At 68.2% G+C, this 113,154-nt stretch carries 107 protein-coding genes and 4 tRNA genes (1 of these 111 only partly in view); 70 read left to right on the top strand and 41 right to left on the bottom strand.

All coding sequences use genetic code 11. The annotated features are described in order from the left end of the window. Positions 1–92 precede the first annotated feature (92 nt). Positions 93–587 (bottom strand): helix-turn-helix domain-containing protein, encoded by a 495-nt coding sequence (locus OSC27_RS00005; protein ID WP_267179377.1) that lies wholly within the window; start codon positions 585–587, stop codon positions 93–95. A 210-nt stretch (positions 588–797) separates the two neighbouring features. Here OSC27_RS00005 and OSC27_RS00010 point away from each other — a divergent pair, with 210 nt between their 5' ends. Beyond that, positions 798–1,334 carry a flavin reductase family protein gene (locus OSC27_RS00010; RefSeq protein ID WP_267179378.1) on the top strand — a complete coding sequence of 179 codons (537 nt, stop codon included), beginning with the start codon at positions 798–800 and terminating at the stop codon, positions 1,332–1,334. A 152-nt stretch (positions 1,335–1,486) separates the two neighbouring features. On the opposite strand, the gene OSC27_RS00015 is transcribed toward OSC27_RS00010, so the two are convergent. The 6 genes from OSC27_RS00015 to upp all read right to left on the bottom strand — a co-directional run bounded on the left by OSC27_RS00015 (position 1,487) and on the right by upp (position 6,726). Continuing rightward, positions 1,487–1,771, bottom strand: coding sequence for a Fe-S cluster assembly protein HesB (locus OSC27_RS00015; protein ID WP_267179379.1), 285 nt, complete (start codon positions 1,769–1,771; stop codon positions 1,487–1,489). A 187-nt stretch (positions 1,772–1,958) separates the two neighbouring features. Then, positions 1,959–3,029: an NYN domain-containing protein gene (locus OSC27_RS00020; RefSeq protein WP_267179380.1), complete on the bottom strand. Its 1,071-nt coding sequence runs from the start codon at positions 3,027–3,029 to the stop codon at positions 1,959–1,961. A gap of 42 nt (positions 3,030–3,071) precedes the next feature. Next, positions 3,072–4,112, bottom strand: coding sequence for a lactonase family protein (locus OSC27_RS00025; RefSeq protein WP_267179381.1), 1,041 nt, complete (start codon positions 4,110–4,112; stop codon positions 3,072–3,074). Between the two features lie 57 nt (positions 4,113–4,169). Beyond that, positions 4,170–4,607 carry a MarR family winged helix-turn-helix transcriptional regulator gene (locus OSC27_RS00030; RefSeq protein WP_267179382.1) on the bottom strand — a complete coding sequence of 146 codons (438 nt, stop codon included), beginning with the start codon at positions 4,605–4,607 and terminating at the stop codon, positions 4,170–4,172. 335 nt (positions 4,608–4,942) lie between these two features. Continuing rightward, on the bottom strand, positions 4,943–5,713 hold the full coding sequence (locus OSC27_RS00035; protein ID WP_267179383.1) for a winged helix-turn-helix domain-containing protein: 771 nt from the start codon (positions 5,711–5,713) through the stop codon (positions 4,943–4,945). Between the two features lie 380 nt (positions 5,714–6,093). Then, positions 6,094–6,726, bottom strand: coding sequence for a uracil phosphoribosyltransferase (upp, locus tag OSC27_RS00040; protein WP_267179384.1), 633 nt, complete (start codon positions 6,724–6,726; stop codon positions 6,094–6,096). Between the two features lie 153 nt (positions 6,727–6,879). Here upp and tadA point away from each other — a divergent pair, with 153 nt between their 5' ends. Beyond that, positions 6,880–7,314: a tRNA adenosine(34) deaminase TadA gene (tadA, locus tag OSC27_RS00045; protein WP_267180373.1), complete on the top strand. Its 435-nt coding sequence runs from the start codon at positions 6,880–6,882 to the stop codon at positions 7,312–7,314. Between the two features lie 192 nt (positions 7,315–7,506). On the opposite strand, the gene OSC27_RS00050 is transcribed toward tadA, so the two are convergent. Further along, complete coding sequence (locus OSC27_RS00050) at positions 7,507–8,469, bottom strand: cation diffusion facilitator family transporter (protein ID WP_267179385.1); 963 nt, start codon at positions 8,467–8,469, stop codon at positions 7,507–7,509. A gap of 23 nt (positions 8,470–8,492) precedes the next feature. Here OSC27_RS00050 and proC point away from each other — a divergent pair, with 23 nt between their 5' ends. Then, a complete protein-coding gene (proC, locus tag OSC27_RS00055; RefSeq protein WP_267179386.1) occupies positions 8,493–9,341 on the top strand; it encodes a pyrroline-5-carboxylate reductase in 849 nt (282 codons plus the stop codon). A 139-nt stretch (positions 9,342–9,480) separates the two neighbouring features. Here proC and OSC27_RS00060 read toward each other — a convergent pair whose 3' ends face one another. Next, a complete protein-coding gene (locus OSC27_RS00060; RefSeq protein WP_267179387.1) occupies positions 9,481–10,152 on the bottom strand; it encodes a potassium channel family protein in 672 nt (223 codons plus the stop codon). After that, complete coding sequence (locus tag OSC27_RS00065; RefSeq protein ID WP_267179388.1) at positions 10,145–11,581, bottom strand: TrkH family potassium uptake protein; 1,437 nt, start codon at positions 11,579–11,581, stop codon at positions 10,145–10,147. Before OSC27_RS00065 ends, OSC27_RS00060 begins: the two co-directional genes overlap by 8 nt. A gap of 125 nt (positions 11,582–11,706) precedes the next feature. Between OSC27_RS00065 and OSC27_RS00070 the strand changes: the two genes are divergently transcribed. From OSC27_RS00070 to OSC27_RS00090, 5 genes are all read left to right on the top strand, one after another. Next, positions 11,707–12,135 carry an ArsR/SmtB family transcription factor gene (locus OSC27_RS00070; protein WP_267179389.1) on the top strand — a complete coding sequence of 143 codons (429 nt, stop codon included), beginning with the start codon at positions 11,707–11,709 and terminating at the stop codon, positions 12,133–12,135. Positions 12,136–12,137: 2 nt separating this feature from the next. Beyond that, positions 12,138–12,332 carry a helix-turn-helix domain-containing protein gene (locus OSC27_RS00075; RefSeq protein WP_267179390.1) on the top strand — a complete coding sequence of 65 codons (195 nt, stop codon included), beginning with the start codon at positions 12,138–12,140 and terminating at the stop codon, positions 12,330–12,332. Between the two features lie 71 nt (positions 12,333–12,403). Then, positions 12,404–12,502 (top strand): 30S ribosomal protein bS22, encoded by a 99-nt coding sequence (locus OSC27_RS00080; protein WP_003792170.1) that lies wholly within the window; start codon positions 12,404–12,406, stop codon positions 12,500–12,502. Between the two features lie 130 nt (positions 12,503–12,632). Beyond that, entirely contained in the window at positions 12,633–12,920 is a 288-nt protein-coding gene (locus OSC27_RS00085; protein ID WP_267179392.1) for a glutaredoxin family protein, read from the top strand. 47 nt (positions 12,921–12,967) lie between these two features. Next, positions 12,968–13,270, top strand: coding sequence for a Dabb family protein (locus tag OSC27_RS00090; protein ID WP_267179393.1), 303 nt, complete (start codon positions 12,968–12,970; stop codon positions 13,268–13,270). A 33-nt stretch (positions 13,271–13,303) separates the two neighbouring features. Here the strand turns inward: OSC27_RS00090 and aspS are convergent, their stop codons facing one another. After that, positions 13,304–14,695 carry an aspartate--tRNA(Asn) ligase gene (gene aspS / locus OSC27_RS00095; RefSeq protein ID WP_267179394.1) on the bottom strand — a complete coding sequence of 464 codons (1,392 nt, stop codon included), beginning with the start codon at positions 14,693–14,695 and terminating at the stop codon, positions 13,304–13,306. 194 nt (positions 14,696–14,889) lie between these two features. Between aspS and OSC27_RS00100 the strand changes: the two genes are divergently transcribed. The 6 genes from OSC27_RS00100 to OSC27_RS00125 all read left to right on the top strand — a co-directional run bounded on the left by OSC27_RS00100 (position 14,890) and on the right by OSC27_RS00125 (position 24,070). Then, positions 14,890–15,525 (top strand): histidine phosphatase family protein, encoded by a 636-nt coding sequence (locus tag OSC27_RS00100; protein ID WP_267179395.1) that lies wholly within the window; start codon positions 14,890–14,892, stop codon positions 15,523–15,525. 8 nt (positions 15,526–15,533) lie between these two features. After that, on the top strand, positions 15,534–16,145 hold the full coding sequence (locus OSC27_RS00105; RefSeq protein ID WP_267179396.1) for a TlpA family protein disulfide reductase: 612 nt from the start codon (positions 15,534–15,536) through the stop codon (positions 16,143–16,145). 1 nt (position 16,146) lies between these two features. Next, positions 16,147–16,899, top strand: coding sequence for a cytochrome c biogenesis CcdA family protein (locus tag OSC27_RS00110; RefSeq protein ID WP_267180374.1), 753 nt, complete (start codon positions 16,147–16,149; stop codon positions 16,897–16,899). After that, positions 16,883–18,547, top strand: a complete 1,665-nt coding sequence (resB, locus tag OSC27_RS00115; protein ID WP_416348789.1) for a cytochrome c biogenesis protein ResB — start codon at positions 16,883–16,885, stop codon at positions 18,545–18,547. Before OSC27_RS00110 ends, resB begins: the two co-directional genes overlap by 17 nt. Before the next feature lie 9 nt (positions 18,548–18,556). After that, positions 18,557–19,573, top strand: coding sequence for a c-type cytochrome biogenesis protein CcsB (gene ccsB, locus OSC27_RS00120; RefSeq protein ID WP_267179398.1), 1,017 nt, complete (start codon positions 18,557–18,559; stop codon positions 19,571–19,573). A gap of 252 nt (positions 19,574–19,825) precedes the next feature. After that, the gene (locus OSC27_RS00125; RefSeq protein WP_267179399.1) at positions 19,826–24,070 is read left to right on the top strand and encodes a carbohydrate binding domain-containing protein; all 4,245 of its coding nucleotides are present in this window, start codon (positions 19,826–19,828) and stop codon (positions 24,068–24,070) included. Positions 24,071–24,141: 71 nt separating this feature from the next. Here the strand turns inward: OSC27_RS00125 and OSC27_RS00130 are convergent, their stop codons facing one another. Together OSC27_RS00130 and OSC27_RS00135 are read right to left on the bottom strand one after the other, a co-directional pair. Then, on the bottom strand, positions 24,142–25,149 hold the full coding sequence (locus OSC27_RS00130) for a LacI family DNA-binding transcriptional regulator (protein WP_267179400.1): 1,008 nt from the start codon (positions 25,147–25,149) through the stop codon (positions 24,142–24,144). A 65-nt stretch (positions 25,150–25,214) separates the two neighbouring features. Further along, the gene (locus OSC27_RS00135) at positions 25,215–26,465 is read right to left on the bottom strand and encodes an MFS transporter (RefSeq protein ID WP_267179401.1); all 1,251 of its coding nucleotides are present in this window, start codon (positions 26,463–26,465) and stop codon (positions 25,215–25,217) included. A gap of 145 nt (positions 26,466–26,610) precedes the next feature. Here OSC27_RS00135 and OSC27_RS00140 point away from each other — a divergent pair, with 145 nt between their 5' ends. Continuing rightward, the gene (locus OSC27_RS00140; protein ID WP_267179402.1) at positions 26,611–27,129 is read left to right on the top strand and encodes a winged helix-turn-helix transcriptional regulator; all 519 of its coding nucleotides are present in this window, start codon (positions 26,611–26,613) and stop codon (positions 27,127–27,129) included. Here the strand turns inward: OSC27_RS00140 and OSC27_RS00145 are convergent. Next, positions 27,096–28,100 carry an o-succinylbenzoate synthase gene (locus tag OSC27_RS00145; RefSeq protein ID WP_267179403.1) on the bottom strand — a complete coding sequence of 335 codons (1,005 nt, stop codon included), beginning with the start codon at positions 28,098–28,100 and terminating at the stop codon, positions 27,096–27,098. The two genes, OSC27_RS00140 and OSC27_RS00145, sit on opposite strands and share 34 nt — an antisense overlap. Before the next feature lie 53 nt (positions 28,101–28,153). On the opposite strand from OSC27_RS00145, the gene menB reads away from it, so the two are divergent. From menB to OSC27_RS00160, 3 genes are all read left to right on the top strand, one after another. Next, positions 28,154–29,215, top strand: coding sequence for a 1,4-dihydroxy-2-naphthoyl-CoA synthase (gene menB, locus OSC27_RS00150; RefSeq protein WP_267179404.1), 1,062 nt, complete (start codon positions 28,154–28,156; stop codon positions 29,213–29,215). A 34-nt stretch (positions 29,216–29,249) separates the two neighbouring features. Then, a complete protein-coding gene (locus OSC27_RS00155; RefSeq protein ID WP_267179405.1) occupies positions 29,250–30,500 on the top strand; it encodes an AMP-binding protein in 1,251 nt (416 codons plus the stop codon). 91 nt (positions 30,501–30,591) lie between these two features. Beyond that, the gene (locus OSC27_RS00160) at positions 30,592–31,578 is read left to right on the top strand and encodes a 1,4-dihydroxy-2-naphthoate polyprenyltransferase (protein WP_267179406.1); all 987 of its coding nucleotides are present in this window, start codon (positions 30,592–30,594) and stop codon (positions 31,576–31,578) included. Between the two features lie 10 nt (positions 31,579–31,588). Here OSC27_RS00160 and OSC27_RS00165 read toward each other — a convergent pair whose 3' ends face one another. Further along, entirely contained in the window at positions 31,589–31,882 is a 294-nt protein-coding gene (locus tag OSC27_RS00165) for a DUF4229 domain-containing protein (protein WP_267179407.1), read from the bottom strand. 43 nt (positions 31,883–31,925) lie between these two features. Here OSC27_RS00165 and OSC27_RS00170 point away from each other — a divergent pair, with 43 nt between their 5' ends. Beyond that, positions 31,926–32,282, top strand: coding sequence for a PLD nuclease N-terminal domain-containing protein (locus OSC27_RS00170; protein ID WP_267179408.1), 357 nt, complete (start codon positions 31,926–31,928; stop codon positions 32,280–32,282). Continuing rightward, positions 32,275–34,089 carry a 2-succinyl-5-enolpyruvyl-6-hydroxy-3-cyclohexene-1-carboxylic-acid synthase gene (gene menD / locus OSC27_RS00175; RefSeq protein ID WP_267179409.1) on the top strand — a complete coding sequence of 605 codons (1,815 nt, stop codon included), beginning with the start codon at positions 32,275–32,277 and terminating at the stop codon, positions 34,087–34,089. Before OSC27_RS00170 ends, menD begins: the two co-directional genes overlap by 8 nt. 143 nt (positions 34,090–34,232) lie before the next feature. On the opposite strand, the gene OSC27_RS00180 is transcribed toward menD, so the two are convergent. Then, a complete protein-coding gene (locus OSC27_RS00180; RefSeq protein WP_267179410.1) occupies positions 34,233–35,567 on the bottom strand; it encodes an isochorismate synthase in 1,335 nt (444 codons plus the stop codon). Between the two features lie 41 nt (positions 35,568–35,608). Between OSC27_RS00180 and OSC27_RS00185 the strand changes: the two genes are divergently transcribed. Genes OSC27_RS00185 through OSC27_RS00195 form a run of 3 tightly spaced genes read left to right on the top strand, consistent with a single transcriptional unit; the run spans position 35,609 to position 38,864 of the window. Further along, positions 35,609–36,361 (top strand): class I SAM-dependent methyltransferase, encoded by a 753-nt coding sequence (locus tag OSC27_RS00185; protein ID WP_267179411.1) that lies wholly within the window; start codon positions 35,609–35,611, stop codon positions 36,359–36,361. Then, positions 36,361–37,455: a polyprenyl synthetase family protein gene (locus tag OSC27_RS00190; RefSeq protein ID WP_267179412.1), complete on the top strand. Its 1,095-nt coding sequence runs from the start codon at positions 36,361–36,363 to the stop codon at positions 37,453–37,455. The genes OSC27_RS00185 and OSC27_RS00190 overlap by 1 nt, the downstream gene beginning before the upstream one ends. Before the next feature lie 20 nt (positions 37,456–37,475). Then, the gene (locus OSC27_RS00195) at positions 37,476–38,864 is read left to right on the top strand and encodes an FAD-dependent oxidoreductase (RefSeq protein WP_267179413.1); all 1,389 of its coding nucleotides are present in this window, start codon (positions 37,476–37,478) and stop codon (positions 38,862–38,864) included. 77 nt (positions 38,865–38,941) lie between these two features. On the opposite strand, the gene OSC27_RS00200 is transcribed toward OSC27_RS00195, so the two are convergent. Beyond that, a complete protein-coding gene (locus OSC27_RS00200; protein ID WP_267179414.1) occupies positions 38,942–39,430 on the bottom strand; it encodes a YajQ family cyclic di-GMP-binding protein in 489 nt (162 codons plus the stop codon). Between the two features lie 65 nt (positions 39,431–39,495). After that, on the bottom strand, positions 39,496–40,893 hold the full coding sequence (locus tag OSC27_RS00205; protein WP_267179415.1) for an alpha/beta hydrolase domain-containing protein: 1,398 nt from the start codon (positions 40,891–40,893) through the stop codon (positions 39,496–39,498). A 117-nt stretch (positions 40,894–41,010) separates the two neighbouring features. Between OSC27_RS00205 and OSC27_RS00210 the strand changes: the two genes are divergently transcribed. The 10 genes from OSC27_RS00210 to OSC27_RS00255 all read left to right on the top strand — a co-directional run bounded on the left by OSC27_RS00210 (position 41,011) and on the right by OSC27_RS00255 (position 52,420). Beyond that, positions 41,011–42,591, top strand: a complete 1,581-nt coding sequence (locus OSC27_RS00210; RefSeq protein ID WP_267179416.1) for an ABC transporter substrate-binding protein — start codon at positions 41,011–41,013, stop codon at positions 42,589–42,591. Positions 42,592–42,660: 69 nt separating this feature from the next. After that, positions 42,661–43,602, top strand: coding sequence for an ABC transporter permease (locus OSC27_RS00215; protein ID WP_267179417.1), 942 nt, complete (start codon positions 42,661–42,663; stop codon positions 43,600–43,602). After that, positions 43,599–45,533, top strand: coding sequence for a dipeptide/oligopeptide/nickel ABC transporter permease/ATP-binding protein (locus tag OSC27_RS00220; RefSeq protein ID WP_267179418.1), 1,935 nt, complete (start codon positions 43,599–43,601; stop codon positions 45,531–45,533). The genes OSC27_RS00215 and OSC27_RS00220 overlap by 4 nt, the downstream gene beginning before the upstream one ends. Then, positions 45,530–46,378, top strand: coding sequence for an ATP-binding cassette domain-containing protein (locus tag OSC27_RS00225; protein ID WP_267179419.1), 849 nt, complete (start codon positions 45,530–45,532; stop codon positions 46,376–46,378). The genes OSC27_RS00220 and OSC27_RS00225 overlap by 4 nt, the downstream gene beginning before the upstream one ends. Beyond that, a complete protein-coding gene (locus OSC27_RS00230; protein ID WP_267179420.1) occupies positions 46,375–47,223 on the top strand; it encodes an alpha/beta fold hydrolase in 849 nt (282 codons plus the stop codon). The genes OSC27_RS00225 and OSC27_RS00230 overlap by 4 nt, the downstream gene beginning before the upstream one ends. After that, on the top strand, positions 47,220–48,386 hold the full coding sequence (locus OSC27_RS00235; RefSeq protein ID WP_267179421.1) for a CapA family protein: 1,167 nt from the start codon (positions 47,220–47,222) through the stop codon (positions 48,384–48,386). Before OSC27_RS00230 ends, OSC27_RS00235 begins: the two co-directional genes overlap by 4 nt. Beyond that, a complete protein-coding gene (locus OSC27_RS00240) occupies positions 48,383–49,627 on the top strand; it encodes a CaiB/BaiF CoA transferase family protein (RefSeq protein ID WP_267179422.1) in 1,245 nt (414 codons plus the stop codon). The genes OSC27_RS00235 and OSC27_RS00240 overlap by 4 nt, the downstream gene beginning before the upstream one ends. Next, positions 49,624–50,715, top strand: a complete 1,092-nt coding sequence (locus OSC27_RS00245; protein WP_267179423.1) for a 2-hydroxyacyl-CoA dehydratase family protein — start codon at positions 49,624–49,626, stop codon at positions 50,713–50,715. The genes OSC27_RS00240 and OSC27_RS00245 overlap by 4 nt, the downstream gene beginning before the upstream one ends. After that, positions 50,712–51,947, top strand: coding sequence for a 2-hydroxyacyl-CoA dehydratase family protein (locus OSC27_RS00250; RefSeq protein WP_267179424.1), 1,236 nt, complete (start codon positions 50,712–50,714; stop codon positions 51,945–51,947). The genes OSC27_RS00245 and OSC27_RS00250 overlap by 4 nt, the downstream gene beginning before the upstream one ends. Further along, positions 51,944–52,420 (top strand): MarR family winged helix-turn-helix transcriptional regulator, encoded by a 477-nt coding sequence (locus OSC27_RS00255; protein ID WP_267179425.1) that lies wholly within the window; start codon positions 51,944–51,946, stop codon positions 52,418–52,420. The genes OSC27_RS00250 and OSC27_RS00255 overlap by 4 nt, the downstream gene beginning before the upstream one ends. A 26-nt stretch (positions 52,421–52,446) precedes the next feature. Here the strand turns inward: OSC27_RS00255 and OSC27_RS00260 are convergent, their stop codons facing one another. Continuing rightward, positions 52,447–53,019, bottom strand: a complete 573-nt coding sequence (locus OSC27_RS00260) for a MarR family winged helix-turn-helix transcriptional regulator (protein WP_267179426.1) — start codon at positions 53,017–53,019, stop codon at positions 52,447–52,449. 180 nt (positions 53,020–53,199) lie between these two features. Here OSC27_RS00260 and OSC27_RS00265 point away from each other — a divergent pair, with 180 nt between their 5' ends. Continuing rightward, complete coding sequence (locus OSC27_RS00265) at positions 53,200–53,400, top strand: DUF2188 domain-containing protein (protein ID WP_267179427.1); 201 nt, start codon at positions 53,200–53,202, stop codon at positions 53,398–53,400. Between the two features lie 6 nt (positions 53,401–53,406). Here the strand turns inward: OSC27_RS00265 and OSC27_RS00270 are convergent, their stop codons facing one another. Further along, positions 53,407–54,423: a LacI family DNA-binding transcriptional regulator gene (locus OSC27_RS00270; protein WP_267179428.1), complete on the bottom strand. Its 1,017-nt coding sequence runs from the start codon at positions 54,421–54,423 to the stop codon at positions 53,407–53,409. A 131-nt stretch (positions 54,424–54,554) separates the two neighbouring features. Between OSC27_RS00270 and OSC27_RS00275 the strand changes: the two genes are divergently transcribed. After that, positions 54,555–54,636, top strand: a tRNA-Tyr gene (locus OSC27_RS00275). Between the two features lie 47 nt (positions 54,637–54,683). On the opposite strand, the gene OSC27_RS00280 is transcribed toward OSC27_RS00275, so the two are convergent. Then, the gene (locus OSC27_RS00280) at positions 54,684–55,064 is read right to left on the bottom strand and encodes a helix-turn-helix domain-containing protein (RefSeq protein WP_267179429.1); all 381 of its coding nucleotides are present in this window, start codon (positions 55,062–55,064) and stop codon (positions 54,684–54,686) included. Between the two features lie 405 nt (positions 55,065–55,469). Between OSC27_RS00280 and OSC27_RS00285 the strand changes: the two genes are divergently transcribed. Continuing rightward, on the top strand, positions 55,470–56,294 hold the full coding sequence (locus tag OSC27_RS00285) for an inositol monophosphatase family protein (RefSeq protein WP_267179430.1): 825 nt from the start codon (positions 55,470–55,472) through the stop codon (positions 56,292–56,294). A gap of 152 nt (positions 56,295–56,446) precedes the next feature. Then, the gene (locus OSC27_RS00290) at positions 56,447–57,568 is read left to right on the top strand and encodes a M23 family metallopeptidase (RefSeq protein ID WP_267179431.1); all 1,122 of its coding nucleotides are present in this window, start codon (positions 56,447–56,449) and stop codon (positions 57,566–57,568) included. Between the two features lie 259 nt (positions 57,569–57,827). Here the strand turns inward: OSC27_RS00290 and OSC27_RS00295 are convergent, their stop codons facing one another. Next, positions 57,828–59,570, bottom strand: a complete 1,743-nt coding sequence (locus tag OSC27_RS00295) for a glycoside hydrolase family 13 protein (protein ID WP_416348790.1) — start codon at positions 59,568–59,570, stop codon at positions 57,828–57,830. 191 nt (positions 59,571–59,761) lie between these two features. On the opposite strand from OSC27_RS00295, the gene OSC27_RS00300 reads away from it, so the two are divergent. The 9 genes from OSC27_RS00300 (at position 59,762) to OSC27_RS00340 (ending at position 68,735) form a co-directional block, all read left to right on the top strand. Then, on the top strand, positions 59,762–61,030 hold the full coding sequence (locus OSC27_RS00300) for a sugar ABC transporter substrate-binding protein (RefSeq protein WP_267179432.1): 1,269 nt from the start codon (positions 59,762–59,764) through the stop codon (positions 61,028–61,030). Positions 61,031–61,164: 134 nt separating this feature from the next. Further along, the gene (locus OSC27_RS00305; RefSeq protein WP_267179433.1) at positions 61,165–62,838 is read left to right on the top strand and encodes an ABC transporter permease subunit; all 1,674 of its coding nucleotides are present in this window, start codon (positions 61,165–61,167) and stop codon (positions 62,836–62,838) included. Beyond that, entirely contained in the window at positions 62,838–63,791 is a 954-nt protein-coding gene (locus OSC27_RS00310) for a sugar ABC transporter permease (protein WP_267179434.1), read from the top strand. The genes OSC27_RS00305 and OSC27_RS00310 overlap by 1 nt, the downstream gene beginning before the upstream one ends. A gap of 20 nt (positions 63,792–63,811) precedes the next feature. Beyond that, complete coding sequence (locus OSC27_RS00315; protein ID WP_267179435.1) at positions 63,812–65,887, top strand: glycoside hydrolase family 13 protein; 2,076 nt, start codon at positions 63,812–63,814, stop codon at positions 65,885–65,887. 81 nt (positions 65,888–65,968) lie between these two features. Further along, positions 65,969–66,040, top strand: a tRNA-Thr gene (locus OSC27_RS00320). A gap of 28 nt (positions 66,041–66,068) precedes the next feature. Beyond that, positions 66,069–66,142: transfer RNA gene (locus OSC27_RS00325), tRNA-Met, on the top strand. A 164-nt stretch (positions 66,143–66,306) separates the two neighbouring features. Next, on the top strand, positions 66,307–66,615 hold the full coding sequence (locus OSC27_RS00330; protein ID WP_267179436.1) for a hypothetical protein: 309 nt from the start codon (positions 66,307–66,309) through the stop codon (positions 66,613–66,615). 193 nt (positions 66,616–66,808) lie between these two features. Further along, on the top strand, positions 66,809–67,900 hold the full coding sequence (locus tag OSC27_RS00335) for a hypothetical protein (protein WP_267179437.1): 1,092 nt from the start codon (positions 66,809–66,811) through the stop codon (positions 67,898–67,900). Next, positions 67,893–68,735 carry a hypothetical protein gene (locus tag OSC27_RS00340; protein ID WP_267179438.1) on the top strand — a complete coding sequence of 281 codons (843 nt, stop codon included), beginning with the start codon at positions 67,893–67,895 and terminating at the stop codon, positions 68,733–68,735. The genes OSC27_RS00335 and OSC27_RS00340 overlap by 8 nt, the downstream gene beginning before the upstream one ends. 107 nt (positions 68,736–68,842) lie before the next feature. On the opposite strand, the gene OSC27_RS00345 is transcribed toward OSC27_RS00340, so the two are convergent. Beyond that, positions 68,843–69,757: an alpha/beta fold hydrolase gene (locus OSC27_RS00345; RefSeq protein WP_267179439.1), complete on the bottom strand. Its 915-nt coding sequence runs from the start codon at positions 69,755–69,757 to the stop codon at positions 68,843–68,845. A 105-nt stretch (positions 69,758–69,862) separates the two neighbouring features. Between OSC27_RS00345 and OSC27_RS00350 the strand changes: the two genes are divergently transcribed. Further along, positions 69,863–70,330 (top strand): MarR family winged helix-turn-helix transcriptional regulator, encoded by a 468-nt coding sequence (locus OSC27_RS00350; protein WP_267179440.1) that lies wholly within the window; start codon positions 69,863–69,865, stop codon positions 70,328–70,330. Between the two features lie 6 nt (positions 70,331–70,336). On the opposite strand, the gene OSC27_RS00355 is transcribed toward OSC27_RS00350, so the two are convergent. Then, the gene (locus tag OSC27_RS00355; protein WP_267179441.1) at positions 70,337–70,984 is read right to left on the bottom strand and encodes an NAD(P)-dependent oxidoreductase; all 648 of its coding nucleotides are present in this window, start codon (positions 70,982–70,984) and stop codon (positions 70,337–70,339) included. An 86-nt stretch (positions 70,985–71,070) separates the two neighbouring features. Here OSC27_RS00355 and OSC27_RS00360 point away from each other — a divergent pair, with 86 nt between their 5' ends. Beyond that, positions 71,071–71,448, top strand: coding sequence for a winged helix-turn-helix transcriptional regulator (locus tag OSC27_RS00360; protein ID WP_267179442.1), 378 nt, complete (start codon positions 71,071–71,073; stop codon positions 71,446–71,448). A 7-nt stretch (positions 71,449–71,455) separates the two neighbouring features. Here OSC27_RS00360 and OSC27_RS00365 read toward each other — a convergent pair whose 3' ends face one another. The 3 genes from OSC27_RS00365 to OSC27_RS00375 all read right to left on the bottom strand — a co-directional run bounded on the left by OSC27_RS00365 (position 71,456) and on the right by OSC27_RS00375 (position 76,494). Next, positions 71,456–73,498, bottom strand: a complete 2,043-nt coding sequence (locus OSC27_RS00365; RefSeq protein WP_267179443.1) for a zinc ribbon domain-containing protein — start codon at positions 73,496–73,498, stop codon at positions 71,456–71,458. Between the two features lie 39 nt (positions 73,499–73,537). Next, the gene (locus OSC27_RS00370; protein WP_267179444.1) at positions 73,538–75,577 is read right to left on the bottom strand and encodes a zinc ribbon domain-containing protein; all 2,040 of its coding nucleotides are present in this window, start codon (positions 75,575–75,577) and stop codon (positions 73,538–73,540) included. A gap of 182 nt (positions 75,578–75,759) precedes the next feature. After that, the gene (locus tag OSC27_RS00375; RefSeq protein WP_267180376.1) at positions 75,760–76,494 is read right to left on the bottom strand and encodes a VIT1/CCC1 transporter family protein; all 735 of its coding nucleotides are present in this window, start codon (positions 76,492–76,494) and stop codon (positions 75,760–75,762) included. A gap of 447 nt (positions 76,495–76,941) precedes the next feature. Between OSC27_RS00375 and OSC27_RS00380 the strand changes: the two genes are divergently transcribed. From OSC27_RS00380 to OSC27_RS00400, 5 genes are all read left to right on the top strand, one after another. Next, the gene (locus tag OSC27_RS00380) at positions 76,942–77,388 is read left to right on the top strand and encodes an FAS1-like dehydratase domain-containing protein (RefSeq protein WP_267179445.1); all 447 of its coding nucleotides are present in this window, start codon (positions 76,942–76,944) and stop codon (positions 77,386–77,388) included. Continuing rightward, the gene (locus OSC27_RS00385; protein WP_267179446.1) at positions 77,385–77,825 is read left to right on the top strand and encodes a MaoC family dehydratase; all 441 of its coding nucleotides are present in this window, start codon (positions 77,385–77,387) and stop codon (positions 77,823–77,825) included. The genes OSC27_RS00380 and OSC27_RS00385 overlap by 4 nt, the downstream gene beginning before the upstream one ends. A gap of 114 nt (positions 77,826–77,939) precedes the next feature. After that, positions 77,940–79,190: a UDP-N-acetylmuramate dehydrogenase gene (locus OSC27_RS00390; protein ID WP_267179447.1), complete on the top strand. Its 1,251-nt coding sequence runs from the start codon at positions 77,940–77,942 to the stop codon at positions 79,188–79,190. 171 nt (positions 79,191–79,361) lie between these two features. Further along, positions 79,362–80,336, top strand: coding sequence for an ATP-binding cassette domain-containing protein (locus OSC27_RS00395; protein ID WP_267179448.1), 975 nt, complete (start codon positions 79,362–79,364; stop codon positions 80,334–80,336). Beyond that, positions 80,333–81,097 (top strand): ABC transporter permease, encoded by a 765-nt coding sequence (locus OSC27_RS00400; protein ID WP_267179449.1) that lies wholly within the window; start codon positions 80,333–80,335, stop codon positions 81,095–81,097. Before OSC27_RS00395 ends, OSC27_RS00400 begins: the two co-directional genes overlap by 4 nt. Before the next feature lie 317 nt (positions 81,098–81,414). Here the strand turns inward: OSC27_RS00400 and OSC27_RS00405 are convergent, their stop codons facing one another. After that, complete coding sequence (locus OSC27_RS00405) at positions 81,415–81,876, bottom strand: hypothetical protein (RefSeq protein WP_267179450.1); 462 nt, start codon at positions 81,874–81,876, stop codon at positions 81,415–81,417. After that, a complete protein-coding gene (locus OSC27_RS00410) occupies positions 81,873–83,429 on the bottom strand; it encodes a PspC domain-containing protein (RefSeq protein ID WP_267179451.1) in 1,557 nt (518 codons plus the stop codon). The genes OSC27_RS00405 and OSC27_RS00410 overlap by 4 nt, the downstream gene beginning before the upstream one ends. 125 nt (positions 83,430–83,554) lie before the next feature. Between OSC27_RS00410 and OSC27_RS00415 the strand changes: the two genes are divergently transcribed. Further along, complete coding sequence (locus tag OSC27_RS00415; protein WP_267179452.1) at positions 83,555–84,847, top strand: ATP-binding protein; 1,293 nt, start codon at positions 83,555–83,557, stop codon at positions 84,845–84,847. Next, positions 84,844–85,533, top strand: a complete 690-nt coding sequence (locus tag OSC27_RS00420; RefSeq protein ID WP_267179453.1) for a LuxR C-terminal-related transcriptional regulator — start codon at positions 84,844–84,846, stop codon at positions 85,531–85,533. The genes OSC27_RS00415 and OSC27_RS00420 overlap by 4 nt, the downstream gene beginning before the upstream one ends. Positions 85,534–85,659: 126 nt before the next feature. On the opposite strand, the gene OSC27_RS00425 is transcribed toward OSC27_RS00420, so the two are convergent. The 5 genes from OSC27_RS00425 to OSC27_RS00445 form a co-directional block, all read right to left on the bottom strand. Next, positions 85,660–86,325 carry a response regulator gene (locus tag OSC27_RS00425; RefSeq protein WP_267179454.1) on the bottom strand — a complete coding sequence of 222 codons (666 nt, stop codon included), beginning with the start codon at positions 86,323–86,325 and terminating at the stop codon, positions 85,660–85,662. Beyond that, the gene (locus OSC27_RS00430) at positions 86,322–87,548 is read right to left on the bottom strand and encodes a sensor histidine kinase (RefSeq protein WP_267179455.1); all 1,227 of its coding nucleotides are present in this window, start codon (positions 87,546–87,548) and stop codon (positions 86,322–86,324) included. Before OSC27_RS00430 ends, OSC27_RS00425 begins: the two co-directional genes overlap by 4 nt. 36 nt (positions 87,549–87,584) lie before the next feature. Further along, positions 87,585–88,457, bottom strand: a complete 873-nt coding sequence (locus OSC27_RS00435; protein WP_267179456.1) for an ABC transporter permease — start codon at positions 88,455–88,457, stop codon at positions 87,585–87,587. Continuing rightward, entirely contained in the window at positions 88,454–89,356 is a 903-nt protein-coding gene (locus OSC27_RS00440) for an ABC transporter ATP-binding protein (RefSeq protein ID WP_267179457.1), read from the bottom strand. Before OSC27_RS00440 ends, OSC27_RS00435 begins: the two co-directional genes overlap by 4 nt. A gap of 477 nt (positions 89,357–89,833) precedes the next feature. After that, entirely contained in the window at positions 89,834–91,051 is a 1,218-nt protein-coding gene (locus OSC27_RS00445) for a pyridoxal phosphate-dependent aminotransferase (protein WP_267179458.1), read from the bottom strand. A 260-nt stretch (positions 91,052–91,311) separates the two neighbouring features. Here OSC27_RS00445 and OSC27_RS00450 point away from each other — a divergent pair. From OSC27_RS00450 to OSC27_RS00475, 6 genes are all read left to right on the top strand, one after another. Then, a tRNA-Trp gene (locus OSC27_RS00450) sits at positions 91,312–91,384 on the top strand. Positions 91,385–91,427: 43 nt separating this feature from the next. Next, positions 91,428–91,706 carry a preprotein translocase subunit SecE gene (gene secE / locus OSC27_RS00455; RefSeq protein ID WP_267179459.1) on the top strand — a complete coding sequence of 93 codons (279 nt, stop codon included), beginning with the start codon at positions 91,428–91,430 and terminating at the stop codon, positions 91,704–91,706. 94 nt (positions 91,707–91,800) lie between these two features. Further along, positions 91,801–92,832, top strand: coding sequence for a transcription termination/antitermination protein NusG (gene nusG / locus OSC27_RS00460; RefSeq protein WP_267179460.1), 1,032 nt, complete (start codon positions 91,801–91,803; stop codon positions 92,830–92,832). Positions 92,833–92,923: 91 nt separating this feature from the next. Further along, complete coding sequence (gene rplK / locus OSC27_RS00465; protein WP_267179461.1) at positions 92,924–93,352, top strand: 50S ribosomal protein L11; 429 nt, start codon at positions 92,924–92,926, stop codon at positions 93,350–93,352. 118 nt (positions 93,353–93,470) lie between these two features. Continuing rightward, positions 93,471–94,160 (top strand): 50S ribosomal protein L1, encoded by a 690-nt coding sequence (rplA, locus tag OSC27_RS00470; protein ID WP_267179462.1) that lies wholly within the window; start codon positions 93,471–93,473, stop codon positions 94,158–94,160. A 113-nt stretch (positions 94,161–94,273) separates the two neighbouring features. Further along, complete coding sequence (locus OSC27_RS00475; protein WP_267179463.1) at positions 94,274–94,888, top strand: GNAT family N-acetyltransferase; 615 nt, start codon at positions 94,274–94,276, stop codon at positions 94,886–94,888. A 15-nt stretch (positions 94,889–94,903) separates the two neighbouring features. Here the strand turns inward: OSC27_RS00475 and OSC27_RS00480 are convergent, their stop codons facing one another. After that, on the bottom strand, positions 94,904–95,872 hold the full coding sequence (locus OSC27_RS00480) for an NADP-dependent oxidoreductase (protein ID WP_267179464.1): 969 nt from the start codon (positions 95,870–95,872) through the stop codon (positions 94,904–94,906). A 142-nt stretch (positions 95,873–96,014) separates the two neighbouring features. On the opposite strand from OSC27_RS00480, the gene OSC27_RS00485 reads away from it, so the two are divergent. Further along, positions 96,015–96,659 (top strand): Pr6Pr family membrane protein, encoded by a 645-nt coding sequence (locus tag OSC27_RS00485; RefSeq protein WP_267179465.1) that lies wholly within the window; start codon positions 96,015–96,017, stop codon positions 96,657–96,659. Here the strand turns inward: OSC27_RS00485 and OSC27_RS00490 are convergent. Together OSC27_RS00490 and OSC27_RS00495 are read right to left on the bottom strand one after the other, a co-directional pair. Then, positions 96,616–97,254 (bottom strand): YqaJ viral recombinase family protein, encoded by a 639-nt coding sequence (locus tag OSC27_RS00490; protein ID WP_267180377.1) that lies wholly within the window; start codon positions 97,252–97,254, stop codon positions 96,616–96,618. The genes OSC27_RS00485 and OSC27_RS00490 overlap by 44 nt on opposite strands. Before the next feature lie 16 nt (positions 97,255–97,270). Continuing rightward, positions 97,271–98,461 carry an ROK family transcriptional regulator gene (locus OSC27_RS00495; RefSeq protein ID WP_267179466.1) on the bottom strand — a complete coding sequence of 397 codons (1,191 nt, stop codon included), beginning with the start codon at positions 98,459–98,461 and terminating at the stop codon, positions 97,271–97,273. A 177-nt stretch (positions 98,462–98,638) separates the two neighbouring features. Between OSC27_RS00495 and OSC27_RS00500 the strand changes: the two genes are divergently transcribed. The 4 genes from OSC27_RS00500 to OSC27_RS00515 all read left to right on the top strand — a co-directional run bounded on the left by OSC27_RS00500 (position 98,639) and on the right by OSC27_RS00515 (position 102,910). Then, on the top strand, positions 98,639–99,379 hold the full coding sequence (locus OSC27_RS00500) for a sugar phosphate isomerase/epimerase family protein (RefSeq protein WP_267179467.1): 741 nt from the start codon (positions 98,639–98,641) through the stop codon (positions 99,377–99,379). Then, entirely contained in the window at positions 99,376–100,482 is a 1,107-nt protein-coding gene (locus OSC27_RS00505; protein ID WP_267179468.1) for a Gfo/Idh/MocA family protein, read from the top strand. The genes OSC27_RS00500 and OSC27_RS00505 overlap by 4 nt, the downstream gene beginning before the upstream one ends. Next, entirely contained in the window at positions 100,479–101,621 is a 1,143-nt protein-coding gene (locus OSC27_RS00510; protein ID WP_267179469.1) for a Gfo/Idh/MocA family protein, read from the top strand. Before OSC27_RS00505 ends, OSC27_RS00510 begins: the two co-directional genes overlap by 4 nt. A 275-nt stretch (positions 101,622–101,896) precedes the next feature. Beyond that, a complete protein-coding gene (locus tag OSC27_RS00515) occupies positions 101,897–102,910 on the top strand; it encodes a sugar phosphate isomerase/epimerase family protein (protein WP_267179470.1) in 1,014 nt (337 codons plus the stop codon). 16 nt (positions 102,911–102,926) lie between these two features. Here the strand turns inward: OSC27_RS00515 and OSC27_RS00520 are convergent, their stop codons facing one another. The 3 genes from OSC27_RS00520 to OSC27_RS00530 all read right to left on the bottom strand — a co-directional run bounded on the left by OSC27_RS00520 (position 102,927) and on the right by OSC27_RS00530 (position 105,076). Further along, a complete protein-coding gene (locus OSC27_RS00520; RefSeq protein ID WP_267179471.1) occupies positions 102,927–103,703 on the bottom strand; it encodes an anti-sigma factor in 777 nt (258 codons plus the stop codon). After that, positions 103,700–104,284, bottom strand: a complete 585-nt coding sequence (sigK, locus tag OSC27_RS00525) for an ECF RNA polymerase sigma factor SigK (RefSeq protein WP_267180378.1) — start codon at positions 104,282–104,284, stop codon at positions 103,700–103,702. The genes OSC27_RS00520 and sigK overlap by 4 nt, the downstream gene beginning before the upstream one ends. Before the next feature lie 126 nt (positions 104,285–104,410). After that, positions 104,411–105,076 carry a fasciclin domain-containing protein gene (locus OSC27_RS00530; RefSeq protein ID WP_267179472.1) on the bottom strand — a complete coding sequence of 222 codons (666 nt, stop codon included), beginning with the start codon at positions 105,074–105,076 and terminating at the stop codon, positions 104,411–104,413. Between the two features lie 205 nt (positions 105,077–105,281). Here OSC27_RS00530 and OSC27_RS00535 point away from each other — a divergent pair, with 205 nt between their 5' ends. Next, the gene (locus OSC27_RS00535; RefSeq protein WP_267179473.1) at positions 105,282–106,928 is read left to right on the top strand and encodes a molybdopterin-dependent oxidoreductase; all 1,647 of its coding nucleotides are present in this window, start codon (positions 105,282–105,284) and stop codon (positions 106,926–106,928) included. A 63-nt stretch (positions 106,929–106,991) separates the two neighbouring features. On the opposite strand, the gene OSC27_RS00540 is transcribed toward OSC27_RS00535, so the two are convergent. Beyond that, positions 106,992–109,328, bottom strand: coding sequence for an arylsulfatase (locus tag OSC27_RS00540; protein WP_267179474.1), 2,337 nt, complete (start codon positions 109,326–109,328; stop codon positions 106,992–106,994). 254 nt (positions 109,329–109,582) lie between these two features. Here OSC27_RS00540 and OSC27_RS00545 point away from each other — a divergent pair, with 254 nt between their 5' ends. The 3 genes from OSC27_RS00545 to OSC27_RS00555 all read left to right on the top strand — a co-directional run. Next, positions 109,583–111,148, top strand: coding sequence for an ABC transporter substrate-binding protein (locus OSC27_RS00545; protein ID WP_267179475.1), 1,566 nt, complete (start codon positions 109,583–109,585; stop codon positions 111,146–111,148). A 61-nt stretch (positions 111,149–111,209) separates the two neighbouring features. After that, positions 111,210–112,151, top strand: coding sequence for an ABC transporter permease (locus OSC27_RS00550; protein ID WP_267179476.1), 942 nt, complete (start codon positions 111,210–111,212; stop codon positions 112,149–112,151). Beyond that, on the top strand, positions 112,148–113,154 hold the 5' portion of the coding sequence (locus OSC27_RS00555) for a dipeptide/oligopeptide/nickel ABC transporter permease/ATP-binding protein (RefSeq protein ID WP_267179477.1). It continues 1,036 nt past the right edge of the window; 1,007 of the gene's 2,043 nt are visible here — the first part of the coding sequence; the start codon lies at positions 112,148–112,150; its stop codon lies off the right edge, out of view. Before OSC27_RS00550 ends, OSC27_RS00555 begins: the two co-directional genes overlap by 4 nt.

Genomic DNA, 113,154 nt, shown 5'->3' on the forward strand with positions numbered 1-113,154 from the left:
CGGATACTCCGACCGGTGCTCCCGCACCAACCGGACAGCGCGCTCACGCAACGCAGAATCGATCTTCTTAGGCATGACATACATCCTTCAACTCAAAAGGATGCGGCATCAAACCCGGGACGCTTCATGTCGGTGCCATCGGTTAGGCGCCAGTGGGTGAAGTCGGATTGCCAGGTCTCGTTCGGTTGTGCTGCTTCGAAGCGGATGTAGGAGGAGCGGGGGCGTTTGCGGGGTTGCGGGGTGATTAGTCTCGCTGCGTGCAGGATGCGGCGGATCGTGGAGGTTGAGGGGGCCGGGAGTCCTTCTTCTGCCAGGTGCCAGGCGATGGTGATCGGGCCGGCGTCCAGGCCCTGACTGGTCAGCTCGGTGCGCAGCTGCAGGATACGTTGGCGCACTTCGCTGCTGGTGGATTGCGGGTTGCTCTTCGGTCTACGGGATCGGGGATCGACGGCGTCGAGTCCGCTCTCTCGGTAGCGGGCCAGCAGGCGTTGGAGGTGTTGGCGGCTCATGCCGTACTCGGCTGCGGCCGCGGTGACGGTGAGCTGTTTGGAGACGACTTTCAACACGGCGACACGGTTCTTCGACATCCGACATAGTGTCACCGATGTCGCGACTCATCTATGAACGATGTCCTGAACCCAGACACCTTCGGGCGCACCGAAATTTGTGTCGAGAGTGTGTGTTGGCGACGAGACGTTCCGTTCCAACGCCTGTTTTCGTCGCGAACACCCACGCTCGGCGGCTGCTCCGCCACACCGCGGCCGGTCTCGCAAGCACGGCGGCATAGGGTGAGGAGCATGCAGGGGGACCACGAGCGCTACACCGAGCATCTGGTCCGGGAGCCGGCCGGGCTCGACGATCAAGACGAGTATCGCCGCCTCTCCACGAGCGCGGCCAAGGGGGTCGCCGTCGTCACAGCGGTGCATCGCGGCTGGGATCACGCCGTTCCCGTCACCGACTACCTTTCGGTCTCGTACGACCCGCCGACGATGCTCGTGAGCCTGTACGGCCTCTCGCGCATCGCAGAGGCGGTCAGCGAAAGCGGCCGCTGGGCGCTGAGTCTGCTCGCATCCGATCAGAGGCGCGTCGCCGAGAGGCTGAGTGACCAGGGCGGCCCTCTCGACGGGCTGCTACGCACGACCCCGCATCAACGTCGAGAAGAGGGCGCGCCCGCGATCATCACCGGCGCGCTCGCCTGGTTCGAGTTGCGCACGGTTGCTACACACGAGGCGGCCACCCACCTGCTGTTCGTCGGCGAGGTGGTCGCCATGGGCAGATCGCGTGAGCTGGGCGGAATGCCGCTTGTGCACTACCAGTCGGGGTACACCCGCTGAGGCGCGAAGCCGCGGCGAGGCGCTGACCTGCGGCGCGCCGGCCATCCGATTCGCCCGCCCCGCCACGAGGCGAGCGGGGCGCCGGCCGCCCGGGGGTGGGCGGGCGCCCGCCTGCTGCCAGAGCGCCTGGCGCTACTGGCCCAATTCAGTTGCTACTGCGCGACGCCGATCGCGAAACGCACTGCGCCCTTCTCATCGACCTGGGCGTCGAGCACCTTGTCGTCGAGCGCGACCGCGGCGTTCTCCTCGAGGAAGACCTTCGCGCCATCGCTTTCGACGACCTGATCCTGCGGCTCCGGCGCGGGCGTGACCGCGACGGCGAAGTCCGTGTTGTCCTCGGCGGCGCTGCTGATGCGCAGACCGCCTTCGTCAGCACCCGGTGTCTGGGCGGCGATCGCCTTGACGATGCTGCTTGCATTCTCGGTGAGCGTGAGCATGCGCTCTCCTTCCGATAGTCAAATGGAAACCTCCACGTTTCCGCACGGGCTCGGCGACCTCAACCCCTGAGCCCGTTCTCTGCGGGAGTTCACACCTGCGACGCGCCGCCCTCTGTTACCCTCGCGGGCCTGCCGTTGCCGGCAGATCTCGCCTCAACCACCATGCAGAGCGGATGCCGGTGGCCGCTCACTTCTCCAGTGCACCGGGCCGCAGCCGAATCAACCGCGCCTGACCGTCCTCTTTGATCTCCACGATGTTGCCGCGGGACTTCACGAAGTCGGTGAAGCTGCTGAAGCCGAGGGCTCCCTCGTTGAACGACGGATCCATGCGCAGCATCTGGTTCTTCACGCTGGAGCTGTTGAGCCAGTCGGCATCCTGCTTCGACTGGCCGAGCCGGATGGCTCGCACGAGCAGCGCCGTCGGTGGGCGGCCGGGAGCCTCCTGCTCCCCCGTGTCGGCGGTGTCGGCCTTCGCCGCGAGGTCCTTGCTCGTCGCCCGCCGCGCCCCCTTCCCGCTCTTCTGGGCCTTCTGGGCCTCGCCACCGGAGGTGCCGCTGGAAGCTGTCGTCTCGGCGGGCGCGCCATCCGTCGCCGTCTCGGCCGTCGCGGCTGAGGCAGCGACGCGCGCCTTCGAAGCGCCAGGCGGCGCCGGTTCGTCGGCGACCTCGAGGCCGGCCGCATCTCCGCTGATGCCGGGCAGAGCGTCATAGTCGGCGAACTCGTCGCACGCGGCGGCCAGCGCCTTGCTCGTCCCGCCGGCGACGCCGATGCCCACCACGTACCGGCCGAGGCGCTTGGCGCGCTGTGCGAGCGCGATGTAGTCCGAGTCGCCGGCCACGATCACGACGTGGGTCAGATCCCCCAGCCGGAACATGTCCTCGACCACGTCGACGGCGAGCCGAATGTCGGCACCGTTCTTCATCGACTGCACGGTCGGGAACAGCTGTGTCAGATCGATCGCTTTGTCGATCAGCTGCTTCTGATAGCTCGCGTTCACCGGCACCGACCAGTCGGCGTAGGCGCGGCTGATCACGATCGTGCCGAACGACGAGGCGAAGTCGAGCACCGCCGAGATGTCGACGGTGGCCTCCTCGAGTCGGGCTCCGACGCCCGTTGACGAGCGCGCCCTCGTCGCGGTGTAGCTGCGGGCCTTGTCGCGCTGCCATTGGCCCACCCCGTGCAGCTGGTTGTAGCGGCTGATCACGATGTTGTCGAAGTCGATGTAGACGGCGACGCGGCTCTCGGTCGATTCGGTCATTCTCACCCTTACGGTTCGGTGGTTCTCATCGGCCGCCGTGGATCACACGGGCAGCAGGCAGGTCGGCGTGCCGACGGGAACCGTGGCGATGAGCTCCTCGGGCACGCCCGAGTGCGCGTCGAGCCGGAACGCCGTCACATTGCTCGAACCCTGGTTCGCCACGAGCAACAGGCGCCCGAGCTGCAGGTGGTGGCGGGGCGTGTCGCCGCCACAGGAGACCTCGTGCACCGGCTCCAGCCTGGCGCCGTCGTCGTGCACCGCCAGGGTGGAGATGAGGTTGCGACCGCGAACACTGACCAGAACGTAGCGGCCTGCGGCATCCGTCGTTATTTCGGATGCCGTGTCGCCTTTCTGCGCCCCGCCCTGCGTCGCGGGCGTGCTGCTCTCAATGGCGTAGCGGCCGTCGGCGCCGCGGGAGAGTACGAAGGCCTCAACCGAGATCTCGCCGATCACGAGGATGCGGCCGCTGGGGTGGCGAACGAGATGGCGCGGCTCGCTGCCCATCGGGAACACGACCTCGTGGTCGGGCACCAGGCCGGTGCCGGGCTCGTACCGCCACACGCGCAGCAGGTCGTAGCCGAGGTCGGTCGAGGCGACCCGGCCGTCGTCGAGCATGAGTGAGCAGTGCGCTCGCGAGGGGCGACCGCTGGCCGAATGCGGGTCAGTGGCGGGCGGTGCGACGAAGCGGTCCACGATTCCACCCTCGCCGTCGAGTTCGTAGAGGATGACTTTGCCGTCGCCCCAGCACGCGACCACGATGAATCGGCCAGCCGGGTCGACTGCTACGTGGCATGCGGCGGCGCCGGCCTCCCAGGTGGGGCCGAGCGGGGCGAGGCGGCCCGGTTCGGTGACCGCGAACGCCTGCACCGTCTGTGTGAACTCGCCCACCGCGTACACGACGGGAAGGGAGGGGTGCTTCGCGATGAACGACGGCGACTTCGCCTCGGCGGCCAGCCCCGCCCACCGCGGAATGCCGGCATCGACGTGCATCGACCCGATCCCGTGGCCCTCACCGTTGCCGTCAGCGGTATATGAGCCGGTCCAGAGGTCGAACGTCGGCAGGGCGAGTGTCGCATCGGTCATATTTCGACGGTAACCCACCCTGTCGCGGTTGGCGTCAGGCCCGCCGTGTGAGCGACGTCACTCTCCGCTCGCGCGCAGCTTTTCGCATAACTGCGCCAGCTGCGCCAGCTCCTCGTCGCTCAGAGCGCAGCCGACCCGCTTGGTGATCGACGCCATGTGGCTCACCGCGACGCGGCGGAAGATCTCGAACCCCGACTCGGTCAGGCGAATATCGGTGCCGCGCCGGTCGGTGGCGTCCGGCAGCTTCTCGACGTAGCCGCGCGACGCGAGGCGATCAACGAGGCGGCTGACGCTGGGCTGGGTGAGCAGCACATGCCGATTGAGGTCGCGCAGTCGCAGCGAGCGAGCGGGCTGCTGCGAGAGGGTGAACAGCACGTCGTACTCGTTGAACGAGATGTCGGCGTCCGGGAACTCGGCCGCGAGCGTGCGCATCACGGAGACCTGCGCGCGGAACAGCGACTCCCACGTGGATACGGCATCGACCTTCACGTCCATCTGCGCCCCCTCCGGCTGTCTCTCAGAGACAACAATAGGGACTGCGGCGCGAGCGGGGGAAACCCCGTCGGTCTATGCGGGTTCGTGAGGCGTGAACCGGCCCTGATCAGAGTGCCCGCCGGGTTTCGAGACAGTCGGCTTCGCCGACTTCCTCAACCCGCAGAGGTCGGGAGACAGACTGAGGGCCGGTCGCCGAGGCTTAGCGACCGGCCCTCTCCCTTGCACCAAGAGTGTCCTGCAATCACATTCCACACCAGCTGCCACAGCAAACAACCGGTGCTCTTGAACTATATAACGAACAGGTAACGCTGAACAAGTAATGCAATCGTTATTTTTCAGAAGAGGTCGGGACTCGGCGCGCTGGCGTGCCGCACGGAGACGTCCGCGTGCCGATCGAAGCGGTAGCCGACGCCGCGCACCGTGCGCACGATCTCCTCGTACCGGCCGAGCTTGGCGCGCAGCCGGCGCACGTGTACGTCGATCGTGCGCTCGTTCGGCACCTCGTCGTCGTGCGCATTCCAGAGCGCGGTGATCAGCTCTGCGCGCTCAATGGTGCGGCCCTCGCGCAGCACCAGGTACTGCAGCAGCTCGAACTCCTTGTAGGTGAGGCCGATGTTCTCGTCATCGATCACCAGGCGCTTGCGCGAGATGTCGACGACGACGCCGGCGGGCGCCGCCTCGTCCTCGGGCTCCTCGTTCTCCTGGCGGTGCCGGGCGACGGCCGAGGGATCCTGCAGCGCGAGCCGCACGACGTCGACGTCGCGGCCGCCGGCGCCCTGCGGCGCGAGGGCGACCGCCGCGTATGTCTCAGCGGTGGGCACGAGCTCGCCGGTCAGCTTCTTGAGGGCCTCAACAATGCGCCCGAGGTCGGTTCCGGCCGCAGCGGCCTTGGCCTCGTCGATGCCCACATAGAGCACGAAGCCGCGAGCCTCGGTTCCGCTCGGTACGGCACGGATGCGCGCCGGCGCCGCAGGCGGCACGGGCGCGGTCGCGTGGCCGGCCGGGTGGTGTGCCGGCTCCGTCGCGCGGGCCGGGCTCGCCAGGGTCAGGGCCGCGGGTGCGAGCTCGCGGCGGGGTCGGTCGATGTCGATGGTTGCGAGTGACATGGGACGAAAGGTTCCTCGAGGGAGGGGGTGAAGGCCTCTAATGGGGAGGGTGTGATCCTTCGGGTACTTCATGAGTGACGAGGGCAGACCGTTATGAGGATCTGCTCCCGAGAACCGCGCGTCTCGTCAGGCGAGGGCGGTTCGGCGAGGGTTGGCCGTCTCAGGCGCACATTCGACAACACATGAACGCGTCTGCCGGCATCATGGCGCCGGCGATCCCGTGAGCCTCGCAAGAGGTGCGGGTACGCGCGTTCAGGGTCATACTTGCGAGTATCGCCGAAGGGTGCGCCGCGCGTCAAGTCGCCCACGGGGGTGACACCGTGCGGGGTGCGAGGCAGCGGAAGGCTGCCGAGGCATCCGCTGTTCGTGTGCGGAGCGCCTCAGACCGTGCCGTACAGGCGGTCGCCGGCATCGCCGAGACCGGGAACGATGTAGCCGTTCTCGTTGAGGCGCTCGTCGATGGCGCCCAGCACCAGGGTCACGTCGCGGCCCTCCGTGAGCTTCTCGACGGCGGCGATGCCCTCGGGGGCGGCGAGCACGCAGATGGCGGTCACGTCGACCGCTCCGCGCGCGAAGAGGAACTCGATGGCGGTGCCGAGCGAGCCGCCGGTGGCGAGCATGGGGTCGAGAACGAAGCACTGCCGGTCCGACAGATCCTCGGGCAGGCGCTCGGCGTAGGTCGTCGGCTGCAGCGTCTCCTCGTCGCGCACCATGCCCAGGAACCCGACCTCGGCCGTTGGCATGAGGCGCACCATGCCTTCGAGCATGCCGAGCCCGGCGCGCAGAATGGGCACGACGAGAGGGCGCGGCTCACTGAGTGTCACGCCGGTCGTGCCGGTCACGGGCGTCTCGATGTGCACCGGCTCGACGCGAACGCCTCGCGTGGCCTCGTACGCGAGCAGGGTCACGAGCTCTTCGGTGAGCGCTCGGAACACCGGCGAAGGGGTCAGCCTGTTGCGCAACACCGTGAGTTTGTGCGTGATCAGAGGGTGGTCGGCAACGTGCACTCGCATAGGCTCAATCTAGTCGAGGCGGCCCGGGTGACGGGCGCTCAGGTTTCGGGGCGCTCGCTTCGCGGGCTCCCGGGCCCGCGGCTGTCTGCGAAGGGCACATCACGAAAGAGGGCGGCACCAGTGACGGCGGTTCCAGCCGAGTACGGCCAATGGATGCGCGAGGCGCTCGCAGACGCGCGCCTCGCGAGTGCGACCGGCGACGTTCCCGTGGCCGCGAGCCTGCGCGACGCGAGCGGAGCCGTTCTCGGCGCCGGTCGCAACGAGCGTGAACTGCGTCAGGATCCGAGCGCGCACGCCGAGTTGCTTGCGCTGCGGGAGGCCGCGCGCACTCTCGGCGACTGGCACCTCGAGAACACGACACTCGTCGTCACGCTCGAGCCGTGCGTCATGTGCGCGGGGGCGATCCTCGCGGCCCGGGTACCGCGCGTGGTGTTCGGCGCGTGGGACGAGAAGGCCGGCGCGGCCGGCAGCGTCTACGACGTGCTGCGCGACCGGCGACTGAACCACCGGGTCGAGGTCTTCGCGGGCATCGAAGCGGATGCCTGTGGTCGCCTTCTCGAGGAGTTCTTCGCCGCCCGCCGACCCTGACGCGGGTTGAGGAGCCCGCGCAGCGGGCGTCTCGAAACCCGGGGCGCGCCGGGGGTTTCGAGACGGCGCTTCGCACCTCCTCAACCCGCCGAGACGGCGCTTCGCACCTCCTCAACCCGCCGAGACGGCGCTTCGCGCCTCCTCAACCCGCCGAGACGGCGCTTCGCGCCTCCTCAACCCGCTGAGACGGCGCTACTCGAGGCCCTTGATGACGATCGCGTCGGTGCCGGGTTGCGTCGCGTTCGGGTCCGCGTAGACATCCGGCTCGATGTAGATGGTGCGCGCAGCGGGCACAGCGGCCCGGATTCGTGCCTCGATCGCATTGGTGTCTGCGGCGACATCCGCGAGTCTCTTCTGCGCCTTCATGCCGAGCTTCGCGGCGACGAGCAACTCATCGGGCCCGAGGTACAGCGTCTTCATGTGGATGATGTTCGCGCATTCACCGCCCGCGAGAATCGCCTTCTCGATGGCCTGGGCGTCTTTCGCGCTTGCACCCTCACCCACGAGCAGGCTCTTCGTCTCGACCCCGAGCACGAGGGCCACCGCGACGAGTAGAGCACCGATCGCGAGCGAGCCGACGGCATCCCACATGGCATTGCCGGTGAGCAGCGACAGGCCGACGCCCAGCGCCGCGAAGACCAGGCCGAGGAGCGCCGCCGTGTCCTCGAGCAGGATGACCGGCAGTTCGGGCGCCTTCGCCCGGCGAATGAACGTGACCCATGACTGCGAACCCTTGTGCGGCAACGACTCCCTGATGCCGGTGCGCAGCGAGAGACCCTCCATGACGATGGCCACCAGAAGCACCGCAAGCGGCAGCCACCACACCGTGAGCTCGTGCGGCTCGCGCAGCTTCTGAACGCCCTCGTAGATCGAGAAGACGCCGCCGACCGAGAACAACACGATCGAGACGACGAAGGCCGAGACGTAGCGCTCACGACCATAACCGAACGGATGCTCCGCATCGGCCCTCTTGCGCGACTGCCTGCCGCCGAACAACAGCAGCAGCTGGTTGCCCGAGTCGGCGAGCGAGTGCACGCCCTCGGCGAGCATCGAGGTGGAGCCCGAGAAGAACCACGCGATGAACTTGGTGATCGCGATGCCGACGTTCGCGGCCAGGGCTGCGATGACAGCCTTGCTTCCCCCCGTGTCGCTCATGCCCCAATCCTAGGATGGTGAGCATGGACGAGAGCGCTGTGACGACGTTGCCGAGAATCGCCGTGCTCGGCGCCGGGTCGATGGGGCGGGCGGTGCTGAGCTCTCTGGTGACACCGGCGGTTCGGGTGCCCGACGGCATCCGTGTGACAAACCGAACGCAGGCGAAGGCCGACGAGTTGGCCGGCCTCGAGGGTGTCACCGCGCTGTCCATCGAGACGGATGCCGCGGCGAACCGCCGTGCGGTCGACGCGGCCCGGATCGTGCTCGTCGCCGTGAAGCCGGCCATGGTGCCCGACCTGCTCGATGAGATCGCGGACGCGCTCGCCGAGGACGCGATCGTGGTGAGTGTGGCGGCGGGCGTGACGATCGCGACGTTCGAGGAGCGGCTGCCTGCCTCGGTGAGCGTGATTCGGTCGATGCCGAACACGCCTGCGGTGGTGGGGCGCGGGGTGACCGGGTTGAGCGCGGGAACGCGGGCGAGTGCCGACGATGTCGCGCTCGTGCGCAGCCTGTTCGAGACCGTCGGCGAGGTCGTTGAGGTTCCCGAGTCGAAGCTCGACGCGCTCAGCACCATCTCCGGCTCCGGGCCCGCGTACGTGTTCTATCTGATCGAGCAGCTGACGGCGACGGCGATCGATAAGGGGTTCACGCCCGAGCAGGCGGCGCAGCTGGTGAACGGCACGTTCCTGGGCGCGGCCGAGCTGCTCGTGTCGTCGGGGGAGAGCCCGGCCGAGCTGCGCCGGCAGGTGACGAGCCCGAAGGGCACGACGGAGCGCGCCGTTGCGGTGCTGGCCGAGGGCGGACTGAAGGCGCTCTTCGACGAGGCGACGGATGCCGCGCTCGCCAGGGCCCGAGAACTCGCCGCCGGCTGAGCGGGTTGAGGAGGCGCGAAGCGCGGGTTGAGGAGGCGCGAAGCGCGGGTTGAGGAGGCGCGAAGCGCCGTCTCGAAACCCCGTCGGCGCGTGGGTTTCGAGACCGCCGGCTGCGCCGACCTCCTCAACCCGCTGAGCGTCAGTTGTCGACGGCGGCGAAGCGCTCGATGTCGCTCGCGTTGCCGGAGACGATGATGAGGTCGCGGTTGGAGACGACGGTCTCGGGCGTGGCGTACGTGAACGGCTTGCCCGGCGACTTCACGCCGACCACGGTCAGGTGGTACTTGCTGCGAACGCCCGCCTCCATGAGAGTGCGCCCGCGAATCGGTTTCGGCGGGTACATCTTCACGAGCGCGAAGTCGTCGTCGAACTCGATGAAGTCGAGCATCCGCCCCGATACCAGGTGCGCGACCCGCTCGCCCGCCTCGGCCTCCGGGTAGATGACGTGGTTCGCGCCGATGCGTTCCAGGATCTTGCCGTGCGACTGGCTGATCGCCTTCGCCCAGATCTGCGGGATCTTCAGGTCGACCAGGTTCGCCGTGATGAGCACGCTCGCCTCGATGGACGAGCCGACGGCCACGACGGCCACGGAGAAGTCTTCCGCGCCGACCTGACGGAGGGCGTCGATGTTGCGCGCATCCGCCTGAACGGTGTGCGTGATGCGATCCGACCACTTCTGCACCAGCCCGGCATCGGCGTCGACGGCGAGCACCTCCCGGTCGAGGCGGTCGAGCTGGCCGGCGGTCGCGGCGCCGAAGCGCCCGAGACCGATGATGAGCACCGGCGCGTCGTGCTTGATGCGGTCAACCAACGATGGGCCTCTCTTCCGGGCGCTGGAACAGCTGTTTGCGCTGGCTCTGCGCGAGTGCCGCAGCGAGTGTCACTGTACCAACGCGCCCCATGATCATGGTGACGGCGAGCACGTAGACGCCGAGCGGTGGCAGGTTCTCGGTGAGACCAGAGGACAGGCCACAGGTGGCGAACGCACTGATCACGTCGAAGAGCACGTGGTCGAGCGGCTGCTTCGAGATATTGAGCAGCAGCACGGTGGAGACGGCGACGGTGGTCGCTCCCCACAGCACCACGCTCACCGCCAGCCGCAGCACATCGTGGGGGATGCGGCGGTTGAACGCGTCCATGGTCTCGACGCCGCGCGCCTCCGCGAAGGCGGCCAGGAACAGCACCCCGAGGGTCGTCACCTTAATGCCGCCGGCCGTGGAGGCCGAGCCGCCGCCGATGAACATGAGCATGTCGCTCACGAGCAGGCTCGAGTTGTTGAGGTGGCTGATGTCGACGGTCGAGAAGCCTCCCGAGCGTGTCATCGACGAGAGGAAGAACGACTGGAAGACCGCGTCGCCCGGTGAGAGTTTGCCGAACGTCTTCATGTTGTCGAACTCGAGCAGGTAGTAGATGACGCCTCCGGCGAGGAAGAGCAGCACGAACACCGTGAGCGAGAGCTTGACGTGCACCGGCCAGCGCCGCTTACGCCGTCCGAGGTTCTTCGCCAGGGCATAGAGCACGGGGAACCCGATGGCGCCGAGGAACACCGCGATCATCATGACGGTGAGGAACCAGTAGTCGGTCGCGTACGGGGTGAGGCCCGCGGCATCAGGTGTGAAGCCGGTATTGGTGAAGGCCATGGCCGAGAAATAGAAGCTGTTGAAGACCGCCTCGGTGAACGGCACACCATGAGCGAGGATGCGCGGGAACAGCAGCACGGCCGTGGCGCCTTCGATGATCACCGCACTGACGGCGACCGTGACAAGCAGGCTGCCGATCTCACCGAGGCGCACCGCCTGGCCCTCGGCGACCGGGCCGCTGTGGATGCGAAGCGGGTTGCTGTCACTGGCCGCCATGAGCTTGGCGCGCAGGCCGAGACGGCGCGAGATGACCATGCCGAGGATGGAGGCGAGCGTCAGCACGCCCACGCCGCCGATCTGCACGCCGATGTAGATGATGACGTGCCCGAACGCCGACCAGTGCGTCGCCATGTCGACGGTCGACAGGCCGGTGACGCAGATCACGGAGACGGCAGAGAAGAAGGCGTCGGCGAGCGGCGTGGTCGTGCGGTTCGCCGTGGCGACCGGCAGCGAGAGCAGCAGGGTGAACAGAGCGATGAGGCCGACGAAGACCAGGATCGCGAAGCGCGAGGGGCTGCGGCCGGCGAAGTCGTTGAGCACCTCGCGCACGCGCCCGCCCCAGGTTGTAGGGGTCAGGCGCGACACAGCCTTGGCGCGCATTCGAGTTCCCCTTCGCGTGACGAGTGCCTGTGATGAGTGCCTACCTCCGGCAGCGTAGCCGCCTGCGCGCCGCGGGTGCAGGAGGCGCCGCGCCGGGCGCTTGACCGCCGCGCTACCCTTGTGCCATGGCCGACATCTTTGACGTCGTCGCAGACGCGACCAGACGCGACATTCTGAAGGTGCTGCACGACCGGGGAGTGCAGGGTGCCGGCGAGGCGGGCGAGATCAGTGTCTCTGAGATCGTGGGCGCTCTGGAGCTGAGCCAGCCGACGGTCTCGAAGCATCTGAAGGTGCTGCGTGAGGCCGGCCTCGTGACCGTGCGCGAGAAGGGCCAGCATCGCTACTACAGCCTCGACATCGCCCCGCTCGAGACCATCGAAGACTGGCTGATGCCGCTGGTCGACACCGGCAAGGGCGAGCCGTACGTCGAGGTGCTCGGCGGCGAGGCCCGCGAGTTCGCCGGCGTGGTGGGCAAGGTCATTGCCGACACGAGCCACCGGTTCGGCTCCGCCGTGGAGCGGGTCACCCCCAAGAAGTGGCGTAAGGAGCTGTAGGGATGCCGCAGGACCTCTCGGATGTTCGCTTCCTCACCGTCGCCGAGGTTGCCGACATGATGCGCGTGTCACGCATGACCGTCTACCGGCTCGTGCACTCTGGCGAGCTGCCGGCCATCCGCTTCGGGCGCTCGTTCAGGGTGCCGCTCGTCGCCGTCCAGGCGGCGATTGACAACCACGTCGCAGACTCCGCCTAGCGCATGCGCTAGACTGGGCGCTTGTGTGCCGCGCGTTCCGCGGCAAGCCCCCTGAACTTTGTGAGGTCTTCGTGGGTTCTGTTATCAAGAAGCGCCGCAAGCGTATGGCGAAGAAGAAGCACCGCAAGCTGCTTCGCAAGACTCGCCACCAGCGTCGCAACAAGAAGTAGACCGCTTCAGGTCTGCTGGTCAAGAGCGCCGATGCCCCGTGCACCGGCGCTTTTTGCTGCCCTCTTCACCTTCTCTGCGTTCTCTGCGCATGCGGGCGAGCACACGCTCATCGCGATCTAGAGTGGCAGCGTGTCTTCAACGCCTGACGCTCGGCCCGTGACCCTCACCCTTCTCGGAAAGCCGGGGTGCCACCTCTGCGACGATGCTCGCGCCGTCATCGCCGGCGTCATGGAAGAGCTGGCGACGGATGCTGCGGCCCCGGCCCTGAGGTTCGAGGAGCTCTCGATCCTGGATGACCCCGCGCTTCTCGAGAAGTACGTTGATGACATCCCTGTGCTTCTGATCGACGGTAGAGTGCACACCTATTGGCGGGTCGACCCGGCCCGCCTGCGTCGCGCGTTGACCGTGCAACGCTGATCGAGCAAGCCGCGGGCACACTGTTCCCGAGCACGGACGGAGAGACCATGACCCTGCGCCACATCGTGACATGGAAGCTGGCCGAGACCGACCCCAGCATCAAGGCGGATCAGCTGGCGCAGATGCGCAACCTGCTGACCGCGCTGCCAGCGGAGATCAGCGAGGTGCGTGCGCTCGAGGTCGGCATCAACGACGTTCCCTCGCCGAACAGCTGGGACATCGTTCTCATCGCCGACTACGACGACGCCGAGGCACTGCGCCGCTACGACGAGCACCCGGCACACCAGAAGGTGGCCGCGTACAACCGCCAGGTCGTCGCCGAGCGCTCGGTGGTGAACTTCACCGTCTGACGCCCAGGCTCGTTGAGAAAGCCCGCGTCGCGCTTACGGGGTGAGGCGGGTCGGGCCGCGGAATAGGTACGTCACCTCGCGGATCGACGACTCGTGCAGCATGAGCATCAGCACGCGCGCGAGCCCCATGCCGAACCCGCCGTGTGCCGGCACGCCGTACCGGAAGAAGTCCAGGTACTCCCCGAGCTCCGCGGGGTCGAGCCCCTTCTCCTTTGCTTGCGCGATCAGCACGTCGATGCGGTGCTCGCGCTGCGCTCCCGTCGAGATCTCGGTGCCGTTGAAGATGAGGTCGTAACTCTTGGTTAGCGCCGGGTCGTCGTCGTGACGCATGTGATAGTACGGCCGGATGCTCGCCGCATAGTCCGTGAGAAAGACGAACTCGTGCCCATACGTCTCGCGCACATACGCCGAGATCTGTCGCTCACCCTCGGGGTCCATGTCGTCGTCGGCGCGCGGAACCTCGTAGCCGCGCTCGGCGACAATGCGCTTGGCTTCTGCGAGCGGGATGCGCGGGAACGGCGTACTCGGCACCGTAATCTCCACGTCGAAGAGCTCGCGGATCTCGTCGCCGTGCTTCTCCCGAACCGCCGTGAACCCGGCGACCATGAGCGCCTCGTGCAGCGCCATGACGTCTTCGTGGCTGTCGATCCAGCTGATCTCGCTGTCGACGCTCGTGAACTCGGTGGCGTGCCGCGACGTGAACGAGGGGTCGGCCCGGAACGCCGGACCCACCTCGAAGACCTTGCCGAATCCGGCCGCCTGCGCCATCTGCTTGAAGAGCTGCGGGCTCTGCGCGAGGTACGCGGTCGTCTCGAAGTAGTCGAGGGAGAAGAGCTCGGCGCGCGACTCGCTCGCGCTCGCCATGAGCTTCGGCGTGTGGATTTCGATGAAGTCGTTGTTCACCCAGTACTCGCGCAGCGCGTGCTCGAACGTGGTCTGCATGCGGAAGATGAGGTTCTGCTTCGGCTGGCGCAGGTCGAGGAACCGCCAGTCCATGCGCTTGTCGAGTGAGCTGTCGGCGGCGATCGGCGTCTCGGCGATCGCCTCGGTCACGACGTCGAGCCCGGTCACCTTGACCTCGATGCCGCCGAGCTTGACCCGCTCGTCGTGCTTGAGCTCGCCCGTGACGGTGATGAAGGTGCCTTGAGCGAGGGAGGAGATGGTGTCGGCGATCGGGTCGGTGGATGCCGGTTCCTCGCTGCTCGCAGGCTCGCTCGGCGCCGGCGTCGCGGCGGCGCTCCCCAAGGGCCCCGCTCCCTGCTCCAGCGCGCGGCGAGGATGCACCAGCTGCACCGCGCCCGACTCGTCGCGCAGCACGACGAACTGCACCTTCTTCTGGTCGCGCACGGTCTCGACCCAGCCGCCCACGCTCACGGGGCCGTCCTCGAGGTCGGAAAGGTTCTTGATCAATACGCGCGAAGTCACGCGCCCAAGTCTAGGCGAGCGCCCGCGCGCGCTAACTGGCCGGCCCTCGCCCACGTGACGGTTCGGGCCGAATCGCGGGCTTCACGTGACGCAACCCGCAATTCGGCCCGAACCGCTTGCGCGTTGGGCGCATCCGCTCGTCCGGCGAGAACGCAAGGCGAATTCAGAGGAATGCCCTCCGTAGAATGGGAGCCGTGGTAGCGAGCCAGGTTCACCTTGTGCGTCATGGCGAGGTGTTCAACCCAGACGGCATCCTGTACGGCAGGCTGTCGGGCTTCGGCCTCTCTGAATTAGGTCATCGGATGGCTCAGGCCGCCGCCGGCGACCTGAGCTCCCGGGCTCGCCCGGTCACGGCGCTGGCATCCTCCCCGCTGCAGCGCACACGCGAGTCCGCCGCGCCGATCGCCGAGGCGTTCGGCCTCGAGCCGCGGGTCGACGAGCGGCTGATCGAGCCGACCAACCGATTCGAAGGCTCGGTCACTACCCGCGCCATGCGGCTGCCGCGCAACTGGCCCTTTCTCGTGAACCCGTGGCGACCCAGCTGGGGCGAGGCCTACGCGAAGATCGCCGCACGCATGCACGACGCGCTCGACGCGGCATTCGACGAGGTCGCCGACGGTGATGTCGTGCTCGTCAGCCACCAGCTTCCCATCTGGGCCCTGCACCTGAGCCTCACGGGCGAGCGCTTCATGCATGACCCGCGCAGGCGGCGCTGTTCGCTCTCGAGCATCACGACGTTCGAGCGCCGCGACGGCGAGCTCGTCGAGGTGGGCTACACCGAGCCCGCGCTCGAGTTGCAGCACGGCGCCCGAGACGTGGGTGCGGTGTGACGCGGGGGATGGGCGACGGCCCGAAGCGCCCGCGCGCGCTCGCCGTCGCCGCCCTTCTCGTGGTTGCGGGGCTGCTGCTCACCGGCTGCACGAACGACCCGCTGGCGCAGCAGTTCAAGGATGGCGGCAACAAGCAGTACATCGCGGGCAGCGGCGTGACCGAGGTGCCCGCCTCGCATCGCGACGACGCCGTCACCTTCTCGGGCAAGACCGAGGATGGCTCGCGCTTCTCGTCGAAGGATCATCTGGGCGACGTGCTCGTCGTCAACTTCTGGTACGCGTCGTGCGCGCCGTGCCGCATCGAGGCATCTGATCTTCAGAGCCTGAATGAGAAGTACGCGGGCAAGGGCGTGAACTTCATCGGTGTGAACACCGAGGATCAGGCGGCGACGGCCACGGCGTTCGAGAAGAAGTACGGCGTGACGTACCCGTCGATCATCGACGTCAACTCGGGGGCGGCCCAGCTCGCGTTCAGCGGCTCGCTGCACCCGAACGCCACCCCGACCACGCTCGTGCTCGATCGCCAGGGGCGCATCGCGGCGCGCATCGAGGGGCCCATCAACGATCAGCCGTCGACGCTCGACACGCTCATCAGCGACACCCTCGCCGAGAGCAACTGACGTGGGCGGGCTGACAGATCTGGTGACGAGCGGGCAACTGCTCATCGCCGTGCCCATTGCTCTTCTCGCCGGCGTGGTCTCGTTCGCCTCCCCGTGCATCCTGCCGCTCGTGCCCGGCTATCTCGCCTACATCGGCGGTTTCACCGACGGCCGCTCGAGCGCGCGCAAGGGCGACCGCGCGGGCCAGCGCCGCCTCGCCCTCGGCGTGGGCCTGTTCGTGCTCGGATTCGCGGTGGTCTACGTCGTCACGACGTTCCTCATCTCGTCGATCGGGTTCTGGCTCATCCGCTACAACGACGTGATCACGCGCATCGCCGGCGTCGTCGTCATTCTGCTCGGTCTCGTCTTCATCGGGCAGTTCCGCCTCTTCCAGCGCACCGTGAAGCCGCGGTGGAAGCCGGCGACCGGCCTCGCCGGGGCGCCGCTTCTCGGCGTCATCTTCGCCATCGGATGGAGCCCGTGCAGCGGCCCGACGCTGGGCGCCATCTCGGCCATGAGCTGGCACTCGCCGTGGCAGGGCGCGCTGCTCGCGTTCGTGTACGCGCTCGGCATCGGGATCCCGCTGCTGCTCATCGCGCTCGGCCTCGGCTGGGCGACGCACGCGGTCGCGTTCCTCAAGCGGCACACGCGCGGCATCAACCTCTTCGGCGGCGCGCTGCTGATTCTCATCGGCCTGCTCATGGTCACGGGCGTGTGGGGCCTCTGGATGGACCAGCTCAAGGTGGTGATCCCGAACTTTGTCCCGGCCCTCTGACCACTACGAGTCCTCCGCGCAGACCATCACCGAGCCGCAGCTCGGGCTGAAGGGCTGGCTGCGCTGGTTCTGGCGCCAGCTCACAAGCATGCGAACCGCGCTCTTCCTGCTCCTTCTTCTCGCGGTCGCGGCCGTGCCAGGCTCGATCGTGCCGCAGCGCGGAGCCGACCCCAACGGCGTCGTTCAGTACTTCAATGATCACCCGTCGCTCGCCCCCGTGCTCGACAAGCTGCAGCTCTTCGACGTGTTCAGCTCGGTGTGGTTCTCGGCCATCTACCTGCTGCTGTTCATCTCGCTCATCGGCTGCATCATTCCGCGCACCAAGCACCACCTCGATGCCGTGCGCGCCAAGCCACCGCGCACCCCCGCCAGGCTTTCGCGGATGGTCGGCTACCGCACGTACACCCTTCCCGCCGCCCCCGAGGCAGAGCCGTCCGGCGCGCGACCCGCGGCAATCGAGCACGCCCGCACCCTGCTGCGCTCGAGCGGATACCGCGTGGCCCTCTTCCAGGACGCCCGTTCGCAGTCGGTCTCGGGCGAGCGCGGCTACCTGCGCGAGACCGGAAACCTGGTGTTCCACACGGCACTGCTCGGCATCCTGCTCGCGGTCGGTCTGGGTGGCGGCTTCGGGTACAGCGGCCAGAAGATCGTGGTCGAGGGCCAGACGTTCGTCAATGCGCTCGTGAACTACGACTCGTTCAACCCCGGACGCTTCGCGACGCGCGGAGACCAGCTCTCCCCGTACTCGCTCACGCTCGACTCACTCAAGGTCGCGTACGAGACGAAGAACACGAACGCTATCGGGCAGCCGCTCGACTACACGGCGAACGTGACGGCGCGCAAGCCCGGCACGGCTGCCACGAACACCCGCATCAAGGTCAACGAGCCGCTCGACATCGGCGGCACGAACGTGTACCTGCTCGGCAACGGCTACGCGCCGGTCGTCACGGTGCGCGACCCGAGCGGCCAGGTCGCTTTCACGGGAGCGGTGCCGTTCGTGCAGCCGGACGTGAACAACACGTCGATCGGCGTCATCAAGGTGCCGGACGGCCTGCGGCAGCAGCTGGGCTTGCAGGGGTTCTTCTATCCCACCAAGCACCAGCTGCCCACCGGCGCGTACACGTCGATCTTCCCCGGGCTGCGCGACCCGATGCTGTCGCTCATCGTCTACGGCGGCGATCTCGGCATCGACAACGGCGTGCCGAAGTCGGTGTACACCCTCGACACCGACCACCTCACCCAGCTCGACGGCATGGGAACGGATCAGCCCGCGCTTCAACTCGCCCCAGGAAAGACGGTCGAGCTGCCGAACGGCCTCGGCACCATCACGCTCGATGGCGTCAAGCGTTACGCGTCGCTCTCCATCAACCACGACCCGGCGCAGGGCTGGGTGCTCGTGTTCGCGCTGTGCGTGCTGGGCGGCCTGCTCACCTCGCTGTTCGTGCCGCGTCGGCGCATGTGGGTGAAGGTCATCGATGAAGCGGATGGCGGCCTGCGCTTCGAGTACGCAGGCCTGGCCCGCGGCGACGATCCCGGGCTCGACGCTGCGGTCGCCACACTCGCCCAGCGGCACCTCGCCGCCCTCGGCTTCGCCACGGGTGATCCCGGCGTCGACGCCGGCAGTTCGACAAGTCGTAGAAAAGCGTAAGGTGGCACCGTGACCGAAACCCTGTCGCAGATCTCCGTCTACTTCCTCTTCGCCGCCATGGCTCTCTACGCGGCGGCATTCGTCGCGTTCGCGCTCGATATCGCGAACCGAGCGGGGCGCGTGAGCGCCGCGGCATCCGCTGCCCCGAGCGCCGTGGCGCGGCGTGCCGAGGCGAGCGAGAGCACCGCGAGCGTCGGTGCCGTCGGCGGCACGACCACGCTCACGCGCATCACCGAGCGGGTCGAGGACCGCGTGCAGCAGGCGGCCGCCTCGCGGAGCCTGCGCTGGGGCATGGGCCTGACGATCGCCGGGTTCGTGCTGCAGGTCGTGGCCGATGTGCTGCGCGGCGTGGCGGCCGGTCGGGTGCCGTGGGCCAACATGTACGAGTTCTCTCTGACCGGCACCGTGCTGATCATCGCGGTGTTCCTCGGCGTGAACGTGCGGCTCGACCTCAGGTTCCTCGGGTCGTTCGTGACGGGACTCGTGCTCATTCTGCTCGGCATCTCGGTGGTGCGGTACTACGTCGCGGTCGCGCCGCTGCCGCCGGCGCTGCAGTCGTACTGGCTCGTTATTCACGTGCTCGTGGCGACCCTCGCCACCGGGTTCTTCGCGCTCGGCTTCGCGCTCTCGGCCGCGCAGCTGCTGCAGGCGCGGCGCGAGAATCGGGCGGCGCACGGTGAGCCGACGGGACTGCGGTTCCTGCTCACGCTGCCGACGGCCGCGCGTCTCGAGAACCTGGCGTACCGCGTCAACATCGTCGGCTTCATCCTGTGGACGTTCACGCTCATGGCCGGCTCGATCTGGGCCGAGAAGGCGTGGGGCCGCTACTGGGGCTGGGACACCAAAGAGGTGTGGACCTTCATCATCTGGGTGCTGTACGCGGGGTACATCCACGCTCGGGCGACGCGCGGCTGGCGCGGCTCGCGGTCGGCGTGGCTCGCGATCATCGGCTTCGGCGCGGTGCTGTTCAACTTCGGCATCGTGAACGTGTTCTTCCACGGCCTGCACTCGTACTCGGGCCTGTAACAGCGCGCTCACGCTGGTTCGTCACACGCCCTCACGCTGGCCACGGAGGGCGGAGGCCCGTCTCGCAACCTCTTCGATGCAACCATTGCAGCAACTTGCTGCAACTGCTATCTTCACTGTGATTGGCATGCTCCACGCACGCTTTCGGTCAACGACGACGCCTGTCGATGAATGAGACCGACACAAGCCCGGCGGTGAGCGCAGGCACCGCCGAACAGGCGAGGTCAAAGACACATCGAAGGAAGATCGCTGATGAATACTTCTGTTCCACTGGCGGCGCCAGCCGCCGGTCGCAAGCGGCCACTGCGCCGCTGGGCCGCCTGCCTTGCGGCTGCGGCCATGGTCGCAACCGGTCTCACCGTTGCGCAGAGCGTCGCCGCACCAACGGCCGATGCAACCCTGCCCAGTGCGGGCAGCGGCAACAGGAACGTGACCGCAGTCATGTTCCAGTGGCCCTGGACCTCGATCGGCCGGGAATGCACCACGACGCTCGGCCCCGACGGCTACGGCTACGTTCTCACCTCGCCGCCAGCCGAGACGGCCCGCATCGGCGACCAGTGGTGGACCTCGTACCAGCCTGTCAGCTACAAGATCGACGGCAAGCTGGGCAATCGTGCCCAATTCGCCCAGATGGTCTCTGACTGCAACGCTGCGGGCGTCAAGGTCATGATCGACGCCGTCGTCAACCACATGTCGGGCCCGCCGGAGAACTCGACCGGTATGGCCGGCACGCCCTTCAGCTATTACAACTACCCCGGCCTTTACAGTGACAGCGACTTCCACAGCTGCCGCCGTGACATCGACTGGAGCAAGAACAGCCCCGACGAGGATCGCACCTGCCAGCTTGTCGGCCTCTCAGACCTGAAGACCGAGACCGATTATGTTCGGACGAAGATCGCCGGGTATATGAACGACCTCATCTCGCTTGGAGTCTCCGGCTTCCGTATTGACGCGGCCAAGCACGTGTGGCCGGCCGACCTCCAGGCGATCCGGTCGAAGCTGACCAAGCCTGACATCTATTTCGCGCAGGAGGTGATCAACGGAGAGGGAATTACCGAGAGCCAGTACTGGGGCACAGGCGACACCTACGGATTCGACTACGCCAAGAAGCTCAAGCAGGCATTCGGCGGCAACGACATCAGCTGGGTGCAGGGCATCGCGAACGGGCTGACCCCGAGTGATAAAGCGGCCGTGTTCGTCGACAACCACGACACCGAACGTGGCGGCGACGACCTCACGTATAAGGACGGGAACAACTATCTGCTCGCGAACGCCTTCATGCTCGCGTATCCATACGGATCGCCGAACATCCAGTCAGGATTCGCGTTTACGAACACCGAGGCGGGCGCCCCGGTCGACGGCACAGGGCATGTCAAGGATGCCAAGTGCGGCACGGGCGTGTGGGTGTGCGAGCACGCCGAACAGCCCATTGCCGGCATGGTGGGCTTTCACAACGCGGTCGGCAGCAGCTCACTGAACAACTGGTGGACCAACGGAAGCAACCAGATCGCGTTCGGTCGGGGAGACAAGGGCTACGTCGTCATCAACAAGGGTGGTTCCCTGAACCGCACGTTCCAGACCTCGCTACCTGCCGGCTCCTATTGCAACGTCACTGCGACCGATCCGGCAGCGAGCACGTGTGCGCCCGCTGACGCCGTCACGGTCGACAGCTCGGGCCGATTCACGGCCACTGTCGGCAGCAACAAGGCTCTGGCGATCGATGTCGACAAGACCGTCACGACCACGCCGGACACTCAGGCGCCATCGGTTCCCCAGAACGTGACGGCAACCCCGAACGGAACGACGATCGCCGTGTCGTGGAACGCGTCGACTGACAACCGCGGTGTCGCTGGCTACACCCTGACCCGCACGGGCGGAGATGGCCCGGTCACACAGACCGTCACGGGAATAACCTTCAATGACGCGGGCCTCACGCCGAACACGAGCTACGAGTACACCGTGAGCGCCTTCGACGCGGCGAAAAACGTGTCTGCCGTCTCCGCTTCGGCTTCCGCGACAACAGGTGATAAGCCGCCCGCCAACGAAGCTCTCGTCTATTACTCCACTGACAAGAACTGGTCGTCGTACAACATTCACTACCAGGTAGGAGATGGTGCGTGGACGGCCGTCCCCGGCGTGGCGATGGTGCAGGCATGCGCCGGATGGGTGAAGAAGTCCATCGACCTCGGCACGGCGAACAACATCACCGCCGCCTTCAACAATGGCTCGGGCATGTGGGACAACAACGGAAGCAAGAACTACGCCCTTCAGGCGGGAGTCTCCGCGATCAAGGCGGGAACGGTGAGCGCGAGCGACCCGTGCCCGGCGCCAGACGCGATCGCGCCCAGCGTGCCGACGAACGTGCAGGCGAGCGCGAACGGCACATCCGTCACTGTGAGCTGGAATGCGGCCCATGACAATGTCGGCGTGACTGGCTATGTCGTCACGCGCACGGGCGCTGGCGCACCGGCGACGTTCACGACTACGAGCACGAACCTGACGCAGGCGGCTCTCGCGGCCAACACGAGCTACAGCTACAGCGTTGCCGCCAAGGATGCCGCGGGCAATGCGTCAGCGACATCGACGCCGGTGAGCGTAACGACGGGTGATGTCGCCTCGACCACCGCGCGGGTGTTCTACTCAACCGATAAAGGCTGGTCGAAGTACAACATCCACTACCAGGTGGGTTCGGGTGCCTGGACTGCCGTTCCCGGCGTGGCAATGGATGAGGCCTGCACGGGCTGGGTATCGAAGACCATCGACGTCGGCGACGCGAGCACGCTCACGGTCGTCTTCAACAACGGCTCGGGCACCTGGGACAACAACGGGTCGAAGAACTACGCGCTGCCCGTTGGCGTCAGCACGGTCAAGGACGGTGCGGTCGGCTCGGTGAATCCGTGCCCCACACCAGACGTAACCCCGCCGAGCGCGCCGTCTGGCGTCACGGCCGCGGCCTCAGGTGACACGATCACCGTGAGCTGGGATGCGTCGAGCGACAACATTGCGGTCAGCGGTTACACCATTGCCCGCACCGGCGGTGGCGCTCCCGCAACCTTCCAGGCGAGCGGGCTCTCCTTCACCGATAGTGGCCTCGCACCCGGCGTGAGCTACACGTACACGGTGACGGCGAAGGATGCTGCAGGCAACGTGTCGACGCCGAGCGCGTCGGCGTCCGCGACGACCGCATCGCAGCCCACCGATGACAAGACGGCGCCGACGGTGCCTGGAACCGTGACCGCCACGGCGACGGACGCCAAGATCACGCTCAACTGGACGGCGTCGAGCGACGACACCGGCGTGGCCGGGTACGTGGTCGTTCGCACCGGAGTGGCAGCGCCAACCTCGAAGACCGTGACGGAGACGACGTATGTCGACTCCGACGTCACCAAGGGAGCCCTCTATCACTACTCGATCCTCGCTGTCGACGCGGCGGGAAATGTCTCCGCGGCGCAGGGGCCGGTCGATGTGACGGCTCTGACTCCGAGCGACGGTGGTGACGATGGCGGCGACACGGGCGGCGACACGGGCGGCGACACCGGCGGAGCCGAGGGCTCGTTCAGCGCTCCCGTCACGTATGGCCACTACGCGACCAATCCCAATGGGCAGGTCGGCGAGAAGAAGACCATCACGATCGATGGAAAGGCCGACGACTGGACGCCGGACATGATCATCGCTCAAGGTGTGGCCAACGATGATCCGCGCAGTTTCCGAGGCGACCACGAGGGCCCGGTCTACGACCCGTACGCGCTCTACGGTGCGTGGGACGACCAGAACCTCTACCTCATGTGGCAATTCACGAATGTGACGGATGTCATCGACCCCGCGCAGGGGTACCCGATCAGTGATAACGGCAAGCCCTACAACGGCGACATTCCCCAGTCGCTCGCGTTCGACGTCACACCGGGAGTCGGCAGTGATGGCCTCATCGACGGCACCACAGATGGCATCTGGGGCATCAGAGACACGTTCTCGAGCAAGGAGCTCGACCACATGGCGATGTTCTCGAGCAAAGTGGGCGTGGGACAGCCGGCGATGTTCACGCTCAACGCGGGCGGAACGTTCGACTATGAGCCGGCCGAGGTTACGAGCTTCACGAAGGCCGGAATCGAGTACGCGCATGGCGACGGCTTCGCACCGACGGCCCTGTACGGAATCGACGCGAACGGATACGAGGGCTACACGCCCGCTGACCTGAGCGATTCAAGCAAGTACGTGGACATGCTCACGAAGGGGCACGACACGAAGCAGGACACGATCTACGAGATCAAGATCCCGCTGACGGCTCTTGGCATCACCCGCGCACAGCTCGAATCCCAGGGGATCGGCGTCATGCTGATCTCGACGTTCGGCCAGTCGTCGATCGGTTCGTTGCCTCAGGATCCGACAACGCTGGATCACGCGCTCGACCCATACAGCGCTGACGAGTCAACGTCGGCTGAGAAGGAGGACTACGACACGTTCTCGGTGCCGTTCGCCCGGGTCGGCAAGCTGCTCTAGTCAGTGATCGACAAGGGGATGTTCCGCGGTCGGCAGGCGTGCCTGCCGACCGCGGCATCCGTCTGTCTGCCTCAGCGCGCCGGGGCGGTCGAGCCGCGTACGACGAGCTCGGGCTGGAACAGCATTTCGGAGTGGGATCCGACAACGCCCTCGATTTCCGCAACCAGCGTGTTCACCGCCGCGTCGGCGATTGCGCCTACCGGTTGCCGTACGGTCGTCAGCGGCGGGTCCGTGAATGCCACGAGCTTCGAGTCGTCGAAACCGATGACCGAGACATCGTTCGGCACGGCAAGGCCCCGTGCGCGAGCAGCCCGAATGGCGCCGAGGGCCATGATGTCCGAACCGCAGACGATTGCGGTGTGGCCGGAGTCGAGCAGGGCGCCGGCGGCTGTCTGCCCGCCCTCGACGGTGAACAACGAGAGCGAGATCGATTCGTCGACGTTTGCGATGTCGAGGCGGGAGCGCAGTGCCTCCGCGAAGCGGTCGAGCTTGCGCTTGGCTGGCACGAACCGTTGAGGGCCTGTGGCCAGACCGATGCGACGATGGCCGAGAGAGATGAGGTGACCGATGGCAAGGTCGACCCCCGCTGCATCGTCGCACGAGAAGACCGTGGCGTCGACGTCAGGAGAGAAGCCGTTGATAAGTACGAAAGGAAGGCCCCGGCTTCGCAGTCGCTGGTAGCGTTCCATGCTCGCGGTCGTGTCGGCATGCAGGCCAGATACGAAGACAATTCCCGAGGCATCCCTCGTCAGCAGCATTTCGACATACTCGTCTTCGCTCGTGCCGCCAGGAGACTGCGTGCACAGCAGCGGCGTGAAGCCTTTTCGGCTCAGGCCGCCCTCGATGGCCTGCACGAACGCCGGGAAGATAGGGTTCTCGAGTTCGGGCACCAAAAGCCCTACGAGCCCGGCCGACCGCGACCGCAGCCGCTCCGGCCGCTCGTAGCCGAGCACGTCGAGCGCGGCGAGCACGGCCTGCCTGCTTTCGGCCGACACGCCGACCTTGCCGCTCAGCACCCGGCTTACCGTTGCCGTGCTCACGCCGGCCTGCGCAGCGAGATCGCTCAATCGGGTAGCCACGAGCGACAGCCTATTGGATTGCACTCAATAATCTGCCACGTGCCGCCGCAGGCGCGCATCGGCGTTCAGCCGTCGATGGCGGTGCAGCCGGTCGCCTGCCTGGCGTTCACTCTCATGTGCACGCGCGTCGTGACGAGGGCGGTCGCGGCGGTGGCGAGGGAGAGCAGAATCAGCAACGGCCCGAGCAGGTCGAGCGCCGAGGGCAGGCCGACGGCCGTGGTGAGCACGCCGAGGCTCACCGCACTCACACCCTGGCCGATATAGGCCACGAGATACACGACGGAGAGGGTCGCCGCGCGGTGTTGGGCGGGCGCGTGCCCGTTGATGAGGCCGAGGGCGCCGAGGAACAGAAGGCCGCCGGAGACCCCGAAGGCGATGGCCGCCACGGCGAAGAGGGCGAGCGACGAGAGAGCCGCCGACGCGACGAGCGCGCCCGTCGACACCGCGCCCACGATTCCGCCGAGTACGACGGCGGGCCGCGGGGACAGGCGCCTCAGCGTGAGCGAGACCGCCCCGGTCGCCACGGAGCCGACTGCCAGAACGGCGCCGGCTACGAGCGCGTTGTCGGTGTGCAGCACGGTCTTGACGAGCTGCGCGCCGAGCGAGATGAGCACGGCGCCGAGCGCGAAGGTCGACGTGACGGCGAGGGCAGCGGTGATCACGACCCCCCGAATCTCACGAGGCACGTGAATGGCCTGCGGCCGCCAGCGCTCGACGGGGCCGCCCTGCACCGATGCGGCCGCCGCCTTGCGGGGCAGGAACAGCGCGGCGACGGTCACGAGCGCGGTGATGACGAGCAGCACCCAGAAGGTGAGCGCCCGCGGCCAGGGTGCGTACTGCAGCAGGCCGCCGCCCACCAGCGTCGCCAGCGCGAGCCCGATAGCGATGGCCACGGTGTTGGCGGAGCCCGCCTTGGATCGGCTGCCGCTGTACTCGACGAGCGCCGCACCGGCGGGGCTGAGGGCGAGGCCGACACCCAGGCCCTGGAAGACGCGACCCACGAAGAGCCACGCGACGTCTGGGGCGAGAGCGAACACGAGCACCCCAACCATGATCGAGACGAGACCCGCGAGCATGGCCGCGCGGCGGCCGATGGAGTCGGAGAGGCTGCCGAAGACCACGAGGGTGATCACCATCACCACCGGATACACGGCGAACACCTCAGTGATCGTCGTCGCCGTCAGCGACCACGACTGCTCGTACAGCGGGTACACCATGGCCGGCGACCCGCTCGACCAGAGGGCGATCACGATGACGGCCGCGGCGGTCAGGAAGCTGGCGCTGTTGCCAAGAGTTCGGGGGGTGAAAGTTCTCACGGGGAGGACGGAGGTGCTCACGGGAAGGCCTTTCGAAGCGGGTGGCGAGTGCCGGAGCATCGTTGCTCCCGTGTGGAAGTGACAACCGTAGCACGATGAGTTTGAAAAACAAACCTATCTCTGAAATCGGAGATACACTGGGCCTATGGCTGAGAAGGACGCGAGTGCAACCGCTGCTCTCACCGAGCCGCGATGCTCGGTTGCGCGCAGCGCCCAACTGCTTGCCGACCGTTGGTCGGTGCTCATCGTGCGCGACGCGTTCCGGGGCGTCACCCGCTTCTCTGACTTCAGGTCGAGGCTAGGCATACCCTCCGACATCCTGACCGCCAGGCTGAACAAGCTCGTGGAATCGGGCGTGTTCGAGCGCCGCCCCTACCGCGACGACGGAGGCCGGGAGCGACTCGGGTACCACCTGACCGAGAGCGGGCGAGCGCTCCTGCCCGTGCTCGGCGCCCTCGTGCAGTGGGGCGACACGTACCGCGCAAGCGAGTACGGGCCCTCGCGCATCTACCGCAGCGCCACTACCGGCGAGCGCCTCAGGGTCGCCTTCGTGACTGAATCGGGCGAGGTGATTGCCGACGAGAACGTCGAGGTCGTCGCCGGTCCGGGCGAGATCGACGACGTGGCGCCCTACCGGCCTGGGCTCGCCCCGAGCAACCCGTAGCAGCGCTCGAGCCGGGCCAGCCACCACGCACGGCGGTCGGCGTCGGCGGCGTGCTGCTCGAGCAGTGCCGGGGAGGGCGCGACGCGGTGTACAGGCACGGTGCCGGCAACCGGCAGCATCCGCTCGTCAGTGATGTCTGCCGCGAGAAGCGCCGCGGTGGCCAGCCCGCAGTCATATTCCAGTTCGGGCATGCACGCGGCCAGGCGGGCGCCCATCGCCAGGCCGACCGAAGTGTCGATGGCGCTGGAGACGACGGCGGGCAGACCGGCGGAGGCGATGATCTCGAGCGCGGCACGGATTCCGCCGAGCGGCTGGGCCTTGATGACGAGAATGTCGGCGGCGCCCGCCCGGGCGACCTCGAGCGGGTCAGCGGCCTTGCGAACGCTCTCGTCTGCGGCGATGGGCACACCCATGTGCTTCACCCGCCGGCGGATCTCAGCCAGCTCGGCGACGCTCGCGCACGGCTGCTCGACGTACTCGAGGTCGCATTCGGCCAGCGCGTGGATGGCGTGCTCAGCTTCGTCGACATTCCACAAGCCGTTGGCGTCGACACGGATGCGCCCCGCCGGTCCCATGGCTTCTCGAACCGCGCGGACCCGCGCCACGTCATCCGCAAGGCCCTGGCCCGGCTCGGCGACCTTGACCTTCGCCGTGCGACAGCCGGGGTAGCGCGTGAGGAGGGCGGCGACCTCGGAAGCCGGCAGCGCGGGCACGGTCGCGTTGACCGGGATCTCGGTGCGCTGCGGCGCGGGCTGCGGTCTCCAGCCGAAGTCGATCGCGGCGCGCAGCCAGGTCGCCGCCTCGGCGTCGCCGTACTCGACGAATGGCGAGAACTCACTCCACCCCTCGGGGCCCTCGAGCAGCACCGCCTCGCGCGTGCGAATGCCCCGGAAGCGCGTGACCATCGGCAGCGAGACGACGCGCGCTGCGGCCAGAAGCTCGGCGGAGGACGGCAGCGGCGCGACGGGCATGCTGCCAGTCTGGCACCTGCGGGCGCGATGTCGAGGGGTGCCAGACTGGGAACATGACCGAGCAGGTATCCGAGATCTTCGACGCCGGCGCCTGGCGAGACGTGCCGGGCTTCGAGGCCCTGACCGACATCACCTACCACCAGACGCATGACGGGCGCGTGGCCCGCGTCGCATTCAACCGGCCCGAGGTGCGCAACGCGTTCCGGCCGCATACCGTCGACGAGCTGTACGCGGCACTCGAGGATGCGCGCACCAACCCGCGCATCGGCGTCGTGCTGCTGACCGGCAATGGGCCGAGCCCCAAGGACGGCGGCTGGGCGTTCTGCTCAGGCGGCGACCAGCGCATCCGCGGTCGCAACGGGTACCAGTACGAGGCGGGCGAGCAGGCCCCGGGGCCGGCCGCTGAGCCGGCCCCGGAGCCGCGCAGCGGCGTCTCGACATCAGCGGGCGCACAGGGTTTCGAGACGCGTCCGCCTGCGGCGGCCGCTCCTCAACCCGCGGCGGCGGCGGCCGCTCCAGGGCCCGCGGCGGCGGTCGCTCCGGGGCCCGCAGCGGCGCGCATCGGACGCCTGCACATTCTCGAGGTGCAGCGGCTCATCCGCTTCATGCCGAAGGTGGTTATCGCGGTCGTGCCGGGCTGGGCGGCGGGCGGAGGCCACTCGCTGCACGTCGTGTGCGACCTCACCATCGCCAGCGCCGAGCACGCGCGCTTCAAGCAGACCGACGCCGACGTCGGCTCGTTCGATGCCGGCTACGGCAGCGCATACTTCGCCCGGCAGATCGGCCAGAAGTTCGCGCGCGAGGTATTCTTCCTCGCCCAGGAGTACAGCGCCGAGCGGGCGTACGAGATGGGTGCCGTGAACGCGGTCGTGCCGCACGACCGGCTTGAGCCCACGGCGCTCGAATGGGCCCGCACGATTCTCACCAAGTCGCCCACCGCCATCCGCATGCTGAAGTTCGCCTTCAACGCCGTCGACGACGGACTCGTCGGCCAGCAGGTGTTCGCCGGCGAAGCGACCCGTCTGGCCTACGGCACCGACGAGGCGGTCGAGGGCCGCGATTCCTTCCTCGAGAAGCGCGATCCGGACTGGTCGTCGTTCGACTGGCAGTACTGATGTCGCCACGAGTGCTGTCAACCAGGCACGACGGATGACGCGGCCCCTGCACGTCGTCACCGCGGCCCGGCCGGGCGACCTCATCGAGCCGCTGCGCGCCGCGCTCTCCGGCGACGGCCCCGCCCTGCTGCCCCGGCCCGCCGACGCCATCGGGCCCGGTGCCGCGGCCGGAGACCCGCCTGGGCAGGCAGACCCCACCGACGGCTCGGCCTCAGCAGCGGCCGCGCCCCTGCCAGCCACCGTCGCCCAGAACGTGTCGCTCGTCATCGAGACCTCGGGCTCGACCGGCGTTCCGAAACGCGTGGCCCTCTCGACGGATGCGCTGCTTGCCAGCGCAGCCGCATCCGCTGGCGCACTCGGTGGCTCGGGGCAGTGGCTGCTGTGCCTTCCCGCCCACTACGTCGCCGGGGTGCAGGTGCTCGTGCGTTCGATCGCCGCCGAGACGCAGCCCGTCATCATGCCGCCCGGGCATTTCGATCCCGTCGCGTTCGCCCAGGCCGCGGCCGCCATGACGGGCGACGCGCGCTTCGTCTCGCTCGTGCCGGTGCAGCTGAAGCGACTCACGGATGCCGCGGCGAGCGACCCGTCGCTCTTGGCGGCGCTGCGCCGCTTCGACGGGATCCTCGTGGGTGGCCAGGCGCTCGACTCGGCTCTGCGTGACCGCGCCGTGGAGGCGGGCCTGCGTGTCGTGCGCACGTACGGTTCGAGCGAGACGAGCGGCGGATGCGTCTACGACGGCGCCCCCATCGGAACGATGCGGGCGCGCGTCGTCGACGGGCAGCTCGAGCTCGCCGGCCCCGCGCTCGCCGAGGGATATCTGGGCGACCCCTCGCGCACCGAACGCGCGTTCCACGAGGCCGAGGGCCTGCGCTGGTATCGCACGGGGGACCTTGGCACGGTAGTCGGCGACGGCACCGTCAGCGTGCTCGGGCGGGCCGACAACGTGATCATCTCGGGCGGCGAGAAGGTGCTGCTCGACGCGGTCGAGCGGGTGGTGCGGCCGCTGCCCGGGCTGGCGGAGGCGGTCGTCGTCGCGGGCGACGATCCCGAGTGGGGGCAGGTGCCAGTGGTGGTCGTGCCCGGCAGCGACGGCGACACGGGTCACGCGTCGCTGGCGACCGTGCGCGAGGCGGCGGCCGCTGCGCTCGGCCGCGCGGCGGCGCCGGCGCGCATCCGCTCGGTTGCGACAATGCCCCGGCTCGCGTCGGGCAAGCCAGACCGCGTGGCGCTCACGCGCCTCGCCGCCGACACCGCCGACCCCCGCGCATCGGGTCGGGCCGAATAGTTGGTTCACGCGCGTGGCACTGAACATGTGCCCCGACCCGGCGCAGTGCCGACACCGAGGCTCCATAACCGGCGCCGATAGAATCTGGGCTGTGAGTCAGAACCGAGCCAATCGAGCCAAGAGCGGCGCCGGTCGCGCCACGGCCGCCAAGCGCAAGGGCGGTCGCCCCGTTCCGCCGCGGGCGAAGGTCAAGCCGGCGACGGCGGCCGACTGGATCGCCGGCGCCCGACTGCGAACCCTGCCGCTCGCGATCGCGCCCGTTCTCATCGGCACCGGCGCCTCGGTCGTCGCGATCGGCGGCGACACGTGGCACTGGGTTCGCGCGCTCGCGTGCCTCGCGGTCGCGCTGCTGCTGCAGATCGGCGTCAACTTCGCCAACGACTATTCGGATGGCGTTCGTGGCACCGACGCGAACCGGGTGGGGCCGTCGCGTCTCACGGGCTCCGGCAGGGCGAACGCGCGCACCGTTCTCATCGTGGCGCTGGCGTTCTTCGCGCTCGCGGCGCTCGTCGGGCTCGCGCTCGTGATCCGCACCGAGCAGTGGTGGCTGCTCATCGTGGGGGCGGCGGCCATTGCGGCCGCCTGGTTCTACACCGGCGGCAAGCGCCCGTACGGCTACTTCGGCCTCGGCGAACTGTTCGTGTTCGCGTTCTTCGGCATCGTGGCCACGGCGGGCACCACGTTCCTGCTGGCCGGCAGGGTCAACCTGGAGGGCTGGCTCGGTGGCGTCGCCGCCGGCTTCCTGGCCTGTGCCGTGCTCATCGCCAACAACCTGCGCGACATCGAGCCGGATCGCCTCTCGGGCAAGCGCACGCTTACCGTTCTGATCGGCGCACGGGCGTCGCGCGTGTTGTACTGCGTGCTCGTCGTGCTCGCGTACCTGATCGTCGCGTTCTTCGCGCTGTTCTACCCGTTCGCGTGGCTCACGTTCTTCACGCTGCTCGCGGCGATCCCGGCGGCGCTCATCGTGGTCACCGCGAAGACGTCACGCGAGCTGATTCTGGCGCTGCAGCTCACGAGCATCGTCGGCCTGGCGAACGGCGCGTTTCTCTGCATCGCCTTCGGCGTCAGCTTCTGACGCGTTCCCTTCAGGCCTCGTCGGATGCCGGCCGCCTCGCGGCCGCCGCATCCTGAGCCTCGTCTTCAATGTCGTCGTTTTCGGTGTGCAGGGGCTTCTCGCGGTTGCGCCGCTCGTAGATGTCGCGCGCCACCGCCTCGCGGGGCTTCGCGAGGAAGATGTAGGAGAGGCAGAGGCCCACGACCGCGGCGACCGGCACCGCGATCATCCAGGTGACGCCGAGAAGCATCAGCCCTACGAGCGGCGCGGCCAGGAAGAGCAGGCGCAGCACCGTGTAGAGCAGGAAGGGGGACCGGGGTTTCACAGCGCTCAGTTTAGGCACGGCAAGCTGGGATTAAGATGATGGCATGGTCCGCCTCTACGTGGTGCTCGGCGTCGTCGCCGTCGCGTTCTACGTGTTCTCGATCGTGGATTGCGCGCTCTACGACAGCGCGCGAGTGCGCGTGCTGCCGAAGACGGCGTGGGTGTTCATCGTTCTGATCCCCCTCGTCGGCGGGGGGCTGTGGTTCATCTTCGGGCGTTCCCGGCGGGGCAGCGCGGGCGCGCCCGCACGCGCGGCAGCACCCGACGACGATCCCGAGTTCCTCGGCAGAATCGGCCGCGACCAGGAGCTCGAGGCGCGAATCAGGCGGCTTGAGCGCGAGCTCTCTGACCTCGACGACAAGGGCGGCGATTCAGACAAGCCCGGCCGCTCGGATGCCTGAGGCCGCCCCCGTCAGCCCCGCCTCCCTTTTTGCGGAGTCGCTGCTCGCTGCCCTCGTGCGCCTGGGGGTGCGGCATGTCGTGCTGAGCCCCGGCTCACGCTCGCAGGCGCTCGCTCTTGCGGCGGCCGGTCTCGAGGCGCAGGGAGCCGTGCGGCTGCACGTGCGCATCGACGAGCGTTCGGCCGGCTTTACCGCGCTCGGCACTGCGGTCGAAACGCGCATGCCGGCTGCCGTGATCACCACCAGCGGAACCGCCACCGCGAACTTGCACCCCGCGGTCCTCGAGGCCCACCACTCCGGCGTGCCGCTCATCGTCATCACCGCCGACAGGCCCGCCGAACTGCGCGGCGTGCGGGCAAACCAGACGACGGTGCAACCCGGCATGTACGGCGACGCGGTGCGGCTCATGCGCGACGTGCCTGCTCCCGAGGGAGCCACCGGCGAAGCGGATGCTGCTGCCGACCTCGCCGCCGAAGCGGTACATGCCGCACACGGCATGTCTTCCGGCACACCGGGCCCGGTGCACCTCAACCTGGCCTTCCGCGAGCCCCTCTCCGGCCTGTCCCATCCCGAGCGCCCCGAGAGTCCCGAGCGCCCCGAGCGGCCCGAGAGCCCCGAGAATCCCGAGAATCCCGAGCGGGTTGAGGAGCCGCGAAGCGGCGTCTCGAAACCCACCCCCGCCCCCATGCCCGGCCCTCCCACCTACCCCGGCCGCTCCCATCTCGAACTCGAGCACGGCCCCCGCACGGTCGTGATTGCCGGCCACGACTCCGGCCCCGATGCCGAGCAGCTCGCCCACGATGGCGGCTGGCCGCTGCTGGCGGAGGTGTCAAGCGGCTCCCGGTACGGCCGCAACCTTGTCGCCGCCTATCGTGAGCTCCTCGCCGACGGCCGCCTCGGTGGCAGGGTCGAGCGGGCGATTGTGTTCGGGCATCCCACGCTCAGCCGAGAGATCCCCGGCCTGCTGTCGCGGTCGGAGGTCGACGTGATCGTCGTCGCGCCGACGGGGGCGGAGGTCTACAACCCGGCGCGCCGCGACGTGCGCGTCGCGGCATCCGTCACGGTGGCCAACGGCTCCCGCCCACCCGTCGATGCCCGCGCCTGGCTGGGGGCGTGGGTCGTCGAGAGCAGGGGCATCCTCGATTCGGGGCAGACCGGGCCGGAGAGCGCCCCTCCCGACGTCGACGCGTCGCGCTCGTACCTGCCGGCTGAACGCATCGCCTTTGCGAAGGCGGAGTACGCCGCCATCCATGCGCCCGTCACGAGGCGCATGCTCGTGGAGAGCGTGTGGCGGTTCACCTGGCCGAATGACCGGCTGGTTCTCGGCGCCTCCCGGCTCATCAGGGACGCCGACCGCACGGTGGCGGGCAAGAAGATCCGGGTGCATGCGAACCGGGGCCTGGCGGGCATCGATGGAACGGTTTCGACCGCGGTCGGCATCGCTCTCGCGACACAGGGCACGGATGCCGTTCGGCCCGGCGTCACCAGGGCCCTCCTCGGCGACCTGACCCTGCTGCACGACGTCGGCGGCCTGCTGATCGGCGAGGGCGAGCTGCGGCCGAACGTGCAGCTGATCGTGGGCAACGACGGGGGCGGCACGATTTTCGACGCGCTCGAGGTGGCGCATTCGGCGCCGCCGGCGGCGTTCGAGCGGGTCATGTTCACGCCGCAGAGCGTGAGCATCGAGTCGCTGGCCGGCGCCTACGGCTGGAGCTACGCGCGGGCCACCACACACGGTGAACTCGACCAGGTGCTGTCGGCGCCGGCCGCCGGGCCGAGCATCGTCGAGGTGCCGCTCGCACGCTGAGCGGGTTGAGGAGTCGGCGCAGACAAGGTGGGTTGAGGAGTCGGCGCAGCCGACGTCTCGAAACCCCGTTCGCCGGCTGGGTTTCGAGACGCCGCTTTGCGGCTCCTCAACCCGCCTTGCGGCTCCTCAACCGGCCGCTTGGGTCAGCCGAGCGCCTCCGTGATCGGGCGCAGCTTCATGGTCGACTCTGCCAGCTCGCGCTCCGGGTCAGACTCCGCCACGATCCCGCACCCCGCGTACGCCGTGATCGCGCCGGTGTCGCTCACCTGCGCCCCGCGCAGCGCGATGGCCCACTCGCCGTCGCCGTCCGCGCCGACCCAGCCCACCGGGCCCGCGTAGCGCCCTCGGTCGAACGGCTCGAGCTCGTCGATCAGCGCCATGGCGTCGGCGGTCGGCGTGCCGGCCACGGCGGCCGTCGGGTGCAGCGCCGCCACGAGGTCGAGCGCGGTCGAGCCGTCGCCCAGAGTGCCCGCGATATCCGTGGCGAGGTGCCACAGGTTCGGCAGCTTGAGGGTGAACGGCAGCTCGCTCGTCACCAGGTTGGGGCTGTGCGGGGCGAGCGCCTCGAGCACGCTCTGCACGGCGAACGCGTGCTCGTCCTGGTCTTTGGGGTTGGCCGCCAGCGTGATCGCGCGCTCGTGATCGGCCGCGGCATCCGGCCCACGTGAAATGGTGCCGGCAAGCACGCGCGCGCTCACCTCGCCCTGCCGCACCCGCACGAGCGTCTCGGGGCTCGAGCCGATGAGGCCGTCGACGGCGTAGGTCCAGCACTCGGGGTAGCCGAGCGCGAGCTCCATGAGCGCCCTGCGCAGGTCTGATTCCAGAGGCAACCGCCCCTCGAGGTCGCGCGCGAGCACGACCTTCTCCAGATCCCCACGGCGGATGCGCGTTACCGCGTCACGCACCGCCTCGCGATATGCGGCCGGCGGCATGGAGCCGGGCAGCAGCGACAGGCGGTACTCGTCGCCGAAGGCTACGGCGTGCGGAGCGGCGTGCGGATTCAGCGGGTGGGCTGCGGCGGCGCGGTCGGCGACCGCGTGTGGGGCGGCCGCGGCATCCGCTGGCTGAAGGGTGTCGTCGTCGAGCCGCGAGACGCGGGTGATCCACGCCCTGCCCTCGTGCCGGCCCACGATGACCTCGGGCACGATGAGCACGCTCGAGATGCTGCTGGACGGCGAGAAGGTGAAGGCGCCGAATGCCGTGAGCCCGGTGCCGGGAAGACCGACGCCGTCATCGACCTCGGCGCTCGCGACGACCTGCTGCCACGCGGCGGCGGCATCGCGGATGCGCGTCGGCCCGGCGAACTCGAGCCGAAGCGCCTCGCCGATGCCGGCCATGCCCTCGCGGCGGCGCATCCACAGAAGCGGATGATGCGGGTCGAGCAGCGGGATCAGCTGGCCGGGATCGTCGAGCAGTCGGGTGGTCACGCGAAGCGCGTTCGTGGCGCGCAGGTGGGGTGCGGGTGCGGGTGCAGACACCACACAAGCCTACGTCGCGTCAGCCGAATAGACTTTCCCGTGTGAGCAAGGCCGACTTGACCAAGCAACCCGATCAGGTCGCCGCGATGTTCGACGACGTGTCCACTCATTACGATCGCACCAACGCGGTGCTGTCCGTGGGGAACGCGGCGCTGTGGCGCATCGCGACGACCCGCGCGATCGACCCCGCGCCGGGCGAACGCATTCTCGACGTCGCCGCCGGAACGGGCACCTCGAGCGCCGCGCTCACCAGAACCGGCGCGCGCGTCGTCGCCGCAGACTTCTCGGCGGGCATGATCGAGGTCGGTCGGGCGCGCAACGCCGACAACCCCTTCATTGAATTCGCCCACGCGGATGCCACGGCGTTGCCCTTCGACGACGACCTCTTCGATGCCGTCACCATCTCATTCGGCCTGCGCAACGTGGTCGACCCGCGTGCCGCGCTCGCCGAGTTCTACCGGGTCACGAAGCCGGGCGGGCGCCTGGTCATCTGCGAGTTCTCGCACCCGCCGCTGCCGTTGCTGCGTCGCGCCTACTTCGCCTACCTTCGGTACGGCATGCCCGTGCTGGCCCGGCTCGCGAGTTCGAATGCGGCGGCGTATGACTACCTCATGGAGTCGATCCGCGACTGGCCGAACCAGACCGAGCTGAGCGCGTGGGTGCGCGCCGCGGGCTATGAACGGGTTGCGTACCGAAATCTGACGGCAGGCATCGTGGCGCTGCATCGTGGCACGAAGCCGCTATCTGCCCCCGTCCGCACGAACGATCACGGCTCGACGAACGAGGGGGAGTAGTGTCCACAGCCGCACCAGCAGGCCGGGCTGCGCAGGCGGCACAGGCCAGGCGCGCATCCCTCGCATCTCAGCTGGGAGTCAGTGAACGCCTGTTCTCCAGCCCCGCCGAGCGCCGATTCGCAAAGCGCGTCGAAGAGGGCCTCGACCAGGTCGAAGAGGGCCTGATGAACGAGGTGCGCTTCGCAGACGAGCTCGCCGACGTCACCACGCGCTACCTGCTGGAGGCCGGCGGAAAGCGCGTGCGGCCCATGCTCACCATGCTCGCCGCACAGCTGGGCGACGGCCCGACGCCCGAGGTCGTCACGGCGGCCATGGCGATCGAGATCACCCACCTCGCCTCGCTGTATCACGACGATGTCATGGACGAGGCGATGCTGCGCCGTGGCGTTCCCAGCGCGCAGAGTGTGTGGGGCAACTCGGTCGCCGTTCTCACGGGCGACCTGCTGTTCGCGCGGGCCAGCCGGCTCATCGCCGCGCTCGGCGAGCGTGCCATCACCTTGCAGTCGGACACGTTCGAGCGCCTGTGCCTCGGGCAGCTGCACGAGACGATCGGGCCGCGGGAGGGCGACGACCCCATCGACCACTACATCCAGGTGCTCTCCGACAAGACCGGGTCGCTCATTGCGACGGCGGCGCAGTTCGGGGTCGTCTTCTCCTCCGCGCCCGATGAATTCGAGCAGCCTGTCGTCGAGTTCGGCGAGAAGGTGGGCATCGCGTTCCAGCTCATCGACGACGTCATCGACCTCTCGAGCGACGGCGACACCGGCAAGGTCGCCGGCACCGACCTGCGGGCGGGCGTCGCGACGCTACCGCTTCTGAAGCTGCGCGTCGCAGCCGAGTCTGACGACGCATCCGCTCGTCTTCTGGCAGCGCTCGAGCGCGAGGTCATCGGCGTGCCAGAGGCGGAGGGGCAGACGGATGCCGCAGCCGCCGCCATCGCCGAGTTGCGCGCGCACGCGGCCACCGCCGACACGCGGGCCGAAGCCCATCGCTGGGCCCGCGAGGCCGTGGAGGCGATCGCGCCGTTGCCGGAGGGGCCGGCAACGAAGGCGATGAGACGATTCGCCGAGACCATCGTCGAGCGCTCGCACTGAGCGCGGAAGGAACCCAACGCATGACTAAGCTCCGTCTGGCCATCATCGGGGCCGGGCCGGCCGGCATCTACGCCGCCGACATCCTGCTGAAGGCCGAGCGCGGCTTCGACGTCTCCATCGACCTCTTCGATCAGCTGCCCGCGCCGTACGGTCTCGTGCGCTACGGCGTCGCGCCCGATCACCCGCGCATCAAGGGCATCATCAACTCGCTTCGGGCCATCATCGACCGCGGCGATATTCGGCTCTTCGGCAACGTTCGTTACGGCGAGGACATCACGCTCGACGACCTCAAACGGCACTACAACGCCGTCATCTTCGCGACCGGTGCCGTGCACGACGCCCCTCTGGAGGTGCCCGGTGTCGAACTCGACGGCTCGTTCGGCGCGGCCGACTTCGTGAGCTGGTTCGACGGCCACCCTGACGTGCCCCGCACCTGGCCGCTCACCGCGCAGTCCGTCGCGGTCATCGGCAACGGCAACGTGGCGCTCGACGTCTCGCGCATGCTCACCAAGCACGCGGACGACCTGCTGCCCACCGAGATCCCGGCCAACGTGTACGAGATTCTGAAGAACTCGCCCGTCACCGACGTTCACGTTTTCGGCCGGCGCGGCCCGGCGCAGGTGAAGTTCACCCCGCTCGAGCTGCGCGAGCTGGGCGAGCTGAACGACGTCGACATGATGCTCTACGACGAGGACTTCGACTACGACGAGGCGTCGAAGGCGGCGATCGCCAGCAACAAGCAGGTCATGGTCATCGATCGCGTGCTGCAGGGCTGGCGCGCGCGAGAGGTCGGGTCGGCGTCGCGTCGCCTGCACCTGCACTTCTACGCGAAGCCGCTCGAGATCGTTGGCGACGAGAACGGTCACGTTGCGGCGATCCGCTATGAACGCACGGCACCGGATGGCGAGGGCGGCGTCCGTGGCACGGGCGAGGTGCGCGAGCTGGCCATCCAGGCGCTGTACCGCGCGGTCGGCTACTTCGGGTCGCCGCTGCCCGGCATCCCGTTCGACAAGAAGCGCGGGGTGATCCCGAACCGCGAAGGCCAGGTTCTGCACAAGGGCGAAACGTCGAGCGGCTCATCGCAGGGGCGCGAGGTCATGCCAGGCGTGTTCGCCACCGGGTGGATCAAGCGCGGGCCCGTGGGGCTCATCGGGCACACGAAGTCGGACGCGATGGAGACGATCACACGCGTGATCAACAGCCAGGGCAGCTGGTGGAACCCGGCTGCCCCTGCGGAGAGCGCGGTGATCGAGATGCTGAACGAACGCGGCATCGTCTATACCGACATCGACGGCTGGCACAACCTCGACCAGTACGAGATCGCCCTCGGCGAGCCGGAGGGCCGGGCGCGGGTGAAGGTCGTGCCGCGAGACGAGATGGTGCGCGTCTCCCGCGGCGACGAGGGTTGAGGAGGCCGCGGAGCGGCTGTCTCGAAACCCCGACAGCGGGTTGAGGAGGCCGCGGAGCGGCTGTCTCGAAACCCCCGTCAGCGCATGTTGACGAACTGCAGCGCCACGTCGAGGTCGGCGCCCTTCAGTAGCGAGATCGTGGCCTGCAGGTCGTCTCGACTCTTCGAGGAGACGCGCAGCTCGTCACCCTGAATCTGGCTCTTCACGCTCTTCGGCGCCTCGTCGCGGATGAGCTTGTTGATCTTCTTCGCGACATCCTGCTCGATGCCCTGCTTCAGGCTGGCCTCGAGACGGAATTCCTTGCCGCTCGGGTAGGGCTCGCCCGCATCCAGACTCTTCAGGGAAATGCCACGTTTGACGAACTTCGACTGCAGTACGTCGAGGATGGCCTTGACGCGCTCTTCGGAGTTGGCCTTCATGAGGATCTTCTCGCCGCTCCACTCGATGGAGGCGCCGATGTTCTTGAAGTCGTAGCGCTGCTCGATCTCTTTGTGCGCCTGGTTGACGGCGTTGTCCGCCTCCATCTTGTCGACCTTGCTGACCACGTCGAATGATGAATCTGCCACGGGAAGCCTCCTTCTTCAGGTTGCGCTCCATGCTACCGAGCGTGGAGGCGGGCCGAGGCCGTCGCCTAGCCGCGCCAGCGCTGTGGCGCGTGCCGCAAGAGCTCGCTCGCGTCCTCCTCGAGCAACAGGCCGCGGCTCACTTCGTCGCGGACGGCAGCAGCGAACCGATCCAGGTATGCAGCGCGCGACCCATAGCGCTCGCGCAACTCGGCCAGAGGGAACGGGCGCATACTGCCGACGAGCCGTGCCAGCATGTCGGGCCGGCTGAACGGCATCCACGCGGGTGGCCGCTCCGACTCGGCGGAGGCCGTGCTGTGTGGCGCGTACGCCGCGGTGGGCACTGTCACCCACGGGGGTCGCACGCCGCCGAGCACGTTTCCGTCGGCGTCGCGGACCAGCTCCTCCCCATTCACACGGTGTGCGAACCGCACCGCCCTCGGTGGCAGCTCGCCATTCGTCAGCCAGCGGGACATCGCGTCGAATGCTCCGCGCAAATAGAGATCGAACCGTGCGTCGGAGCGCGGCTCGCTCACGTCGAACGCCGGTCGTGCGCCGCCGCGCCGCTCGAATTGCTGCTGGTTCGTCAGCACACCGGCATGCGCCTCGATGTGCGCCGTCGCCGCGATCTCGTACAGCCGGTACAGCGCGGCGGTGTCGTCCGAATCAGCGCGGGTGACGTGCTCGTGGGTCTCGGCCTCGGTCTCGCTCAACACCTCGAACGCGGCGGCGGCGTGGGGGTCGATCGTTCGGCGCGGGTCATCGGCGGCACGCTCCGGGTCGTGCTCCGACAGCGGCGGATACCCGGCGGCCCCCGCCCCGCCCGACGAGATGCCGATGACGTAGCCGTCGATCAAGCGTCGATCGCCCCCGCGTGACCAGCGTTCGTGGAAGCCATCCTGCAGGACCACCCTGCAGAAGCTGCCCGTCGCCGACATGCCACCGAGAATGACGCGTTCGGTCGCGATGGGACCAAAATCGCCTGCGATTGCGGACCGGATCGCGGATGCGAGCACGTCGTACTGCATGCCGTCGTGCGGGATGTCGATCCCCGAGTACCGCTCGGGATCAATGACGTCGCGCAACTGCTGCGCCACGGGCGCGAAGACCGTGACGCCCATCCAGCTGTGGCTGCCGCGCAGGATCCACGGATGGATCGCGTTCCAGACCAGCGCAGAGTCGAGATCGGGATGCAGCGGCTCAACCTGCAGGAGGCCCGAGCCGTGTCCAGTCGACGGTCGCCGGAGCAGCACTCGAGTGCGAAACGGCACATCGGATCGCACAGCCTCCTGCAAACCGTTCTCGGAGTGACGCCACACCGAGGCCGTTCCATTCAGCAGGTATTCCTCTTCGACGTACCCGTGTGAAGAGAGTTCCACGCCCATGTTCAGCTCAGGCAGGCAGGAGGTGCCGAAGGGCACGGAAGCCGAATCGGCGGCAATCGGCTGGGTTACGAAACGCGACATTGCGTGACCTCTCGGTGATGATCGACCTATTGTGTGAATATCAGGTTAGCTGATACTTTCGTTCCTGCGACGCGGAGCCGCGTCGATCAGGAGTCGCACACATTGCAAAGGAGCACCATGTCTGCATCACGAAGCCCCGTGCGGAAAATCGCGCTGGCGGCCGTCACAGCTCTGGCGGTGATCTGCGGCGTCACGGCGTGTTCGTCCGCAGGTTCGAGCAGCGAGCCGACGAGCACCAAGGGCGGAACCCTCACTACCCAGTTCGCTGGCGTGCCCATCAGTCTGAACCCGGCACTGGGCGGCTCCGGCGGCAGCGCCATCTTCACGTCGCTGCCGTACGACTCTCTCATCTACCAGACCGGCGACGGCACGCTGATCCCCGACCTGGCAACCAAATGGGAGCTTTCGGAAGGTAACACCAAGCTGACGCTCACGCTTCGCAAAGGGGTGACATTCACCGACGGGGCAACGATGGATGCCGCCGCGGTGAAGGCATCGCTCGAGTACTTCCTCAAGGCGGGCGGCGGCGACGCGCGGTACGCAGGCCCCATCAGCGACATCGCCACGCCGGCCAGTGATACCGTCGTCATCTCGTACACATCGGCATACCCGGATGCGCCCTACTACCTCTCGCAGTATTGGAGCGTGGGTCAGATCATCGGTCCGAAGGGCCTGGCCAACCCGAAGAGCCTGCTCACCTCGAGCGATGGCACCGGCCAATACACCTACTCAGCCTCTCAGTCGGTCTCCGGCGCGTCGTACACCTTCGTACGCAACAAGAAGTACTTCAATGCAGAGGCTCAGCAGTTCGACAAGATCGTTGTCAAAGTGATCGGTGACCCCAGCGCAGTGTCGTCCGCTGTGACCACCGGTCAGGTCGACTTCGCGGGCGTCTCGCCGACGACGGCAGCCACCGTGAAATCGTCGGGACTCAAGCTGGTCACCGCCCCGTTCTTCACCTGGGGCCTCACGCTGGCCGACACGCAAGGCACGCTCGTTCCGGCGCTCAAGAACGACGACGTACGCCAGGCCATGGCGATGGCGATCGACCGTGACGCATTGGCGACGGCACTCGGCGCGGAGTACACCCAGGCCAACGGCCAAATGGGAGCCAAGGGCACCAACGGCTACGTCTCTGACTACGGCTTCCACTACGACGTCAGCAAGGCGAAGTCGTTGCTGGCGAAGGGCGGATACCCGGATGGCTTCGAGCTGACCGTTCTCACGGAAAATATCCTCGACAGCCAGACCACGATCTCGCAGGCTATCGCCGGCGACCTCGGCAAGATCGGCATCAAGGTGAATCTCGTGGTGAAGAACTCGGTTCCCGACTTCATCCAGGCATCGCTCACGAAGCAGTACCCCGCGGTCATCTGGCCGGTTGTCGGAGCCAACTCGGCGCAGGTGCTGACCAACTTCACCCAGCCCGGGGTCACCAACCCCTTCGGCAACACTGACGAGTCGCTGAACACGCTGTACTCGAACGCCCAGTCCAGCACGAGCGACTCGGCGCGCACGGAGGCCTACGAGAAGATTACGAAGGCCGCCAATGATGCCGCATGGTTCCTGCCGGCGGTATCGACGGACAACATCTTCGCAATCGGCAAGAACATCACGAATGTGACGGCATCGGCGCTCAACCCCAACCCGCTGCCGCAGGCGCCCGACGCGAAGTACGCCTGGAAGCGCACGAAGTAGAAGACCGCTCCACCCACCCACCGACGGGGCCCGGTCAGACCGGCCGGGCCCTCTGGAGAACTGCGTCCCATGGTTCGACTCATCGTCAATCGACTGCTTCTGTCGATCGTTCTGATCGTGATCTCCTCGATCGCGATATTCCTGCTGATGTCGCTTGTGCCTGGCGACCCGGCTCGCACGATCCTCGGTGCGAACGCCACGCCCGACTCGATCGCCCGGCTCAGAGACCAACTCGGCCTGGATCAGCCACTGCTGATTCAGTACGGAACGTGGCTCGGCGGGGTGCTGCACGGTGACTTCGGCACATCCGTGTTCAGCGGAGACCCGGTCGAGACGCTGATCCTCGCGCGTGTGCCGGTCACGTTGTCGCTGATCCTTCTGTCGACACTGGTCGTCGCCGTGATCGGTACCGGTCTGGGATTGCTCAGTGCCGTTCGGGGAGGCGTTCTCGGCAAGTTTCTCGACGCCATCTCGCTCGTTGGACTGGCCCTGCCGAGCTACTGGGTTGCAATACTCTTCGTCGCTCTGTTCGCCGTCGCGATTCGCATATTCCCCGCGACCGGCTATACCTCACTTCTGCAGGATCCTGGGCGCTGGCTCCTCTCACTTGTCCTCCCCGTGGCGGCCCTTTCGCTCGGAGGCGTCACGATCGTCGCCAAGCAGATGCGCGATTCCGCGATGGACGTGCTCGCCCGCGATTACATCCGCGTGTTGCGGGCCACCGGCATCCGTGAGCGGTCAATCGTGTTGAAGCACGTTCTGCGCAACGCTGCCCTGCCCTCACTGACCATCCTGGGCATCACGGTAGTCGGAGCCCTGACCGGAGCGGTCTTTGTGGAGAACGTCTTCGTGCTCCCCGGCCTCGGAACACTCGTCACCCAGGCCACCATGTCGCATGACCTGCCGGTCGTACTCGGCGTTGGCGTCTATTTCACCCTGTTCGTGATCATCGTGAACCTGATCATCGATCTGCTCTACGGAGTGCTGAACCCGAAGGTGCGCGTGCCATGAACCGCAGCAATGGAAGCCGTGCGATGTCGGCGGGTCTTGTTCGGCGCGTTCTGCGCAAGCCGCTCGGCGTCGTCTCCGGTGTCGTTCTGATTCTGATCGTCGGTGCCTCGTTCGCCGGGCAGTGGATCGCTCCGCACGACCCACTCGCACAGAATCTCAGAATCGTCAGGCAGGGCCCAAGCGTCGCACACCTGCTCGGTACCGACTCTCTCGGGCGTGACGTTCTCAGCCGCCTGCTCTTCGGCGGGCAGGAGTCGTTGAGTGGCGTCGTCGTGGCGGTCGTCGCCATGCTGATCATCGCGATCCCGCTCGGAATCCTCGCCGGCTACGTCGGCGGGCTGCTCGACCGCGTGATCCTGCGCGTGGTCGATGTGCTGCTGTCGATTCCCGGCACCATCATCACCTTGGCGGTGCTTGCCATCTTCAACAACAACATGTTCGTGGCGATGGTGAGTGTCGGTGTGCTGGCGAGCGGGGCGTTCATCCGCGTCTTTCGCAGCGCTGCGCTCTCTGTGCGGCAGGAGCTCTACATCGGGGCCGCTCGGGTGTCCGGGCTCAGCCGGGTACGCATCATGGCCAACCATGTGCTGCCGCAGATCCGCGGTGTTCTGCTCGTGCAGGTGACTCTGTTCTCCGCGGCGACGCTCGGCATCCAGACGGGCCTCGCGTTCCTGGCGTTCGGGCCGCCGCCTCCGTCTCCGACGTGGGGCGGCATGGTGGCCGAGGCGGCCACGATCATCCAAATCGACCCCTGGCTCCTCGTGCCGACGGGGGGCGTTATCGCGCTCACGACGCTTGCTCTCTGCCTGCTCGGAGACGCCGTACGCGACGCGAACCAGGAGCGCTTCACCCTTGCCGGCCTCGAGGGCAAGCCCTCGGCACCGCAGGCTGGGAAGAGCCAGGTGCACACGACGGGTGCAGACCGAGACGACGAAGCACGGATGGCCGTGACGCCGGGGGCGCTGCTGTCGGTTCGCGGCCTCACGGTCGGATTCGGGGCGGAAGGGCGGGAGACGACCGCGATCCAGCGGGTCGACTTCGACATTCATCCCGGCGAGGTGGTTGGCCTGGTCGGCGAATCCGGAAGCGGCAAGACGGTAACGGCTCTCGCGCTGCTCGGCCTGCTCGGAGCCAACGGCCGCGTGACGGGCGGATCGATCCGGCTGAGCGGCGAAGAACTGGTCGGCATGCCTCACGCTCGCTTGCGGGAGGTGCGGGGAGCTCGGATCGCCATGATTTCGCAGGAGCCGATGGTGGCCCTCGACCCTTCATTCCGGGTGGGCTCGCAGATCGCCGAGGCCGTGCGTGCCCATGACCGGGTCAGCCGAGCCGACGCGCGGGCGCGCTGCGAGGAACTGCTGGCCGCGGTGCGCCTCGACCCCGCGATCGCCCGACGGTATCCGCACGAGATCTCGGGAGGCATGGCTCAGCGCGTGGCGATCGCGATGGCGCTCGCCGGTCGGCCCGAGCTGCTGATCGCTGACGAGCCGACCACGGCGCTCGATGTGACGGTGCAGGCCGACATCCTCGACCTGTTGCGCACAGTTCAGGAGGAGACTCAGATGGCTGTGATCCTGGTCAGCCATGACTGGGGCGTCGTCGCGGACCTCTGCAGCCGGGCCATCGTGATGTACGCGGGCGAGGTGGTGGAGCGCGCACGTGTCGCGGATGTGTTCGCGGCTCCGCGCCATCCGTATACCACCGCCTTGCTGCGCTCGAACCCGCACGGCGCCGAGCCCGGCAAACCGCTGCCGACCATCGGGGGGTCGGTTCCGGCACCGCAGGAGTGGCCGGTCGGCTGCCATTTCGCGGCACGCTGCCCCCTGGCGACCGAGGCGTGCCGCGTTGCGCCGATCGACATCGTGCACCTCGAGGGTGATCGAGCCAGCCGGTGCATCCACATCGACGAGCTTGCCGAGGTGAGAGCATGAGCGCCGAACAGCCGATCCTCGAGGTGACGGACCTGGTGGTGGAACACGGCACCGGCCGTCGTCGCAAGCGCGCGGTCGACGGGGTGAGTTTCGAGATTCCGACCGGCACCACGCTCGGACTCGTCGGCGAGTCGGGTTCGGGAAAGACGACCACCGGCATGGCGATTCTCGGAATGCTGCCGATGTCGGGCGGCCGAGTGCTGTTCGAGGGCCGGGACATCACGCGGATGCCGCGACGCGAGCGCTGCGCCCTCGGGTCGCAGCGGCAGGTGATCTTTCAGGATCCGTACAGCTCACTCGATCCGAGCAAGACGATCGGCTACACCCTTGCGGAGCCGTGCCGGGTCGCCCCGCGCGAGCACCGAATGACGACGGCCGCGATCGCGGATCGCAGCGCGATGCTGTTGCAAAGGGTCGGTCTCAGCCCGGATGCCGCGCGCCGCTATCCCGCCCAATTCTCGGGGGGCCAGCGCCAGCGCATCGCCATCGCGCGATCCCTCATGCTGTCTCCACGGCTGATTGTGTGCGACGAGCCGGTCAGCGCTCTCGACCTTTCCGTGCAGGCGGAGGTGCTCAACCTGCTCTCAGAACTGCAGCAGGACCTCGGGCTGAGCCTGCTCTTCATCTCGCATGACCTCTCGGTCGTACGCCACATCTCGCACGCGATCGTCGTGCTGCAGGGCGGCCGGATTGTCGAGAAGGGCTCGGCGGATCAGGTCTACGAGCGCCCGCGCGAGAGGTACACCCAGACGCTGCTGGCCGCCGCGCCGGTGCCGGACCCTGCTGAGCAGCGGGCCCGGCGTGAAGAACGTCAGCGTCGCCGTATAGAGGAGAGGCAGCAATGAGCGTGATGGATATAGGAGACGGCGAGCTCTGGTACGAGGAGTTCGGCTCGGGCGATGAGATCGTGCTGTCGTCGGCAATGGGATTCGCGGCGGGCGCGTACCCCGAGATCCTCGCTGGCCAACCCACCTCGTACCACGTTTACACGATCCAGGCCCGCGGCTTCGGGCGCTCGACGCACCCGAGCCGGCCGCCGGAGAGCTGGCTCGACCAGTGGGCCGACGATGTCTGCGCGTTCGCCGACTGCCTCGGCGTCGAGCGCTTCATCTACACCGGCATCTCGCACGGGGGAGGGATCGGCTGGCACATCGCCTGCCGCAATCCCGAGCGACTCAAGGCGCTCGTCTCCGTCGTCGGAACCCCGCACGACCGCGAGGGCGGCACGGCGTCGTCCGCCGGTCGCCGCCGGTTCATCGAGCAGCGTCACGACCCTGAGGTCGTGACGGGGATCCTTGAGCACATGGCCGGCTGGAGCGACGATCCCGCGCTGCTGGAGTCGCGCCGGCGCCGCTTCGCCATAGCGGCCGAGGAAGCGGCACGCCGACCCGACGATGAAGCGGAGATCAACCAGGGCAAGCCGTTCCCCGACGCCACCACTGATGAGGCGCTCGCCGAAGTCTACCGAGGCATCAACGTGCCGGTGCTGATACTCGCGGCGATGCGCGATGGCGTCATCTCGCCGCAGTCCGCGTTGCGCGCCGCCGTGAACGTTCGCGGAGCGAAGGCGGTGCTGTTCGAGGACGGCGGCCACATGATCGGCGAGGAGTCCCCGGAGCGTCTCGCTCGTGAGGTGCGCGTGTTCGTCGACGAACTCAACGGCGTCGCGGAACCGCCGATGCGCTCATGATGCGCGCCGTTCCGAATGCGATTCGTATTGCGGCTGTCGGTGACCTCATCGTCGACCGGCCGAACCCCGACCAGTTCTTCACGGCGGCGTCGTCACTCCTGCGGGCCGCCGACGTAGCGATCGGTCAGCTGGAAGTGCCGCATGCGACGACGCGCACCGTGGCGACGGCGGATGTGCCGGCTCCGCCGGCAGACCCCGCGCATCTGGCCGCCGTGGCACGAGCCGGCTTCGACGTTCTGACTCTCGCAGGCAATCACATCGGCGACGCAGGCGGCGAGGGCATCGCCGAGACGATCGAGGCCGCCCGCGCGGTCGGCATGGAGACGACGGGTGCCGGGGCGGATCTCGAGGCTGCGTGCGAGCCCGTCGTCGTGTCGCGTGGGGGGCGCACGATCGGCGTGCTCTCGTTCAACTGCGTCGGCCCGAGGGACAGCTGGGCGACCAGCCGGCGGCCCGGCGGCGCCTACGTGCACGTGCACTCCCACTATGAGGCGGTCGGCGCGAACCCCGGAGGACCACCCACCGTGCACACGTTCGCCGACCCGCGCTCGCTGGCCGACATGCGGCGTCGCACCGAGGAGGCCTCTGCGGCGGTCGACATCCTCGTCGTCGCCCTGCACAAGGGCCTCGTACACGTGCCCGCCGAACTCGCCGCCTACGAGAGCGAGATCGCGCACGCTGCCGTGGATGCCGGCGCCACGGCCGTGATCGGTCATCACGCGCACATCATGCGAGGCGTTGAGCTGTATCGCGACCGCGCGATCTTCCACGGCCTCGGCAATTTCGTGACGGTCACCGACGCCCTCACTCCCGCTGCGGCAGGAATCGAGGAGCAGCGCCGATGGGCCGAGCGCCGCCGCACCCTGTTCGGCTTCGAGCCGGACCCCAGGTTGCCCAGCTGGTACCCGTTTCACCCCGAGAGCCGCAACACGGCCGTCGCCGTGCTCGACGTCTCACCTTCCGGGCATCTGCACTGGGGCATCGTGCCCTGCTGGATCGACGAGAAGGGCAGGCCGGTGCCGCACGGCAATGACGACCTCGGGCGAACGGTCATCGACTACATCCGACGCATCACCGCGGAGGAGGGGTTCCGCACCGAGTTCGCCTGGGAAGGCGACGAGGTGCGCATCCGCTCGTCTGAACAACAAGGAGACACCGAATGAACGACACGGCGCGACCACTGACCGGCAAGACGGTACTCGACCTCACGACCGCGTTATCAGGACCGTATGCCACGCTGCTGCTGGCCGGGCTCGGGGCGCGCGTCATCAAGGTCGAGAACCCGGAGCGCGGCGGAGACACCTCGCGAAACAACGCTCCCTATTACAGCGAGAACGGACTGCAGGCGCGGCGCACCGGCGAGAACGACATGTCGGTGTCGATGATGCTGCGCGGGCGCAACAAGGAGAGCATGACGCTCAACCTGAAGACTCCCGAAGGTCGCAGGGTGTTCCTCGAGCTCGCGGCTACGGCCGACGTCGTCGTCGAGAACTTCAGTGCGGGCGTGACCGAGCGGCTCGGTGTCGATTTCGCCACCCTGCACGAGCTCAACCGTCGACTGGTGTACGCGTCGATCAGCGGATTCGGCGCGCAGGGTGGCCCCGGAAGCGGCAAGGCGATGGACACCATCATCCAGGCGCTGAGCGGCACGATGCTGACCGCGGGAAGTCCCGGCGACCCGCCCGTGCGGTTCGGGCTGCCGATTGCCGACATGGTCGCGCCGCTGTTCGGCGTGATCGGCGTTCTCGCTGCGGTTCTCGAGAGCGAGCGGACGGGCGAAGGGCAGCATGTGGACGTCTCGATGCTCGGTACCCTCACTTCGCTCGTTGCCTGTGAGCCGTTCGACGCATTCGAGAAGATCGGGATGCCGTTGCGCACCGGCTCATACGTTCCCCGGCTCGCGCCGTTCGGCGTCTTCGCCACCCAGGACGGCTGGTTTGCCCTGTGCGGACCGACCGACGCCTTCAGTGAGGGCGTCATGAAGGCGCTCGGTGTGCCCGAGCTCGCGGACGACGACCGATTCTCCCGGCGCGACAACCGCGTGCATAACGCCGATGAGCTGCACGCCATGATCGCGGGGTGGGCGCAGCACCTCACGGCGGCGGAAGCGGTTCGGCGCCTCGAGGAGCACGGTGTTCCCTCGGCGCCCGTTCGCGAAACCGGTGACGCGGTTCGCGATCCGCTCGTGCTCAGCCGTGGCGAAGTCGAGCAGCTCCGCCACCCCGTCTTCGGCGTCGCCGAGGAGCTCTACGGATCCGGCGTGCCCATCATCTTCTCCGGCAGCAGCACATCGCTCGACCGGCCCGCACCCTGGCTGGGCGAGCACACCGCGTCGGTGCTCACGGAGCTCCTCGGTTACGACGAGGGGCAGATCGCGGCTCTGAAGGATGCCGGCGCCCTATGACATCGGAACTCGAACGAGCGGCGCGCGATGTGCGCTCCGCGGTGGCGATCGTGGCCGCGTCGGGCCGGCCGGTGATTGGAATCGTTGGGCGCGACGTGCCCGCCGTGCTCGTCGCCGCCTCCGGCGCGCATCCGTACCGCATTGCCCCCGGCGACGAGCTGACCGACGAGGCGGATGCGGTGATGGGGCGCGCGGTCGATCGTGCGGCGTCACGGGTGCTGGCGGCGGTGATGGCAGGATCGCTGGACTTCCTCCGCGGCATTCTCGTCTCGCGCGACTGCGAGGCGTCGGTGCGGCTGTTCTACACGCTGCAGGAGCTGCACCGACGCGGCGCGATCGCCCCTCCGGTGCACCTCGTTGATCAGGTGCACCAGAACCGCGAGAGCACACTGCAGTACAACGTCGCTCAGCTCGCGACGATGTGGGAGATGGTCGAGGCGTGGGCTTCGGGCGGCATCTCGACGCGGTCAATCGAGGCAGCGCGAAATGAGCTCGCGGATGTTCGTGGCGAACTCGAGCGACGGCGCTCCTGGCGGCGGTCCGGGAGACTCAGCGGCACGGCGGCCCTGCATGGCTACCGGGTCGCTGCGGCGCTGCCGCCGACCGATGCGGCGCGACTGTTGCGCGACGCAGGTTCGGAGGCCGACGATGCCGGCTTCCCGGTCTTCCTCACGGGAAGCGCGCCGCTCGGGGATGAGGTGTACCGCGCCATCGAGGGCGCGGGCGCCAGGGTCGTGGGCGAGGACCACGACTGGGGTGACCCGATTCTCACCGACCGGCTCCCGGCACGGATCGCGCGGGACAGAGACTCTCTGCTACGCGAGCTCGCGACGGCCCGCCTTGCTGGTGCGCCCGCCGCGGCATCGTCGACGATGGCCGCCAGGGCGAAGGCAACGCGCGAGGCAATCGCGGCGAGCGGCGCCCGTGCACTGCTGAGCGTGGTGCGCCCGCACGACGAGGCCCCGGCGTGGGACTGGCGGCACCAGCGCGAACAGGCCGACGTGGCCGCCGCGATGGTGCGCGGCGAGGCGGCCGACGACCTCGAACAGGTCGTGGCGGTCGTCGAGACGCTGCGAGCCGCATCGTGACGCGGCTGGAATCCGCGTCGGCCGCCCTTACCCATCAGCGCGAGTGGTTTGCGTCGTTGCGCGCCGCCGTCGCCGACGGCGAGAGATTCGCGCTGGTGAACGCCGACGCGCCGCAGGAAATTCTGCGCGCGATGGGAATCCCGTACGTCGTCAACCAATGGTGGGCGTCGATCGTGACGGCCAAGCAGGCCGCCGCCGAGAGCCTCGAGCAGGTCGCGCGCAGCGGCTACCCGGACGACAGCAGGCAATACGACGTGCTCGCCCTCGGGTCCCGCGGGCTGGATGCCGAAGGCGCGCCCTGGGGCGGCCTTCCCAAGCCGGATCTCGTCATCGCGGAACTGAGCGGGGATGCCACCGGCAAGGTTTTCGAGGCCTGGACGGACGACCCATCGATCGGCTACTTCGCCTACGAGCGCACGGCCGCCATCACGCCGGACGGGCCGTGGTGGGAACTGGCCCGGTGGCACTGGGACCGGGTCTTCGGGCCGGAGCGCATTGCCTTGATGGCGGCGGAGAACCGGCTGCTCATCGAGTTTCTCGAGGAACGTACCGGGCGCACGTTCGAGTTGAGCAGGCTTGAGCGCGTGATGCGGCTGATCAACGAGCAGGAGGAGTACAACCGGGAGACCCGCGACCTGATCGCGGCGGCCCGGCCCACTCCCGTGCGCGTGTCAGACACGATTCCCGCGGTCATGGTTCCGCAGTGGCATCGGGGCAGCGAATGGGGAAGGGACGCGGCAAGGGCCTTGCGCGACGAGGTCGCCGGCATGGTCGCTGCGGGGGGCGCCGTTTGCGAGGGGGAGCGTACCCGCCTGATGTGGGTTGGCCGAGGTCTCTGGAGCGACACCTCCATGTACCGTCGGTTCGAGGAGGAGTACGGCGCCGTCTTCGTGTGGTCGATGTACCTCGCGATCGCCGCGGACGGCTACATCCGTTACGGTGACGACGCCATCCAGGCCCTCGCGGCGCGCTTCGTCGGCATCACCGATCTGCTCTACGCGCCGCCGCTCGCGCCGGAATGGTACGTGAAGGAGGCCAGGACGCACGGGGTCGACGGGGTGGTGCATCTCGTCGCAGACGACGTTCCCGGCGCTTCATTCATCACGCTCGCGCTTGAGGAAGCGGGCATCGCCGTGCTCGAGATCCGCGCAAGCAACGCCGACCCTCGCACGCTCGACCTCAGCGATGTCGAGCATGCGATGAGTGCCTTCATCGCCGGGCTGGCCACGTGAGCGTCGAGACGGCGCGCCCTCCGGGTCCGGCTGACGCGGGGCGTGAGGGCGTGACGCTGCTGTACCTCATTAAGCAGGTCGAGCTGGCCATCCGTTCCCGGCTTGAGTCGGTGACCCGCGAGGCCGGTCTGACCGTGACGCAATACACCGCGCTCACCGTTCTCGCGCGGCGCCCCGGCCTGACATCCGCCGAGCTGGCGAAGAATTCGTTCGTGCGACCGCAGTCGATGTCGACGGTCACGGCGGAACTGGAAGAGCACGGCATGGTGTCGCGCGCGCGCGATCCGTCGCACCACCAGCGACAACTTCTGACCGTCACAAGCGCCGGACATGAACTGCTTGAGCGTTTGAGGCCCGCCGTCGGCTGGATCGAGGAGCAGATGGTCTCGACCCTGCCGGAGGGCGACATTGAGCACCTGCGGCACGCGCTGCAGTTCTGCCGCTTCGGACTGGGCGGCGGCTGGCCGCACTGAGCAGGGTTTTCAGGCGGACGCGAGGTTCACGAGGGGGGCTGGCGGGTGCGCCGATGGGCGACGGCACGCAGCTCTTCAGCCGTGTCGCCGAAGTAGCCCCCGGCGATGGTGTCTGCGGCCTGCTGCAGGGCAGGCAGCAGAATGCGGCGTTGCTCCTCGTCGAGCCCGGCCAGCACCCGCGCCTCGATACCGGCAATGCGGTCGGTGCAGGCCTTGAGCACGGTCCGGCCCGCAGACGTGAGCGCGGTCTTGCGCACCCGGCCGTGGTTTGGGTCGTCGGTACGCGCCACGAATCCGCGACGTTCGAGATCGGCGAGAACGTGATTGGCCGATTGCGGTGTGACGAACATGAGACGGGCAAGCTCTGCGTTCGACCGGCCGACGTCATCGCTCGTCGCCAGAAGCAGGTGGTACTCGGCGACTGTGATGTCGTTATCCGCAGCGACGAGTTCTACCGCGCGTTGCAGCGACCGCGCCAGGCGTTGCGTGACCCATTCGAGCCTGCCGACCGCATCCGCTGGCGCAGTTGCGCGATGTCGCCGGGAATAGTTCGAACCGACAGGTGCCTCGGTCGTGCCCATTCGTGCTCCGTCGTCCACTGCCACACTCTATCGGCCAGCAGTTGACGGCGGGGTTGTCGCCGCGGCATCCGCCGGGTTAGCTGAAAGCGAGGGCGACTGAACACAGACCGCACAACCCAGACCGCAGACCACATACCGCAGGTCATAGACCAAGATCACCGATAGCAGCCGACAGGCGACAGCATCCGAGGAGGAGCGATGGCCACGGGCGACGTTGAGACGTTCGACAACCAGGGGCAATGGGTCAACCGGGTGGTGGGCGAGCCCGAGCGCTCCCGCAGCTTCTCGAGTAAAGAGGAGGCGATCCAGGACGGCCAGGCGCTCGCCGACGAGCTGGGCACGCGCCACGTCGTGATCGAGTCGGAGTCGACGGGAGCCATCACCGATCCGGGTGAGTGAAGCGTCCTACCCGACGGGCGGCGCCGTGCTCGCCCGCACGGCGAGGCTGAACGGCAGCGACTCACTCGTCGAGGGCTGCTCCACGGCATCCGTCGCCAAGCGTTGCATGAGCAGCTCGACGGCACGCTCGCCCTGCTGCTCGGGGAACTGCTCCACGGTCGTGAGCCCGAAGAACTCGGCGAGTTCGTGGCCGTCGATGCCGATGACCGAGACGTCGTGCGGCACGCTCAGCCCCAGGTCGCGCGCCGCGAGAATGGTGCCGATGGCCATTTCGTCGGATGCCGCGAACACCGCCGTCGGTCGCGAACTCTGCTCGCCCAGCAGCTGGGCCGCCGCGCGGTAGCCGCCCTGAATGGTGAAGTCACCGGCGTGGAACGGCATGGATTCGGGCGCCAGGCCCGCGGCGCGCATCGCCTCGTCGTAGCCGGTGCGGCGGCTGGCGGGCATGTGGAAGTCGAGATCGCTCGCTTCGTTTCCGCCGATGTGGCCGATGCGCGTGTGGCCGAGCGCGAGCAGATGCTCGGTGGCGAGGCGAGCCACCCGCACGTCGTCGATCATGAGCGTCGGAACGCCGGCAAGCGGACCTCCCACCCCGACGACGGGCTTGCCGAGCGCCAGCAGCCGGCTCACCTCGTCTTCGGTGAGCTCGAGCGAGATGGCGATGACGGCATCCACTCTCTTGCGAAGCAGGAAGTGCTCGAAGACGCTGCGGCGCTCGTCACCGCCGCCGGCGAGGTTGTAGAGGGTGAGGTCGTAGCCGGCGCGAAGCAGCGCACGCTCGGCGCCCTCGATGACCGAGGAGAAGAACCAGCGGTTGAGAAACGGCACGACCGCGCCCACGTTCTTCGTGCGCCCGGAAGCGAGACTCGAGGCGTTGGACGACACGACGTAGCCCAACGAGTGCGCGACGTCGACGACCCGCATTCGAGTCGCGGGGGAGACCGCGCCGTTGCCGCTGAGCGCCCGCGAAACCGTGGCGGTGGAGACGCCGGCGAGCCGCGCGACCTCGTCGATACCGCCCATAGCCCCCTCGCAAGCGCTTGCACAATGTTCAGGCAATCCTACTGACCACGACGATTTACGGATGCGGCGCAGCGCCTAGTATCCTTGTGAAGCGCGCTCGGCCAGGTGAATACACGTGGTCGAGGGCGCATGGCGAGTTACCCAAGCGGCCAAAGGGATCTGACTGTAAATCAGCTGTCTACGACTTCGGGGGTTCGAATCCCTCACTCGCCACTTTGTGATGAGTCGGGTCATCGTTCATAGATGAGTCGGGTCATTGTTCATAGATGAGTCGGGTCATTGTTTAGTTTCGGAGCCCGGCCATCGGCCGGGCTTCTTTGTTTGGTTGCGCCAGTAGTTCTTGTTGGGTTCGATGTTGTAGGTGCCGAGGATTTCGCCGGTGGTGTGGTCGGTGACGGTGGCTTGGTGTTCGTCGATGAGGATGAGGACGTTTTTGTGAGCGTGGTGTCGACCGACGCCGAGGCGGCCGAGCTGGAGCGAGGCCGTCGACTGCGCGGCTCCAGAGCCTCCAGGCCGCCGGCCTCGTATCGGGTTACGAGCGTGTGTACCCACCGCCAGGAAACGTTGAACTTGGCGGCAGCTTCAGCCTTGGTGAGTCCCTGGTGGACGACGGACAACACGATCACACGAGCTTTCGACATGAACCATCGTTGCCGCCACCTGGCTATGAACGATGTCGCGACTCATCTATGAACGATGTCCTGAACCCAGACACCTCACTCGCCACTTTTTCCAGGTGTCCGCTCCGGCGCTCGCGTGTGTTGCTGCTCGCGCTCCGGCGCTCGCGTGTGTTACTGCTCGCGCTCCGGCGCCGTCCGCTTCGTAGGCGGGTTCTCGGCGTGCCGCGCGTCGCCGAGTGTGGGTGTTCGCGACGAACCATGCAGGTGGAACACCCTCGTTCGTCGCGAACACCCACGCTCGACGGCGCGGCTGGGGCGGGTGGCCTGCCACGCTCGACGGCGCGGCTGGGGCGGGTGGCCTGCCACGTTCGACGGCATGGCAGGGCGGGCGGCCCGCCACGCTCGGCGGCATGGCAGGCTGGGGGGATGTCTCCCTCCCCGACCGAACCCACCGAACTGCTCGACCTCGCCCGCGACCTCTCGCTGAAGGCCGGCGAGCTGGTGCGAACCCGCCGTGCCGCCGGCGTCGAGGTGGCGCAGACGAAGTCCAGCCAGACGGATGTCGTCACCAACGCCGATCGCGAGTCCGAGCAGCTCATCCGCTCCCTGCTGGCCGAGGCCCGGCCGCACGACGGCTTCTACGGCGAGGAATCCGACGCCACGGCGGGCACCAGCGGCCTCACCTGGGTGGTCGACCCGATCGACGGCACCACGAACTACCTCTACGGCGTTCCGGCGTATGCCGTGAGCATCGCAGTGGTGGAGGGCGAGGCCGACCCGACCGCGTGGAGCGCCCTCGCGGCATCCGTCTACAACCCGGCGACCAACGAACTGTTCACGGCGTCGCGCGGCGGCGGGGCGCGTCTCGGCGACCGGCGCCTGGCGGTGCCCGCATCGACGCCGCTCGCTCTCGCTCTCGTCGGCACCGGCTTCGGTTACGACGCCGGCCGTCGCGAGAGGCAGGCTGCGGTGGTGCAGCGGCTGATCGGGCGGGTGCGCGACATCCGCCGCATCGGCGCCGCTTCTCTCGACCTGTGCAATGTCGCCGCCGGTCGGCTCGACGCGTATTACGAGCGGGGCCTCAAGCCGTGGGACCATGCCGCAGGCGCCCTCATTGCCGCCGAGGCGGGCGCGCGGGTGGGCGGCCTCGACGGCGCAGCGGCGACAGAGGCGTTCACCCTCGCTGCCCAGCCCGAGCTCTTCGAGGCGCTCGAGCGCCTTTTGAAAGATTTCAACGCGGCCGATTGCTGAGCACGAGGGGCACCCGGATTGGTCATGGTGCTCTCAGCCTCGAGCCGCTATTCTTTATCCGTTCGTTACCAAAATCGGTTTCCGCCGAAGCCACGAACCGCACCACCCGAACCCGATTGAAGCCGGAAGTACCTTCGCCTGTGTCTGAACCCGTGGATCGCACCGCTGTGAGCGGCCCCGAAACACGGTCGACCCCGATTCGCTTCGAAGCGGATGCCGCAGCTGCGCCGCTGACGCGCCGCGAGCTGCGGGCGCGCGAACGTGCCGAGGCCGCCGCCGCCGGCGCCCCCGCTCCCGGCGCCGGCGAACACGACGCCACCGCTCTCGTCGCCGTCGAGGCCGCCGCTCCCGTCGCCGTCGAGTCCACCGCTCCGGCTTCGACCCCAGGCGCCGCGCAACCCGCCGTCGAGCCCACCACTCCGGCTCCGACCCCGGGCGCCGCGCAACCGGTCGCCCTGCCCGAGGGTCCCTTGCGCATGCCGCCGCTGGTCTCAGCACGCCAGCACGCGCACTCCGCCCCTCACCGATCCGCGCACAAGGGCCGCGGGCGTGCCAGGGTGCGCAAGAGCGCGAGCCTCGTGGCCATGACGTTCGTCGCCGCGATGGCGATCGCCACATCCGTTCCCGCGGTTGCCCTGCTGAGCCCCGCTGACGTGGCCGCGCAGGCCGATCCCGTCTCCCGCACGGTCGCTGCTGCCGGGGATTCCCTGCCGTCGCAGTCGCTCACGACGGGCGCCGACGTGAGCGAGCAGGCCGTCGTTCGCGATGGCTACGACGTGAAGTCGTTCCAGCAGGTTGTGGCGCTGAGCCACATGCGCATCGCCGACACGTTCACCAATGACCCGCTCGGCACGATCCAGTGGCCGTTCCCGGTCGGTGTGCCGATCGCCTCGTACTACGGGCCACGCATCGCCCCCACCGAGGGAGCCTCGACCTTCCACGAGGGCGTCGACTTCGACCCGGGCGCGGGGGTGCCGATCCAGGCGATCGCCGACGGCACGGTGCGCGAGGTCGATCCGTACAACGACAACGCACTCGGCGTGCACGTCATCATCGACCACATGATCGACGGTCAGCTCGTCTCCAGCGTCTACGGGCACATGCGCCCGGGCTCGCTGAAGGTCGTCAAGGGCCAGCAGGTGAAGGTGACCGACATCATCGGGAACGTCGGTTCCACGGGAATCTCGACGGGGCCGCACCTGCACTTCGAGATCCGCCTGAACGGCACGACGAACGTCGACCCGTTCGCGTGGCTCAAGGCTCACGCCAACTGAGGCCCCCGCGACCTGAGAGGTCGCTCTAACCCGCGCCGGCTCCCAGCGGCTCGCGGGACCCTTAAGTGCGTCGCGAGACCCGTTGTATAGGGTCCCGCGAGCCGGTATCGGGTCCCGCGAGGGGGGCGAGGGTCGGGCGGGGTGGGGTCAGGCGAGGGTCGGGCGGGGTGGAGTCAGGCGAGGGTCGGGCGGGGTGGAGCCAGGCGAGCCGGCCTCAGGCGGGCCGGCCTCAGGCGGGCCGGCCTCAGGCGAGCCAGCCTCAGGCGAGCCAGACCGTCGTGTCGGCCGGCAGCAGGCGCCCGTCGAGCGGCCCGCTCGCCAGCAGCACCTCGCCGTCGCCGAGTTCAACGCTCGTCGAGCCCGTGTTCGCGATCACGGTGACATCGCCGTTGCGCAGTGCGACGACCTGCTCCGGGTATCCGTCGAGCCACCGCACCTCGCCGAGCCCGAGCCCGTGCGCCTTGCGCTCCGCGAGCAGCCGCGTGTATAGCGCCAGCGTCGAGGCGGGGTCGCCCTCCTGCGCGTCGCGCGCGTAGCGGGCCCAGTCGGCGGGCTGGGGCAGCCAGCTCTCGCCCGTGCTGTTGAAACCGAAGGCCGGGGACGCCGCCCGCCACGGGAGCGGCACGCGGCATCCGTCGCGCCCATAGCGCTCGCCGTTCGTGCGGGTCCACGTCGGGTCCTGCCTGGCGTCGTCGGGAAGGTCGATGACCTCGGGAAGGCCAAGCTCCTCGCCCTGGAACAGGTAGCTCGAGCCCGGCAGCGACAGCATGAGCGCCGTGGCCGCCCGGGCGCGGCGCAACCCCAGCTCGGCGTCCGGGCGCACGGGCATGTTCGGGCCGATGCCGTGCCCCTGGGGGTTGTCGAACGTGAGCGCGAGACGCGTCGCGTGGCGCACCACGTCGTGGTTCGACAGCACCCACGTGCTGGGCGCACCGACGGAACCGAACGCCGCGAGCGACGTGTCGATCACGCCGCGAAGAGCGGACGCCTGCCACGGCATCTCGAGGTATGCGAAGTTGAACGCCTGGTTCATTTCGTCGGAGCGCACCCACTTGGCGAGCTTCGACATGGGCTCGACCCACGCCTCGGCGACGAGCACGCGGTCGCCCTCGTACTCGTCGAGGATGCGGTGCCAGTCGCGGTAGATGTCGTGCACGCCCTCCTGCGCCCAGTACGGCGCGGTCGGCGGCTCTGCTTCGGCGGCCGGCTGCATGCCGTCGAGTGCACCGTCGCTCGGCGCGCCGCCGCCCATGCTGCCGCCCTCAGCCGGCGGCGTGTAGTCGGGCAGACCGGGGGCCTTGATCATGCCGTGCGCCACGTCGACACGGAACCCGTCGACGCCGCGGTCGAGCCAGAACCGCAGCACGCCGCGGAACTGCTCGCGCACCCATTCGTCCTGCCAGTTGAGGTCTGGCTGGCTCGAGTCGAACAGGTGCAGGTACCACTGGCCGGGCGTGCCGTCGGGCTCGGTGACGCGGGTCCACGCGCTGCCGCCGAAGACGGACTCCCAGTTGTTGGGTGGAAGCTGCCCCTCATCGCCCTGGCCGTCGCGGAACAGGTAGTGCTCCCGCTCGACGCTGCCGGGAGCCGATGCGAGGGCCGCCTGGAACCAGGCGTGGTCACTCGACGTGTGGTTGGGAACGATGTCCACGATCACGCGCATGCCGAGCTCGTGGGCGCGCCACTGCATCCGCTCGAAGTCGTCAAGGGTGCCGAACGCCGGGTCGACCTGGCAGTAGTCGGCGACGTCGTAGCCCGCGTCCCGCTGCGGCGAGGTGAAGAACGGCGAGAGCCAGATCGCGTCGACGCCGAGCCGCTGCAGCTCGGGCAGGTGCGCCGTGACGCCGGGCAGATCGCCGAGGCCGTCGCCGTTCGCGTCGGCGAACGAGCGCGGATACACCTGGTAGATCACGGCCGAACGCCACCACTCGCGCCCCTGCGCGTCTGGTTCCTGCGCGGGGGCCGACAGCGACGTCATCGTCTTCTGAGAGGTGAGCAGCATGGTCTTCCTTACTATCGAACAGCGGATGCCGCGGGCGGGTCTGAAATCCCTTGCGCAAGCTGTTGCAATTCTAATCACTCTCTTGCTATAACTGTAAGCGCTTGCAACATTCCTGGGAGAACGGCCTCTCGCCTTGATCGTGTTCGGTCAGGAGAGCGGCGTTCTTTCCGAACACACAGAAAGGCACACCAATGAAGGTGACCAAACGGTCCTTGGTGAGCGCGGCTGCTCTCGCCGTGGTGGCTATCTCGGCCACTGCCCTCTCGGGCTGCTCCTCCGCCGGCAACGACTCGTCTGGCTCAGACAGCCTCAGCAAGGGTTCGCAGACGCTTACTCTCTGGGTCGACACGGAGCGCGCGCCAGCGCTGAAAGACGTGGCAGCCCAGTTCAAGAAGGACACCGGGGTAACGGTCAAGCTGGTCGTCAAGGACTTCGCGAACGTCGACAAGGACTTCATCAGCCAGGTTCCGACCGGCAAGGGCCCCGACATGATCGTCTCGCCTCACGACAAGCTCGGCGCGTACGTGCAGAACGGCGTCGTCGCCCCGCTCGAGCTCGGCAAGAAGCTCGACGAGTTCGCGAAGGTGGCCGTGCAGGCGGTCACGTATGACGGAAATGTCTACGGCCTGCCGTACTCCATCGAGAACGTCGCGCTGCTGCGCAACACCGCCCTCGTGCCCGACGCCTCGAAGACGTTCGACGAGGTCATCTCGAAGGGCAAGGCAGCGGTCGCGGCCGGCAACGGCGTGAAGTACCCGTTCCTGCTCGGCCTCGACCCCAAGCAGGGTGACCCGTACCACATGTACCCGCTGCAGACGTCGTTCGGCTCCTCGGTGTTCGCCCAGAACTCCGACGGCACCTACGACCCCACCAAGCTCACCCTCGGTGACGAGGCCGGCCTGAAGTTCGCGGCCGCCATCAAGAAGTGGGGCCAGGAAGGCGTGCTGAACGCCAACATCACGGGCGACATTGCGCTCGACGCGTTCGAGAAGGGCCAGTCGCCGTACTACCTGACGGGCCCGTGGAACGTTCCCGCCATCAAGGCTGCCGGCATCAAGTACGCAATCGACCCGCTGCCGTCTGCTGGTGGGCAGGATGCACAGCCGTTCCTCGGCGTCAATGCCTTCTTCATCAGCTCCAAGAGCAAGAACAAGGTCGCCGCGACCAAGTTCCTCGTGGACTACCTGGGCACCGACGCGGTGCAGAAGCAGCTGTACAAGATCGGCGGCCGCCCGCCGGCGCTCACGAGCACCTACGACGAGGTCAGCAAGACCGACCCCGATATCAAGGCGTTCGGTGACATCGGCCTGAACGGCGTTCCCATGCCCGCGATCCCTGAGATGGGTGCGGTCTGGGCCGACTGGGGTGCGGCCGAGCTGCAGCTCATCAAGGGCGACGGCGATCCCACGACAGTGTGGAACACCGCAGTCAGCAACATCGAGTCGAAGCTCAAGGGCTAGAACTCGAACGCGACGAGTCGGAGCCGGTGCCACGCGTGCCGGCTCCGACTCGCGCAGAGAATGAACCGCGCGGGGCATGGTGCCCCAAGCGGCCGCACGCTGAACACCGAAGTACCGGGAGTACGTGAGTCACGATGGCGAACGACAACGGTCGAGCGACGACGCTCGACGTGAAGGCTAACGCGAGCGCCAAGGCGAATGGCGTGAGCCCCGCGGGTGGGCGAGGCACGGGCGGTGGGCCGGCATCCGCTCGTCTTCCGCGCGGAGGCGGCAGCGGCATGGTCGGCCTGCTGGTAAAGATCGTGTTGCTGGGCCTGCTCGACGCGATCGTGGTGTGGGCGGTCATCGTGATGGCCGGGCTCGCCATGTGGATTCCCGTCGTCATCACCGTGATCGTCACGGGCATCATCAACTGGATCTACCTCGGCAGCGGCAAGCGGCTCCCCGCCAAGTACCTCGCACCCGGGGTGGTTTTCCTTCTGATCTTCCAGGTGTTCGTGCTGATCTTCAGCGGCTACGTCGCGTTCACCAACTACAGCGACGGCCACAACAGCACCAAGGACGACGCCATCGCCGCCATCAGCGCGGCCGGCATGAAGCGCGTGCCCGACTCACCGGCGTACCACGTGAGCGTTCTCGAGCGCGACGGCAAACTGTTTCTGCTCGCGACCGACCCCGAGGGCTCCGTCTTCGTCGGCGGCGAGGATTCCCCGCTGAAGCCGGTGACGAACGCGAGCGAGGATTCGACGGGAGCGGCCAACGGCATCCCCGGGTATCACACCCTCAGCCTCAGTGAGGTGCTCAACCGGCAGTCGGATGTCACGGAGCTCTCTGTGCCGCTCTCCGACTCGCCCGCCGACGGGCAGCTGCGCACCGACGACGCGAGCACCGCGTACGTGTTCCGCGCGAACGTTTCGTACGACCCGAAGACCGACACGTTCACATCGGGCGACGGCACGGTGTACGTTGACGACGGCAACGGCCAGTTCGCCACGCGCGACGGCGCCAAAACGTTGAGCCCCGGCTGGAAGGTCGACGTGGGCTTCGACAACTTCGTTCGGGCGTTCACGAACGAGCAGATCGCCGCGCCGCTCTGGCGCGTGATCGTGTGGACCTTCGCGTTCGCGATTCTCTCCGTTCTCTCCACCTTCGCGCTCGGCCTGTTCCTGGCGATGGTGCTCAACCACCCGCGACTGCGCGGCAAGAAGGTGTACCGCGTTCTGGTGATCCTGCCGTACGCCTTCCCCGCGTTCCTCTCCGGACTCGTGTGGGCAGGCCTCATGAACCCCGAGTTCGGGTTCATCAATCAGGTTCTCTTCGGCGGTGCCGAGATACCGTGGCTGACCGCGCCCTGGCTCGCGCGGTTCAGCGTGCTGCTCGTGAACCTCTGGCTCGGCTACCCCTATATGTTCCTCGTGTGCACCGGTGCGCTGCAGTCTCTGCCTGAAGAAGTGGATGAGGCGGCGCGCGTCGACGGCGCCAGTCCGTGGCGCATCTTCCGGGCCATCAAGCTGCCCCTGCTGCTCGTCTCGGTCGCGCCGCTGCTGATCGCCTCGTTCGCGTTCAACTTCAACAACTTCAACGTCATCTACATGCTCACCAAGGGATGGCCGCGGTTCACCGACACCACACTCGACATCGGCTCCACCGACCTGCTCATCACCATGGTTTACAAGGTGGCGTTCGGCCAGGGCGGCGTGCGCGACTACGGTCTGGCGAGCGCACTGTCGATCCTCATCTTCATTCTGGTCGCCGTGGTATCGATCATCGCGTTCCGGCGAACCAAAGCACTGGAGGAGATCAACTGATGTCCGAATCGACTGCACCCTCGGCCGTCGGCGTCGCCGCGGCATCCGCTGGTCTTATCGATGGCGAGGACGAGCGCCGCATCCCCACGAAACGGCCCGTGCGGCCCGGGCGCTGGTTCCGCGACACCGGCTGGCGTCATGTGGTGGCGGTCGTGCTCGTGGTGTTCGCGGTGTTCCCGCTGCTCTACGTGGTGAGCGCGTCGCTTCGGCCGAACGGCACGCTCGTGGGCTCGAACGCGCTGTTCACGAGCCTCGACCTGACCAACTACGTGAAGCTGTTCCAGAACCCGAGCCAGCCGTTCGGGCTGTGGTTCATCAACACGCTGATCATCGGCGGCATCACCGCGGTGCTCACGGTGTTCCTTGGCGCGATGGCGGCGTACGCGTTCTCGCGCATGCGGTTCACGGGGCGACGCGTGGGGCTGCTGTCGCTCATGCTCATCCAGATGTTCCCGCAGTTCCTGGCCGTCGTGGCCATCTTCCTGCTGCTGGCGGCGATCGGCGACGTGTTCCCGGCGCTCGGCCTGGGCAGCCAGCTGGGGCTCATCATGGTCTACCTGGGCGGCGCCCTGGGCGTGAACACGTACCTTATGTACGGGTTCTTCAACACCGTGCCCGTGTCGATCGACGAGGCGGCGAAGATTGACGGCGCGAGCCATGCGCAGATCTTCTTCACGATCATCCTGCGGCTGGTCGCGCCCATTCTCGCCGTGGTTGGGCTGCTGTCGTTCATCGCCTCGACAGGCGAGTACGTGATCGCGAGCATCGTGCTCACCGACCCGAACACGCAGACGCTCGCGGTCGGCCTCTACGCGTTCATCTCGCAGAAGTTCTCGAACAACTGGAGCATCTTCGCCGCGGGTGCCGTGCTCTCGGCACTGCCCGTGATGGCCGTGTTCCTCGGGCTGCAGAAGTACATCGTCGGCGGGCTCACCGCGGGCAGCGTCAAGTGACGGGGCGGTATCGTCGTCACGTGCTTGAACCGCATCACGACGGATCGCCCCTGTATGTCTCGACCCAGTCGCCTCGCCTGGGCGAGCGCGTGCTCGTGCGCGTGCGCGTACCCGCGGGCTACGGCCCACTGAAGGCCGTGCGCGTGCGGTCGAACCCCGACCACGAGCCCGTGTGGGCGGATGCCGCGCCGCGCGCCGCGCCCGTGCATCGCGGCGGGGTCGCGTCTGCAGGCGGCGGGGTTGCAACCGTGGATGATCGCGCGGTCGCGGCCGCCGACGCGTGGCAGTGGTGGCAGGCCGAGGTCGTGGTGGAGAACCCGCGCCACGGGTACCGGTGGGTGTTCGAGCACGCCGACGGCACGGTGGAGTGGCTGAACCAGGCCGGTCTCACCCGGCTCGAGGCGCTCGACGCCGACGATTTCGCGCTGCTCACCTACGACGCCCCACCGGAGTGGCTCGCCGCGAGCGTTCTCTACCAGGTCTTCCCCGACCGTTTCGCGCGCTCGGCCGCCGCCGATGCGCGGCCGACGCCCGAGTGGGCCATCCCCGCTGAATGGGGCGACCCCGTCGACCCGGTGCCGCCGGGCCGGGCGCTGCAGTTCTACGGCGGCGATCTCGACGGCGTCGTCGAGCACCTCGACCACCTGCAGGCGCTCGGCGCGAACCTGCTGTACCTCACGCCCGTGTTCCCGGCGGCCTCGAACCATCGGTACGACGCCTCGAGCTTCGACGAGGTCGACCCGCTGCTCGGGGGCGACGACGCGCTCGTGCGGCTGGTGCGCGCGGCACACGCCCGCGGCATCCGTGTGATCGGTGATTTGACGAGCAATCATTCCGGCGACCGTCACGAGTGGTTCCGGGCGGCATATGGCACGCCGGATGCGCCCGAGAGCGACTTCTACTACTTCGAGAACGCGGCCAACACCGCGTACGTGTCGTGGCTCGGCACCCCGACGCTGCCGAAGTTCGACTGGAACTCGGCCGAGCTGCGGCGCCGGTTCATCGAGGGGCCGGATTCGGTCGTGGCGCGCTGGCTGAAGCCGCCGTTCTCGCTCGACGGCTGGCGTATCGACGTTGCGAATATGACGGGGCGCTACCGCACCGACGACCTCAACGCCGACGTGCGCCAGACCATTCGGCGCACGATGGTCGAGGCGAACCCCGACACGATTCTGCTCGCGGAGTCGACGAACGATGCGGCGAGCGACTTCCAGGGTGACGCGTGGCAGGGCGCCATGACGTACACCGGTTTCACCCGGCCGCTGTGGGGCTGGCTGAGCTCTCCCGTGCCCGTGCCGCGCATCGAATTCGACGGCGGTGCGACGAGCGAGCCGTGGTTCTTCGGCCAGCCGATCGGCGGAATTCCGCGATACACCGCAAGCGATTTCGTGGCGGCGAACACGCGGTTCACGGCCGGCTTTCCGTGGCGCGTTCGCACGGCAAACATGAACGCGCTCGACACGCACGACACCGCCCGGTTTCGCACGCATGCGGCACCCGGAACCGTGCCGGTCGCGCTCGGCTTGTCGGTGGCGCTGCCGGGCATTCCGGTGGTCTTCGCGGGCGACGAGTTCGGGCTCGTCGGTGCCGACGGCGAAGAGTCGCGCACGCCGATGCCGTGGGGCAGCGAGGAGTCGCCTCCGGTCGCATCCACGCTGGCGCTGTACCGGCAGCTGCTCGGCCTGAGGCGGGCGCACCCGGTGCTCTCGCACGGCGGACTGCGCTGGCTGCACGCCGACGACGAGACGCTCGTGCTGGTGCGCGAGTCTGCCGAGGAGTGCGTGCTGGTGCTCGCCTCGCGCGGCGACGCCGACGTGACGCTACCGGTCGGCGCCGTTACCGGGGCGGGTGCAGGCGCGGGTGCAGGTGCAGGTGCGGGCACGGATGCTGCGCAGCTCCTCACCGGCGACGCGACCCTCACCCGGGCTGACTCTGACGCCAGTGGTTCCGGGAGTCCCGATGGTTCCGGTGGTTCCGGTGGTTCCGGTGGTTCCGGGCGTCCCGGTGGCCTTGGTTCGGGCCTTCGGTTGCAGGCCTCGGGGCCGGTCTTCGCGGTATGGTCGCTGCCCGGTGTCGACGCCCCTGCATGGGGCTGACGCAGTGCGATTTCGAGGCCGCGCGAGATGATATCCTCGTACGGTTGCCGAGAATCCCGCGTGTCTGGCGGGCACGGCTTCGCCCCCTTAGCTCATTGGTAGAGCACTTCCTTGGTAAGGAAGAGGTAGTGGGTCCGATTCCCACAGGGGGCTCGACCAGCCGCATGTCATGGCTGGCCGCGGCGGGGTAGCTCAGGTGGTTAGAGCACACGGCTCATAATCGTGGTGTCGCGGGTTCAAGTCCCGCCCCCGCTACAAGGCCCCGAGATCTCGCCATCTCGGGGCCTTTTGCGTTTCCGTGCTCGAACTTCGTTCGCGTCGCACGGCATTGGCGTCTTCGTAACGATGATGTTCAGCTGCGACTGCTCTATTCGCGGATGCGGGGTCGCCAAAATCGCGTTGTAGATGTTGCCGCAAACGTGGCTGACATCGCCGAGATTGCTGCGGACTCGAGAGTTGTGGCATCCGGTGTCAGCGACCCGCGCGCAGGGCTCTCGGCCGCAGGCGAGTTCGAGGGCTACATCGCGGCTGCCGATTTGGATGCATTCTTACGCGAAAATCTGCTGGTTGAGTCCGCATCACCGAATATCCGCCTTCATGTCGTCGCGGACAGGCCTTCCGAGCCTGTCGGTCTGGGGCTGGTCATTGGCGACCTTGTTGACTGGAGCCGTCCGCGCGAGAGTGGCCGCGCGCTCGAGCTGTTGAAGGGAATCGAATGGTGCTGTTAATGTTGCCCGCCGTGACCGCTGCGTGCTCGAGCACCTACTGAAGTGACGCCGGCTGCTGGGGCCGATGCCCCACAGATATTGCTACAAATCTCCCGATGAATCGTCCACAACTCTCCCGCTAAAGACTAGTTCTGGCGGTGATGGGTCCGCTGTGCCTTCGGTTTGCGCATTCGCATTCGTTCCAGAAAGTGCTATGTTCCATGATATGCGGAACGGCACTAGCTACGGGACGACCGGTCTGATCGACCGTTTCATGCAGTACTTGCGCGGGGTCGTGCCCCTCGGTACACGCAACCAACTCGCCCTGCCGTCGTTGCCAGGCGAGGGTGGTTGGGATACGCGTATCCGCTGGACCATCGCGACTCAGTCTGTAGAGCTCGGCGTTGCAGTGAGGCTCTCTGCGGATGCCATTGAGGTCGATCGACTGCCGCGCACGGATCCGGCCGTAGCTCCGGTGCTGATCGCTCCTTTTATCCCTCTCCGCAAGAAGCAGATGCTCGAACAGACGGGCTGGTCATATTGGGATACCACGGGAAACGCTCTGATCCGCCTCACCAAGCCGGTTGTTCTCGTCCGGCAGCAGGGTGCCTTGAAGGATCCGGACCCGGAAGTGAAGCCGATCGCCCGACTGAGGTCTTTGAAAGGGCAGGCGGCGTCTGAGGTGATGGTCGGCCTCTTGGCAAACGAGGGCCGAACTGCGTCTATCAGGGACTTCGCACGACAATACAAATTGCCGGCATCCACCGTAAGTCGCGTCGTATCACTGTTGCGGGATGAGAACTATCTCCAGCCGACCGGCCCAGGCCCGATCGTGATCGAGGATCGGCTGGCCGCCGCGCAGCGGTGGGCAGCGGACTACAGCTTCGAGAAGACCTTCCACGCAGGACGATACTTCTCGCTCTTCGGCCCGGACCTTGCTTTGCAGCGCATCAACGATGCAGGCGTGCCCTACGCCATCACCGGCGTCACGGCCGCAAACGAATGGCTGCGCGGTCGGGGTCGCACAGCGAGCTTGCCGGCAACCGAACTGTGGGTCTATACGACGGACCTGGCTGCTCTACAACGGGCAGCGGACCTCGCCCCTGATCGCCGCGAAGGCACCATCCGTGTCGCGGAGTGCGAGTTCCTCAACCGTGGTGAGCCTGCCCGATTGGTTGACGGATTGCGTTACGTTACCCCATGGCGAAATGTGGGCGACCTGCTGGCGGCGCCTGGCCGCCTCGCTGGCATTGGCGAAGATCTTGCACAGGACCTGATCGAAGGTCGGTGGATGGCCGATGTCTGACCCAAACATTGCACCCGAATACGTCGCCGCCCGTCGCGCCGTGTTGGACGTACTCGAAGTGCTTCACGAGCAGTGCGCCGGACTCATTCTGGTCGGTGCCCAAGCGGTCTACTTGCACGCCCCAGCCGATCAAACCAGGCAGCCGACCTATACCACCGATGGCGACCTCGCCATCGATCCTGACCTGTTGACGGAGCGGCCGGACATCGGCGAGACGCTCCTGGCCGCGGGATACCAACCACATAGCAGCCCAGGGACGTTCTTCGCGCCAAACGGTATCGAGATCGACCTCATGGTTCCTGCTGGGGCTCTGCCTCCATCATCGCGACGGACTGCGCCGTTGCGCGGGCAGAGCCCCTCAACCGCCCGACGAACGGCTGGCCTCGAACTGGCGCTGCTCGACTCGGCCCCGAAGGCGATCACTGCTCTGGATCCAGCGGACGCTCGAACGGTCACACTCCGTGTTGCGGGGCCCGCTGCACTGGCCGTGGCGAAACTAACCAAGCTCGCCGAGCGGCTTGCCGGACTGCGGCGTGAGCGGGTGCTCTCCAAAGACGCCGGGGACCTTCTCCGCCTCCTGCGCTATTGCGACGCTCAAGCCATCGGTCATCGCCTCCACGAACTGAGTGGCGGGACTACCGGATCGCATGTCATTGAGCCGGCGACCGGTTTCCTTCGCGATGATCTTTCCTCCCGCAACCCAGAACTGATCCGGCTCGCGGTCGATGATCTGGACGGGATCGAACCTGCGGCGCAGGTCGAGACGGCGTTCCGTGTGCTGGCCGCGCGCATGCTTGCGGCCTATGGCATCGACAATGGACGCCAACACGGTTGAAAGACGCCTGGTGTCCGTTGAATTTGAATTGCTAGCGATACCGGTGGATACGTGGACACATTTTGGAGGCAACGGTGTGAAATTGACCTCTCTCTAAGTAGCCCGGGTCAACCAAAATGGTTGATTTCTCGCGAAAGTTGGACTTGACGAGCGGCGGCGCCGAACACCTGGATGAGGGTGTGCGCGAGCAGCTGCGGCTCCTCTTGTGCGACGTAGTGGCCGACACCCTCGAGGTGAATGGAAGTAACGTCCTGCGCAGTGACGTGGCTGAATGCACCGTGCGTGAACCCGGCGCCGCGTGAGCCGATGGTCGTCACGGGAACCTGCAGCGGCAGGTTCTGTGCAAGGGAGCGCAGTTCCGGGCCTTCGCTGAGCATGCCGCGGTAGAGGCCCGCGGCTCCGGAGAATCCGCTCGCCCTGCCGTAGCTCCGAACGTACTCAGTGATGTCGTCCGGGCCGACCGCGGCCGTAGGGACGCCGTAAAACGGGTAGAGGTAGTCGCCGATGAACGCGCGGGCCCCCTTCTCGAACAGCAGGCCGGCGATGCCGGGGGCCGCCAGCGCGCCGATGTACCAGGCGCCGCCGTGAGTGACGTCTGCGAGTCGCTCGGCGCCGAAGCCCGCCAGACCAGCCTCGATCGCCGTCAGACTGATGACGTCGGTGGGGTGCGTGGCGGCGAGTCGGTAAACCACCCCGCCGCTGACGTCCTGCCCCACGACATGCACCGGTCCAACGGAGAGGTGCTCGATCAGCACGTGCAGGTCCTCGGCGGCGATGGCGCCTGAGGAGTTCTCGTCGGCCACATCCGAGTCGCCGAAACCGCGGAGGTCAACGGCATAGACGCGGTGACGCGAGGCGAGAAGCGGGATGAGCGTGCGGAAGGCCCACCACGTTTCCGGGAATCCGTGGACCAGAAGCACCGGCGTGCCCTGCTCTCCGGCGGTGACATAGTGCAGCCGCGTACCGTTCACTGCGGCGGTACTGTGCCGGATGCCGGCGACGGTGGCTCGGTCGGGTTTCATGCGGGCCTCCTACGGGCGTCAAGGAATCAGACAACCAGGTTGTCATACTGGACCAACATAAACAACCTGGTTGTCGATATTGCTCCCCGCCGCTACGATGGGCGCATGTCCAGAGGTGGTGCCGATCTTGCGCTGCTCCTGCTCGGCGGGTTCCGGTTCATGGCAGATCAGGCGTCCCTTCGACTTACTGCGCGCGGCTACGCAGGCATCCGACCCGCCCACGATTTCGCGCTGCGAGCCGTCGCGGCAGGCGCCGGAACGGTATCCGCGGTGGGGCGCAGTACGTCCGTCTCTAAGCAGGCGGCGGCGAAGACGATCGCATTCCTGGAAGAAGGCGCCTACGTTCTCCGCAGCTCTGACCCGTCCGACAGGCGAAGAGTGTGCCTGAAGGTCACGGACCGCGGGTATGCACTCATGCGCGAGGGCGAAGCTGTGTTCGACGAGCTGCGGGCTGAGTGGGAATCCCTCGTGGGCCGCGGCCGCATCGCCGACCTGGAGGATGCGCTGGTACACGTTCTTGGCACTGACGACCCGATTCTCGGCGGTCTGGCGCAGGAGCCTCCGAGGGAGTAGTCCGCGTCAATAGGCGAGGTTGAGGTGTGCGCGGTGATGGCTGCGCTGCTCGATGATGTCGACGAAGCCGAGGGCATAGTCGGCGCCCGAGATCTCGCCTCCGTCGTCGGGCTGCAGCGCCACGTCGTCGCCGACGCGGTAGCGGCCGAGCCGTTCGCCGGGCACGTACGAACCGAACTTTCCTGCCGGGCTCACGAACACCCAGTCGAGCGTCGCGGGCGTGGCGGGCAGGTCATCTGCGACGAGTGCCGAGACGGTCGTCAGTTCCGCATGGAATTCTTCAGGCGCATGACTGAGGTCTGTCACAAAGCGTGGCGCTCCCGGTGCCGGGCGCAGAGACGAGTAGCCGCCGACGATAAAGAAAGGTGCGTGTGCGGCGTCGGCGAGCCGCGCGATCGCGCGGTACACGTCGCGGAAGCTGTCGGCAATCGCGCCACGGGGCGAAAGGGCGCCCACCACCGCATCCGCACCGCCGATCGCGGCCGAGACTGCCGGCTCGTCTGACACGTCGCCCTGCACGTAGGTCACGCCGTCAACTCGTGATTCGGGAAGCGAACGGCTGAAAGCGGTGACCTCATGGCCGCGCGAGGCGGCCTCTGCGACGATGGCGGATCCGGCGTAGCCGGTTCCGCCGATGACGGTGATGCGGGACATTGAGTGCCTTTCCTCGATGTGGTGGCTCGAAACGCGCGCCGTAGTTACCATAAGAGAGCATGTTCTCGATGGGAAGTAGGCACTTTGTGGTAACCACGTCTGATGTCGCTTATGCCGCCAGCCCGTACCGGGCCGACTGCCCCACGCGTCGCATCCTCGACCGCATCGGCGATCGCTGGACAGTGCTTGTCGTCGGCATTCTGGGCGAGGGGGATGCGCGCTTCTCCCAGCTGCGTCGCCGTGTCGAGGGCGTCTCGCAGAAGATGCTGACTCAGACGCTGCGCGGGCTCGAGCGAGACGGCCTCGTGCGCCGCACGGTGTACCCGGAGGTGCCGGTGCGCGTCGAGTACGCGCTCACCGACTCCGGGCGCACGCTTCTGGAGCCCCTCCGTGCGCTCAGGGAGTGGTCGATCGAGCATCTGGGCGACGTGTCGGCGTCGCAGGAGGCCTACGACCGAATGTAGGGAGGGCTCAGCCGCGGCGGCGCAGGGCGGCGTCGATCTCCGGGTCACCGAGTTCGCCGAGCCACTCGAGCAGGCCCGGGTATGCGGACGGGTTCGACGCGATCGCCGCGCGAGCCTCCGGTACGCTCGCCGCGATCTGGTGCAGACGTCGCGCGGGCGTCGCCGGGTCCGCGGCCTCGGCGATGACCGATTCCGTGCTCGGCTCCTCGACCGGTGCCGGTGCCGGTGCCGGCTGACCGCCGGACAGGTCGACGCCGGGCTCCTGCCGCGAAGCCGCTGACGTCGCGCTCACCGGCTCAAACGGCAGCGTCTCGGCCGTTCCGGCATCGCGTGTGGTGGTGGCGTCGTCGATTCGGTCATCGATGACGTCGTCGTCCAGGTCGAGGGACCCCGCGTCCACGTCGCCCCGGTCGAGGTCGCCCGCATCGACGTCGCCGAGGTCGACGTCATTCGCGTCGACCTCGTTCGCGTCGACCTCGTTCGCGTCGACGTCCGGGCGCGTCTCTGCCGGGCGTGGAGGCGCGCTCGGTTCCGCGCGGCCTTCGAAGCTGAAGCCGCCCTGCGCCGAGGTAGTCGGCAGCGAGGCGTAGTGCGACCGCATGCTCGGCGGCGCCCAGAGCACCGCGATGAGGGCGAGCGGGATCGCGAACGCGAGCAGCGGCGCCAGCAGCGAGATGCCGCCGAGCGGGGTGATCGACCACATGATGACGAGCACGAGGCCGAGCACGAAGCTGAGCGCCGCATCGGCCGTGGCCAGAAGGTGCGCCTGCCGGGTGTCGCGAGTGCTGAACGCGCGAACCACGATCGCGCCGACGGCGCCAAGCACGCCGAGAATGAGCGCCACCGTCCACGGCACGATCGCCGACGACGCGTCATAATTGCCGCTCAGCGTCGCGAGGTGAATCAGCTCGATGACGGCGACGATCACGATCACGATGTTGGCCGCAGCGGTCACGACGAGCACGGCGCGGGCCGTGTCGATCCAGGCGGATGCGCCAGCATCGCGCGACCCGGTCAGGCGAGCGAGTGACGGTGCCGAGGCGGCGGCCCCGAAGGCGATCCAGAAGACCAGTGTGAGGGTCGGGCCCGCCGCGACGAAGCTCGTGGTGACGAGGTTGACCTCGGGGCTGAGCGCGAAGAGGCCGAGCACGGCCGCGGCGATGCCCGCGCCGACCGCGATGTAGCGCCAGGGGGCGGAGCCACGGAGGATCCCCAGCGCGGCGACGACGAGGAACCCCGCGCTGACGATGCCGAGGATCACCGCGATCGCGTAGAGGCCGGCGACGTAGCTGCCGAGGGGGGCGGCGTAGCCGGCCATCCGCTCGTATTGCCCACGTGCCACGAACAGCTCGATGATCTGCACCACCGTGAGCACCGCGGCGAGGCCCGCGATCGCGAGCGTGACGACGAGCCAGCGGCGGTCGCGTGCAGTGTCGCCCTCGGCGAGTTCGGCGCGGCGCGGCTGGGCGGCGAGCACGGCGCCGGCGAACCCGAACGCGAGCGCCGGGCCGGTGGCCGACTGGGTGACGAGCGCGATGACGAGGTACACGATCACGAGAATCGCGTACGGCGCGTTGGCCGCGAGCCGCAGGTCCTGGGTGCGTGCGTAGTTCCAGGCGGGGCCGAAGACGCCGGTGCGCCACAGGTACGGGATCGAGATGGAGATGAGGCTGAGCACCGTGATGAGGATCACGTCGATGCGAGCCGCCGCGATGGTCGAGCCGGAGTCGTTCGGCGAGTACCAGACCATGAACAGGGAGCAGATAAGCGCGAGGGCGGCGAGCACGTCGCGCACGTAGTCGAGAACCGGGATGCCGGCGAACGAGCCTGCTGGGCGTGCCGCTGAGGCGGTCGCCGGTGCTGCGCCTGTCGTCGCGGAAAACGCGGGTGCAGCAGGCGCGGGCGATGCGGCGGATGCCGCCGGTCGCCCTGCCGGTCGCCCTGCCGGCTGCGCGGCCTCCGTCACGGGCGGAGCAACGGCCGCACCGCATTCGACGCAGAAGTTGGCGTTGGGGCGAAGCGGCTGGCCGCAGTTGACGCAATAGGACATGCTCGAACTCCTCGTACGAAAGCGGGGTCGCATCACAGACTATTGGTCGATGAACTCCAGTTCATAGCCCGCCGACGCGTATTCGTCTTCGCCGAAGCCCGCCAGGCGCACGCTGACGGTGTGGTCCTGGCCGTCGTCCGGCACCGGGATCGAGGTCGTTGCGTTCTGCTCGAGCGTCGCCTCATGGTCTTCGCCGTCGATTGTGACAACGAGGCTGCCGGCGCCTTCCGAGTCCGTGTAGACGTCGGAGACGGTGATCGTCAGCTGCACGGCGTTGCCCTCGGGCACGTTGACCGTGTAGCTCGGCTCGTCGTCGCCGAGGTAGCTCGAGACGTAGCCGCTCGTGCCGTACTCGTCGCCGTCGATCGTGGGCGGCTCGATGTACTTCTCCACCGTCACGCTCGTGGAGTACCGAGCCTTGCTGCCGTCCTTGGCGAACGTCTTCGCCCAGTCGCTGCCGCCCTCGAACACGACGGTGTACGTGCCCGGCTTCACCTTCTCGTACGTTCCCGAATCGCTCAGGTACGTCACGTACTTGTGCTTCGAGTCGTAGATGGTGCCGCTCACGCCCTCTTTCGCGAGCTGGAGCTTCTGCGCATCCGTCACCGTCAGTGTCTTGACGGCGTAGCCGGCGCTGTTGAAGTCGACCTTCTGCGCGCTGCCGAGCGCGAGGGTTCCGGATGGCGTGTCGCCCTGCTTGAGCTGCAGCACCGAGAGCAGCTGCTCGCGGGTGAGCGAGTCGAACCAGCTCACGACGTGGTCGGCCGTGGTGTCGAGCAGGCTGACCTTCCAGCCGTTCTCATTGACGGTGGTCAGCGCGAACGAGCCATGGTCGGCCAGGAACGAGAAGATTGCCGGCTCGTCGCCCGAGTTGGAGGTGAAGTACCCCGAGTCTTTCAGGCAGAACTTGTCATGAATTGCAGATCCGCTGACGCACTTCGACGTCATGCGCACCGTGCTGGAACCCGCCGTGAACGAGAGGTCGTCGACCTTCGCGACGGCGCGATTGCCACTCTGCGGCCCGTTCTCGAAGCTGGCGCTGCCAAGGCGGAAGTCGTCGGGGTTCACGTTCTCGAGCGCTTTCGAGATCACGCCGCCGTAGAGGTAGAGGGCGTCTGCCTCGTCGCTCGCAAGGTACGGCGCGATCGTCGTGACGTCGTGTGAGGCGAGCATGTCTGGCACGGCGTTGACGGCAGCCTCGGCGGCTGCCTTCGGTGAGTCCTGACCCTTCTCAGCCGTCGCCGGCACGGCGCCGCGGGTGCCGCCCTGCCACGTGTTCGCGGTGTCGAGCCCGGTAAGAAGCAGGCTCACGTACCAGCGGCCATCCGTCTTCTTGGTGATGAGGGTGAGGCCGCTGTGGTCGGGGCCGAGGTCGGCGAGGAAGACGCTCTGGCTCGTCTTCTTCTTCGGCGCATCGGATGCATACAATTGCGACCGCAGAATTCCGCTCGTCTTCGAGGGGGTCACGCTGACACGCACCTCACCCGAGCGCAGCCGCACTGCCGCGAGGTCGTCGGCAAGCGACGTGACGGTCGGGTGCAGGCCGGAAATCTTGACGTCGACACCGTCGAACGAGAGCTTCGCGTCGTCGGACTTCGTGCCCGAGATGCGATCCGTCACCTCGTTGATCTTGAAGTCGCGATACTTCTGCAGCAGCGCCTCCTGCGTGCGCTTCACAGCGTCACGCTCGTGAGGCGCGACCATCGAGAAGAGACCGACCATGTCTTTGTGCTCGAGAGCGTCGGCGACCTTCGCGACCGCCTGCTCGGGGCTGTCCGCCCCGCCGCGCAGAACGTTCTGCACAATGAGCAGGCCCGTGACAACGACGGCGACGAGCACGACCGCCGCGCTCGAGATGATGATGAGGCGCTTCGACGGGCGCCAGCCCAGGCGGGGTGCCGGTGCCGGTGCCGGTGCTGGTGCTGGTGCTGGTGCTGGCTGTGCCGTCTCTGCCGGCGGGGCAGGGGGAGCGGATGCGGCCGACGCTGTCGCGTCGTCCGACGCCAGTGGCGCCCCGCAGGAGAAGCAGAACTTGTTGTCGCCGGTCGCGGCGGTGCCGCAATTGCCACAGAACTTCACGGGTAGTCCTCGTCGTCTCGTCGAAAGGGAGGCGGCGTCGTTCCTGCCAAGGCGCAGCCCCGGCCGACTGCGGCCGGTGAGAGATTATCAGTATGTGAATCGGCTGAACCATTCCCCATAAAGGAGGGCACGCGACAAAGGTGGGCACGCCGGGGTGACCGGCGCGAAGGCGAGACGTGGCCCTAAACGGCGCCCGAGGCGCCGAGCAATGCTCCGATTGCGTACGTGGATGCGAGCGCCAGCGCGCCGCCGATCACGACGCGCAGAGTGGCGCGCATCCGGGAACTGCCGCCGATCGTCGCCGACAGCGTGCCCGTGATGGCGAGGGCGATCAAGACCGCAAAGAACGTCACAGGCACGCGCCAGTCCGCTGGTGGCAGCAGTATCGCGAGCATGGGGAGGATAGCCCCAATGGTGAATGCCGCGGCTGATGCTGCAGCGGCATGCCACGGGCTTACGACGTCGTTCTGATCAATGTTCAGCTCGGCGGAGAGGTGTGCAGCAAGAGCGTCGTGCTCGGTCAGCTCGATTGCCACTTGCCGTGCGGTGCTCTCGCTCAAGCCTTTCGCTCGGTAAAGACCCGTCAGCTCTTCGAGCTCTTCCTCTGGCATGACCAGCAGTTCAGCGCGCTCCTTCGCGATCAGGGCCTGTTCGCTGTCGCTCTGGCTGCTCACTGACACGTATTCGCCTAGGGCCATCGAGATCGCCCCTCCCACGAGCCCGGCGACGCCGGCAGTGAGGATGGGGCCGATCTCGATTGTGGCGCCGGCGACGCCCACGACGATGGCAGCGACCGAGACGATGCCGTCGTTGGCGCCGAGCACCCCGGCGCGCAGCCAATTCAAGCGCTGTGCAACGCCTCCGCGGTGGGGTTCGCCCGGGTGCGGATCGGGTTCGACAGCGGCATCGGTCGACATGCGCTCACTCAAGCATTTATGGTGGGCCATTTCAAGGCTGGTGAAGCTAGCCAACGTCGACAAGTTGCCGCAGGTGGGAGAGCGACATCACGGAGCCCGAGGCGGAACAATGTCGGTGGTTTCGCCTACTCTGACGACACAGTCAAAAAAAGTTCAAAACACTACATGTAGTGGAATGACAACCGTGTCATTCACGTTATATAGTGGAGAACCACCGCAGAAGCGGTAGAGGCGAGATCCAATCGCCTCGCATCAACAGTCGTCTTGGGGAGGCCATCATGGAATACGAAAACGACAGTGTTGGCGGCTACGCAGTTCCCGTCGACCCCATGGATTTCCTGCAGTGTGACAGCTGCCAGTAGGCGCTAAACACCGCAGAGAACAACTGCAGCGAAGCCCCGGTCACCGCGAAGGTGACCGGGGCTTCGTCATCCGTAGACTGAAGGGGTGACAGTCAACCCCGAACTGCAGGGTCGCGTCTTCGAGCCGACCGCCCCCTACCTGGTGGGCCGCGAGAAGGTGCGCGAGTTCGCCCGCGCCGTCTTCGCCGTGAACCCGATCAATGTCGACGTGCAGGCGGCCCGCGACGCCGGGTACGCCGACATCGTGGCCCCGCCCACCTTCGCCATCGTCGTGCAAGAGAAGACGCTCGCCCAACTGCTCGCCGAGCCCGGCTCGGGCATCGAACTCTCGCACGTGCTGCACGGCGAGCAGCGCTTCAGCTACACCCGCCCCATCGTCGCCGGCGACGAACTCACGGCCACACTCACCGTCACAAGCGTCAAAGCGCTTGGCGGCAACGCCATGGTGACCGCAGAATCACAGATGACGGATGCCGCAGGCGACCACGTCGTGACGGCGACATCCGTGCTCGTGGTGAGGGGAGACGCATGACCGCGCCCCACTGCGATGCGCCCGACTTCGACGCGCTCGAGACGGGCGAGGTCGTCGCCCAGGCCGTGTACTCGCTCTCGCGCGACTCGCTCGTGAGGTACGCGGGCGCATCCGGCGACTTCAACGCCATTCATTACCGCGACGACGTGGCGCAGAGCGTGGGTCTGCCCGGCGTTCTCGCGCACGGAATGCTCACCATGGGGCTCGCGGTGCAGCCCGTCGTTGACTGGGCTGGCGACCCAGGGCGCGTCGTCGACTACCGCGTGCGCTTCACGAAGCCGGTCTTCGTCGACCCCTCCGACGGGGCGGAGGTGAGCGTCGAGGCGAAGATCGGCGCGCTCGACGTCGACGCGCGCACGGCTCGCGTCGACCTCACGGTTCGGTACGGCGAGACCACGGTTCTCGGCAGGGCCCAGGCGCAGGTGCGGCTCGACTGAGCCGTCACGGGCCGCACCGCACTCGGCGGCACGGCACGGTTCAGGCCCACGACCCAAGGCTCAACACACCCGACTCAGGCAGACACGGTCCAGGCAGACAGACAAGGCAGACGGATGGCGACACCCAGCGACACGGCCGGCCCCGAGCCCGCGCCCGCGCTGTCAACGCTGACGACCATGCACGTCGGCGGAGTGCCTGATCGTCTCATTGAGGCGCGCACCGAGCGCGATCTCGTCGAGATCACTCAGGCAGTGTGGGCGACCGGCGACGACTGGCTGCTGCTCGGCGGCGGCTCGAACACGGTTGCGGCCGACGAGGGCTTTCCCGGAACCGTGATTCGGGTGGCGACGAGCGGCATCGAGCGTGTCGAGCCGGGTGCTGGCGCGGGTGCCGGCGCAGGCGCGGGTGCCAGCGCGGGCGCGGCCGCCGACGACCGCGTGCGGCTGCGAGTGCAGGCAGGCGAGTCCTGGGACTCCCTCGTCGCGCACACCGTGCGGCAAGGCTGGAGCGGCATCGAGGCGCTCGCCGGCATCCCGGGCAGCGTCGGCGCGGCGCCCGTGCAGAACATCGGCGCCTACGGGCAGGAGCTCGCCAGTGTGCTCACCGCCATCGACTTCCTCGACTACGACACGGGCGAGGTGCAGCGGCTCGCCGCCGACGAGCTGGAGCTCGGCTACAGAACCTCGGCACTCAAGCGCGGGAGGGCCGGCGTCGTGCTCGCGGTCGAGCTCGAGCTTCACGCGGATGCCGGCGGCGCGATCGGCGCCCCCCAGAGCGCCCCGATCGCCTACGTGCAGCTCGCCGACGCTCTCGGCGTGCGCCTCGGATCACGCGTGCCGCTCGCGGAAGCCCGCCGCGCCGTGCTCGCGCTGCGCGCATCCAAGGGAATGGTGCTCGACCCCGACGACCCGGACACGGCCAGCGCGGGCTCCTTCTTTACCAACCCCATCGTGACCGAGAACTTCGCGCGAGGGCTGCCGGGGGCGGCCCCGCGCTGGCCGACCACCCCGCCGGAGCCCGATGTGGTCGTGCCGCTCGATGACGCCGACCCGTCGCTGCCCGGGGCGGCCACATTCGACGGGCGCACAGGGGCAGCGGATGCGCCGCTCACGCGGCTCGGCGGCGACTACGCCGTGAAGCTCAGCGCCGCCTGGCTCATCGAGCACGCGGGCATTCGACGCGGGTTCGCCTTGCCGGGCTCGCGCGCCGCGATCTCGAGCAAGCACACTCTAGCGATCACGAACCGTGGCGGTGCGACGGCCGCGGAGATCGCGCAGCTCGCCACGTATGTGCAGGTGCGCGTGCAGAGCGAGTTCGGTCTCACGCTGCAGCCGGAGCCGGTGCTGGTCGGCCTCTCCCTCTAGTCGCACTCGTCGCGCGCGCGGCGCTGCCTCGATGCCACTGCGCCCGCCGAGCCTCGCCGACTCTGCTGAAAAGAGCCTTGCGCGCGCCTCGGCAATAGCGCTATCTTTCTCGTTGTATCGCGATATATCGCGTTCACGATGAGAAGAAGCAAAGCCGAGAGAAGGAACCACATGATCCACGCGAGAGGACTCGCCCGAACGTTCGACACGAAGCGGGGCAGGGAGAAGGTCGCCGTCAAGGCGGTGGCGGGCGTCGACATCGACGTCGCCGAGGGCGAGATCGTCGGCTTCCTCGGCCCGAACGGCGCGGGCAAGACCACCACCCTGCGCATGCTCACGACCCTGTTGACCCCGACGGCCGGCACGGCCACCGTCGCTGGCTACGACCTGGCGAAGGATCCGGTGCACGTGCGCCGCAGCATCGGCTACGTCTCTCAGAGTGGCTCCACGGCCAGGGAGGCCCGCGCCGGCGAAGAGATCGTCGACCACGGCCTGCTCTACGGCATCAGCGCGAAGCAGGCCGAGGCGCGCGGCCGCGAACTCTTCGACCAGCTCGACCTCGCCGGCATGTGGAGCCGTCAGCCGAAGACCATGTCGGGCGGGCAGCGCCGCCGCCTCGACATCGCCATGGGTCTCGTGCACGACCCTCGGCTCGTGTTCCTCGACGAGCCGACGACGGGCCTGGACCCGCAGGCCCGCGCCAACCTCTGGACCCACATCAGCGATCTGCGCACCAAGCGCGGCTCCACCGTTTTCCTCACCACGCACTACCTCGACGAGGCCGACGCGCTGTGCGACCGCATCCTCGTCATCGACCACGGCGTCATCGTCGCGAGCGACACTCCTGACGCCCTCAAGCGGCAGGTGGCGGGCGACCTGATCGAGCTCGTGCTGGCCGACCCGGCGCACGTCTCCCTCGCCGCCGAGCAGCTCTCGAACCTGGTGAGGGCAGGGGCAGCGGATGTCGCAGGCTCCCTCGTCAGCATGCGGGTGCCGCGCGCCGGCATCGAACTGCCGGGGCTGCTGCGCTCACTCGACGCGGCCGGCGTCTCGCTGGCCTCGATCGAGGTGCGCCGACCCACGCTCGACGACGTCTTTCTGACGATGACGGGTCGCTCGCTGCGAGAGGAGGCCGGCAGGTCATGAGATTTCTGACGGAGACGTTCATCATCTTCCGCCGCCAGATGCGGCTCAACCTGCGCAACCCGGCGTGGGTCATCATTGGGCTGGCGCAGCCGGTGCTCTACCTGTGCCTGTTCGGGCCACTGCTCGAGCCGCTCGCCGCGCAGATCGGCACGACCAACGCCTACACGTTCTTCGTGCCGGGTCTGCTGCTGCAGCTGGGTCTGTTCGGCGCGCTCTTCGCCGGCTTCGGGCTCGTCGCCGAGTGGCGCGAGGGCGTGGTCGAGGCCGAGCGGGTCACCCCGGCCAGCCGAACGGCGCTGCTGCTGGGCCGAGTGCTGCGCGACACCGTGCTGCTCGCTGCCCAGGGCGTCGTGCTCATCGCGCTGGGCTTCGCGTTCGGCCTGCGTGGCGACATCGGCGGCATGGTGCTCGGGCTCGTGCTCACGATGCTCGTGGGCGGCGCGTGCTCTGCCGCCTCGAACGCGCTCGCGCTCACGACCAAGAGCGAAGACGTGCTCGCACCCGTTCTGAACAGCATCTCACTGCCGGTGCTGCTGCTCTCCGGCATTCTGCTGCCGATCAGCGTGAAGACCGGCGCCCCGCAGTGGCTTGAGACGGTGAGCGACTTCATTCCCACGAAGTACATCGTCAACGCCATCCGTGACACGTTCACGGGCGACTACGCGACGGTCACGACCATGTGGGGCATCGTCTGGACGATCGCCCTCGTCGTCGCCGGGCTGTGGGTGGGCACGCGCACGTTCCGCAAGGAGAACGCGTAGGGGCCGCCATCTGCTCGAGTCGCGGGAGCCGCCTGTTCGAGTGCCGGGCCGCCTGTTCGAGTCGCGGGAGCCGCCTGTTCGAGGGTCGGGCCAAATTGTGGGTGTCGGGCGCTGGTACCCGCAATCTGCCCCGACCCTCATCTCCCGCGATGGAGCCGATGTTCGAGGGTCGGGCCAGATTGTGGGTGTCGGGCGCTGGTACCCGCATTTTGCCCCGACCCGCAGCCTCGGGTGACGGTGCCTCGGGTGACGGTGCCTCGGGTGATGGTGCCTCGGGTCACGCGTGCCGCGGGTGACGGTGCCGCGGGTGACGCGGCTCAGCGGGCGAAGTGGCGCTGCAGACTGCGGATGCCGGCAAGCAGCCCCAGCAGCAGAATCAACCCGCCCAGCCCCAGCACCGCCACCAGCACGAACCCCGCGATCGTGAGCGAGGCGAGCCAGTCGCCGAACGCGCCACGCGCCTCGGGGGACGCGATCGTGATGAGAACCGTGAGGGCGAGGGCGCTGAAGACGGCGCCCCAGATGATTCCGGCCCAGCGTGTGCGCGGGCGGGCAAGCGGGGCGGGCGCCGCGGGCTCGCCCCACACGGAGGCCGGCTCGCCGGTCGCGGCTTCGGCTGCGGTGGCGGCTCCGGCTCCAGCCGCGGCTGCGCCTTCCGGCGACAGCACGCTCGTCGCCGCTTCGTCCGAGAGGGCCTCGGTCTGGGCGGCGCCGGTGGCGCCGTCGGTACGGGGCTCTGCGCCGGCATCCGTCGCCTGGGGCTCGTTGGTGTCGCTCATCGGTTGTCTCCCGTGTCGGTTGTGGTCTCGTTGTACGCCACCTCGACGCGGCCGCGCTCATGCGTGACGCGCACGATGACGTCGGGGGTTGCGGCGGTGCCATAGGTGATGACGCCGCGGGTGCGCCCATCGGCGGTGTGCACGACGTTCGGTTCTTGCCGGGTGACCAGATCATCGGTCTTGTAGGTGTAGCCCCAGATGCCCGTGGTCGAGCCGTGCCGCGTCTCGACCACGCGAATCGTGGTGCCCGTGGCTGCCTCCACATGAACCGTGCCCGCCCACTGCTCGATGTCGATGACGCGCGGTGAAGCGCCGTCGCCCACGACGTCGGTCGCGTCGACGAAGTAGCTGCCGGCGGGCTGGAAGACGCGGGCCGATGTGACGGCGTCATGCGTGCCGTACGCGAAGACGAAGTCGCGGTCGCGCGGCGGCAGGGCGGTGAGCACGGTTGCAATGCTCAGCAGAATCGCGATGAACGCGAGGAATCCGCTGCGGCGTCGCGCCGCGCCGGCGACGATCATGGCGAGCCCGAAGGCGAGCGTTGCGACGGCGAGGCCCATCGTCACCTCGTAGCCCTGCAGGTGCGGCGTTCCCATGGCGACGGCGGCCGTCACGCCGCCCGCGAGAAGCGCCACCCCGAGGGTGATGGCGAAGAAGGCTCCGCCCGCGCGGGGGTTGGCCGCGCGACGGGCGCGGCGCGCGGCATCCGCTTCGGAGGCGAGCCTTAAGGCCTCGGTGCGCATCTCGGCCGAGCGGCGCTCGCGGTAGGCGCGCTGGTCGGCATCGGCCTGCGTGCGCCATGCCGCGTACTGCTCCTTCCACTCCTGCTGGCGGGCGCGCCACGCCTCGTAGTCCTCGCTTGAGGCGCCAGCGGCCGGGGGAGGCGGCGCCGCGGGCCCGCCCGGCGCGGCGTACGCAGCACCGTGAGCGGATGCGGCGCCTGCGGCACCGGCCGCGGCGCTGAATCCGGAGGCACCGGCACCGGTCGCGGCCGCACCACCGACTGGTGCGGATGCGGTACCGCCGGCGGCGCCGGCGGCATCCGTACCCGGGGCGTAGGGCGGCGCGGAAGCCGTTCGCGCGCCCCCGCCCCGGGAGTCTCTGGCGCGCCGGGTGGCCCACACGATGAAGACGACGATGGCGGCAATGACGATGAGGGTCCAGAGCACGTGGCCCACCGGTGCGAGGCCGCCGGAGCCCCAGAACTGGCCGCCGGCCCACCACACGCCCTGCGCCATGGGCAGGAAGGTGAGGAGCACGAGAACGCCGATGCCGATGATCGCGGGCTCGAATGCGCCGGTGATGAGGCGTTCGAGGTGGATCTGGTTCTGCGCGTCGGGCAGCAGCAGCCAGCCGGCCGCATAGAGAAGGAACACGGGACCGCCGAACAGGGCGATCACCACGACGATGCCGCGCACGATGAGGGGGTCGATGCCGAGGCGCGCGGCGATGCCGCCGCAGACGCCGCCGATCCAGCCGTTCTGGCGCACGATGCCGAGTTCGCGCATCCAACCGAAGAATCGGTTCTGCGCGGGGTGGGGGTTCTGATCCATGACTCGATCCTCGCGTGCGTCGGCCCTCGCCCACCATGGGGGAGCACCCTGAGCGCACCCTGAATCCGACCCCGGAGTCGCCCCTTTACCCCCTGAAGCGAACAAGGAGGTGATTGGATGCTGGAGTGACCCCCGACGCCGGCGCCTCTCGCGCCTTCCGAGCACCGCTCGCGCGACCGCGCCTCTGCGTGCTCGGCGGCGTGTGTGCGGCGCTCGCCCGCCACCTGAACATGAGCGTTGCCGTCGTGCGCATCATCTTCGTCGGGCTCGCGTTCGCCGGCGGCGCCGGGCTGCTGCTGTACGTGTGGTTCTGGGCGCTCGTGCCGCTCGAGGGGCAGGGCGGTGCGAGTGCCGCGGGCGCAGGTGCTGCTGCCGGCGCGGGTGCCGCACCATCCGCGGTCCGCCGCCGCATCAACGTGCCGTGGCTGCTCTTCGCGGTGGCCGTCGCGCTCGCCATCGCCGCCTTCGTTGACGGCGCGTTCGGCGGCGGCTCCCTGTTCATCGTGACCGTCGTCATGCTCGCGTGTGCGGCGGGCAGCGTGGCGTGGGACCAGCTCGTCGAGGCGGGCGACGGCACCGTGCCAAGCGGATGGGCCCGCGCCCCCCTCGTCGCCGGTGCCGTGGCCGGTGCGGGCGCGCGCGGGGGTTCGCGCAGCATCCGCGTCGCCGCCGGCGGCCTGCTCGTGGCCGTCGCCGTGCTCGAACCCGTGGCGTGGGCGCACGTCGACGCGTGGCTGGCCTGGCCGCTCTTCACGCTCACGGTGCTCGTCGCGGCAGTCGTGCTGTTCGGCCCGTGGGCGCTGCACCTGTGGCAGCAGCTGATGACCGAGCGCACCGCCCGCGTGCGCGAGGAGCAGCGGGCCGAGATCGCCGCGCACCTGCACGACTCCGTGCTGCAGACGCTGGCGCTCATCCAGAATCGAGCGGGCGCCTCGAGCGAGGTCTCCCGCATCGCCCGCGCCCAGGAGCGTGAGCTGCGCGAGTGGCTCTACGCCGGCGCCGATCCGCTGGAGACCGACCTCGCCACCGAGCTCAAGGACTTCGGCGCCGCGCTCGAGCTCGACCACGCCGTGCGCATCGAGGTAGTCGCGGTGGGCGAGCCGAGCGAACGCGGCACCGGCGAGCTCGCGGCGGCCGCTCGCGAGGCCATGCTGAACGCGGCGCGGCACGCCGGCGGTGACGTCTCCGTCTACATCGAGACCACCGCCGACGCGGTCGACGTCTTCGTGCGCGACCGCGGCCCCGGATTCGACCCCGAGACCGTTCCGCAGGGCAGACTGGGTGTGCGGGAATCGATCATGGGACGGATGCGCCGAGCCGGCGGCTCGGCCCGCGTCGTGCCGGGCGCCGGCGGAGTGGGCACCGAAGTGCGGCTGCATCTCGACCGACGCGACGCAGACGAAGGGGAGCAGCCATGACGCAGGAACCGGAGCCCGGCGTGCAGGGGGCGGCCACCGGCATCCGCGTGGTCATCGTCGACGACCACTCGATCTTTCGCTCCGGCCTACGCAACGACCTGGACTCGACGCTTGAGGTGGTGGGAGAGGCGGCCAACGTGGATGCCGCAGCCGACGCCATCGCAAGCCTGAAGCCCGACGTGGTGCTGCTCGACGTGCACCTTCCCGGCGGGTCGGGCGGCGGGGGTGCTGAGGTGATCCGGCGCAGCCAGGCGGCGTCGCCCGCGACCCGGTACCTCGCGCTCAGCGTGTCGGACTCGGCGGAAGACGTGGTCGGCGTGATCCGTGCCGGCGCCCGCGGCTACATCACGAAGGCGTCGTCGGGCAGCGAGGTGAGCCGCGCGGTCGCGGCCGTCGCCGATGGCGACGCGGTGTTCTCGCCGCGGCTGGCCGGGTTCGTGCTCGACGCGTTCGGCGCCGCGTCAGGCGAGCAGGCCGAGGCGAACGACGAGCTGGACCGGCTCTCGGCACGCGAGCGCGAGGTCATGCGGCTCATCGCGCGCGGCTACGCCTATAAAGAGGTGGCGGCCGAGCTCTTCATCTCGATCAAGACCGTCGAGACGCACGTGTCGAGCGTGCTGCGCAAGCTGCAGCTCTCGTCGCGCCACGAGCTGACGGCATGGGCGCTGGAGCGCCGCCTGCTCTGACCCCCGAACGCCGGTTGAGGAGCGCCGCCCCACTGCGGGTTGAGGAGCGCCGCAGGCGCGTCTCGAAAACCTGCGCCAACCGCGGTTTCGAGACGCCGCTTCGCGGCTCCTCAACCGGCTAGCCTCCTATAGCAGCCCCAGCTCGAGCGCGAGCGTGACCGCGCGCGTGCGGTCGCCGACGCCCAGCTTCTCGAACACGTGCAGCAGGTGCGTCTTCACGGTCGCCTCGCCGATGAACAGGCGCCGGCCGATCTCGGGGTTGCTCAGCCCGTCGGCCACGAGCCGCAGAACGTCGAGCTCGCGCGCGCTCAGCCGAGGTCGCTCCGCGCCGGCCGCCGTGCTCTCGCTCGTCGAGCGCACCCGCTGCACCAGCTTGGCCGCAATCGCCGGCGCCAGCACCGTCTGACCCCCCACCACCGAGCGCACCCCGGCGAGGATCTCCTCGGCGGGCGCCGCCTTCAGCAGGTAGCCGCTCGCCCCGGCCTCGATCGCGCCGAGAATGTGGTCGTCCGTCTCGTATGTCGTGAGAATCAGCACGCGCGTGTGGGGCAGGCTCGCGGTGATGGCCGCGGTGGCCTCCGCGCCGTCGAGGCGCGGCATCCGCAGGTCCATGAGTACCAGGTCGGGCGTGAGTTCCTTCGCACGTCGCACCGCCTCTTCGCCGTCGCCCGCCTCACCGACGACCGTGATGTCGTCGGCGCTGGCGAGCAGCCCGGCGATGCCGCTGCGCACGACGGGGTGGTCGTCGACCACGAGCACGCGGATGTCGCGGGTCACCCTCTCGGCGCTCATGCGGCGCCCATCGTGCCGAGCGCAACGGTGCCGCCCGCAGGGGTCTCCGCACGCGCGGCCTCGCTGACGGGAGCCGGAACCGTCACGACAAGGCTCGTGCCCTCGCCCGGCGAGCCCGTCACCTCGAGCCGGCCTCCCACGAGCGCCACGCGGTCGCGCATGCCGCTCAGTCCGAATCCGTTGTCGGCGCTGGGGGTGTATTCGACGAGGCCGCGGCCGTCGTCCCGCACCTCGAGGCGCAGGTCGTCGCCCACACGCTCCAGCGACACGCGCGCCTGCGAGGCGCGAGCATGCTTGCGCACGTTCGCCAGGCCCTCCTGGGCGCAGCGCAGCAGCACCACCTCGAGCTCTCGCGGCACGTCGGCCACCGTCACGCTCGCGGTCACCTTCACGTCGGTCTCCCGGGTGAATCGGGCCGCAAGCCGCGCCACGACCTCGGCGAGCGACGAGTCCCCGACGGGCAGCGGCGCCAGCGCCGCCACGAGGGAGCGGGCCTCGGTGAGCGCCTCACGCGCGGTGCCCTCGATAAGCTCGACGGTCTCGAGTGCGCCATCCGCTCCCTCGCCCGCTCGCCCCAGCTCGCCGCGCGCCCGTTGCGCGAGCAGCACGAGGCTGGTCAGGCTCTGCGCGATGGTGTCGTGGATCTCGCGGGAGAGCCGTTCGCGTTCGCTCGCGACTCCCGCGTCGTGGTTGGCCGTGGCCAGCTCACTCTGCACCGCCGTCAGCTCGTCGAGGAGGCGCGCGCGTTCCTGCCCGTAATCGGCGATGCGAGTGATCCAGAGGCCGAGGGCGATGCTGAACGCGAGCGACAGCGCCTCGGTGACGACGGCCTGAGTGACCGCATCGGCGCTGCCGCCCAGGCTGATGACGAACCCGACCCCGACGCTCGAGGTCAGCAGCAGGTTGACGAGAATCGCCTGCCTGATCGACGCGGAGAGGTGCCAGATGAGGGGCAGTGCGATCGCCTGGAACGTTGCCATGGCCGGCTGGAATGACGTGAGCACGCCGGCGCCCAGGGCCAGCACGATCATGAAGGCCAGGGCGACGCGGGGGCGGGCGAAGGCCAGCCGGCCGAACGCGAAGTAACAGAGCACGAGGGCGGCGAGGGTCGCCCAGACGCCCCAGGTCGCCGCCATCACATCGGGAAAACTGAACGAGGCGATCAGGCCGAGGGCGACGACGGCCGCGCTGAAGGCGAGGTCCCACCATTTCGTTGCCGTCATGCCAGCCAGCTTTCCATGTCGCATGCCGATCCCGCCTCAGCTGTCCTTACGAATCCAGCGGAACGTCACCCGGCACAGCACGAGCCCGACGACGAGCCAGATGCCGAGCGCGATCGCGACGCCGCCCAGGTTCCATGCGCCGCCCTGCTCGAGGCTCGAGAACGAGTCGGGCAGGAACACCGCCCGCATGCCCTGCGCCATCCACTTCAGCGGGAAGATGCCGGCGACGTTCTGCAGCCAGTCCGGCAGCATCGAGAACTGCAGGTATACGCCCGAGATGAACTGCAGGATCAGCACGATCGGAATGATCACCGCGGTCGCGCTCTTGCCGCTGCGGGGCAGGCCGCTCAGCGCAATGCCGAGCACAGCCGAGGTGGCGATGCCGAGCACGAAGACCCAGGCCAGAGTGAGCCAGCTGCCGGCATCCGTCGGCAAAGCCACGTTGAACGCCACGCGGGCCAGCGCCAGAAGCAGCGCCGCCTGCAGAACTCCGGTCACGAAGACCTGACCGAACTTGCCGATGAAGTAGCTGAGCTTGGGCAACGGAGTGCCGGCCAGGCGCTTGAGCGTGCCGTCGCTCTTCTCGCCCGCGATGTCGACGGCGAGGTTCTGCAGGCCGCTGAGCAGCACGCCGGCCGCGACCATGCCGGGCAGGTAGTACGCCGCGATCGTGATGCCGCCAGAGCCGTCGGCCGCCGCGCCCAGGTCGCCCTGTGAGCTGAAGGCGACCGCGAAGATCGACAGCATCACCAGCGGGAACAGGAACGTGAAGAAGACGGTGTCGCCCTGCCTGAAGTAGAGGCGGGTCTCGTAGCCGATGCGGGAGATTCCCAAGCGGATGCTGCGGCCCGCCGCCAATGTCGGCAGCCCCTCGGGCGTGGCGGGCCGTGCCGCGGTGATGGCGCTCATTCTGCGTTCTCCATTCGGTGCGATTGGTGCTGGTCTTCGAGGCCACGTGCGGCGTCCGCTTCGACCATGTTCAGGTAGATGTCTTCGAGGCTGGGCCGGATGACCTCGAGCGAGTCGGGCTCGCCGCCCGCGCGTGCCGAGAGCTCGGCGACGAGCGCCGCCGGCCTTGACGTGCGCTGCTCGTGCGGGCCGTCGGCGTCGCGCCAGCGCACCATGGGCACGCGGGCGTCGGCCCCGCCGATCTCGTCGATGGGCGCGATCTCGAGCAGCGTGCCGCCCGCGATCACGGCCGCGCGGTCGCCCAACTGCGCCGCCTCGTCGAGGTAGTGCGTGGTCAGCAGAATGGTGGTGCCCTCGCTCTTCAGCGTGCGGATCAGCTGCCAGAACTCGCGCCGCGCCTCCGGGTCGAAGCCGGTGGTCGGCTCGTCGAGGAACAGCAGCTGCGGCCGCCCGATGATGCCGAGCGCCACGTCGACGCGCCGGCGCTGGCCTCCCGAAAGCGAGCGGATGCGGCTCTTCGCCTTCTCCTGAAGCCCCACGGCCGCGATCACCTCGTCGACCTCGCGCGGCCGCGGGTAGAAGCCGGCGAAATGCGTGAGCTGCTCGCGCACGGTGGCGGTGCCCGGCTCTCCCGTGGACTGCAGCACGATTCCAAGCTGCGCCTTCCAGTCGAGGCCGCCGCGGTGCGGGTCGACGCCGAGCACCGTGATCTCGCCCGCTGTGCGGTCGCGGTAGCCCTCGAGGATCTCGATCGTTGTCGACTTTCCGGCGCCGTTCGGGCCGAGCAGCGCGAGCGTCTCGCCTCGCTGAATGTCGAAGCTCACGTCGCGCACGGCGGTCGCCGCGCCGTAGTCCTTGCGCAGGCCGCGAACGCTCACGGCCGTCTCAGTTGTGTTCATGAGACAAGAGTCGCGCGGATGCGTCGGGCGCACCAGCGCCCGACCGGCCGACCCACCCTCCACCGACCGGTGGATACGAGCCGCCGCTGTGGAGCGCCGAAGACGCGCTTGAGTGGGTTGAGGAGCGCCGAGGACGCGCTTGAGTGGGTTGAGGAGCGCCGAAGGCGCGCTTGAGTGGGTTGAGGAGCGCCGAAGGCGCGTCTCGAAACCCAGCGCTCCCGCCCGCACTTCACTTCGCCGAGAGCGGGTGTTTGCGACGAACCGGCGTGTTCCACCACTCGCTCTCGTCGCGAAAGCTCAGTCTCGGCGGGAGTTCGGGGTTCGGAGTTCGGGGTTCGGAGTTCGGGGTTCGGAGTTCGGGGTTCGGGGTTCGGGGTTTGAGACTCGGCGGGGGTTCGGGGTTTCGGGGTTCGAGTCTCGGCGGGGGTTCGGGTTTCGAGACGCCGCTTCGCGGCTCCTCAACCCGCACGGTGCGGCTCAGGCGAAGAGGCGCTGCAGGCGCTGGATACCCTCGAGCAGGGCGTCGTCGCCGAGCGCGTACGACAGGCGCAGGTAGCCGGAGGGCCCGAACGCCTCGCCCGGCACCGTCGCCACCTCGGCCTCCTCCAGAATGAGGTCGGCCAGCTCGAGCGAGGTCGTCGGCGTCCGGCCGTGCCACTCGCGACCGAGCAGGCCGGTCACGTCGGGGTAGACGTAGAAGGCGCCGTGCGGCAGCGGAGTGACCACGCCCGGGATGCGCCCCAGCTCGGCGACGATGGTGCGACGGCGGGCGTCGAACGCCCGGCGCATCCGCTCTACTTCGGTCTGCGGGCCGGTCAGCGCCTCGAGCCCGGCACGCTGCGAGATGTTGGAGACGTTTGATGTGAGGTGGGACTGCAGGTTCGCGGCGGCCTTGATGGCGTCGGCGGGGCCGACCATCCAGCCGAGGCGCCAGCCCGTCATCGCGTACGTCTTCGCGACGCCGTTGACGAGGATCGTGCGGTCGGCGAGCTGCGGCACGGCCTCCACGATGGAGACGGCGCGCGGTGCGGGGTCGCCGGGCTCGTCGCCGTACGTGAGGTTCTGGTAGATCTCGTCGGCGATGACCCAGAGGCCGTGCTCGTCGGCCCATTCGCCGATGGCGCGCGTCTGCTCGGGCGAGTACACGGCGCCCGTCGGGTTGGACGGCGAGACGAACAACAGCACCTTCGTGCGCGGCGTGCGGGCGGCCTCGAGCTGGTCGACCGTGACGAGGTAGCCCTGATCGGCGCCGGCGAAGACATCGACCTGGCGGCCGCCGGCGAGCGTGATGGCCTCGGGGTAGGTGGTCCAGTACGGTGCGGGCACGAGCACCTCGTCGCCGTCGTCGATGAGCGTCGCGAACGCCTGGTAGACCGCCTGCTTGCCGCCGTTGGTCACGACGACGCGCGAGGCGTCGATCTCGAGGCCCGAGTCGCGCAGTGTCTTCGCGGCGATCGCCTCACGCAGCTCGGGCAGGCCTGCGGCCGGCGTGTAGCGGTGGTTCCTCGGGTCTCGCACCGCGGCCAGCGCCGCCTCGACGATGTTCTCGGGGGTGCGAAAGTCGGGTTCGCCGGCGGCGTAGCTGATGACGGGCCGGCCCTGGGCCTGGAGGGCCTTCGCCTTGGCGTCGACCTTGAGCGTCGCCGATTCGGCGATCTGGCGGATGCGGCGGGAGAGTCGGTTCTGGTCGCTCACCCGCCAAGCCTAGCGTCGCTCAGCTTTACAGGGCTTTCGCCCGTCGCTTACACTTGAGACGGCTGGTGAAATTGCCATGCTTTTCTGCGCCCATTTATTGCCCTAGCAGGGCGGGCAGAACACTCGTGAAACGTACGTGATCGGGGAGTCTGTGCGTCGGTTCGGGCCGCAGGGAAGGCTGTGATTTCCGGTGCCGAAGATGCGAAATTCTCGCGTGTGTGCTGAGCTTGTCGAAGCGGATGCGTGAGGAGTTCGTGCAAAGGGCGGTGGCTCAATTGGTAGAGCAGCGGTCTCCAAAACCGCAGGTTGCAGGTTCGAGTCCTGTCCGCCCTGCAAGTCGGCGTGTGACGCGCCGGCCCACGAAAGGTGTGACCAGGTGGCCCGAAGAGTGATCGACGAACCCAGCGAGGAGATCGTCGCCAGTGCGAAGAAGGATCGCGCCGAGCGGCGCGGCCCCTTCTCCCGACTGGCGACCTTCGTCAGGCAGGTCGTCGCAGAACTGAAGAAGGTCGTGACGCCGACCCGCAAAGAGCTGCTCAACTACACCGGCGTCGTGCTGGTGTTCGTGATCATCATGATGGCGATCGTGTCGCTGTGCGACTGGGTGTTCGGCCTCGGAGTGGTCTGGGCGTTCGGAAACGGCAGCGGCTCTTAGCCGAGACGTAAGGGCCCGCGGCAGCTGGGCCGGCAGAACCCGTGGTGGCGTGTGAGCCGGGCGGGTACGCGAGAAGAAATGGAATGGGTATTCAGTGACTGAGAGAGATCGCGAGAGCGTCGACTGGTCGACCGCGGCGGAGCAGTCCTCCGAGGAAGACGAGGCGCAGACGGGCAACGAGCTCGCGCTCGAGGTCGAGGCGGCTGGTGCCGCGGAGCACAAGGCACTGCACGTCGTCGACGAGGAGGCCGTCGCAGACGACTCCAACGAAGCGGGCGACGAGCCGGTAGACGACGAGGCGGCGGCCGAGGGGGCGGCGTCAGGCGAAGCGGATGCGCTCGACAGCGGCGCGATCCAGGTCGACCTCGATGCGATGCTCGACGCCATGGCCCAGGCGAACGACCCCGAGGCCGACGCGGCCGTCGAGGAAGCGCTCACGGTCGAGACCGACGATGAGGAAGAGGCGGCACTCGAGGCCGCCGAGGACGAGGAGGCGGCCCAGGTCGTCGACCCGTACGACGAGTTCCGCGCCGAACTGCGCGCCAAGCCGGGCAAGTGGTACGTGATCCACTCGTACGCCGGGTTCGAGCGTCGCGTGAAGCAGAACATCGAGAACCGCATGGTCTCCATGAGCATGGAGGACTACATCTTCCAGGTCGAGGTGCCCATGGAAGACGTGGTCGAGATCAAGAACGGCCAGCGCAAGATGGTGACGCGTGTGCGCATCCCCGGCTACGTGCTCGTGCGCCTCGACCTCAACGAGGACAGCTGGTCGGTCGTGCGCCACACGCCCGGTGTCACCGGGTTCGTCGGCAACGCGCACAACCCCACGCCGCTGCGGTTCGAAGAGGCGTTCAACATGCTGAAGTCTCTGGTGCAGGTTGAGGCGGCCCCGACGGGCAAGGCCACCGGCGCCAAGGGCCAGAAGGCCGCCGCCCGGGTGATCCCGGCCGAGGTGGACTTCGAGATCGGCGAGACCATCACGATCAAGGAGGGCTCGTTCGCGGGCCTGCCCGGTTCGATCAGCGAGATCAAGCCCGAGAGCGGCAAGCTCACCGTGCTCGTCTCGCTCTTCGAGCGCGAGACGCCGGTCGAGCTGAGCTTCGACCAGGTCACGAAGCTCTAACTCCCCCCCTACCACCGCGATTCGGAGAGACCGAAGTGCGCGGGAGAGCCGACCGGGGCATCCGGCGGTTCGAACATGAAAGAAGGAAAACATGGCACCGAAGAAGAAGGTAACTGGTCTGATCAAGCTTCAGATCAATGCCGGCGCCGCCAACCCCGCCCCGCCTATCGGCCCGGCGCTCGGTCAGCACGGCGTGAACATCATGGAGTTTTGCAAGGCGTACAACGCGGCGACCGAGTCGCAGCGCGGCAACGTGATCCCCGTTGAGATCACGGTCTACGAGGACCGCTCGTTCACGTTCGTTCTCAAGACCCCGCCCGCGGCCGAGCTCATCAAGAAGGCCGCCGGCGTTGCCAAGGGCTCCGGCGTGCCGCACACGACCAAGGTCGGCAAGCTCAACCAGGAGCAGGTGCGCGCCATCGCCGAGCAGAAGATGGCCGACCTCAACGCGAACGACATTGACGCGGCGTCCAAGATCATCGCCGGCACCGCCCGCTCCATGGGCATCACGGTCGAGTAACTCGACGCCCGGTGGTCGAGTGGCGCGAAGCGCGTATCGAGACCCCGACCAACACCACAACACTTGTGGCAGCGCCCGCCAGGCGCACATGACCACACTCTCTTTGAGGAGATTCAACATGGCACAGAAGTCCAAGGCCTACCGGGCAGCGGCCGAAAAGATCGAGCCCGGTAAGTACTACACCCCGACCGAGGCCGTCTCGCTTGCACGCGAGACCGGCTCGGCGAAGTTCAACTCGACCGTCGAGGTGGCACTGAAGCTCGGCGTCGACCCCCGCAAGGCCGACCAGATGGTGCGTGGCACCGTGATTCTGCCGCACGGCACGGGCAAGACCGCGCGCGTCGTCGTGTTCGCGACCGGCCCGGCGGCCGAGGCCGCCATCGCCGCGGGCGCAGACGAGGTCGGCGGCGCCGAGCTCATCGAGCGTGTCGCCGGCGGCTGGACCGACTTCGACTCGGCCGTCTCGACCCCCGAGCTCATGGGCCAGGTCGGTCGACTCGGCAAGGTGCTCGGCCCCCGCGGCCTCATGCCCAACCCGAAGACCGGAACGGTCACGCCCGACGTGGCGAAGGCCGTCTCCGACATCAAGGGCGGCAAGATCGAGTTCCGCGTCGACAAGCACGCGAACGTGCACTTCGTCGTGGGCAAGGCCGGCTTCACCCTCGAGCAGCTCGACGAGAACCTGCGCACGGCGCTCGAGGAGGTCAACCGCCTCAAGCCGTCGTCGTCGAAGGGTCGCTACATTCAGAAGGGCGCCGTGTCGACCACGTTCGGCCCCGGCATTCCGCTCGACGTGAACGCGCTCTGACGTCATCGCGTCGAACGCTCTCGAAGGCCCCGCACCAGCACGGTGCGGGGCCTTCGTCGTCGTGTTACGGGTCACTCGGGGCGGCGTCCGCCCGCGCTCGGTACAATCGCGAAATGCCAGTCACCGTTCGAGACGCTTGTGTGGCGGATGCGGCGGCTCTCGCCGCCGTCGCCGCAGCGACGTTTCCGCTCGCGTGCCCGCCGCACACCACCGTCGCCGCGAAGGCGCAGTTCATCGCGACGGTGCTCTCGGCGGAACGGTTTCGTGAGTACATCGCGGCGGATGACCGGCGCGTGCTCGTCGCCGTCGATGGCGGTGACATGGTGGCCGGTGACCCTGCCGACGGCGGTGAGGGCGCGGCCGGCGGCGAACCTGCCGATGGCGACCAGCACGCGCGCGGGGCGATCGTCGCGTACGCCATCGTGGTGGTGGGCGAGCCGGGTGATGCCGACGTCGCAGGCGCGCTGCGCATCCGCCCCACTGTGGAACTGAGCAAGTTCTACGTGCTGCCTGAGCACCATGGCGCCGAGGTGGCGCGTCTGCTCATGCGGGAGGCGCTCGCCGCCGGCCTCGAGCGCGGTGCCGCGGGAATGTGGCTGGGCGTGAACCAGCTGAACGAACGGGCACAGCGCTTCTACGCGAAGAGCGGATTCGAGCGCGTCGGCACGAAGCGGTTCCTGGTGGGTGACCGCTTCGAAGACGACTTCGTGTTCGAGCGCGCCCTCTGAGGGCACCGGCGCCGGTCAGCGCACGCGCAGCGCGATCTTGCCGCGCGTGTGGCCGCCCTCGAGCGCGGTGCTGGCGGCCGCGGCATCCGCGAGGTCGTAGACCTTCTCGATGTGCACGCGCACCTCGCCGCTCGACAGCAGGCCCGCGATCGTCTCGAGCGTGCGGGCGTCCGGCGCTACCTTGTAGTCGGTCGCGCGCACCCCCGCGGCAGCCGCTTCGTCGAAGAAGCCCGGCCAGCTGCCGGTGGGCACGTTCACGATGAGTCCGCCCGGCTTCAGCACCTTCAGTGACCGTGACCCGGTGTCGTCGATGACGTTGCCGATGAGGTCGATCACCACGTCGACCGGCTCGATCGCATCCTCAAAACGCGTGGTCGTGTAGTCGATGACCTCGGATGCGCCGAGTCCCCGAAGGAACTCGGCGTTGCGCCCGGACGCCGTCGTCACCACATGCGCCCCGAAGTGGCGCGCGAACTGCACGGCGAAGTGCCCGACGCCGCCGGAGCCGGCATGGATGAGGATGCGCTGCCCCTCGTGCGCCTCGGCCAGCTCCACCACGGGCCCCCACGCCGTCATGGCGGCGAGCGGCACGCCCGCCGCCTCCGCGTGCGACAGCGAGGCCGGCTTCCTCGCCACGCTGAGACTCGGCACCGCGACGACCTCGGCGAAGGAGCCGCTGAAGCGCGGCACCATGACCATGCCGAACACCTCGTCGCCCGGCTGAATGGGGTGGGCCGCGTAGGGCGATTTGATGACGACGCCGCTGAAGTCGTGGCCGAGAACCGCCGGGTAATTCTCGATCGCCGCCGAGACACCGCGACCGGCCCGCGTTTTGACGTCGATGGGGTTGAGCGCGGCCGCGTGCACCTCGATGAGGAACTCGGCGTTGACGCTGAGCGGCACGGGCACGTCGGCGAGCCGCAGCACGCTCGGGTCACCGGTCTCATCGATCACGACGGCCCGCATCGTCTTGGCAGTTTCCATGGGCAGCTCCTCCCGATCACACGCGGCCGACGCCGCGGCTCGACACGTCCATTCTGCTCCGCGCTCCCATCTGGGTGCGCGGGTGCCGATCCGCTAGCATTCAGCGAGCGTGGCCGCACGGCCTCGAGAGTCGGGGAACAGCATGAGACGAGCGTTCGCCGTTCTTCGCCTGATCGTCGCGATCGGCGTCATCGCCGCCGTCGTCGGTCAGTTCGCGAAGAGCCTGTCGATGGTCGCGAATCCAGGAGCCTTCGCCGCCAACTTTCTCAGCTTCTTCACCATCGACTCGAACCTGCTGACGATCGTCATGCTGCTCGCGGGCGCCTGGTTCGGCTTCACGAAGCGGCGTGATGACGCTCGCTTCACCCTCTTCCGCGCCTCAGTCACCGCGTACATGGCCACGACGGGTGTGGTCTATGCCCTGCTGCTGCGCGACGTCTCCCTCGACCAGGCCACCACGCTGCCGTGGTCGAACGAGATTCTGCACGTCGTCGCGCCGCTCTATGTCGTGCTCGATTGGATCTTCGCGCCGGGCCGCAGCCCGGTGCGCTGGGATCGCCTCTGGCTGATCCTCACCTTCCCGATCATCTGGCTGGCGTACACGCTCATCCGCGGTCCGCTCGTCGGGTGGTATCCGTACCCGTTTCTGAACCCCGCCCAGCCCGGCGGTTACGCGACGGTCGTGCTGTACATCGTGGCGATCGCCGGTTTCATCGGCATCGTCGGGGTGGTCGTGGTGTGGCTCAGCCGGCTTCGCGTGCTCGGGAACGGCTCGCGGTCACGATAGCCAGCAGCTGGTCGGCGAGACCGACGAGCATCGCGATCTCGTTCTCGTCGCGGTCCACCCAGCGGCATTGCGGCTGCGCATCCACCGGCACGAAATCCTTGTGCTGCTCCCACACCACCAGGGTGCGTTCGGCGCCGAGCACATACTGCTGCCACCACACCTGACGAAGATACGAGCGGGGGATGCTGCGCCACGCCTTGTTCGTTGTCTTGATCTCGGCCAGCTCGAGCCGCCCGCCATTGCGCAGCGCGATACCGTCAGGCGTGGCGAGGTGCGCGGTGTTCGATGCCGCGTGGAACAGCGACGAGCTGGCGCGGATGCCGTACTCGGCGAGCACCCAGCGGGCGATCTCCGGCTCCCTCGCCTTGCCGTGGTCGGTGTACGCGTTGCCGGTGAACCCGGTGCCGTTGAGCTTGTCGAACGCCGCCGCCTGAACAGAGCGTGCGGTGGCGAGTTTGGCGACATCCGTTGCCGTGACGCCCCTGCTGCGGGCACGCAGCCATGCGACCCGGTCCGTGGAGTCGGCGACGATGCGGCGCAGGTGCTCGGCGATGCGTGGTGCCGTCGGCGCTTCCTCGTCGAAGAGGGAGAGCATCGTGTCGGTCACCCGTCTATTCTGCCCCTGCCGCGGCGTCGATCGCGCCCGGATCGAGCGTGTTCTGAATCACCATGATCGCGGCACCCAGCACTCCGCCGGTCGCGCCGGCCTTCGCGGGCACTATCGCGAGGTGCTGCGTGGCGAGCGGCGTCGACTGCCCGTAGACGACCTCGCGCACGCCCGCAAGCAGGTGCTCGCCGGCGCGGGCGATGCTGCCGCCGATCACGACGACCGAGGGGTTCAGCAGGTTGACGCACGTGGCGAGCACCTCGCCGAGGTCGCGGCCGGCCTGTCGGATCGCCTGGATCGCGGCACCGCTGCCCTGCCGTTCGAGCGCGACCACGTCGTTGCTCGTGGCGGCCTCGGTTCCGGCGGCGGTGAGCGCACGGGCGATGGCGGGCCCGCTCGCGAGGGCCTCGAGGTCGGCCCCCGGCTCGCCGTGCCGGGGGTTGCCTCGCGTGAACGGCACGCGCACGTGCCCGAGGTCGCCCGCCGAGCCCTGCGCTCCGCGCTGCAGGCGCCCGCCCGAGATGATGCCGGCGCCGATGCCGGTGGCCACCTTCACGAAGAGCAGATCGCTGTGCTCCCGCCACGCGGTCGCGTGCTCGCCGAGGGCCAGCAGGTTCACGTCGTTGTCGACGAGCACGGGCGCGCCGAGCCGGGGCCGCACATAGCCGGGCACGTCGAACCGATCCCAGCCCGGCATGATGGGCGGGTTGGTCGGCATGCCCGTGGAGTGCTCGACCGGCCCCGGCAACCCGATGCCGATACCGACGAGGTCGGCCGCGGGCCGCGAGGTGCGCTCGAGCAGGGTTCGGGCCGCCCGAATCGCCCAGTCGAGTACGGGCTCCGGGCCATCCGCAATGCTGATCTCGCTCGATTCGGTCTCGAGTATGCGGCCCGAAAGGTCGGCGACCGCCACGACGCCGTGGGTGGCTCCGAGGTCGATGGCGAGAAGGATGCGCGCAGCCGGGTTGAACGCCACGCATGCGGGCGGCCTGCCCCCAGACGACACCGCACCGCCTGCCGGCACGACGAGCCCGGCAGCGGTGAGGGCGGAGAGGCGGGTTGCGACCGTGGAGCGGGCGAGGCCCGTGAGCGACGCGAGCTCCGCGCGGGTGCGGGGCACGCCGTCGCGCAGCGGCTCGAGCAGCACGGCGGCATCCCTGGTGAGCAGGGGTGCGGGATCCGCGGTCTCGGCCATAAGGGCATTGAATCACAGACGCGGCACGAGTCCGTGGAAAGTCCGCTGCCAAACCGTCAACTTTTGCTTGCATGGCGGCAGAAGTCTGCTTAGATGGAGATCAGCCTCGTCCACAGGTGGCGTCGACGGCGTGCGGCGCAGCATCCGATCATTCGTTCATTCATTCTGAGGAGAATCGTGACCTCGAACCACCTGTCCGTTCAGCTCTACACCGTGCGTGAGCTGCTGGCTGACGACCTGCCCGGCACCCTGCGGCGCATCGCCGAGATCGGCTTCACCCAGGTCGAGCCCTTCAACTTCACCGGGCTGCCCGGCCTGGGCGAGGCGCTGAAGGCCAACGGCCTCACCGCCCCCACCACGCACATGCACTTTCTCGGGGAAGACCCGCGGCCCGTCTTCGAGGCGGCGCGCGAGCTCGGCATCGAGACCGTGATCGACCCGCACACGCCCGCAGAGCGCTGGCAGAGCGCAGAGTCGGTGGCCGAGATCGCGGCACAGCTGGGCGACGCCGCGGGCATCGCCGCCGAGTACGGGCTGCGCGTCGGCTACCACAACCACGCGCACGAGCTCGAAAGCGTGATCGACGGCGTGCCGGCGCTTGAGTTCTTCGCCTCGAAGCTCGACGACGCCGTGGTGCTCGAGGTCGACACGTATTGGGTCGCCGTCGGCGGGCAGGACCCGGTTGCGCTCATCAAGCGCCTCGGCGACCGCGTGGTCGCGCTGCACGTGAAGGATGGCCCCGGCACCGCCGAGACCAAGGACCAGGTGGCGGTCGGCAGCGGCTCCCTGCCGATCCGCGACATCGTCGAGGCCGCGCCGAACGCGCTGCGCGTCATCGAGCTCGACGACTCGCGCGGCGACCGGTTCCAGGCCGTCGCCGACAGCTACGCCTACCTCACCGCGGAGGGGCTGGCATGAGCCGCACCGGCCGCGTGGGCGTCGGCGTGATCGGCGCCGGAACGATCAGCACCCAGTACCTCGAGAACCTCACCTCGTTCCCCGACCTCGACGTGCGCTTCGTCGCCGACATCGACGAGGAGCGTGCGGCGGCGCAGGCCGAGAAGTTCGGCGTGCCGGCGAGCGGATCGGTCGAGCAGCTGCTCGCCGAAGACGACATCGAGATCGTGGTCAATCTGACCATCCCGAAGGTGCACGTGGAGGTGGCGCTGCAGGCGCTCGCCGCGGGCAAACACGTGTGGAGCGAGAAGCCGTTCGCGCTCGACCGGGAGAGCGGGCGTGCCCTGCTCGACACCGCCCAGAAGGCGGGCCTGCGGGTCGCGACGGCGCCGGATACGTTCCTCGGCGCCGGCATCCAGTCGTCTCGTCGTTTCATCGAGTCCGGCGGCATCGGCGCACCCCTCACCGCGCTCACGCTCATGCAGAGCCCGGGCCCCGAGTCGTGGCATCCCAACCCCGACTTCCTGTTCCAGGAGGGCGCGGGGCCCATGTTCGACATCGGCCCGTACTACATCACCACGCTCGTGCAGCTGTTCGGGCCGATCGCGCGCGTCACCGCCGTGTCGTCGAAGGCGAAGCCGTTCCGCGTCGTGGGCTCGGGGCCGCGCGCCGGGGAGCAGTTCGAGGTGACGGTGCCGACGCACGTGAGCGCGCTCTACGAGTTCGAGAGCGGGCAGACGGCGCAGAGCATCTTCAGCTTCGACTCCAAGCTCAAGCGCGTGGCGTTCGAGGTGGCCGGCGTCGAGGCGACCCTCGAGGTGCCAGACCCGAACACGTTCTCTGGCGACCTCGTCGTGCACGACGATGGTGAGGATGTGCGCAGGCTGCCGTCGACCGGCGTGACGACCACGCGCGGCACCGGCGTGGCCGAGCTCGCTCAGGCGATCCGCGAGGGCCGGCCCGAGCGCGCGTCGGGCGAGAACGCGTTCCACGTGCTCGACGTCATGGTCTCCACCATCGAGTCAGCCGAGCGCCACGAGACGGTCGAGGTCACGAGCACCACGACGGTCGGTCCAGCGTTGCCGGAGGATTGGGACCCGCGCGTCGGAACACTGACGGCATGAGTTCCGAGGTGCCAGCGGCTGACGGCAGACGAGCGGATGCGCGCACGCCGCTCGGCGTGGGCATCGTGGGCGGCGGCTTCATGGCCGCGGTGCACTCCCGCGCCGCCCGCGCGTCGCGGGCCCGTCTGGCGGGCATCGTCGCGTCGAGCCCCGAGCGGTCGCGCCAGGCGGCCGACGAGCTCGGCGTCGAGCGCGGCTTCGACTCGCTCGACGCCATGCTCGCCGACGACGCCATCGACGTCGTTCATGTCTGCACCCCCAACGCCCTGCACGCCGAGCAGGCCGAGGCGATCATCGCCTCCGGCAGGCACATTGTGTGCGAGAAGCCGCTTGCCACGAATGTGACGGATGCCGCGCGGCTGGTCGCTGCGGCAGCATCCGCTTCTCTCACGGCCACCGTGCCGTTCGTCTACCGGTTCCACCCGCTGGTGCGCGAGGCGCGGGCGCGCGTGCGGGCGGGCGAGTTCGGCCGGCTGCTGACCATTCACGGCTCGTACCTGCAGGACTGGCTGCTGTCGGCAAGCGACGACAATTGGCGGGTCGATGCCGAACGCGGCGGCCGCTCGCGGGCGTTCGCCGACATCGGCTCGCACCTCGTCGACCTGACGGAGTTCGTCACAGGCGACCGGGTCACGCGTGTCGCAGCGACCCGGCGCACGTTCTTCGACGAGCGGGGGGCCGCGACAGACGCGAGCCGACGCGTCACGACGGAGGACGCGATCGCCATCACGCTCGAAACCGCAGGCGGGGCGCTCGGCACGCTGCTCGTCTCACAGGTCGCGGCGGGCCGCAAGAATCGGCTGCATCTCGAGATCGGCGGCGCCGAGGAGTCGATCGCGTTCGACGGTGAGCAGCCTGAGACCATCTGGCTGGGGCGCCGCGCGGGCTCGCAGGTGATCCCGCGCGATGCGGACCAGCTGCACCCGGATGCTGCACGGCTCTGCCGGGTGCCGGCGGGGCATCCGCAGGGTTACCAGGACGCGTTCAACGGCTTCGTCGCCGACACGTACGATGCGATCGGCGGAGCCGCGCCGGACGGCCTGCCGCGCTTCGAGGACGGGCTGCGTGCCGCTCGCATCACCGACGCCGTAATGGACGCCGCCGATGCCGGCCAGTGGGTAACGGTGGAGGCGGGTTGAGGAGGCGCGAAGCGCCGTCTCGAAACCGCCGAGGACGGCCAGTGGTTGAGGCGGGTTGAGGAGGCGCGAAGCGCCGTCTCGAAACCGCCGAGGACGGCCAGTGGTGGAGGCGGGTTGAGGAGGCGCGAAGCGCCGTCTCGAAACCGCCGAGGACGGCCAGTGGTGGAGGCGGGTTGAGGAGGCGCGAAGCGCCGTCTCGAAACCAGCACCGAGGTTTCGAGACGTGCCTGCGGCACTCCGGGGCCCGCACACACATACGAGAGGAAGATATGCACATGACTGAATCGACGCATCCTGTCACGCTGTTCACCGGTCAGTGGGCCGACCTGCCGTTCGAGGAGGTCGCGAGACTCGCCGCCGAATGGGGCTACGACGGGCTGGAGATCGCGGCATCCGGCGACCATCTCGACCTTGAGCGGGCGGATACGGATGACGCCTACCTGCGATCGCGGCTCGAGATTCTCGAGCGCAACAACCTGAAGGTGTTCGCGATCTCGAACCACCTGACCGGGCAGGCCGTGTGTGACGACCCGATCGACTTCCGGCACCAGGCCATCGTGCGCCCGTCGACCTGGGGTGACGGCGATCCCGAGGGTGTGCGGCAGCGCGCCGCGGAGGACATGAAGCGCTCGGCGCGCGTCGCCCGCAAGCTCGGCGTCGACGTAGTGGTCGGCTTCACGGGGTCGAAGATCTGGCCGTACGTCGCGCAGTTCCCGCCCGTGCCCGCCTCGGTCATCGAGGAGGGCTACGAAGACTTCGCGAACCGGTGGAACCCGATTCTCGATGTGTTCGACGCCGAGGGAGTTCGGTTCGCGCATGAGGTGCACCCGAGCGAGATCGCGTACGACTACTGGACGAGCGTGCGCACCCTGGAGGCGATTGGCCACCGGGAGGCGTTCGGGTTCAACTGGGACCCGTCGCACATGATGTGGCAGGACATCGACCCAGTGGGCTTCATTGTGGAGTTCGCTGACCGCATCTACCACGTGGACTGCAAGGACACGCGGCTGCGGCCGAAGCAGGGCCGCGCCGGCGTGCTCGGGTCGCACCTGCCGTGGGGCGACCCGCGCCGCGGCTGGGACTTCGTCTCGACCGGGCACGGCGACGTGCCGTGGGAAGACGCGTTCCGGGCGCTCGAGGCGATCGGCTACACGGGTCCCATCTCGATCGAGTGGGAGGATGCCGGCATGGACCGGCTGCACGGCGCGGCGGAAGCCGTGACGTACATCCGCTCTCTGCTGTGGAAGCAGCCGACCGCCTCGTTCGACGCCGCCTTCAGCAACCAGTAGCGCTCCGCTCCGCTAACTACGCGGTGAAGACCGCCACGGGCTTCGTGGTCGGCGCCTTCGAGCCGCCGGCGGGCTCGATGGTGATGCCGACCGCATCGCCGGCCCGCATCGTTCCCGAGAGCACCTGCCACGAACGGCTGCCGCCGAGCGACAGGAGACCGGCCGAGCGGGCGTCGCTGTCGTGGATGTACCAGAGCTGGTAGGTCTTGCCGGCAGGCGCTTGCGCGACGCCGTCGACCACCACGGCCGACTTCGCCAGCGACGGCGACCACACGAGCGTGGCTTCGCCGCCGCCCGTGACTGTGACGCTCGCGCGCTGCGCATCCGGCGCGGCGGAGATCTGCGCGAGCACGTCGCTCTGCGCGCTCACCGGCGGCGTCGCCGGGTGGATGCCGTTGCCGAGCGCGAGGCCGCCCACGAAGAGCACGACCGCCGCCGCTGCGGCCGCCACGGTCATCGCGACCGGCCGCCGGAACCAGCGCACGCGGGCGCGCTCGGCCGCCGGGGAACTCGCGGAGATCGGGGAGCCTGCGGAGCTCGCAGTCTCGCCGGCACGCGGCCGTTGCGGCATCGTCTGGATCTGCGCCATCAGCCGCTGCTTGAGCTCGGGCGGCGGCGTGACCTGCGGCTGCGAGAAGGCAAGCGTCTTCGCCACCTGTTCGAACTCGGTCGCCTCCAGCCGGTGCTCGGCCGACTCGGCCAGGTACCGGCCGTATTCGGCCTCTTCCTCAGGGGTGAGCGAGCCGAGCGCGTGCCCGGCTGCGAGCTTCGCCCGCTCGTCATCGGCGGTCATGCGCTCACCCCCATTTCCGTTCTGAGACGGATCATGCCGTCTCGAAGTCGTGTCTTGACGGTGCCGATCGGCACCTGAAGCAGTTCGGAGATCTCGCTATGCGAGTATCCACCGTCGTAGGCGAGGGCGATCACCTGCCGTTGCACGTCGCTGAGGCTCTGCATTGCTCTGTCTGCTCGTTCTCGTTCCACAGCAATCTCCGCGGTTTCCGCCACGTCGTCCACCGGCTGCAGGTCGCGCGTGCCGATGCGGATGTCTCGGTCATGTGCCGACTGCGAGGCCCTGATCCGGTCGATCGCGCGACGCTTCGCCATCGTGATGATCCAGCCCGCTGCCGATCCTCGCTGCGCATCGAAGGTGGGTGCGGACTGCCACACCTCCAGGAACACCTCCTGCGCAACCTCCTCTGACTGTGCACTGTCGAGAAGAAGGCGACGGATGCTGCCGAGCACCCGAGACGCCATGAGATCGTACAGTTCAGCGAACGCGCTCTGGTCGCCTTCTGCGACGCGAGCGAGTAGTTCGCCGCTGCGGGCGCCGATGGCGACAGCGGAGTTCGCGGCTGACCCGTTCGAACTCATCTGCACGTCACCCAGCATGTCAGAATTCTGCGGCACTGCCTTCCTTGATCCCCGCTGAGCAGTGTGTCGTCGAGCGGTGGCGGCCCCGACCGCAGACGGGCCCGCCACCGCGGCAGCCTTCGGCGCCTACATCGACGGCGGCATCAGCACGCCGTCGATGAGGTACACCGTGGCGTTCGCCGTCGTGACTCCGCCACAGATGACGTGGGTGTTGCCGTTGACCGTCATGTCGTCGCCCGAACCGGCCACCGTCACCTCATCGCCTTCGACGGTCTTGTGGGTTCCGTCGATCTCAGAGGGGGAGAGCTGGCCCGAGATCACGTGGTAGGTGAGGATCTTGGTGAGGGTGTCAGCGCCTTCCGGCGTCTTCAGCGTGTCGAGCGTCGCCGCGTCGATCTTGGCGAACGCGTCGTCGACCGGGGCGAAGACGGTGTACTGCCCGCTGTTGAGCGTGTCGACCAGGTTGACCTTCGGGTTGAGTTTGCCCGAGACGGCGGCGACGAGCGTCGTGAGCAGCGGGTTGTTGCTCGCGGCGGTTGCGACCGGGTCCTGCGCCATCCCCTTCACGGAGCCGGGGCCGCTCGGCACTTTGTCGGCGTAGGCCGAGCAGCCAGGGCCGACGAGGCTGGCGGCGGCATCCATGGTGCTGGGAGAGGATGAGGATGTCTTCGGCGACGACTTCATCGTGTCGGACGCGTTCGAGCCTGAGTCTGATGAACAGGCGGTGAGGCTGAGGGCGGCGACGGCGAGGACGCCGACCGTTGCCGCGATGGTGCGGTGTGTGGTTCGCATCGATCTACTCCTTATGCATTCTGTGGGAGCCGCGCACCGTGGTGATGCGTGGCGTTCATCGAGTGATTCGGCGCCGACGCGGAAGCGGATTGGATTCGTTCAGCACACGGCAACCGCGGGCGAATAGCCTGACGATGCACGATGCAATCCGTTAAGGGCCGTGGCGACGAACCACCCGTGACGGCCACGGCGGAAGGCGGCGGGAATGAACGACCAGAGTGATAAGGCGAGCGCAGACGACAACGCGAGCGAGCCCGACAAGGGGAGCGAGCGCTCTCGTACCGGCCGCCGCGCCGGCTGGGTGCGGGCCGCGGCCTCCGGTCTTGTCGGCGCCGGCGCATTCGTCGCCGCCGCTGAGCTGATCGCCCTGGTGACGGGCCAGCGATCCGGCCCGGTCGTCGCGGTCGGTTCGTTCGTGATCGATATCGTGCCCCGGTGGGCCAAGGAACTCGCGATCGACGTCTTCGGCTCGAATGACAAGTTCTTCCTTCTGCTGACGCTCGCGGTCGTCAGCGGGGTGGTCGCTGCGATCGCCGGCATTCTCGAGCTCATGCGCCCGCCGATCGGGCTCGTCATCGTCGGCGTGGCCGGGGTCGTCGCCATTGCCGCGGCCGCCACGCGGGCCGGCGCATCCGCTCTCGCCTTCGCCCCGCCTGCCGTGGGCGCGGTTGTCGGAATCCTCGTGCTGCGCACCCTCGGCCGGCGCCTGCGACGGTGGATCGCCGCGCAGGCCGCGAGCCAACGGGCCGGCACTGCGAGTGGCGCAGCTGCTCTCGCCCAGGGCGTCGACCGTCGCGGCTTCCTTGCCGTGGCCGGCATCACCGCCGCGGCCTCGGTGCTCATCGGCGTTGGGTCACTCGTCGGCCAGGCTGCGGCCGCCTCCATCCGTGAGATCCGTCGAGCCGTGAAGCTGCCGCACCCGCGCAAGACGGTGCCGATCCCCGACGGCGCCGAGCTGAACGTGCCCGGCATTACGCCCTTGTTCACGGCGAACAGCGACTTCTATCGCGTCGACACGGCGCTGACGGTGCCGAGCGTTGACCCGGCCGGCTGGTCGCTGATGGTCGACGGCATGGTCGACCGCAGCATCCGCCTCAGCTTCGACGATCTTCTGGAAATGGGCCTCGACGAGTACGTGATCACCATGACGTGCGTCTCCAACCAGGTCGGCGGGGACCTCGTCGGCAATGCCAGGTGGCTCGGCGTTCCCGTGCGCCAGATTCTGGCGATGGCGTCGCCGCACACCGGCGCCGACATGGTGCTCTCGCGCAGCGTCGACGGGTTCACGGCAAGCACCCCGCTCGCCTCGCTCACCGACGAGAAGCTCGACGCCATTCTCGCCGTGGGCATGAACGGCGAGCCGCTGCCGCTCGAGCACGGATTCCCGGTGCGCATGGTGGTGCCAGGCCTGTATGGCTATGTCTCCGCCACGAAGTGGCTGTCGAAGCTGAGTGTGACGACGTTCGCGAAGGACGCCGGGTACTGGACCAGCCGCGGCTACAGCGCGAAGGCGCCCATCAAGCTCTCGTCACGCATCGACACCCCGCGAATCGGCAAGGCCGTCGCGGTGGGGCCGACGAAGATCGCCGGCGTCGCCTGGGCGCAGACCGTCGGCATCTCGCGCGTGGAGGTGCGCGTCGACGACGGGCCGTGGCAGAACGCGACGCTGTCGAAACCCGTCAACGACGACACGTGGGTGCAGTGGATGCTCGACTGGAACGCACGCGAGGGCAACCACACACTCGTCGTGCGGGCGACCGACAAGAACGGCACCGTGCAGGAGAAGACCCGCCGGCCGGTCGCGCCGAACGGCTCGAGCGGGTGGCAGCAGACGCTCGTGCGCGTCGGCTGAGGGCTCGACTGGGTTTCGAGACAGCCGGCTGTGCCAGCTTCGTCAACCCGCTGGGTGTGACGGCTACTCGTAGGTGCGCTCCATGTCGCGCTCGATCTGCGCGATGAGCTCGCCGTTGTACGGCGCCTTCGGCCCTGGCACAAACTCGACGCTACGCAGGCCGGACCGCATCGGGAACGACCGGTGACGCTCGAACAGCTCCCAGTCGACGGGTGAGCCGCGATCGACCCCGACGCTGATGCCGGTGAACGGCGCCATGCTGATCAGCTGTGCAACCGGGCCGAGAGTGAGCACCTCGGTGCCGTCAACCGACACGGAGACCGAGACGGCGAAGTCGGGCAACGCCGTGAAAGCGGCACGGATGGCCCCCTCACCGGCGCCCACTGAGCCTTCGAGGGGCGCGGGGCCGTCGAGGGGCGCGGAAACCCGGTGCATCCGCCCGTACTCGTTGTAGCTGAGACACAGGCGACCGTTCTCGATGAAGAGCACATAGCCGCCGCCCTGATCCCCGTGCGCCACGATCACGCCGTCATCGACGGCCGCATCGAGGCGCGCGATAATCTCGAACGAGCGCAGCTTCGTCAGCTTGTTCGAGCGGAACCGTTCGAGAGTGGGTGTGCCGGGGAAGATCGTGACGGCAGTCTCGAACCGCAACTCGCTCGCTGGCCGCTGCCGCATGAGTGACCCGTCGTCGCCCAAGGGGAACACGGTGTTGCGCCACGCCGCCGCGCGCCAGGCCTCAGCGAGCTCGCGCACGCGCTCCGGACGCTCTGCGGCGAGATCGTTCAGCTCGGTGGGGTCGATGCTGATGTCGTAGAGGCGCCACTCGTCGTCGCTGAAGGGGCGGCCGGGCAGGTGCTCGGTCACGAGCTTCTCGTTGCCGCGAACCAGCGAGCGGTTGCCCACGAACTCCGTGTACTGCTCGGTGCGGAGCGCCGGCAGCGAGCCGTCGCGAACGAGCGCGCCGAAGCCGATGCCGTCGACCTCCTGCGCAGGCCGACCATGCCGCTCGGTTAGGCGCGGCACGTTCGCCAGCTCGAGCAGCGTCTGGCCGAGGTCGCTGACGTAGGCGTACTGGCGGCGAAGACCGCTCTCGCCCTCGGCCCTGGGCATGCCCTTCGGCCACGAGAGGATGAGCGGCACCCTCACTCCGCCCGCGTAGGTGTGGCCCTTGTAGAGGCGGAACGGGGTGTTCGAGGCGTAGGCCCAGCCCTGGGGGTAATGCACGAATGTGCGGGGGCCGCCGATGAGGTCGATGTCGCGTTCCACGTCGGATACCCAGTCGGCGGGCAGGCGGGCGCCGAGTGTGAACTGGCTGAAGTAGCTTCGGGTGCCCTCAGGGCCGCCCTCGCCGGTGCCGCCGTTGTCTGAGGTGAACGCGATGATCGTGTTGTCGTACTCGCCCATCGCCTTGAGCTGGTCGATGAGCCGGCCGAGGTTCTGGTCGACGTTGTCGACCGAGGCGGCATAGACCTCCATGTAGCGGGCGAAGAGCGTGCGTTGTTCGTCGCTCAGGCTGTCCCATGGCACGACCTCGCACCCGGGCTCGGTGTTTCGCGGAGCGCAGCGCGTGCCCTCAGGGAACAGCCCGTCGCGAATCTGTCGTCGGAATCTCTCGCCACGAACGTGATCCCAGCCGTCGTCGTACATGCCGCGGTACTTCTCGATGTCCTCGGGTTTTGCCTGCAGCGGGCCGTGCACCGCCTGGTGTGCGAAGTACAGGAAGAACGGCTTGCCGTTCTCGCTCGCCTTCACCCCCTTGATCATCGCCAGGGCGTTGTCGGTGAGCGCGTCGGTGAGGTGGTAGTCCTCCGGGAACTCGTCGATGACGAGCGGGCTGTTGTCGCGGATGAGGCGGTGGGGCTGGAACAGCGAGGTGAGGCCCTCCATCGAACCGTAGAAGCGATCGAAGCCGCGCTGCAGGGGCCACGACGAGCGGTCCGCGGCGTCGTTCATGAGAGAGTCGCGCGTCAGGTGCCACTTGCCGACCATGAGCGTCGCGTAGCCCGCGGCCCGGAACGACTCGGCAATCGTCGGCGCATCGTCGGGGATCTGCATGGTGTAGCCGGGGTAGCCAGGGTCGCCAGCGACCGTCGCGAACCCCGCCCGGTGCGGGTTCAGCCCCGTGAGCAGGGCGGCCCGCGCCGGCGAGCACACGGGCGACGAGTGATAGTTCGTGAAACGGTAGCCCTCATCCGCCAACCGGGCGACGTTTGGGGTGTCGATCTCAGAACCGTACGGTGAGATGTCGCTGAAGCCCATGTCGTCGAGCAGCACCACGATCACGTTGGGCGCGTCGCCGCTCGCTCGCCTCTCGGCGGGCCACGACGGTGTCGACTGCGACGCCAGCTCGTTGACCACGCCACCGAAGTGCTCGTAACCCCGAGCCTCGTGTGGCATGCTCCCTGTCGTTTTCGGTTCATTCGACGGCTGCATTGATGGCATAAAGAGGGTCCTTCCGGCGGGCGACACTGGCGACGGATGCGCGGGGCGCGGCTCTGCGCTCGGCCCTCAGCACATCGCCTCCGCCCGCCGTTCGATAGATCGTTCTCCATTCAATGGAAAGCCATTTTGATGGCGGGAGCCGCTCGCGGAAGCTGGCCTGAGGCGCACGTCGCGCATCCACTGTCCAGAGTTGTGCATGGAGGCATCACATGAATCGATCAGTTGTCTGGCCCCGAAGGATCGCGGCCATCGCCATCGCGGGCGTCATGCTCATCCCGCTCGCCGCCTGCAGCGGCGGAAGCGGCGGGGGCGACAAGGGCGCCGCGAACGCCTCGAAGCTCACTCTCGGTCTCGAATCCGACCCCGCGCCGCAGGGCTACGACCCGGTGCACTACGCCGGCGGCGCCCAGGACCAGTTCTATTCGGGGCTCTACGATTCCCTCTTCACCTACGACAAGGACGGGAAGGTCGTACCCTCCCTGGTCTCAGACTTCAGCTACAACGCCGACAGCACGACGCTGACGCTCGACCTGAAGCCCGACGTCACGTTCACGGATGGCGGCACTCTCGACGCCGCCCTGGTGAAGGCGAACCTGGATCGACGCGACCAGCCGGGCTTCGCGGCATACAACGCCATCAAGAAGGGCGGCGCGACCGAGATCGCCTCGGTCGACGTCGTCGATGACGACACGGTAGCGCTCACGTTCTCGAAGCCGCAGGCCGGGTTCCAGGTGAACCTTGTCGGAACCCCGGGCATGATCGTCGGTCCGGACGCCGTGAAGAACCCCGACTCGCTTGCCGCCAAGCCCGACGGTTCCGGCCCGTACACCCTCGACAGCGGCGACACCGTGAAGAGCAACTCGTACGCGCTCACCAAGAAGAAGGATTCCCCCGAGGCATCCGCTTACCCGTTCGACAGCATCGTCTTCAAGGTGATGCTCGACCCCCAGGCGCGACTGAACGCGCTCATCTCCGGGCAGATCGACTCTGCGCTCCTTGCCGCGGCCACCGTGGACACGGCGAAGAAGCGCAAGGTTGCCCTGAGCCAGATCGGCGGCACCGTGTATGAGCAGCTGATCTTCGACAAACTCGGCGCGACGGCGCCGGCATTCGCGAACGTGAAGGTGCGCCAGGCGTTGTCGATCGCCATCGACCGCAAGGCCTTCGTCAATGCGCTGCACAAGGGCGAGCTGCCCACGTGGAATGCGCTGCCGAAGGACTCGCCCGGATTCGACCCGAAGCTCGAGAGCGAGTTCGCGTACAACCCGAAGAAGGCGAAGCAGCTGCTTGCCGAAGCGGGCTACCCCGACGGCTTCAGCTTCACTCGGGTGGTGGGTGACGACACTAAGACCGACGCCCAGGCCATTCAGAAGTACTACGCCGCGATCGGCGTCGACATGCAGCTGAAGGTCGCCACCTCGACAGAAGAGGCGTTCAACTCGGTCAAGACCACCCCCATGGGCGGCCCGCAGGCCACGAACTGGGCCAACCCGGTGGCGGTCATGAACGGCGTCGTGTTCGGCTTCACCAACTTCCAGGGAGCCAAGAACCCCGAGCTCTCCGCAGCGACGGGAGCGCTCGCGGCGGCACAGACGGATGCGGATCGCGCGAAGGCGCTCACCGATCTCAACCGGCACCTGGTCGAAGACGTGTGGCTCATGCCGCTGTACGAGCAGCTGACCACCCACGCGTACAACGCCACGAAGCTGAAGAAGGTCACGTTCGCAGGAACCAACAGCTGGCCGCTGCTGTCGTCGTACACCCCGGCAGGCTAAACCACCCGCCGGCTGCCGCCATCCGGCGGCAGCCGGCCCGACCCTCTTTTCAGGAGAAGACATGGCGGTCTTCGTACTCAAGCGGGCGTTGCTCGCGGTGCTGACCATATTCGCCGTCTCGGTGATCGCATTCCTGCTCGTGCACAGCATGAAGGGCGATCCCGGCACCGTCATCGCCGGCCTCGGCGCGACCAAGGGCGAGATCGCCGCCATCAACGACAAGGTCGGCTGGAACGATCCGCTCATCGTGCAATACGCCGACTGGGCGCTGCACGCGATCCAGGGCGACTTCGGCCTTTCGCTCATCGACGGCCGCGACATCATGGGTGACCTCGCCGATCGACTGCCCGTCACGGCCTCCCTCGCCACCGGGGGAACCCTGCTCAGCGCCGTTCTCGGCATCGTGCTCGGCGTGACGGCGGTCGTGCGCGGCGGCATCGCAGACAAGATCGTCTCCGGCTATGCGGGACTCGCCGCCGCACTTCCCAACTTCTGGATCGGCATCATTCTGGTCTTCGTGTTCGCCGTCGTCGTCCCCGTCTTCCCCGCCACCGGGTACGTGCCGTTCGATCAATCGCCGGAGTTGTGGTTCATATCGCTGGCGCTGCCGGTGCTCACCCTCGCCATCGGCGGCTCCGGCTTCATCGCCCGGCAGGCGCGAGCCTCCATGTACGACGCGCTCGCGCAGGAGCACATCCGCACACTGCGCGCGACCGCAACGCCGCGGTGGCGCATCCTCTATATTCACGCTCTTCGCTTCGCCAGCCTGCCGATCATCGCGAGCATCGCCCTGCAGTTCATCGCGCTGTTCGGTGGCTCCGTCGTGATCGAGCAGCTGTATTCGATGCCCGGCATCGGCGTTGACCTGCAGGCGGCCGTGGCCCGCTATGACGCCCCGGTCGTGCTCGGTGTCGTCGTCATCGCCACGATCGTCGTCGTCGTGGTCAACCTGATTCTCGAGATGGCGACGCGATTCCTCGACCCGAAGCTGCGTGCATCATGACCGCTCCGCTCACCCCCACCGCCCCGAGCGCCGTCAGGCCTCAGGGGGGCCGCCCTCTCGCGCGGCTCGTTCGCCGGCCGCCGGCAGTCGCCGGTGCTCTCTGGCTCGCGTTCATCGTGATCGCCTCCCTCACCGCGCCGCTGTGGCTGCCGTACCCGACCGAGCAGCAGGACTTCAGCGCGGTGCTCGCAGGGCCGAGCCCCGCCCACTGGCTCGGCACGGACGAACTCGGGCGAGACCTGCTCAGCCGCATCTTCGCGGCAGGCGGTGGAACACTCGCCGCATCGACGATCGGTGCGGTCGTGGCGATGCTCGTGGCCGTGCCGCTCGCGCTCATCGCGGCGTCTGGCGGTGAGCGCGTCGAGGGCGTCATCAACCGCGTCACCGAGGTCATGCTCGCGATCCCGGCCTTCATCATCATGCTCGCCGTCATCGGGGTCGTCGGCACCAATATGCCGATCATCATGGCCATCTTCGGCTTCCTGATCTCCTCCGGCATGTACCGCGTCTTCGTCGGGGCCGCGAAGTCGCTGCAGGCGCAGCTCTACGTCGACGCGGCGAGCGTCGACGGCATCCGCCCTGTGGGAATCAGCCTGAAGCACGTGCTGCCGGGCATGCTCAACACCGTGATGGTGCAGTTCGCGCTGGTGTTCGCCGTGGCGATCATGCTGCAGGCGGGGCTGGCCTTCATCGGGTTCGGGCCGCCCATTCCGCAGCCGAGCTGGGGCGGCATGATCCAGGCCGCGTCGCAGCACGTGTACGACGCACCGTGGATGATGGTGCCGACCGGCATCGTGCTCGCGCTCACCGTGCTCTCGGCGAACGTCGTCGCCGACGCCCTAGCGGCGACGACGGACGTGCCTCAGCTGCAGATCGCGCTGCGGGAGCCGAAGCGGCGGATGCGCGCGGGTGCGAGCACTGCCGACACGCAGGCGGCCGCCGGGGAAGGGCTTCGCGTGCGCGCCCTCGCCGTCGGCTCAGAGGCGGTGACGCTGGTGAGCGA

Origin of the sequence: Microbacterium sp. STN6, from assembly GCF_026410545.1 — a bacterium.
GTDB lineage: Bacteria > Actinomycetota > Actinomycetes > Actinomycetales > Microbacteriaceae > Root112D2.

Bases quoted from the DNA above. Each gene is read 5' to 3' on its own strand.
- OSC27_RS00225 (WP_267179419.1), top strand. From the start codon at position 45,530: ATGAGCGCCGAACAGCCGATCCTCGAGGTGACGGACCTGGTGGTGGAA.
- OSC27_RS00285 (WP_267179430.1), top strand. From the start codon at position 55,470: ATGTCTCCCTCCCCGACCGAACCCACCGAACTGCTCGACCTCGCCCGC.
- OSC27_RS00070 (WP_267179389.1), top strand. From the start codon at position 11,707: ATGGCCGACATCTTTGACGTCGTCGCAGACGCGACCAGACGCGACATT.
- OSC27_RS00170 (WP_267179408.1), top strand. From the start codon at position 31,926: ATGGTCCGCCTCTACGTGGTGCTCGGCGTCGTCGCCGTCGCGTTCTAC.
- OSC27_RS00520 (WP_267179471.1), bottom strand. From the start codon at position 103,703: ATGACCGCCGATGACGAGCGGGCGAAGCTCGCAGCCGGGCACGCGCTC.
- OSC27_RS00530 (WP_267179472.1), bottom strand. From the start codon at position 105,076: ATGCGAACCACACACCGCACCATCGCGGCAACGGTCGGCGTCCTCGCC.
- OSC27_RS00215 (WP_267179417.1), top strand. From the start codon at position 42,661: ATGGTTCGACTCATCGTCAATCGACTGCTTCTGTCGATCGTTCTGATC.
- rplK (WP_267179461.1), top strand. From the start codon at position 92,924: ATGGCACCGAAGAAGAAGGTAACTGGTCTGATCAAGCTTCAGATCAAT.
- OSC27_RS00540 (WP_267179474.1), bottom strand. From the start codon at position 109,328: ATGCCACACGAGGCTCGGGGTTACGAGCACTTCGGTGGCGTGGTCAAC.
- OSC27_RS00480 (WP_267179464.1), bottom strand. From the start codon at position 95,872: ATGGAAACTGCCAAGACGATGCGGGCCGTCGTGATCGATGAGACCGGT.
- OSC27_RS00485 (WP_267179465.1), top strand. From the start codon at position 96,015: ATGAGACGAGCGTTCGCCGTTCTTCGCCTGATCGTCGCGATCGGCGTC.
- OSC27_RS00350 (WP_267179440.1), top strand. From the start codon at position 69,863: ATGTCCAGAGGTGGTGCCGATCTTGCGCTGCTCCTGCTCGGCGGGTTC.
- OSC27_RS00385 (WP_267179446.1), top strand. From the start codon at position 77,385: ATGACCGCGCCCCACTGCGATGCGCCCGACTTCGACGCGCTCGAGACG.
- OSC27_RS00265 (WP_267179427.1), top strand. From the start codon at position 53,200: ATGGCCACGGGCGACGTTGAGACGTTCGACAACCAGGGGCAATGGGTC.
- OSC27_RS00145 (WP_267179403.1), bottom strand. From the start codon at position 28,100: ATGCCCGTCGCGCCGCTGCCGTCCTCCGCCGAGCTTCTGGCCGCAGCG.
- OSC27_RS00245 (WP_267179423.1), top strand. From the start codon at position 49,624: ATGACATCGGAACTCGAACGAGCGGCGCGCGATGTGCGCTCCGCGGTG.
- OSC27_RS00090 (WP_267179393.1), top strand. From the start codon at position 12,968: ATGACCCTGCGCCACATCGTGACATGGAAGCTGGCCGAGACCGACCCC.
- OSC27_RS00490 (WP_267180377.1), bottom strand. From the start codon at position 97,254: ATGCTCTCCCTCTTCGACGAGGAAGCGCCGACGGCACCACGCATCGCC.
- OSC27_RS00075 (WP_267179390.1), top strand. From the start codon at position 12,138: ATGCCGCAGGACCTCTCGGATGTTCGCTTCCTCACCGTCGCCGAGGTT.
- proC (WP_267179386.1), top strand. From the start codon at position 8,493: ATGGACGAGAGCGCTGTGACGACGTTGCCGAGAATCGCCGTGCTCGGC.
- OSC27_RS00375 (WP_267180376.1), bottom strand. From the start codon at position 76,494: ATGTCGACCGATGCCGCTGTCGAACCCGATCCGCACCCGGGCGAACCC.
- OSC27_RS00220 (WP_267179418.1), top strand. From the start codon at position 43,599: ATGAACCGCAGCAATGGAAGCCGTGCGATGTCGGCGGGTCTTGTTCGG.
- OSC27_RS00155 (WP_267179405.1), top strand. From the start codon at position 29,250: ATGACGCGGCCCCTGCACGTCGTCACCGCGGCCCGGCCGGGCGACCTC.
- OSC27_RS00310 (WP_267179434.1), top strand. From the start codon at position 62,838: ATGTCCGAATCGACTGCACCCTCGGCCGTCGGCGTCGCCGCGGCATCC.
- OSC27_RS00065 (WP_267179388.1), bottom strand. From the start codon at position 11,581: ATGCGCGCCAAGGCTGTGTCGCGCCTGACCCCTACAACCTGGGGCGGG.
- OSC27_RS00425 (WP_267179454.1), bottom strand. From the start codon at position 86,325: ATGAGCGCCGAGAGGGTGACCCGCGACATCCGCGTGCTCGTGGTCGAC.
- OSC27_RS00020 (WP_267179380.1), bottom strand. From the start codon at position 3,029: ATGACCGAATCGACCGAGAGCCGCGTCGCCGTCTACATCGACTTCGAC.
- OSC27_RS00050 (WP_267179385.1), bottom strand. From the start codon at position 8,469: ATGAGCGACACGGGGGGAAGCAAGGCTGTCATCGCAGCCCTGGCCGCG.
- OSC27_RS00400 (WP_267179449.1), top strand. From the start codon at position 80,333: ATGAGATTTCTGACGGAGACGTTCATCATCTTCCGCCGCCAGATGCGG.
- OSC27_RS00405 (WP_267179450.1), bottom strand. From the start codon at position 81,876: ATGAGCGACACCAACGAGCCCCAGGCGACGGATGCCGGCGCAGAGCCC.
- OSC27_RS00015 (WP_267179379.1), bottom strand. From the start codon at position 1,771: ATGCTCACGCTCACCGAGAATGCAAGCAGCATCGTCAAGGCGATCGCC.
- OSC27_RS00340 (WP_267179438.1), top strand. From the start codon at position 67,893: ATGTCTGACCCAAACATTGCACCCGAATACGTCGCCGCCCGTCGCGCC.
- OSC27_RS00205 (WP_267179415.1), bottom strand. From the start codon at position 40,893: ATGTCGCGTTTCGTAACCCAGCCGATTGCCGCCGATTCGGCTTCCGTG.
- OSC27_RS00025 (WP_267179381.1), bottom strand. From the start codon at position 4,112: ATGACCGATGCGACACTCGCCCTGCCGACGTTCGACCTCTGGACCGGC.
- OSC27_RS00295 (WP_416348790.1), bottom strand. From the start codon at position 59,570: ATGCTGCTCACCTCTCAGAAGACGATGACGTCGCTGTCGGCCCCCGCG.
- OSC27_RS00505 (WP_267179468.1), top strand. From the start codon at position 99,376: ATGAGCCGCACCGGCCGCGTGGGCGTCGGCGTGATCGGCGCCGGAACG.
- OSC27_RS00510 (WP_267179469.1), top strand. From the start codon at position 100,479: ATGAGTTCCGAGGTGCCAGCGGCTGACGGCAGACGAGCGGATGCGCGC.
- OSC27_RS00535 (WP_267179473.1), top strand. From the start codon at position 105,282: ATGAACGACCAGAGTGATAAGGCGAGCGCAGACGACAACGCGAGCGAG.
- OSC27_RS00475 (WP_267179463.1), top strand. From the start codon at position 94,274: ATGCCAGTCACCGTTCGAGACGCTTGTGTGGCGGATGCGGCGGCTCTC.
- OSC27_RS00550 (WP_267179476.1), top strand. From the start codon at position 111,210: ATGGCGGTCTTCGTACTCAAGCGGGCGTTGCTCGCGGTGCTGACCATA.
- OSC27_RS00515 (WP_267179470.1), top strand. From the start codon at position 101,897: ATGACTGAATCGACGCATCCTGTCACGCTGTTCACCGGTCAGTGGGCC.
- upp (WP_267179384.1), bottom strand. From the start codon at position 6,726: ATGCGAGTGCACGTTGCCGACCACCCTCTGATCACGCACAAACTCACG.
- OSC27_RS00355 (WP_267179441.1), bottom strand. From the start codon at position 70,984: ATGTCCCGCATCACCGTCATCGGCGGAACCGGCTACGCCGGATCCGCC.
- OSC27_RS00420 (WP_267179453.1), top strand. From the start codon at position 84,844: ATGACGCAGGAACCGGAGCCCGGCGTGCAGGGGGCGGCCACCGGCATC.
- OSC27_RS00495 (WP_267179466.1), bottom strand. From the start codon at position 98,461: ATGGCCGAGACCGCGGATCCCGCACCCCTGCTCACCAGGGATGCCGCC.
- tadA (WP_267180373.1), top strand. From the start codon at position 6,880: ATGCGCGAGGCGCTCGCAGACGCGCGCCTCGCGAGTGCGACCGGCGAC.
- OSC27_RS00030 (WP_267179382.1), bottom strand. From the start codon at position 4,607: ATGGACGTGAAGGTCGATGCCGTATCCACGTGGGAGTCGCTGTTCCGC.
- OSC27_RS00430 (WP_267179455.1), bottom strand. From the start codon at position 87,548: ATGACGGCAACGAAATGGTGGGACCTCGCCTTCAGCGCGGCCGTCGTC.
- OSC27_RS00300 (WP_267179432.1), top strand. From the start codon at position 59,762: ATGAAGGTGACCAAACGGTCCTTGGTGAGCGCGGCTGCTCTCGCCGTG.
- menB (WP_267179404.1), top strand. From the start codon at position 28,154: ATGACCGAGCAGGTATCCGAGATCTTCGACGCCGGCGCCTGGCGAGAC.
- OSC27_RS00210 (WP_267179416.1), top strand. From the start codon at position 41,011: ATGTCTGCATCACGAAGCCCCGTGCGGAAAATCGCGCTGGCGGCCGTC.
- OSC27_RS00005 (WP_267179377.1), bottom strand. From the start codon at position 587: ATGTCGAAGAACCGTGTCGCCGTGTTGAAAGTCGTCTCCAAACAGCTC.
- OSC27_RS00270 (WP_267179428.1), bottom strand. From the start codon at position 54,423: ATGGGCGGTATCGACGAGGTCGCGCGGCTCGCCGGCGTCTCCACCGCC.
- OSC27_RS00365 (WP_267179443.1), bottom strand. From the start codon at position 73,498: ATGTCCTATTGCGTCAACTGCGGCCAGCCGCTTCGCCCCAACGCCAAC.
- OSC27_RS00280 (WP_267179429.1), bottom strand. From the start codon at position 55,064: ATGTCGAAAGCTCGTGTGATCGTGTTGTCCGTCGTCCACCAGGGACTC.
- OSC27_RS00305 (WP_267179433.1), top strand. From the start codon at position 61,165: ATGGCGAACGACAACGGTCGAGCGACGACGCTCGACGTGAAGGCTAAC.
- OSC27_RS00035 (WP_267179383.1), bottom strand. From the start codon at position 5,713: ATGTCACTCGCAACCATCGACATCGACCGACCCCGCCGCGAGCTCGCA.
- OSC27_RS00140 (WP_267179402.1), top strand. From the start codon at position 26,611: ATGGCTGAGAAGGACGCGAGTGCAACCGCTGCTCTCACCGAGCCGCGA.
- OSC27_RS00010 (WP_267179378.1), top strand. From the start codon at position 798: ATGCAGGGGGACCACGAGCGCTACACCGAGCATCTGGTCCGGGAGCCG.
- OSC27_RS00390 (WP_267179447.1), top strand. From the start codon at position 77,940: ATGGCGACACCCAGCGACACGGCCGGCCCCGAGCCCGCGCCCGCGCTG.
- OSC27_RS00235 (WP_267179421.1), top strand. From the start codon at position 47,220: ATGATGCGCGCCGTTCCGAATGCGATTCGTATTGCGGCTGTCGGTGAC.
- sigK (WP_267180378.1), bottom strand. From the start codon at position 104,284: ATGAGTTCGAACGGGTCAGCCGCGAACTCCGCTGTCGCCATCGGCGCC.
- rplA (WP_267179462.1), top strand. From the start codon at position 93,471: ATGGCACAGAAGTCCAAGGCCTACCGGGCAGCGGCCGAAAAGATCGAG.
- OSC27_RS00195 (WP_267179413.1), top strand. From the start codon at position 37,476: ATGACTAAGCTCCGTCTGGCCATCATCGGGGCCGGGCCGGCCGGCATC.
- OSC27_RS00435 (WP_267179456.1), bottom strand. From the start codon at position 88,457: ATGAGCGCCATCACCGCGGCACGGCCCGCCACGCCCGAGGGGCTGCCG.
- OSC27_RS00230 (WP_267179420.1), top strand. From the start codon at position 46,375: ATGAGCGTGATGGATATAGGAGACGGCGAGCTCTGGTACGAGGAGTTC.
- OSC27_RS00105 (WP_267179396.1), top strand. From the start codon at position 15,534: ATGGGCGACGGCCCGAAGCGCCCGCGCGCGCTCGCCGTCGCCGCCCTT.
- OSC27_RS00345 (WP_267179439.1), bottom strand. From the start codon at position 69,757: ATGAAACCCGACCGAGCCACCGTCGCCGGCATCCGGCACAGTACCGCC.
- OSC27_RS00240 (WP_267179422.1), top strand. From the start codon at position 48,383: ATGAACGACACGGCGCGACCACTGACCGGCAAGACGGTACTCGACCTC.
- OSC27_RS00395 (WP_267179448.1), top strand. From the start codon at position 79,362: ATGATCCACGCGAGAGGACTCGCCCGAACGTTCGACACGAAGCGGGGC.
- menD (WP_267179409.1), top strand. From the start codon at position 32,275: ATGCCTGAGGCCGCCCCCGTCAGCCCCGCCTCCCTTTTTGCGGAGTCG.
- OSC27_RS00545 (WP_267179475.1), top strand. From the start codon at position 109,583: ATGAATCGATCAGTTGTCTGGCCCCGAAGGATCGCGGCCATCGCCATC.
- OSC27_RS00440 (WP_267179457.1), bottom strand. From the start codon at position 89,356: ATGAACACAACTGAGACGGCCGTGAGCGTTCGCGGCCTGCGCAAGGAC.
- OSC27_RS00125 (WP_267179399.1), top strand. From the start codon at position 19,826: ATGAATACTTCTGTTCCACTGGCGGCGCCAGCCGCCGGTCGCAAGCGG.
- OSC27_RS00335 (WP_267179437.1), top strand. From the start codon at position 66,809: ATGTTCCATGATATGCGGAACGGCACTAGCTACGGGACGACCGGTCTG.
- OSC27_RS00410 (WP_267179451.1), bottom strand. From the start codon at position 83,429: ATGGATCAGAACCCCCACCCCGCGCAGAACCGATTCTTCGGTTGGATG.